Here is a 111,629-nt window from a genome sequence, read left to right on the forward strand (position 1 = left end):
CGCAGCGGTGGGCGCCGACGACGGCGAACAGGCGGCCAGCAGGCCGGCCACGATCATCGACATTGCCGCTGCTTTCATGCGCATCGCGGTCCTCACTTGACGCCGTGCATCAGCTTGTTGATCAGCGGGGCGACCAGGAACAGCACCACGCCGGAAATGATCAACGCCCAGAAGCCGAAGGTGTAACCCTTCAGGGCCGATTCCACGGTCATGCCGCCTTCGCCGCTGACCACGCCGGCGAAGATGCCGGACATGTTGTTGCCGATGCCGGTGGACAGGAACCAGCCGCCCATGCCGAAGCCGACCAGGCGCACCGGGGCCAGCTTGGTCACCATCGACAGGCCGATCGGCGACAGGCACAGCTCACCGATGGACTGGATGACGTAGACCATGAACAGCGTCCAGAACGGAATCTTGCCGTCCACGACCATGCTCGACAGCGCCACCATCAGCAGCGCGAACGCCGCACCGTTGAACAGCAGGCCCAGGCCGAACTTGCGCGGGATCGACGGATTGGCGCGGCCCAGCTTGATCCAGATCCAGGCAATGATCGGGGCCAGGGTGATGATCGCCACCGAGTTGACCGACTGGAACCAGGCGGTCGGGAATTCCCAGCCGCCCAGGTTGCGGTTGACGATGTTGTCGGCCAGGAAGGTGAACGAGCTGCCGGCCTGTTCGAAGAACATCCAGAACATCACGTTGAAGGTGAAGATGATCAGCATGGCGATCACGCGGTCACGCTGGACCTTGCCTTCGCGGATGCCTTCGACCAGCAGCAGGATCGCCAGGGCGATGAACATCACACCCAGGATCCAGGCCAGCGCGGTGGCGCCGGTGGAGAGCAGGAAGAAGGCCACCGGGATCGCCACGATCGCGCCGATGAACACCATCACGATGCGGCCGTAGCCTTCGGCACCGGCCGGCGGGGCGCCAATGCCCTTCAGGCCGGCACGGCCGACGTAGAACCAGGCCAGGCTGATCAGCATGCCGATGCCCGAGGCGATGAAGACCATCTTGTAGGACGGCATCGCCTGCGTGCCGAACACGCGCTCGGCCAGATACTGGGTCAGCACCGGGGCGATCATCGCGCCGATGTTGATGCCCATGTAGAAGATGGTGAAGCCCGAGTCGCGGCGCTCATCCTTCAGGCCGTACAGCTTGCCGACCATGGTCGAGATGTTGGGCTTGAACAGGCCGTTGCCGATGATGATCGTGGCCAGGCCCAGCTCGAAGATTTCCTTGTTGGGCATCGCGACCATGAACAGGCCGGCGGCCATGATCACCGCGCCGGTCAGGATGGAACGCTGGTAGCCCAGCACCCGGTCGGCGACGTAGCCACCGAAGATGGCGGCGGCGTAGACCAGCGCCAGGTAGGCGCCGTAGGTCCGGCTGGCCGCGGCCTGGCCGGCCGAATCACCGTCGAAGAATTGCGCGACGATGTACAGCACCAGGGCCCAGCGGATCCCGTAGAACGCAAAGCGTTCCCAGAATTCGGTCATGAACAGCATCCACAACGGGCGCGGATGGCCCAGCGTGGTCTTGAACTCCGGCAGCGCCGGATCGGGAACGGATTTCGCGGCGGCGTCTACGCTCATGCGGGATTCCTGGGTTCGGTGGAAGACATGCACGTCCGATGTGCGAAAGCAGCGCGGGAGAATCCCAGACCAACCACGTTCACGTCAAATACACGCTGATGTGTACCGCTGGCAGCATGGTCGCTGAACTTGCATCTGCAACTTCCGGCCAGAGACCGGCAGCGCAGCAACGGCGGGGCCTGCCGCACCCTACGGCGGATGGGGCGGGTAAATATGAATAGGCTTATTGCGGCCGATGCCCGATCAGGCGTCCGGCGGCATCGGGTCGTCGTTGCGGATCGTGGTGCGCACCTGGAACAGCTCCGGGAAGAAGGTCAGCTCCAGCGCCTGGCGCAGGAAGCCGACTCCGCTGGAGCCGCCGGTGCCGCGCTTGAACCCGATCACCCGCATCACCGTGCGCATGTGGCGGAAGCGCCACAGCTGGAAGGCGGTCTCCAGATCGACCAGGTCCTCGCACAGCGAATACTCACGCCAGAAGCGGTCGGTGTTCTGGTAGATCCGCTCGAACACCGGGTGCAGGGCGTCGTCGGCCACGTGCGGCTGCTGCCAGTCGCGGCCCTGGTAGCCGGCCGGGACCGGGTGGCCGAAGCGGGCCAGGTAGCGCAGGAACTCCTCATACAGGCTGGGGGCATCAAGCACCTCCTGCAGCTGGGCCTGGCCGGCCGGGTCGTGCGAGAACACCTGCAGCATCTGCGCGTTCTTGTTGCCCAGCAGGAACTCGATGTAACGGTACTGCAGCGACTGGAAGCCCGAGGACGGGCCCAGCACATCGCGGAAGCCCATGTACTCCGAAGGCGTCAGCGTTTCCAGCACCGACCACTGCTCGGTCAGCTGGCGCAGCACCTGCTTGCTGCGCGCCAGCACCTTGCGGCACTGCCAGACCTCGTCGCGCTGCAGGAACCCGATCGCCGCGCGCAGTTCGTGCGCCAGCAGTTTCAGCCACAGCTCGGAGGTCTGGTGCTGGATGATGAACAGCATTTCGTCGTGGTGCGGCGGGTTGGACAGCGGCTGCTGGGCCGACAGCAGCTGGTCCAGGCGCAGGTAGCCGCCGTAGGTCAGCCGCCCCTCCAGATCGGTGTGGATACCGGCTTCGAGATCGCGTTGGTTCTTGTCGACGGACATGGCAGGGACCGCTAAAGGGGCTGAAAGGGTAGCGCAGTGACCGGGTCGCCGCGCATCCGGCCGTCAGCGGCTCACCGCTCCGCCAGATCGGCCGAACCCACGATCCTGACGCCGGGCGTGGGCACCAACGCCGCCTCGACCAGCGCGGCGGCGATGTTCCCGGCCGGATTGATCCGCCAGGCGCGCGGCAGGAGCGGACCGAGCACGCCCAGCACCACGCTGGCCAGATGCTCGCCGGTACGCCGTTCGGCGCGCTCACCGCCGATCAGCCCGGGGCGGACCAGGGTCAGCGAGGGGTAGCCCAGTTCACGCAGGTCCTGCTCCAACCGCCCTTTGACCTGGTTGTAGAAGATCCGCGAGCCCGGGTCGGCGCCCATCGCCGAGTTCAATGCGAAGGCATGCGCACCGTGGTCACGCGCCAGCCGCGCCACCGCCAGCGGAAAATCATGGTCGACCCGTGCGAAGGCCTCCTTGCTGCCGGCCTGTTTGATCGTGGTGCCAAGCGCACAGATCACGGCATCCACCGCCCACCAGTCGGCCCCGGCCGGCAGCTGCGCGAAGTCCACCACCGGGTTGAGCAGCGCTGCATCCGTGGTCTCCAGCGCGCGGCGGGTCGGGGCGATCACCGCATCGCAACGCGGGTCGTCCAGCAGTTGCCGCAGCACATGGCCCCCGACCAGTCCGGTCGCGCCTACCAGCATCACCTTCATCGCACGCTCCTGCGGTCAGATTGCCTACCATCGTGGCATATCGGGCGTCGCGGGCCCCGCGTTCAAGCCGGCGTGCCGCGCGCCGATACTGTTGCCACCTCCCCTCGCCCCGGCGCACCTCGCCGGTCACTGCCAAGGACCTGCCGCATGACGGACCCGCACGACGCTTCCCCCCGCCCCGGCACCGCCGTCGGGCGGCTGCTGTCGCGGCGACAGAGCGTGGGCACCGGGGTGGAGACCGCCAGCGAGCCGGCGCCCGGGCCCAAAGGCGGCAGCAGCGCGATGCTGCAGCGGCTGTTCGCCGGCATCGATGCGCCCGAGCCGCTGCTGGCTGCGTTCGCCAATGGCATGTCCACCCTGCCCGGCGAGCTGGGCGACATGGGCCTGCGCCTGCAGTCGGCGCAGCGCAGCGCGGACTGGGTGAGCTATGGCCGCGCGATGCGCCAGCTGATCGACAAGTACATCCGCACCATCGAGCAGGAAACGCCCGACGGCCAGCCTGACAGCCTTCGCCTGCGCGAGCTGCTGCGGCACACCGTCGGGGTGACCGTGGCCAGCCTGCTGCAGAACATGCCCGAGCTGCGCGAGGAGCCGGTGCAGCTGGCCGGTGAACTGCGCCACTGGCATCCGGGCCAGCCACTGCAGCCGATCGAACAGCGGCTGCGCGAGCTCTCGCACCAGATCGGCGTGCGCAGCGACGGCTGGCAGGAGCAGCAGGAGCTGCTGCTGAGTCTGTTCGATCTGCTGTTGGACAACATCAGCGAGCTGCTGGATGACAGCAGCTGGCTGCACGGCCAGGTCCATGCGGTGCGTTCGCTGATCGGCGGCCCGCTGGATCGCGATTCGGTCGAACAGGCGCGCGCCAACCTGCGCGAGGTGATCTACAAGCAGGGGCTGCTCAAGCAGGGCATCGTCGAATCCAAGGCGGCGATGAAGAACGTCATGGGTGGCTTCATCGAGCGCCTGGACGGCATGGCGGTGAGCACCGGCGAGTACCACGACCGGATCAGCAGCTACGCGCTGGCCCTGAAGGAAGCGCGCAGCATCGCCGACCTCAACCAGCTGCTGCAGGATGTGCTGCAGGACACCGGGCGCGTGCAGGACCAGGCGCTGCAGGCGCGCGACCACCTGGGCAATGCACGCCGTGAAGTGGAACAGGCCGAACAGCGCATCGCCGAACTGGAGCAGGAGCTGCGCGAGGTGTCCGGCTTGATCCGTACCGACCCGCTGACTGGCGCGCTCAACCGGCGCGGTCTGGACGAGCTGCTGGAGCGCGAGCTGGCGCGCGCCGCACGCCACGGCCATCCACTGGCGCTGGCGCTGCTCGACCTGGACGATTTCCACCAGACCAACACCCTGCACGGCCATGCCGGTGGCGATGCGGTACTCCGCCACCTGGTGAGCGTCTGCCAGCTGCACCTGCGCAGCAGCGATGCCATCGCCCGGCTCGGTGGCGACGAGTTCGTCCTGCTGCTGCCGGAAACCCCGGCGGCCGACAGCATGTCCACCCTGCTGCGGCTGCAGCGCTCATTGGCACAGCGGCCGCTGCCGCTGGACGAACAGCGCGTGCCGGTGCATTTCAGTGCCGGGCTGGCGCAGTGGCAACCGGGCGAGCCGGCCGAGGCGCTGCTGCGGCGCGCCGATGCGTCGCTGTATGCGGCCAAGCGGGTCGGCAAGAACCGGGTACTGGCGGCCGAGCCACCGCGCTGAGCCTGCGCCTGTGATATTCGGCGCAGCGGCGCGAATCATCCGGGTATGGACATGACACTGCCCGCCACCGACACCGATCTGCGCCCACGCTTCGCCGCGCTGCTGGAGCAGCACCGCGGCATCGTGCTGAAGGTGGCGCGCGGCTATTGCCCGCAGCACGAGGATCGGCTGGATCTGGTCCAGGAGATCAGCGTGCAGGCCTGGGCGGCCTTCGAGGCGTTCGACCCGGCGCGGGCGCGTTTCTCGACCTGGCTGTACCGGGTGGCGCTCAACGTGGCGATCTCGCAATGGCGCCGGCAGCAGCATCGGCAGCGCCACCACGCCGCGCTGGACGATGACCTGCCCGCCGCCGACGAAAGCGCGCCGCCCGAGCAGCGTCACGCGATGCACCAGCTGGAGGTCGCCATCCACGCGCTGCCGCCGCTGGATCGTGCGCTGATGCTGCTGCACCTGGACGATCACGACCATCGGCAGATCGCCGAAGTGCTGGGCATCAGCGTCGCCAATGTCTCTACCCGCCTGCACCGCCTGCGCCAGCAGCTGCGCACGCGCCTGAACCCCACCGACTGAGAGCCCCACCATGCAACCGGATGACCTCAAGCAGCTGTGGAACAGCACCAGCCAGCACGCGGATGCGCAGGAGACCTTCGCGCTGGAGGCGTGGCGCAGCCATCGGCACCGCGCGGTGCAGCGCCAACTCGGGCTCTTCAGCCTCTGGCAGGGGCTGCAGCTGGTGGCCTGGCTGGCATTGGCGGTGTACTGCGGGAGCCAGTGGTGGCAGCAACCGCCGCTGGCGGTGATGCTCAGCGCGATGGCGCTGCACGCCTATTGCATCGCGGTGATCATCACCAGCATCACCCGCCTGCATCGCCGCCGGCAGCTGGAGCCGACACACACGGTGGTGGAGCAATCGCAGCAGCTGGCCGCGCTCGCCCGGCACACCGCATTGACCGAGCTGCTGCTCGGCCTGCCGTGGTGCTGGCTGTGGCTGGCGGTGCCGGTCCTGGTGGCCTGGCAGGCCTGGGGTGTGGACCTGGGGGCCTTGGCCGCACCGTGGCTGCTGGCCTCGCTGGCGGCGGGGGCGCTGGCCATGCTGGCCGCGGTGCTCCTTGCCCGCCGCTGGGTGCAGCACGCACCGGCGTCGCCGTGGCTGCAGCGCGCAATCGAGGCGCTGTCCGGGCGCCGGCTGGCCCGCGCCCGCGCCGAGCTGGACGCCCTGAGCGGTTGGACGCCGACCTGAACCGGCCGGCCGTCAGTGCGCGGGCTTGGTCCCGCGCAGCTTCTGGAACCCGGTCACCGCCGCCAGCACCACCGCACCGATCACCACGCCGACGATCACGTTGCCCAGCGCATTGATCAACCAGCCCCAGCTGCCGTCACCGCCCATCTCCAGGATGGCGTGGTGCAGCGGTTCGATGCTGTGCACCAGGATGCCGCCGCCGACCAGGAACATCGCCGCGGTGCCGGCCACCGAGAGGAACTTCATCAGCCACGGTGCAGCCACCAGCAGGCCCCGGCCCACTGCGGCCAGCGCCGCGCCCTTGCGCGACAGGTACAGGCCCAGGTCGTCCAGCTTGACGATGCCGGCGACCAGACCGTAGACGAACACCGTCATCGCCAGGGCGATCACCACCAGCGCGCTGACCTGGTTGAGGAACGGTGCACTGGAGACCACGCCCAGCGACAGCACGATGATCTCCGCCGACAGAATGAAATCGGTGCGGATCGCGCCCTTCACCTTGTCCTTCTCCCACGCGACCATGTCCACCTTCTCGTCGGCCAGGGCCTTGGCCCGCTCGGCCTTGCGCTGCTCATCCTCGTCGCGCGAATGCAGGAAGCGGTGCGCCAGCTTCTCCACGCCCTCGTAGCAGAGGAACGCGCCGCCGATCATCATCAGCGGGGTGATGGCCCAGGGCAGCCAGGCGCTGATCGCCAGCGCGGCCGGCACCAGGATCGCCTTGTTGACCAGCGAGCCCTTGGCGACGGCCCAGACCACCGGCAGCTCGCGGTTGGCACTGACCCCGGTCACCTGCTGGGCGTTCAGCGCGAGGTCGTCGCCGAGCACGCCGGCGGTTTTCTTGGCCGCGACCTTGGTCAGCACCGACACATCGTCCAGCAGGGACGCAATGTCATCGAGCAACGCGAACAGACTGGCACCGGCCATGGTGGATCCAAAGGAGGAAGCGGGAGCGCCGATTCTGACCGATCCGACCCCTGTCGCGGTAGCCGGAGCGGATTCACCAGTCCACCACTGCCGCCCGGCCACACTGCCGGTGATCGTCGCCCCGGAGTCCTGCTTGAACACCACGCCCGTCCTTCCCGGTTCGCCGTCGCTGGTCAAGGGCATGAACCGCCGCAGCCAGATCCTGCGCCTGCTGTTGCGCTACCGTAATTCCGGCGTGTTTTCCGGCATGAACCTGGACGCAGGCGCGGTCCACGATGTGCCACCGGAGGGCAACCCGGAACAGTTCGTCACCGACCTGGAATCGCTGGGGCCGACCTTCGTCAAACTGGGCCAGATGCTCTCCACCCGCCCGGACATGGTGCCGGTGGAGTTCGCCACGGCCCTGGAGCGCATGCAGGAGAACGTTGCGCCCATCCCGGTCGAGCGCGTGGCGGCGATCATCGAAAAGGAACTGGGCGCGTCGGTGTCCAAGCTGTTTGCCAGCTTCGACCCGGTGCCGCTGGGCTGCGCCTCGATCGCCCAGGTGCACCGCGCCGAGCTTCACGATGGCCGCCAGGTGGCGGTCAAGGTGCAGAAGCCGGAGGTCGCCGCCCAGCTGCGCTCGGATCTGGACGTGCTGCGCAGCTTTGCGCTGGCCGCCGACCACCTCACCCAGGTCGGACGCCGCGTGCGCCTGCGCGACTGGCTCAATGAATTCGCCAAGACCCTGATGCAGGAGCTGGACTACCAGGCCGAGGCCGAGAACCTGCAGCGCTTCGGCCAGCATCTCAAGCCGTTCAAGCCGCTGTGGGTGCCACAGCCGATCTGGGACTACTGCAGCCACCGCGTGCTGACCATGGAGCTGGCGCAGGGCGTGCGCGTGGACATGATCCCCGATGTGCGCCGTACCGAGCAGCCGATGGCCCCACTGGCGGCCGCGCTGATCCGCGGCTATGTTGACCAGATCTTCGTGCATGGCGAGATCCATGCCGATCCGCATCCCGGCAATCTGCGTGTCACCCCGGCCGGTCGCCTGGCGATCTTCGACCTGGGCATGGTCGCGCACATGCCGCCGCGCCTGCGCGAGCGTCTGCTCAAACTGTTGTTCGCCGCGGTGGATGGGCGCGGTGAGGAAGTCGCCGATGAAATCATCGGCATCAGCACGCGGCTGGAGTTCTTCGACGAAGAACGCTATCTGCGCGAGACCGGGCAGATCATCGCGCGCTATGCCGCCAACAGCAGCTTCTCCGAAGGCCGCGTGGTGCTGGACCTGGTGCGCATCGCCACCGCCAGCGGCCTGCGCACCCCGCCGGAGCTGAGCCTGCTGGGCAAGGCGCTGTTGAATCTGGAAACCGTGTGCCGGCTGCTGTCGCCGGACCTGGATACCCGGCGCATCGTGGAGAAACAGCTGCAGCACGTGATGCGCGCGCGCCTGAAGAAATCGCTGTCGGCCGCCAACCTCGCCAGCGAGGCAATGGAGATGCAGCAGTTGCTGCGCGATGGGCCACGCAAGATGACCGACATCCTCGCGCTGCTGGCCGAGAACCGCCTGCAGATGAAGGTCACCGGGCTGGAAGAATCCCGCCTGATGGAGAACCTGCAGAAGATCGCCAACCGCGTCTCTGCCGGCATCGTCACCGCCGCGCTGATACTGGCCGCCGCGATGATGATGAAGGTCGATACCGGATGGCATCTGTTCGGCTATCCCGCCATCGCATTCACCCTGATGTTGATCGGCGTGTTCCTGGGCTTGGGCATCATCCTCAGTGCGCTGATCTTCGATCGTCGTGCGCGCTCGAAGGAAGAACGCGGGCATCGTTGACGCGCTCACCACGCGCGTCACGCATTCAGACAACCGGGAAAACACACCGCGTAACGCGCGATGCAACGCAGCATCGTGCGTACGTCTTCACGCCTGTTTTACGTCGCATCTCGCAATGCGATGCGTGAATCGCGCTGTCGTTTTCAACAAACATTTCAGTCAGGTTCGTGCAGGCATGATCGGGTCATCGGCTTGTCATGCATGTGTGGTTGGGACAGCCGGTCGGATGGGACATACGTCGTCATGACGTCCATCACCACCTGTCTCCACTGCCAAAAGTGCTTATGCTCTGGATCCTGCTGCTGTCACTGTTGCTGCTCACCTGGCTGTTCCTCGCATCTGACAAGTGGGTGTGGTGGAAGGCAAGCCTGATGTCATTGCTGCTGCTGACCCTCAGTGCGTGGTGGTTGATCAACAAGTTGTCCGGTGATGGCCTCAATGCCGCCACCCTGTACCACCTTGGCGCGGACATGGAAGGCGCCGGCATCGCCGACTTCAAGCACTACATCGCCGGCTTCATCGCACTGGCGCTGGTCTCGCTCACCCCCTTGCTGCTGGCACGCCTGCGTCGCCGGCACCGGCCCGCACACGGCAAGGCAGTCTTCGCCGGCTTCCTGGCGATGTGGTTCGTCGCGATCGTGGTCAGCCCGCTCTACAGCGATGGCCAGCGCCTGTACCAGCAGATGCGCCCGGTCGACTACAGCATGGTCAAGGCCGAGTACCGCGTACCGCAGCAGCCGCTGACCAAGCCGCGCAACATCGTGTGGATCTACGGCGAAAGCCTGGAACGCACCTATCTCAATGAAACCACCTTCCCCGACCTGATGCCCAACATCAACCGGCTGGCCGCGCAGTCGCTGGACGTGCGCGGGCTGGTCTCGGCCGAAGGCGGTGGCTGGACCATCGCCGGCCTGGTCTCCTCGATGTGCGGCGTGCCGTTGACCACCGCCAAGGAAGATGAGAACAGCATGGGGCGCATGGGCAGCTTCCTGCCCGAAGCGGTCTGCCTCGGCGATTACCTCAAGCAGCAGGGCTACACCAACCACTATCTGGGCGGCGCCAACGGCCAGTTCGCGGGCAAGGGCCAGTTCCTGGCCACGCACGGCTTCGATACCGTGGATGATCTGGCCTGGTTCAAGAAGCAGAAGATCACGCGCGCGCATTTCTCGCCGTGGGGCGTGCATGATGATGTGCTGCTGGACAAGGCGTACGACCGCTTCGTGCAGCTCTCGCGCAAGGGCGAGCCGTTCATGCTCACCACGCTGACCATGGACACCCATCATCCCGCCGGTCACCTCCCCGTGGCCTGCAAAGGCACCCGTTACCAGAGCGAGCACGGCAACATCGGCATGCTCAATGCACTCAAGTGCACCGACGGGCTGATCGCCAAACTGGTCGATCGTATCCAGGCCAGTCCGTACGGCGAAGACACGTTGATCGTGATCGCCTCCGATCACCTGGCCATGCCCAACGATCTCAGCCACATCCTGGCCAAGCAGGATCGCGAGAACCTGTTGCTGTTCCTGGGCAAGGACATCGCCCCGCGCCAGCTGACCGCGCCGGCCGGCTCGACGCTGGACTCGGGCGCCACGCTGCTGAGCCTGATCGACCCGGCCATCGATTCGATCGGCTTCGGCCGCTCGCTGCTGCATCCGGAGCGTTCGGACAGTGCCAGCGCCGCGGTGTTCCGCGACAACGGCAAGGACTACCCGCGCTACCTCGCGTTCTCGCGCTCGCTGTGGCTGGGCGACAAGACCCGCCAGCTGCGCATCGATGACGACAACCAGGTGGTGATCGGCCTGCAGCACGTGCAGCCGCCGGTGCTGCTGGAGTACGACAAGCATTGGGATCTGAAGTCGGTGTATCTGGAGAACACCTCCAAGCAGTTCGATCTGGCCGACCCGTCCAATACGCTGGCCTACGTGGACCGCTGCACTGCGTTCGAGGATGGCTCGGCCGATGGCGACTGGTGCGCGATGCTGGTCAACCAGGACAAGGGCATCAAGCTCTTCCGCGATGACCAGCTGCGCGGTGGCGTGGCGGTGGATGGCCCGCTGGATCCGTTCAACGGCCCGCGCCCGAGCATCCGCCAGGCGCACATGATCACGCAGAAGGGCCGCCGCACCCGCGCCGGCCAGTACATGGTGCAGCTGGTGACCAAGCAGTCGCCGGACCGTGGCTTCTGGATCGAAGCGGTCTCCTCGCAGCGCAAGGTGGTGGTGGCCCAGCAGTGGGTGCAGCCCGATGCCGAAGGCCGCATCAACCTGAGCTTCGGCCTGGACCACGAGGTGGATGATCTGGAAGTGCGCGCCTGGTTGAACCACGCCGAGAAGCTGGCCGTGGATACCTTCGCGCTGGTGCCGTCGCGCCGCGGCAACCGCGGCTGATCCGGCCCTCCCGCCGGGCATGGGGGCGGTCCGCTGTTCGTATCGGGTCCGCTGGTCGTATCGGTAGTGCCGGCCGCTGGCCGGCTCCCGGTTCTCTCTGCCTCGTGCAGCTGCCGGCCAGCGGCCGGCACTATCTGGATCAGGGCGCTGCCGGCGGCCGGCGCTGTCTGGATCAGGGCGCTGCCGGCCAACGGCCGGTACCTACCGGCCTTGTTATGCGTCGGAGTCCGGCGTTGCCGCCGGGTCACGCACCAGATGGATATCCGTCGGCGCGGACAACGCGATCCCGGCGGCGGCAAACTTCTGCAGCATCGTGAAATACAGCTCGCTGCGTGCGCCGTACACCGCACGCGGGCCCGAGACGTAGGCGAAACTGTTGATCGCGATCTGCCCATTGGCGATCGAATCGATGAACACCGACGGTGCCGGGTCACTCAGCACGCCCGGGTGATCGGTGTATGCATCCAGCAGGATCTGCCGCAGCGCGGCCACGTCGGTGTTCAACGGCACCGAGAACTGGATCTGGATCCGGCCCTGCGCGTTGCCCATCGTCATGTTGCGGATGGTCTTGGTGATCAGCTCGGAGTTGGGCACGATCAAGGTGGATTTGTCGCCGACCTGGATCTCGGTCGAACGCACGCTGATCCGCTTGATATCCCCTTCCTGGTCGCCCAGCTTGACCCAGTCGCCGATTTTGACCGGCCGCTCGGCCAGCAGGATCAGGCCCGAGACGAAGTTCTGGGTGATCGCCTGCAGGCCGAAGCCGATACCCACCGACAGCGCACTGACCACCAGGGCCAGCTTTTCGAAGCCGATGCCCAGCGCGGTCAGGCCCCACAGCACTGCGGCGATGATGCCGAGGTAGCGGGTAACGGTGCTGATCGAGTTGCGTGCACCGGCATCCAGTTCGGTCTTGGGCAGGTAGGTGTCGCTCAGCCAGCGCTGGAACGCCTGCATCACCGCCCAGACCACCAGGAACACCAGCACCGCGTACATCACGCTGCTCGGCCTGAGCGTGGTCTCGCCGATCTTCAGCCCACCGGACAGCGAATCCAATCCGCCGAGGAAGGCGTTGAGGTTGCCGAACGGTGCGGCCAGCGCCAGCAGGCCGAGCACGATCACGCCCACGCGCAGCACCGCCGAGAGCAGTACGCCGGCCTGCTCCACCCGCGATTCGCTGAGCCCGGTGGTCAATACGATGGTCTGCCCGGCACGGCTGCTGGGCGCGAGTGCCCAGGTGGCCAGGTCATCGGCGAACTTGAGCAGCAGCGAGACGGCCATCAGCACCACCGCGCCCCAGACCAGCTGCTGGGCCACGAACAGCGCGAAGTTGAGATAACCCAGCAGCGTGGCGATCACCGCCGCTGCCACGGCGATGTGGCCGGCCAGGCGCGCGAGCACGATCCAGCCGCTGCGGCGGGGCGCGCCGCGTACCTTGCCATCGCCACCGGCGCGGGGATCGGCACGCGCTTCGGCTTCGGCAGCTTCAGCCGCCTGGCGGTTGTGCATGCGCGCCAGCGAAACCAGGATCGCGATGATCAACGCCATGTACGTGAGCGCGATCAGCCCATCCACGGCCACCGTGGTGACTTCGCTGGTACGTGCCGCGCGGTCCAGGGCGACCAGCATGATGCTCAGCCAGGTCAGGCCGGCCGCGCCCCAGGCGTACTTGCGCAGGCGCCAGGCCGCGCTGTCATCCAGCGACAGCAGCCGCCACGACGGCCGCTTGGGCACCAGCAGGCAGGCGCTGAGCGCGGCGATGAAGGCGGCCACGAAGGTGGCCACTTCGAAGGTCTGGGCCACCGACTGCAGGCGCGGTGGGATCGCGCCGATCGCATCCAGTGACTCGACCAGTGCCACCGCCGCCAGGCCGGGCAGCAGCGTGCCGACCAGCAGCAGCCACACCGCCAGCCCGGAGCGACGCAGGCGGCCATCCGGTGCGCGCTCGGAGGCAGCGAAGCGCCGGCCCAGCGCGCGCAGCCACAGCCGCAGCGGGAAGAACATCACCAGCGCCACGCCCAGGCCGATCAGCGGCGCGGTCCAGCCGTGCCGGGCGATCGCCTTGCGCGCGGCGTCCACGCCCATGTGGTACAGGATCGCCAACCGATCCACATCGCCCGGCACATCCTTGGCGAAGCTGCGCCACAGCGCGGGCGACAACGGCGAGGCGACCTTGCGGGTCAGCTGTTCGCTGAACTGGGTGACCCGCATCTTCTCGATCCGCTCGCCGAGCTGCCTGGCGTCCACCGAAAGCAGCTTGGCGCGGGCGATCTGCGCGTTGATGTCGGCCTTCTGCTGGTTCAGCGCCTTGCGCTGCCGGCTGACCTCCGGTGGCTCGACCGTCCCTTCGGCCACCTCGCCCAGCTGCGACAGGCGCGCGTCCACCTGCTTGAGCTGCGGGTCCAGTGCACTCTGCAGGCCGTCCGCATCGCGCTGGACGGCCAGCGCGCGGTCGGACAACGCCTTGAGGGTCTCGGTGGTGGCCGCATCCTCCAGGTCGTCATTGATCGACCGGAAGGCTTTTTCGGCCTGGGCCAGCTGCTTGGCAGGGTCCGGATCCGGGTCGCCGGCCTGGGCCAGCGCGATTGGCGCGGCGCCGAGCCAGGCGAACAGCAGCAGCCACGACAACGACCGCACCACAAACGAAGAATGACGAAGCGACACGCCAGCACCAACGGTTCGCGCGGACCACCGCGCCTGCCCGCGACTATAAACCGGGCCCCGTTCAGAACAGGTATGCGGCCCCCTCAGTACTTCAGGCGGAGCTCTTCGACCTGCGGCTGCAGGCGCGCGTACCAGTCCTGGAACTCTTCTTCGGTGATCTCCTCCGGCGCGTAGACCGCGATCTCGTCCCAGGCATGATCGGTCGGCAGCGGCTGCCGCGGCCCGGCACGCAGGGTATAGGTCACGCCCTCATGGTCGAGCACGTCGTCGGCGGTCTCCCGCTGCTGGCGGGCAAAGCCGGTTTCGCTCTTGAGCAGAATCACCTGGTACATCCGCATCTCCATCGCTGTTGAAAGAAGCGCTCATGGCGCCCCTGCCCAGCATAGCGCCGCCCACGCGGCCGGAGCATGACGCATCGACAACGCAGCGTTCTCGACGCCGTACTCGCCCCGGCTTCACCCGGCCGTGGCAGCAGGCCCGGCATCGTGGGATCGCATTCCCACCAGCCGTTGCCCATGACCACACATCCCGACCTGAAGACCGTTCCCGATCTCAAGCTGCCGCGTTACCTGGGCACCTGGTACGAGATCGCCCGCCTGCCCATGAAGCACGAGCCGGAAGGCTGCACCGATGTGTCCGCGCATTACAGCCTGAAGGACAACGGCCATGTCGCCGTGGTCAACCGCTGCCGCATGGGCAACGAGATCGAGGAAGCCGACGGTGAGGCCTGCCCGGTCGATAACGACACCGCGCGGCTGGAGGTCAGCTTCCTGCCCAAGGGCCTGCGCTGGCTGCCCTTCACCAAGGGCGACTACTGGGTGATCCAGATCGCGCCGGACTACAGTGTCTCGCTGGTCGGCAGCCCGGACCGCAAGTACCTGTGGCTGCTCTCACGTACCCCCACGCTCGATCGCACCACGCAGGAGCATTATCTGGCGCAGGCGCGGCTGCAGGGCTTCGACCTGTCCGAGCTGATCCAGACCCCGCACACCGGCCATCCCACCGCCTGAGGCTGCAATGGATCTGAAGAGCGGTTACCCGTTCTGGGCCGTGCGCAACGGCCTGATGCATGCGTTTCCACCGCTGGAAAACGATCTGAACTGCGAGGTGCTGGTGGTCGGTGGCGGTATCAGCGGTGCGCTGATCGCCGACGAGCTGTGCGCGCACGGCCATGACGTGGCGCTGATCGAACAGCGCGATATCGGCTGGGGCAGCACGGCGGCCAGCACCGCGCTGCTGCAGTATGAGATCGATACCCACCTGATCGACCTGGCCCAGCGCTACGGCGAGGAGGCTGCCGTACGGGCCTACCAGGCGTGTGCCGATGCCATTCCGGCCATCTGCGCGGTGGCCGCGCCGTTCCGCGATGTGGATTGCCATCGCATGGCCAGCCTCTACTACGCGAGCAAGCGCGGGCATCAGGCCGTACTGGCCGAAGAATGCGCGCTGCGTGCCAGGCACGGCTTCGACGTGCGCTGGCTGGACAGCGACACCGTCGCGGACGAGTACGGCATCCGCGCGCCGGGGGCGATCCTCAGCGCGCTCGCCGCACGCATCGATCCGTACCGACTGACCTACCGCCTGCTGATGCGGCTGCACAAGCGTGGCTGCGGGGTCTACGACCGCACCGTGCTCGACACGCTCACCCCCACCGCGCGTGGCGTCACCGCCACCACCTTGGGCGGCGCACGCATCCGGGCCCGGCATGTGGTGCTGGCCACCGGCTATGCCGGACAGCGCTGGTTGAAGCCCTCGGTGGCCCGCAACCGCAGCAGCTACGCCTTCATCACCGACCCGATCCACCCGGATCTGCTCGGTCCGCTGCGCGAAACCATGGCCTGGGAATCGGCGCGCCCCTACCTCTACCTGCGCAGTACCGGCGACAACCGGCTGCTGATCGGCGGCGAAGACGACGCCATCGATCTCCCGGCGCGGCGCGACCGGCGTGTGGAGAGCAAGACCGGCAAGCTGCTCAAGAAAACCGCCAAGCTGTTTCCGCACCTGCCGCTGCAGCCGGCCTTCTCCTGGGGCGGCACCTTCGCCGAGACCCACGATGGCCTGCCCTTCTTCGGTCCACACCCACAGTGGGGGCCGCGGGTGCTGTTCGCGATGGCCTACGGCGGCAACGGCATCACCTACTCCATGATCGGCGCCGGGCTGCTGCGGTCGCGGATCGAGCGCCGCCGGCATCCGCTGGCCGAGCTGTTCGGATTTGAGCGCCTGGGCTGAGTTCCCCTTGCAACGCACGCCATGACAGGCATCATTCAAACTACGGCTGCTAGCGTCAGCGCTGTCGGCCGTCCCGCCTGTCTGCTCCGGAGCCTCTCATGATCCGCCTGCTTCCCCTGCTGCTGTGCCTGTCCCTGCCCGGTGTGGCGCTGGCCCAGTCTGCCGCAGGCGCCACCGGCCCGCAGTCCTCCACCGGGCTGGACCTGAGCATCCCGGACGCGCCGCTGCAGTATCTGAGCGACCAGTCCCTGCGCGGCGATCCGCCGGGCACGTTCTACGGCGACCGCACCGGCCGGCGTTCCACCGACCGGGCCGCCAACGGCATCGCCCACGTGACCGACGACAAACTGCGGGTCAACGGCAGCGTCACCACCGGCATCGGTTACGCGAAGAATTTCGGCAACACCCATTACAACGCCGCCGAGCTCAACCTGAGCAAGAACTACACGTCCGACGAAGGCAACACGCGCAACGTCAACGTCAACATCCGGGTGAGCGAAGGCAAGGGCCCGGGCTTCTTTGGCCCGTACGGCTATGACGGTTTCGATGGCTACGGCGGCTACGGCCGTGGGCCCGGCTACTGGGATTACCCGGCGCGCTGGTAAGCGCTGCAGCGGTGGGGCACTCACGCGGACGGCCGGGGCAACCCGGCCGTTCGTGCATCCGTGCGCCGTGACGCGGCGGGATCAGTCCCACCAGCCATCGCGCTTGCTGGCCAGTACGCGGCCATCGTGACCGCTCATGCGCACTTCCACGCGCTGGTTGCGGGCATTGCGTGCATCCAGCGTCCAGGTGGCGCCATCGCGCTCGAGCGACTCGATCTGCGTCAGCCCGGCCTTGCCGGCCAGCGCCAGGATCTGCCCGGCATCCAGCAGCGCGCGGCCATCGCGCGGGTCGAAGATCTCACCCTTGGTGTCATCGATGATCACTTCATCGACGGTACCGTCCTTGCGGGTCACATCCGCCTCCCACACGCCATCATCGTGCTCCAGTTCGTGCACCTGGGTGTAGCCGGCCGCGCTGAGCTTGGCCTGCACCTGGGCGGCGGACAGGTTGGCGGCGAAGGCCGGGGTGGCGAACAGGGCGGCGGCCAGGGCGGTAGCGGCAATCATCGTCTTCATGGGAATCCTTGAGGGGGCGCCGGTCCATTCCGGCACCGCCAGTCTGGCCACCGCGCCTAACCGGACCATGAGGGGCACTGTTAGATACTGTTTAGACATCCCCGGTATACCGGTGGCCTGCCCTTTAGCCTGCGTGCCCGCATGTCCGCCCTGTCCCTGATGCTGCCCCTGCTGTTGACCCTGGCCCCGCAGGACCCGATGCGGGTGCTCGACGGTGGCAGCCGCCAGCAGGACAGCGTGCGCCAGGCCGTCCGGCAGGGCCGTTTCGTCCCGCTGGAACAGGTGGTGGCCGATGCACTGCGGCGCTATCCCGGCAAGCTGATCGAAGTGGAGCTGGATGAGGACACCTACGAGGTCGAGATCCTCGGCCCGGACGGCGTGGTGATGGAGCTGGACTACGATGCGGCCACCGGCCGCCTGCTGAAAATGGAAAAAGACTGATGCGCGTGCTGCTTGCCGAAGATGACGCCCTGCTCGCCAGCCGCCTGCAGACGCTGCTGGAAGAGGCCGGCTACGTGGTCATCCACAGTGCGGAGGGCCGGGACGCCGAGTACCAGGGCCAGATCGAGGACATCGCCGCGGCCGTGGTCGATCTGGGCCTGCCGGGCCTGGACGGGCTGAGCGTGATCGAGCGCTGGCGCCAGGCGGGCCGGGACTTCCCGGTGCTGGTACTGACCGCCCGCGCCCGCTGGCACGATAAGCTGGCCGGCTTCGATGCCGGCGCCGATGACTATTTGACCAAGCCCTTCCAACCTGAAGAGTTGCTGCTGCGCCTGCGCGCCCTGATCCGCCGCAGTGCCGGCCACGCGCATCCGCGCCTGCAGTGCGGCCCGCTGGTGCTGGACGTCAATGCCGGCCGCTTCGAACTTGACGGTGCGCCGTTGGCGCTAAGCGCGCAGGAGCACCGCATCCTCAGTTACTTCATGCATCACCCCGATACCGTGCTGAGCCGCGCGCGGCTGGGCGAGAACGTCTACGAGGACGGCTTCGATCCGGACTCCAACACGCTGGACGTGCTGATCGGGCGGATCCGCCGCAAGCTGGGCAGCGCGTTGATCCACACCCACCGCGGGCAGGGCTTCCGCCTCTCGGCGACGCCATGACCACCGGCTCGCTGCGCACCCGCCTGCTGGTGGCCGGTGGCCTGGGCCTGGTACTGGTCTCCGCGCTGGCCACCTGGTGGCTGGGCGCGATGTTCGAGCGCTCGGCACGCACCGCGATGGACGAGCGCCTGGGCAACGACCTGATCGCGGTGCTGGCACTGGCCGAGAGCGATGCCAACGGGCAGCTGCACTGGCGCGACACCCTGGCCGACGAGCGCTACCGGCGCGTGTTCTCCGGCGACTACTGGCAGGTGCTGGACGCGCAGGGCCGCCCGCTCGGGCAATCGCGCTCGCTGTGGGATGACGCGCTGGCCGCCCCGACCGCGCTGCACCCGGGGCCGGCGCAGGCCTTCGATGCCACCGGCCCGTTGAAGCAATCACTGCGCGTGCTGGCCCAGCAGGTGACCCTGCCGCGCGCCGCCGCACCGGTGATCGTCATGGTCGCCACCGACCGCAGCCAGCTGGATGCCCAGGTTGCCAGTTTCCGGCAGCGCACCGCACTGGCCCTGGCCGTGCTGATCGCACTGTGGTTCGCTGTACTGGTCACCCAGGTGCATTACGGGCTGCGGCCGCTGGCCGAACTGGGCCGCATCGCCGCGCAGGTCCGCAACGGCGAGAACGTGCGCTTCCCGCAGCAGGGCCTGGTCAAGGAAGTCGCGCCGCTGGCCGGCCAGCTCAACGCGCTGCTCGATCACCACCAGCGCATGGTGGTGCGCGCCCGCCGCAGCGCCGAAGACCTCGCGCATGCGCTGAAGACACCGCTGACCGTGCTCATCACCGAAGCCGAGGAGGATGGCAGCGACTGGCGCCAGACCCTGCGCAGCGAGACCGCGCGCATGCAGGCCAGCATCGATCGTTACCTCGCTGCAGGCCTGGGCGCGGACAGCCAGCAGCGCACGCCGGTGGCGCCGGTGGTGAGCGCGCTGTGCGGGCTGATGCAGCGCGTGCATGCCGCGCGCGGGCTGCGTTTCACGTGCGACAGCGAGGATGCCGCCGTGTTCGCCGGTGCGCGCGAGGACCTGGAAGAGATGCTCGGCAACCTGCTCGACAATGCCGGCAAGTGGGCCGCGCAGGCGGTGCGGGTGGACGTGGCACGGGACAGCACGCAGCTACGCATCACCGTGGCCGATGATGGCCCGGGACTTCCGCCAGCGCAGCTGGAGCGCGTGCTGGAACGCGGCGTGCGGCTGGATGAGCGTGCATCGGGCAGCGGGCTGGGATTGTCGATCGTGGCCGACATCGCCGAGAGCTACGGTGGCACGCTGGTCCTGGCCAATGCAGCGCCGGGATTGCGGGCGACGGTGACGTTGCCGGCGGGCGGAGCAGCCACCCGGTAGAGCCGACCGTTGGTCGGCTGCTTTTCGCGAGCACCCGAACGCGCCCAGGTGCGCGCCAGCTTGCCAGCATTAGAGCACCTGCTACGAACACCGGTCGGAGTCGGGCGCGTGGCGACGCGTTCTTCTCCACGGCGCCCCCCTGCCTGTCATGCGCGCATCCACCAACAATCAATGGCATCCAGCACGATGTGGATGATCAGCCCGATCCCGAACAGGCGCGTCTTCTTCGGTACGCACAGCCCCGCATACACCGCGATCGCCGGGGCGGTGTGCAGTGGATGGAACCCGATGCTGCAGCGGTTCGGGGCGTAGATCGGATCGGCCAGCAGGTGGTCCAGATCGATGATCCAGCCCAGCAGCATCAGCACCCAGGCGGACAGGAAGCGCTTGCGCCAGAACATCCACGCCAGCAGCGCAGGGACGGCCGCATGCAGGAACAGATGAAAGATCGCGCGGGCGCTCATGCCGGTGTCGGGTGCCTTGGAAAGACCGCCGGGCAATGCCCGGCGCTATGGACAGCCGGGTGCGGCCCGTAGGCCGTCACCCGTCAACGCTGGCTTACGTCAGCGGCTCGTCGGACAGGTAGGTGTAGCCGGTCAGGCCGGCCTCCAGTGCCTCGGACAGTTCCTGCGCGCGCTCGGGCGACAGCTTCGCCGCCGCCACGCGCTCGGCATAGCTCGCCCGCAGATCGGCCAGGCTGTAGCCCACGTAGTCGAGCATCACATCGGTGGTGTCACCGCGGCGCTGCTGGGTAATCGCGTAGCCATCGGCATCGGCCAGCACTTCCACCGCATCCGTGTCGCCGAACAGATTGTGGATGTCGCCCAGGATTTCCTGGTACGCACCGACCATGAAGAACGCGATGCGGTAGCTTTCGCCCGACTTCAGCGCATGCAGCGGCAGCGAGGTGTCCAGGCTCTCGTTCTCGACATAGGTTTTCACCATGCCGTCCGAATCGCAGGTCATGTCCGCGATGATGCCGCGGCGCTCGGGCTGCTCGTTCAGGCGCTCGATCGGCACGATCGGGAACACCTGGTCGATCGCCCACGCATCGGGAATCGATTCGAACACGCTGAAGTTGACGAAGTACTTGTCCACCAGGCGTTCGTTCAACTCGTCCAGCGCCGGGCGATGGCTCTTCTCGTCATAGCTCAGGCGGGCACGCACGGCATGGGCGATGGCGTAGAACAGGTCATCGATGCGGGCGCGCTGCGGCAGGTCGATCTGGCCCAGGGCATAGCTGGCAAGGCCTTCGGCATGGAAATGCTGCGCTTCCTGGAACAGCTCCACCGCCGGACGCTCATCGAGCTCGGCATGGATCTCGCGCAGGTGGCGGATCGCCGCCGGCTCGTCGTCGTGCTGGTCCGGCACGCGGCCTTCCTGCGCCTCTTCCACTTCGGAAACGTTGGCGATCAGCACCGCGTGGTGCGCGGTCATTGCGCGGCCGCACTCGGTGACGATCCGCGGCGGGGTCAGGCCATGTTCTTCGCAGGCATTGGCCAGCGGCTGCACGATGTTGCTGGCGTAGGAGTTCAGGCCGTAGTTGATCGAGCAGAAGCTGCGCGAGCGGGTGCCTTCGTAATCCACGCCCAAGCCACCGCCGACGTCCACGTGGGTGATCTTCGCGCCCAGGCGCGAGAGCTCCACGAAGTAGCGGGTGGCTTCGCGCATGCCGTTGGCGATGTCACGCACGTTGGAGATCTGCGAGCCCATGTGGAAATGCAGCAGGCTCAGGCAGTCGGCATACTCGGTATCGCGCAGCGACTTCCACAGGTCCAGCAGCTGGCGCGGCGAGAGACCGAACTTGGCCTTGTCGCCACCGCTGTTCTGCCACTTGCCCGCGCCCAGCGAGGCCAGACGCATGCGCACGCCCAGGCCCGGCTTCACGTCCAGCGCCTTGGATTCCTCCAGCACCAGCTTCAGCTCGGAGGGCTTCTCGATCACGATGAAGGTCTGCAGGCCCAGCTTGCGGCCGATCAGGGCCAGGCGGATGTACTCGCGGTCCTTGTAGCCGTTGCAGACGATCAGGCCACCCGGGCGCGACAGCGCCAGCACGGCCATCAGCTCGGGCTTGCTGCCTGCTTCCAGGCCGAAGCCCTCGCCGTGGTGGCTGGCCAGGGTGCCGGCCACGCCACGGTGCTGGTTGACCTTGATCGGGTACACGGCGGTGTAGCCGCCCGGGTACTCCCAATCGGCCTGGGCCTGCGCGAACGCGGCCTGCAGCTTGCCCAGGCGCTGGCCCAGGATGTCCGGGAAGCGCACCAGCAGCGGCAGCTTGGCGCCGGCCTCGCGGGCGGCGTCGACGATCTTGGGCAAGGACACCACCGGGCCGTCCTGGCCAGTCGGTCTCACCACCATGTGTCCTGCCTGATCCACGTCGAAGTAACCATCCGCCCAATGCGGAATCGAGTAGGTCTTGCGGGCTTGGTCGAGGGACCAATCGGTCATTTCAGTGGGCCTGGTTGGTAAAAAAGGGGGTGCATGATAACGCCTATGTGGCGACAGCTCCGTTATCATGCGCGCCCGCGCCCGTGCTCAGGCTTGAAACCTGAACGGGCCAACCCGTCCGGACGTGGCTTGCGCCACGCGGCACCGCCGCCAGCCCGGCTCCACCACCCTTCCGAACAGGACTGCTATTCCATGACTGACAACAACAACTGGTACATCGAGCACTTCGAGCGCACCGGCTCGGCCATCGGCTACCGCCTGACCGGCAAGCTGGACGAAGTGCAGTCGCCGTTCCAGAAGATCGAGATCTTCGCGACCACCGACTGGGGCAACCTGATGACCATCGATGGCGCCATCATGCTGACCAGCAAGGACAACTTCTTCTACCACGAGATGATCAGCCACCCGGTGCTGTTCACCCACGCCGCGCCCAAGCGCGTGGTGATCATCGGCGGCGGCGACTGCGGCACCCTGCGCGAAGTGCTCAAGCACCAGGGCGTGGAGAGCGTGACCCAGTGCGACATCGATGAGCAGGTCACCGTGATGGCCCGCAAGCACTTCCCGGAGCTGTGCGATTCCAATGACGACCCGCGCGCCGAGCTGATGTTCGACGACGGCGTGGCCTACATGGCCAACTGCCCGGCCGGCAGCGTGGACGTGGTGATCGTGGATTCGACCGATCCGGTCGGCCCCGGCGAAGGCCTGTTCAACAAGGCGTTCTACGAGAGCTGCTTCAAGGCCCTGAAGGACGACGGCATCCTGGTGCAGCAGTCCGAGTCGCCGCTGATGCAGCTGGACCTGATCAACGAAATGCGCACCGAGATGGGCAAGGCCGGCTTCGGTTCGTTCAAAACCCTGCCGTTCCCGCAGCCGTGCTACCCGACCGGCTGGTGGAGCGTCACCCTGGCCCGCAAGGGCGAGAGCAGCTTCGACTTCCGCCAGGCCGATTCGGCTGGCAAGGCGTTCGAGACGCTGTACTACACCGCCGCGCTGCACACCGGCGTGCTGGTGACCCCGCCGTTCGTGGCGGCGGCCCTGAAGGGCTGACCGGAGGCGTGCCGACCCACGGTCGGCACCTACCGGGAGGTGATGCGGCAACAAAAAACCCGCGCTGGCAGCAGCGCGGGTTTTTTGTTACTCAGATCGCCCAGATACCCGCAATCACCGCCACCACCAGGCCCCACTTGATCACCTGGTAGGCCACCACGCTGCGCTCGCGCAGCGCCTTGGCCTTCAGGCGCACCTTGTAGACGCTGCCGAAGGCCTTGTTGACGCCACCGGTCGGGTCACCCGGCAGGTTCGGCGAGGCACCACCAGCCAGCAGCGTGGAGGCCACCGCGCGGTTGAACAGGCCCGGCAGGCCGAAGCGCAGCGGGCGGGCGATATCGCAGAACAGGATCACGCGGTCATCCGGCGTCTCGTTGTGCGCGTGGTGGATGTAGGTTTCATCGAACATCATCCACTCGCCATCGCGCCAGCTTTTCTTGATGCCGTCCACTTCGATATAGCAGGCGTCATCGTTCGGCGTGGCCAGGCCCAGGTGCAGGCGCAGCGAGCCGGCGAAGGGATCGCGGTGCGGGCGCAGTTCGCTGCCCGAGGGCAGCTGGGCGAACATCGCCGCGCGCACGTCCGGCAGTGATTCCAGCAGCGCGGTGGTCTTCGGGCACAGCGCCTTGGCCGAGGGGTGCGAGGGGCCGTACCATTTCAGGTAGAAGCGCTTCCAGCCGCGGCGGAAGAACGAATTGAAGCCCGCATCGTTGAACGTGCTGGAGGCAGCGATCTTGTCGGCATCGCGCAGGGCCAGCGCTTCGTCGCGGATCATCTGCCAGTTCTGGCGCAACGGCTCGAGCTGCGGGAATTCCTTGCCCGGGTCCAGGAAGGGCGTGGTCGGCACCTTCGAGAACGCATACATGATCACGTTGATCGGGGCCATGAAGCTGGAGTGGTCCAGCAGCTGGCGCGACCAGCGCGCGCGCACCTTGCCGCGGTAATGGATGTACAGCACGCAGGCGATGAACAGCCCTGCCAGCACGATCTTGATCATCAGTCTTCCTCCGGCACAGCCGGACCCGAAATGGTGGGGGCGATGCACGGAAGTGACCGGCACCGATACGGCGGCAGAGGGCGGGGACGTGCCGGAGAGGGGCGGCCGCCGATGTCGCGAACAACAGCATATGGTCCGCAGCGCCTGCGTCGCGGTCAAGCACGGGCTGGGCGATGTTCAGCGCCGGGTGACCCATGCAACCGCCTGCTGCGTTGGACGCACGGCAGCGTTGCCTGCCCCGCACTCCCCGGTGATCGCTGGCAACCCGCTGATATAGAACGAAATTATTCCAAACGATACAAGATTGTCCGCTTCAGCGTGACGAACTGTTCCACGCCGGGCGACGACATTTCTCCGACATCATCTGGATTCGTGTACTGGCGAGTACTAAAATTAACGAAATCTTTAGTTCCCCACCATAAGCAGCACCGGTACGCCTGACGCATTGCGCCGACCGCCGGGTCGCACAGACCCCTATGAACACAATCGTTGCCTCGTGTGTCGATGACACCGCCCCCGCCGAGCTGCTCAAGCGCGGCGAACGCCTCCTGGAACCCGACGTCTACCGGACCTGCCTCAACGGGCAGCCAGCCGTGGTCAAGGATTACACCCGTTACCGCGGCACCCCGCTGTCGCCGATCGCGCGCCTGCTGGTCCGCCGCGAAGCGCGCATCCTGCAGCGCCTGAGTGGCTGGAAGCATGCGCCGGCCCTGCTTGGCACCATCGGTGGCCTCGCCCTGGGCATGGAATTCATTCCCGGCCAGACCCTCAGCGCGGCCCAGTCGGTCGGCATCGAGGTCTTCGAGCAGCTGCAGTACGCCCTGACCCGCCTGCATGCCGCCGGCATCACCCACAACGATCTGCATGGCACCAACGTGATGGTCAGCGGGGGCGTGCCGGTGCTGGTGGACTTCACCTCGGCCTGGCGCAGCCCGCGCTGGCTGCCGGTGCACCCGGTCTCGCGCCAGCTGCGCCGCAGCGACATGAAGAACCTGCTGAAGATGCGCCAGCGCCTGACCGGCGAGCGCCCCAGCGCCTCCGAGGCCGCCCAGGTGGCCGACCCGCGCTGGGTGGCCGGCGTACGCGTAGCCTGGAAGCGCTTCTACCGCTGGTTCAAGGGCCACGCCTGACAGCGCTTGCCCATGCGCCCATGGGCAAGCCGGCGTGCGTTACAGCGCGTCGGCGTCCAGTTCACCGGTGCGGATGCGCACCACGCTGCCCAGGTCGTACACGAACACCTTGCCATCGCCGATCTTGCCGGTGCCCGCGGCCTTGACGATGGCTTCCACCACCTCCTCGACCTGGCTGTCGGTGACGGCCACCTCGATCTTCACCTTGGGCAGGAAATCGACCACGTATTCCGCCCCGCGATAGAGCTCGGTGTGGCCTTTCTGCCGCCCGAAGCCCTTGACCTCGGTGACCGTGATCCCGGTGACGCCGCGCTCGGCCAGCGCTTCGCGCACGTCGTCGAGCTTGAACGGCTTGACCACCGCCATGACCATCTTCATCCGTCTGCACTCCTGTCTCTCAGGCTGCGAGGATAACGCCTGTCCGCCGGTGAACGCGATGCGCGCGGTCAGTGCCGCCGGCAGCGTGGCGGCTTATCCTTGGCGCATACCCCGCGGAGCCGCACCATGATCGACCTCAACCACCTTGATGACCTCGCCCGCCGCCTGAGCGACATGGTCCCCCCGGGCCTGCGCCAGTCGCGCGAAGAACTGCAGGCCACCTTCAAGACCGCGCTGCAGGCCGGGCTGGGCAAGCTGGACCTGGTGACCCGCGAGGAGTTCGACGTGCAGCGTGCCGTGCTGCTGCGCACCCGCGAGAAGCTGGAGGCGCTGGAGAAGACGGTGGCCGAGCTGGAAGCACGTGGCGGGTCGGCTGCGCCGCGCGAGTAAGCCGGGCTTGCGCTGACGCACGTCAGGCATCCTGCAGCACGAACCGCTCGATCGCCAGCGCCACGCCGTCCTCGGCGTTGGTCGCCGTCTCGAAGCGCGCGGTCTGCTTGACCGCCGGAATCGCGTTGCCCATGGCGACGCTGGTCCCGGCGAACTGCAGCATGGTCAGGTCGTTCTCCTGATCGCCCACGGCCATCACGTTGGCCCGGTCCACGCCCAGATGGGCGGCCAGCTTCTCCAGGCTTGGCCCCTTCCCTGCCCGGTGGTCGAACACCTCGAGGAAGAACGGCGCGCTCTTGAGCACCGCGAAGCGGTCGGTCAGTTCCGAGGGCAGGCGCTGGATCGCAGCATCCAGCACGGCGGGTTCGTCGATCATCATCAGTTTGATGAACTGCATGGCCGGGTCCATCTCCTCGACCCGGCGATACGACAGTGGCACGTTCGACAGGTGCGAATCGGCCACGGTGTAGTGGCTGATGTCCTGGTTGGGCGTGTACATGCGCCGGCCATCGAGCGCCTGGAAGTGGATGCCCAGCTCGCGCGAAATCCGCTCGCAGAAGATGAAATCATCGAAGCTCAGCGGAAACTCGACCACGCGCTGGCCGCTGCCGATGTTCTGCACCAGCGCGCCGTTGCAGGCGATGCAGTAATCCTGCTCGCCCTGGATACCCAGCTGTTGCAGGAACGGCGCCATGCCAGACACCGGGCGACCGCTGGCCAGCACCACCTGCACGCCCTGCGCGCGGGCGCGGGCGATGGCCTGCATGACCCGGGGCGTGAGCGTGTGGGCGGGATCGAGCAGGGTCCCGTCCATGTCGATGGCGACCAGTTCGATGGGGCCGGAGCGGTGGTGCATATCCATGGTGTTCGACGGCGTGGTGCGTGGGGGCATCCAGTCTAGCGGCAGTACCGGATGCGGTGGCGGTGCTTGCCTACCCCGTGGCGCGGCAAGCGCTGATGGATGGGGTTATCCATGTGCTGCCATTGTGTTCGGCATGCCGCAGACCCCGGAAACAACCGCATGAGCCTCGCGCTGGTGCACAGCCGTGCCCGCGCCGGTGTAAAAGCCCCCGCCGTGCGCATCGAGGTATTCCTGTCCGGCGGGTTGCCGCACACCCAGATCGTCGGGCTGCCCGCTGCCGCCGTGCGGGAATCGCGCGACCGCGTGCGCGCCGCGCTGATCTGCGCGCGGTTCGAGTTTCCGCAGCGGCGGATCACCATCAATCTGGCTCCCGCTGATCTGCCCAAGGAGGGTGGCCGATTCGATCTGGCGATCGCGCTCGGCATCCTCGCCGCCAGTGGCCAGATCGATGCGCAATCCCTGAACAAGTACGAATTCCTGGGCGAACTGGCCCTCACCGGCGAGCTGCGCGGTGTCGACGGTGTCCTGCCTGCCGCGATCGCAGCCGCCGGGGACGGCCGGAGCCTGATCGTGGCTGCCGCCAACAGTGAAGAGGCGGCGTTGGCCCAGCATGCCGACGTACGCATCGCCCGGACGCTGCTGGAAGTCTGCAGCGCCCTTGAAAGCGGCACGCTGCCACCGGCTGTGGCCGCCGCCACGGTGCCGGTCAGCATTCCCGACCTGCGCGATGTGCGCGGGCAGCTGCAGGCGCGCCGGGCGCTGGAAGTCGCGGCGGCCGGCGGGCACCACCTGCTGCTGCTCGGCACGCCGGGCTGCGGCAAGACGCTGCTCGCGTCGCGTCTGCCCGGCATCCTGCCCGCGGCCAGCGAGCTCGAGGCCCTGGAAGCGGCGACCATTGCCTCCTGCAGCGGCCAGGGCATTGATGCGGGGCGCTGGCGGCAGCGGCCCTATAGAGCGCCGCACCATACCGCCAGCGCGGTGGCGCTGATCGGCGGCGGCTCGCATCCCAGGCCAGGCGAGATCTCGTTGGCACACAACGGGGTGCTGTTTCTGGATGAGCTGCCCGAATGGAGCCGGCACGCGCTCGAGGTCATGCGCGAGCCGATCGAATCCGGGGTCGCCGTGGTCAGCCGCGCGGCAAGGACGGAGCGCTTTCCCGCGCGGTTCCAGCTGGTTGCGGCGATGAACCCCTGCCCTTGCGGCTGGGCGGGGGATCGCAGTGGCCGCTGTCTCTGCAGCGAAGAGGTCATCCAGCGTTACCGGGGGCGGGTTTCCGGGCCCTTGATGGACCGCATCGACCTGCATGTCGAGGTGCCGCGGCTGGACCCGCGCGAGCTGCGCGATGACGCGCCGCTGGGCGAAGACAGCGCGAGTGTTCGCGCCCGGGTGGTGGCCGCGCGGGACGTGCAGCTGCTGCGCAGCGGAAAGGCCAACGCCCAACTACTGCCGTTCGAGCTGAGCGCGCATTGCCGGTTGTCGCGGGAGGATCAGCAGCTCCTGGAGGATGCCGTGGAGCGACTGCAGCTGTCAGCACGCTCCATGCATCGCATCCTGCGGGTGGCGCGGACGTTGGCGGATCTGGGGCATGCCCAGAACATCGAGACCGCGCATGTGGCGGAGGCGATCGGGTATCGGCAGTTGGATCGGGGTGGCGTCTCCTAGTACTCACCTGTGCTCAAACAAGAAGAGGCTTCCCGGACGATGCAGTGCCGTTGGCAGCATGATTTTGCGACACGCGTGGAACTCCGCCGATTGGGCAACGCTATGATCGATTGTCCTAGATAAACAGGCGTCCGCATGGCGCATCCGAATCCGCGCATCCAGATAGACGTTTCGTATCGACTAACTGAGTACCGACAGCTTTTGCGCGAGGTCATCGCTATGGAACTGGCTACCCAGAATGTGCCGGTAAATCGGGCCCATCCGTGGAACTGGCCAATCGTCCAGAACGCCTTTCTGGCCATCCTCATCCCACCAGTCTTTGCATGGAAGATGCTTCGTGTTGGTCGTTGCCTCTTTGTCTTCAGTGCGGCAGGTATCTCTCGGACCAGCAAAGGCTTGACCGCCTCTCGATCTTGGGACCAGGTCAAAAGCGTCCAGCGGTTGAGTGCGGCGTATGTGATCGAGCTGGTGGAGGGCGGCGCGATGCCTATTCCTTTCCGGGCAATGGACGTGGAGCAGCACCGCGAGTTCGAGCGGCTGGTGGAGTCGGTGCCGTTGGTCATGCTCGGCCCCAGCCTTGATTGACTGCCAGCAGCCTCAGTAGGCCCGTTCCGGCCCCACCGGCACGATCCCCGACGGATTGAGATGCCGATGGCTTCGGTAGTAGTGATGCTTGATGTGCTGGAAATTCACCGTATCCGCCACCTCGGGAATCGCCATCATCCGCGCCACGAACGCATGCAGGCCGGCGAAGTCGGCAATGCGCCGCACGTTGCACTTGAAGTGCACGTAGTACACCGGATCAAAGCGGATCAACGTAGTGAACAGACGGATATCGGCTTCGGTGATGGCATCGCCCACCAGCCACTCGCGTTGCTGAAGGCGCTCGTCCAACCAGGTGAGCGTCTCGAACAACGGCCCAACCGCCTCCTCGTACGCCTGCTGCGTTGACGCAAAGCCCGCTTTGTACACACCGTTGTTGACGGTCGCGTACACACGCTCGTTCACCTGATCGATCTCGGCACGCAGCGCGACCGGGTAGAAGTCACCGGCCTTCGCACCCAGTTGGTCATAGGCGGTGTTGAACATGCGGATGATGTCCGCCGATTCATTGCTGACGATCCTCCCGCGCTCGCGATCCCACAGCACTGGCACGGTCACCTTGCCGGTCATTCCCGGCTTGGCGGCCGCGTACAGTTCATGCAGATAGCGCGCACCGCGTTCAGGCTCCGGCGTCACCTGCGGGCCGGGCTCAAACGTCCAGCCCTGATCACCCATGTGCCAGTTGACCACCGAGACCGGCACCAGATCCTGCAGGCCTTTCAGCGCACGGACGATCAACGTCCGGTGGGCCCATGGGCAGGCGAGACTCACATACAGGCGGAACTGCCCAGGCGCCGCGTTGACGCCAGGCTCGCCATTCGGGCCAGCACTGCCGCCGGCGCTCAGCCAATCGCGGAACGTGGATTCCTCGCGCTTGAAATGACCGTCCTCATCGGCGGCACCCGCCGTGCCTTCCTGCCATGTTCCATCGACCAGCATGCCCATCGCGGGAGTACTCCTCTGATAGTGGTGTGTGGTGAGCCGGTGATGCATCTCGGCGTCTGGAACAACGTTGTAGCAAATGCGCCTGCATTGACTGGTGATAGGCGCATGCAATCGGCATGTGCTTCATCGCGTTCATCGCAGAGGCACACGCATCTGCGGCAGAATGTCGACGTATCTACGCGAGGCCTCCCGCACCATGCGCATCCATCAGATCGATCTCCCTGTGTCCGATGTCGCCGCCACGGTGGCGTACTTCCGCGATGAACTTCAGCTGCCGGTCGAGGGCTCAGCCGTGCGCATCGGCTGGAGCACCCTGCAGTTGCAACCCGCAGGATCGAACCCGGTCGGCGGTGTGCACTTGGCGTTCAACGTGCCCGCCAATCGCTTCGAGGCGGCCACCGACTGGCTCAAAGCACGCGCCACCCTGCAGCGCGATCTGAAAGGCCATGACCACTTCACCTTCGATGGCCGCTGGGATTCCGAATCGATCTATTTCACCGGGCCGGATGGCCTGATCCTGGAATTGATCGCGCGGCGACGCTTGCCTGCGGGCGAGTGCCAGGGCGGGTTCCACGGCAGCGAGATAACCTGCATCAGCGAGGTCGGCCTGCCCGCTGAACACGTCGGTGAAGTGCAGGCAAACGCACAGAACGCCTTCGGGCTGGCCCCGCTGTCACAGCCCACGCCGCACTTCGCACCACTGGGCGATGACGAAGGCCTGTTGATCGTGGTCGATGCCACCCGCCGCTGGTTCCCCGAGCAGAAGGTGCTGCCGAATGCGCGCGGCATCCGCGTGGTGCTGCATGACGTGGTGCCGGGCGCGATGGTCGAAGACGCAGCACTGGGCTGGCACCTGCGCTCGGCCTGAGCAGGCCCGGACGAACGAAGCCCCGCCGGAGCGGGGCTTCAGTTCACACAACAGCCGGCTGGGTTCACTCTTCCTCGTCCTGCTGGCCGCCCTGCTGCTGGTTCTGGTTGCGCTGCTGCTGTTCCTGCTGCTGTTGCTGCTGCTGGCCGCGACCACCTTCCTGCTGCTCACCGCGCTGATTCGGGTTCTGCTGGTTCTGCTGAGCCATCTCGATTCTCCGGTTGCCGCAAACGGAATGTCGCGGTCCGGGCCATCCTCTGCAGCGCGAGGTTAACGACGTGTGGGGGTTTGTATACGAATTCGTCAACGTCTCCCCGCCAACGTTTTCAACGAGTGCAGACCCCATGCCGCAGTAGGCGTTGACCCGCATATGAACGGTTCGAATTCCCTTATTCCGCTTCCCACAGAACTCCTCGTCGTGCGACTGAACAGGGCATCGCTGAGCCAACGTCTACAGATGACGCGCAGATGACGATCACGGCATCACCGGCGGCACGTAGGTCAGCGTCATGCCGAGCAGCCACAGCAGGCCGAGCACCAGCGGGATGTGCACCAGCAGCTGGATGAAGGTGAAGCCGACGATGTCGCGCGCCTTCAGGCCGAGCACGCCCAGCAGCGGCAGCATCCAGAACGGGTTGATCAGGTTCGGCAGCGCCTCGGCCGCGTTGTAGACCTGTACTGCCCACCCCAGATGGGCCTTCAGTTCGTTGGCCGCCTGCATCACGTACGGCGCTTCGATGATCCACTTGCCGCCACCGGAGGGCACGAAGAAGCCGAGCACGGCCGAGTACACGCCCATCACCAGCGCGAAGGTGTCGGTGGTGGCGATATGCACGAACAGGGTGGAGAGCCGATGCGCGAGGGTCTCATCGCCACTGCCGGTGGCGTGGGTGAGGATCATCGCGATGCCGCCATACAGCGGGAACTGGATCAGCACGCCGGTGGTGCTGGGGACGGCCTTGGCCACGGCGTTGAGGAAGCTGCGCGGGCGCCAGTGCAGCAGCAGGCCAAGCGAGATGAACAGGAAGTTGTAGGTGTTGAGGTTGGCGATGGCGGTCACCACCGGCTTGCTGGCGAACTCGCCGAACAGCCAGCCGAACGCGAGCAGCGAGAGCAGCACGGTGAGCAGCGGGCTGTACTCCAGCCACTCGCCGGGGCGGGTGCGCGGCGGCAGCGGCTCGGCTTCGGCGCGGGCGGCGCCTTCGAAGTCCTTGGCAGTGCGCGCGGAGGCGGCGCCGGGGGCGGTCAGCCAGGCGATCAGCAGCGAGACCAGGATCAGCGCGGCGGTCAGCGCGATCGACTGCCACAGGAAGATGGTTTCGGTGAAGGGCAGCACGCCGGTGATCTCGACCAGGCCGGGCGGCATGCTGGCCGGGTTGGCCTGCAGCTGGGCGGCCGAGGAGCTCAGCCCCATCGCCCAGACCGCGCCAAGGCCGAGATACGCCGAGGCGCCGGCGGCGCGGTAGTCCATGTGGAGTGCTTCGCGGCGGGCCAGCGCGCGGACCAGCAGTCCACCGAACACCAGCGAGAAGCCCCAGCTCAGCAGCGAGGCGAGCATGCTGATCAGACCGACATAAACCACCGCGCCACGGCCGGTCTTGGGGACGCGGGCCAGCAGATCGATGAAACGCGCGACGATCGGCGCGGTGGCGACGGCGTAGCCGCCGATGACCACGAAGGCCATCTGCATGGTGAAGGGGATCAGGCTCCAGAAGCCCTCGCCGAATGCCGTGGCGGTGGCCTGCGGGGTGGCGCCGAAGCCCATCGCGGCGGCGGCGACGATGACCACGCCGAGCACCGCGAACACGTACGCATCAGGGAACCACTTTTCCGCCCAGGCGGCTGAGCGCAGTGCCGCGCGCGCCATCCAGCCGTCCTGCACCACCGTCGACGTGTTCATTGCCCCTACCCTCCCCGACCATTCGATGGGAGGGATTCTGGGCGCTGGCCACGGCGCTGTCAGTCGCCTAATGGTCGTAGTGCGCGTTACCGGTAGCACCCGACCGTTGGTCGGGTCGCCCCTCAGCGCAGCGCCAGCGACACCGCGATGCCGGCGAACAGCGCCGCCCCGACCCAGTTGTTGTGCAGGAAGGCCTTGAAGCACGGGTCACGCTCGCGCTTGCGGGCGATCCAGAACTCGTAGGCGATCAGCCCGGCGGCCACGCCGACGCCCAGGCCGTAATAGAACGCCAGCCCGGCGCGCAGGCCGACCAGCGCCATCGTGCCCAGGAACAGCGCATAGAGGATGCCCTGGATGACCAGGTCCAGATCGCCGAACAGGATCGCGGTGGAGTGCGAGCCCATTTTCAGGTCGTCATCGCGGTCGACCATGGCGTACCAGGTGTCGTACGCGGTGGACCACAGGATGTTGGCGCCGTACAGCAGCCAGCCGATCACCGGCACCTCGCCCTGCACCGCGGCGAAGGCCATCGGGATGCCCCAGCCGAAGGCCATGCCCAGGTACACCTGCGGCAGGTGGGTGTAGCGCTTCAGGTAGGGGTAGCTGGCGGCCAGGAACACGCCGATGAAGCTCATGCCGATGGTGAGCCAGTTCAGGGTCAACACCAGCGCGAAGGCGACGATCATCAGCCCGGCGAACAGGGCCAGCGCCTCGCGGCCGGAGACGGCGCCGCTGGCCAGCGGGCGGTCCTTGGTGCGCTTGACGTGCGGGTCCAGCCAGCGGTCGGCGTAGTCGTTGATCACGCAGCCGGCCGAGCGGGTCAGCCAGACGCCGGCGGTGAACACGAACAGCGTCCACAGCGGGGGCAGCCCGCCGGAGGCCAGCCACAGCGCCCACCAGGTGGGCCAGAGCAGCAGCAGGGTGCCGATCGGGCGGTCGGCGCGCATCAACTTCCAGTAGTGCCGCCAGCGCGACGGGGGCGCCGCCTCGGGCGCTTCAAAACGTTCGTAAGCCATCGGTAAAGGATACCGCCTGGGCTGGCCGGGCGCGCCGTCGCCCGGTGCATCGATGCAGGGGGCAGACCTGCGCGGCGTTTACGGATAGAATGCTCCTCCCGCGCCGCTTCGGCGGTCCGTGGCCCCATCAGGCGGCCCGGCGGGATGCAGGATACAACGCGCTCGTAGCTCAGCCGGATAGAGTAGTGGCTTCCGAAGCCATTGGTCGGGGGTTCGAATCCCTCCGGGCGCACCATCCTTGCCACGCTTCCCCGTGTTCATTGCTTTGCCTGCGCTGATCGCCCAGGCTGGGCCGCGCCATCAGCTGGCCGACCGGGTCAATGCGCGCACGGAATGGCCGGTACGCATCGGTACCGGCCGTTGAACGTCAACCTTCCTCAGTACGTCCCATCAAACGCAAAGATCGGCTTGCGCTGCTTCCACAGCCCGGCGGTGAAATCCGGGAATTCCAACGTCTGGAAACTGTTGGCGATCGACTGCTCGGACAGCGGCGTGATCGCGCTCCAGGTGACCGCGTCGTAGATGTCGATCGGCATCGGTGCCCGGGCCTTGAGCGCCTCCACGAAGGCATGGATGACGAACCAGTCCATACCACCGTGGCCGGCGCTGGCGGCGGTGTCGGCGTGCTGCTTCCACAGCGGGTGCTCGTACTGGTCCTGGTAGGCCTGGAACGGTTCCCACTTGTGCGGCGGGCTGCGACCTTCGATATGGATGGACTGGTTCACGTCCATCCACAGGCCCTTGGTGCCCTGCACACGGAAGCCCATCGAGTACGGCCGCGGCAGCGAGGTGTCGTGCTGCAGCAGGATGGTCTCGCCGTTCTCGCAGGCCAGCGTGGTGGTGACGATGTCGCCGAGCTTGAAGTTCACCTTGGTGCTGGGGTGGGTGGTGCCGCCGCTCTTGGCCACGGTGTACTCATGCAGACCGCGCGCCTTGCTGGCGAAGGCGTTGATGTGGGTGAAGCGGTTGCCGCGGTTGATGCCGGTGTACATCGCACACGGGCCAATGCCGTGGCTGGGGTACAGCTCACCGTTGCGCTGCACCGAATGTTCGGTGCGCCAGCGCGCCTCGGACCAGCCCTTGGCACCGAATTCCACGCCGCTGTCATAGGGCTGGCTCGGATCGCCGGAGTTGAACTTCACGCCCCGCAGGTCGTGCTGGTAGCCGCCCTGCAGATGCACGAGCTCGCCGAACAGGCCTTGCCGCACCATCTGCAGCGCGGCCATCACGTCGCGGCGATAGCAGACGTTTTCCAGCAGCATGTAGGGGGTGCCGGTGGACAGCTGGGTCTTGAGCACATCCCAGTGGTCCTGCAGGGTAATGCCGGCGACCACTTCGCAGCCCACCGCGACCTTGGCCTGCATGGCCGCGATCGCCATCGGCGCGTGGTATTCCCACGGCGTGGCGATGACCACCCCGTCCAGCCCGCGCTGCTCGATCAGCCGCTTCCACGCGTTGACATCGCCATCCTGGCCATAGGCCTTGGGCGCAGGCTTGCCAGCCTTGGCGACCATGTCCATGCCGCGCTTGAGCATGATCGGCTCGATGTCGCACAGGGCGACCACCTCCACGTCATCGCGGCGGACCAGTTCTTTCAGCAGCACCTGGCCGCGCATGCCGGTGCCGATCAGGCCCAGCCGCACCTTGCGTGCGCGGGCCCAGGCGGGTGTGTTCGGCAGCAGGCTGCTGGCGGCGACGGCCGCGCTGGCGGCGATGAATTCTCTGCGTTTCATGGACAGTACCTCGTGTGAAGATCGCGCCGGCCGGGACCGGCGCGAGGGATGCATCAGAATTTGTAGCCCACGGTCAGACTGTAGCCGCGACCGAAGATGGTGGCGTAATCGCTGGAGTCGCCCAGGAAGCTGTTCGGGTCATAGAACGGCAGACGGTCGAACAGATTCTTGATGGTGAAGCCCACGTTCCAGTGCTCGTCCGGGCGCCAGGCCACGCTCAGGTTGGCGGTCCACCACGACGGCGCACCATCGCACTTGCTCTGCTCCACCGGCAGGTAGCCGGCGGTGCAGGTCTGCGGGTTGTTGTCTTCCTCGTCGATCTGCTGCAGCGCCCACTTGGTGCCGCCCACGTAGTTGACAAAGACGCTGGTGGTGACCTGCTTGTAGCTCCAGTCCGCGTTCAACGTGGCGCGCAGGCGCGGGTTGTTGTAGTAGCCGACCAGGTCGCCGTAGTACCAGCCGCTTTCGTCATCCAGGTAGGAGCGGTTGCGGTTGGCGAGGGTGGCAGCCACGCCGATGTTGAGGTTGCCCCATTCGCCCAGCGAGAAGCGGCTGCGCGCGTCGATGTCGAAGCCGTCGATCAGGGTCTTGCCGCGGTTCTTGTACTGGCCCACCACGCTGGCCACGTTGCCGACGCTGTAACCGGGCAGCGTGCCCGGGCACGCGACGCCGCTGGCCGGATCGGCGCACATCGCCGCCAGCGCCGCCAGGTTGGCGCGGTCGCTGTCGGTGATCGGCGAGCGGGTGGAGGAGATGATGTCTTCATCGCGGGTGAAATCCGGGGCGACGATTTCGTTGCTGCGGTAGATGAACCAGTAATCGGCCGATACCGAGAGCCACTGGGTCGGCTCGTAGACAAAGCCCAGCGTGGTGATCTTGGCCTTTTCCGGCTTCAGGTCCGGGTTCGGCTGGGTCATGCGCGCCACGGTGCGGCTGCAATCGGTGTTGAGCAGGGTCTTGCCCAGGTCGACATCGCCACCGCGCTGTGACCGCAACAGCAGGTTGGCGATCGCGTTGGTCTCGTTGCAGCGCACCTCGTCGCGGTAACCGCCCAGCTGGGCGAACACGCCGCCGTTGCCGGACTCGGCCAGGCTGGGTGCGCGGAAGCCGGTGGAGTAGGTACCGCGCAGCATCAGCTGGTCGAACATCTGGTACTTCAGGCCGATCTTCGGGGCCAGGTTGGCGCTGAAGTCCGGGTATTTGTCCACGCGCAGCGCGGCGTCCAGCTCCAGCTTCTCGGTGAGCGGCGCTACCGTCTCGGCGAACAGCGCATAGGTGTTGCGCTTGCCGTCGAACCACGAACCACCCTGCTGGGTGATCAGGCCGTTGGCCGCATCCGGGTTGCCCGGGGTGTAGAAGGTCTCGCGGCTGGCGTTGAAGCCGAAGGCCGCACGTACTTCGCCGGCCGGCATCTGGAACAGCGGGCCTTCGATCTTGCCATCGAGGGTGTGCAGCCGCGTCCAGGACTGGATGTCGAAGGTCGGGAACGCTTCGCGGATCAGCGCGGCATTGGCCTCGCTGATCTCGCCGAACTTGTACGCCGGGTGGTCGGAGATGATGACGCGGCCGGTACCCGGATCGACGGAGTATGGGCCGAAGGCCTTTTCGAAGCCGGCCAGGTTCACGTTGGTGGTCTGGTAGGTGACCGAGTGGCTGCCGGCGGTGGCGAAGGCGGTTTCCCAGTTCCAGTCGCCGATGTCACCGCGCAGCCCGGCCACCACGCGGTAGCTCTGGTCGGTGTTGCGCTGGCCGAAGTGGTTGGCGCCCACGTCCTGCAGCAGATACTGCAGGCCGACCACGCCACCCATCAGCGCTTTCAGTTCGGGCGAGGCGTGGTTGTATTCGTTGTTCGGGCCAAGGTATGGATACAGGAACTGATTGACGGTGGTGCCGGTGTTGCGCGAGAACCAGCTGGTCGGGTTGCCGGTGGTGGTGCCGTAGGCGCGCGGCGTGCCGCCATTGGCGGTCAGGTCGATGTCGGTGTAGGTCGCCTCGGCGAAGGCTTCGGTGCTGTCGCCGATCAGGAAATGCGCGTTGACGTAGGCGGTGTTGCGCTCGGACTTGGCGCCGGCGTCGATCTCGTTGTTCATCCACGTCTCCCAGATACAGCGCGGGCCGGCCGCTTCGCTGGTGAGCACGTTGTTGCAGCCCGGGGCGGCTTCCTGCACGCGGCGGCCGGTGACCGGGTCGAACGCGAAGTAGCTGCCGGGGTTGAACTCACCCGGCTTGCTGCCGGTGCCCAGGCGCAGGTTGGGCAGGTAGTTGGGGTTGTTGACGTAGTACTGGTCGGGCCGCTTGTCGTAGAAATCGCTCAGCGGAATCGCATCGCGCCGGTACAGGTTCACCGAGGCATAGACGTTGTAGCGGTCTTCATCGAGGTCGCCGAAGCCGGCGGTGATGCTGCCCTGGTGCTCGCCGTAGGAGCTGATCCGCGAGGATTTGTCGGTGGTGAGGTTGATCTCCGCACCCTGGTAGGAGCGCTTGGTGATCACGTTGATCACGCCGGCCACCGCGTCGGTGCCGTACACCGCCGAGGCACCGTCGGTCAGCACTTCCATGCGTTCGATCGCCGCGGCGGGGATCGCATCGATGTTGACGAACTGGGTCTGGAAGCCGGCGGGCGCGCCGTAGTAGGACAGCCGACGGCCATTGAGCAGCACCAGCGTGCCCTGCGCGCCGAGGCCACGCAGGTTGGCCTGCGAGGCGCCGTCCGAGCCGGTGAACAGTGAGCGTGCGTCCTGCTGGCCCGGCCGCGCGGCGGGCAGGTTGTCGAGCACCTGCAACAGCGTGCGCGCGCCCATGTTCTCGATGTCCTGCTTGCTGATCACCTGCACCGGCGAGGCGGTTTCCACATCGCTGCGGCGGATGTTGGAGCCGGTTACTTCGATGCGAGACAGCTCGGTGGCGTTGGTATCGGGCGCTGCGTCCTGCGCGCCGGCACTGCCGACCACCGCAACGGCCAGGCCGAGTGCGATGGACAAGGGGGTGGCGGTGATGCGGCGATGGCGATGGCGTTCGGTCAACATCTTGGGCTCCTTGTTCGATCCGCAGCGTGGGGCTGGCGGTGGATGGGTGTGTTCGGGCAAACGTCCCCCGTGCCGCGGCCAGAGGGCCGCAGACGGGAAACGGGAGAGAGCTGTTTTTCTGAAAGCGTGTTTCTTCGGTTACGGCGACACGATGCTGGCGGTATCGCCCTCCTGTCCGATCAGGGCGGCATTGGCCCAGTTGCCACAGACCTGCGCGGGGTGATCGCCCTGCGCCCCGAGCGTGCGCAGGCTCAGCCGCTGCAGGCCGCGCACGTCCAGCTCCGGTTTGACCACGCCGGGTGCGTTGACCAGGCCGCTGTCATACAGCAGCCGACCGTCACCCCACACCTGGAACTGCATGCCGCCGGCGGTGCGGCACTGATCATCGATACCCAGGTCGGCGCGCAGCAGGCGCCAGCTGCCGTTGAGCTTCAGGTCGATCCGGCTGCTGGCGTTGACGCCCAGGCCGCGGCGGAAATGCAGGCCGTTCATGCGCATTCCGGCCTGGCCACCGAAGGCGTGGTCGGCAGCAACGCTGGCCTGCAACGGTGCTGGCAGCGGCAGCGCGGACAGGTACAGCTGCTGCGCCGGGCCGTCCGGCTGCGGATGCTCCAGCACGTGGAAGGTGGACAGTACGATCGGGCCGACATCGCGCGGCTGCAGCGCATCCACCGCACGTGCCACGCTGCCCTGCGCAGCCGTCACCATCGGATCGGCACCGCTGGCACCATCACCTTCCGGGTTCTGCGTGCTCAGCACGCGGAAGCGCAGCAGGCGGCCGGCATGGGCGGGGAAGTCGATCTGCTGCATCCCCTGCTGCAGGGTCAGACGACCGCGCTTGATCGGCTCACCCCACTCGCCGTTGCTGTCGGCCATGTAGATTTCGTAGTCGCGGATCTGGCCGTTCTTCCAGTGCTGGTCGTTGCGCGGCGCCAGTTCGATGCCGTCGATCAGCTTGCGTTCGCCGAAGCCGAGCACCCATTCGTGCGCGCCGGTCTTGATCGCCTGGTTGCGCACGGTGCGGAACCACGTCGCCGGATCGTCGTCGAACGCCTTCTCCATCTCATAGCCCTGCTCCTCGGCCGGGCGGTTCACCACCAGCAGGCTGTCCGACGGCAGCGCGCGGCCCAGTTCCGGTGCGGCCGGGAAGGCATCGTCGGCCGGCGCGGCGGCAACCGGCAGGTCCAGCTGGAGTGCCAGTGGCTGGCGGATGTCGGTCGGCGCGGTGCGTACGTGCAGGGTGCCGCGGCGTTCGGCCGCGTCGAAGTACCAGCCTTCGTTGGCGCCCTGCCATGCTGCCTGGTCGGCCAGCATCGGCAGCGCACGGCCGTCCAGCGTCACTGCGGCGGGGCGCTGGCGGCTGAGCACGCGCAGCGCATAGCGCCGCTGCGGCAGCTGGCCGGCGTACTGGCCCTGCACCGGATCGATGCGCACCTGCACCGGACCCGTGCCCTGCGCCGGGGCCTGCACCGTGATCGCCTGCGTGCTCGATTCGCCCTTCTCATAGCGGCGGGTGGCGCCATCGTCTTCGTACAGCGTGTACTGCGAGGCGCCCTGCGGGTACAGGTCGAAGGTCACTTCATCGAGCGGTTTTTCGCCGTCGTAGAGCATCGCCGGGTACATCGGGATGATCGCGCCGGCGCGCACGAACACCGGGATCGTGGCCAGGTCGACCGCGCGGTCCAGCGAACGTCCCTCGGCCCCGGCCTGCAGCTGGCGGCCATCCCAGTAGTCGATCCAGCGGCCCTGCGGCAGGTGGATGTCGCGGCGCCAGCCACGGCTCGCGGCCTGGCTGCGGTACACCGGCGCGATCAGCAGTTCGCGGCCGAGCAGGAACTGGTACTTGTGCGCCTCGGTGTAGGCCTGCGGGTCCTGCGGGTAATCCCACATCAGCGCCCGCAGCAGCGGTGCGCCGGTGGTGGCCGCGGCATGCGCCAGTCCGTACATGTACGGGGTCATGCGCATTTTCAACTTGAGGTAGTCGCGGTTGACGCTGCGGTAGGGTTCATCGAACCACCACGGGTGCTTGCGTGCATTGCCCGACCAGCCGGACATGCCCATCAGCACGGGGGTGAAGCTTTTCCACTGCAGGTCGCGGGTGAAGGTCTCGGCGCTGCCGCCGAAGATCGCGTCCACGTCGCCACTGGCGTAGGCCATGCCGGACAGGCCCGAGCCGATCAGGGTCGGGATGTGCCAGCGGATGTAATCCCAGCTGCTGCTCTGGTCGCCGGTCCAGGCCACCGCATAGCGCTGGATGCCGCCCCAGCCCATCACCGTCCACAGGAACGGGCGCGAATCGGAGTTGTCCATGATGCCGTTGAACGCGGACTGGTTGGCATCCATGGCGAACTGATAGCCCTTGCCGGTCCAGGCCACGTCCAGCTTCTGCACGCGGCTGCCGGCGGTGCCGACTTCCCAGGCGATCTTGTCGACGCCGTTCTCGGTCCACAGGCCGGTCCTGAAGCCGTACTTCGCCAGCCCCTGTACGGTCTCGGGCAGCTTTTTGTAGCCGCAGCCGTAACCATCGTTGGGGAGGATCCAGCCGCCGGGCATGTCGTGCTCGCGGTACTGCCTGGCCACGCTGTCGACCACGTCGGGCGTGGTGCCGGTCGGGCCGTCGCTCCAGCCGTCGGGCACGCTGCCCGGCTTCTTGATGTTGTTGCCATCGTTGTAGCAGTCGGCGTCGCCATAGGAGAACGCCCAGCGCGGCAGCAGGCCGGCGCGGCCGGTCAGCGTGGTGTAACGGTCCAGCAGCGTATGCAGGCTCGGCCCGACGAAGTAGTACGCATCGAAGCGGTCTTCGCGGTGCAGCAGCGTGGCCTGGTCGGCCTGGCGCAGATCGTAGGTGCCGTCGCTCCACGTATTGCGCAGCATGCCCCAGCCCCGCGAGCTCAGCAGCATCGGCGCCGGGTTGGGGCGATCGCCTTCTTCCCAGCCACCGGAGTACGACACCTCCAGTTCGCGGCCCTTGAACTCGAAGCGGCCGTTCTGCTGGCCACCGCCGTAGAAGTGCTCATCGCTTTCGCTGGAGAGCACCTGCACGCTCTGGTCCTTGTCCAGGTCCAGCGGCTGCAGTTCGCGCCACAGCGCGACATCGCGGTCGCCCTCGCGGCGGACCAGCGCCAGGCGCAGTGGCTGGCGCTGGATGTGCAGGACCAGCGCATCGGTGCGGATGCGCACCTCGTTGGCATCCTCTTCCAGTTGGACGGCAACCTTCGCGGCCGGCTGCGGCAGCACGATCGGGGCGGCCTTGTCGCCGGCACCGGTGAGCGTGCCGTTGCGGCCGGCGCGCACGCGCAGAACGTCATCGCGCAACAGGTCCACGCGCACGGTGGCGCCGGTATCGGTGCTGAGCGTCCAACCGGGGGTGCCGTCGTTGGCGGGGGTGGCACTGATCGCACGCAGGTTACCCACCGGCGCGGCACTGGCGGTGCCGCCCAGCGCCACTGCGGCAAGCAGTGCAATCGTCAGACCAGTGCGTCGTAACCGGAAGTCCACCTTGCCCCCAAGCCCGCGGTGAGCGGGAAACTGAAACCAGTGCGGCCGACTCTAGGGCAGGGTCTCGAAAGATGTCAACAAATTGCAAAGAAAAAGGAAGGATAATTTATATAAAACGAAAGATGCCGCTCGGCCATACTTTCCAAACGTTGCCTGAATACGTGTTTTTGACCGCCCGAAACCTTGCTGCGGCGCGGCATTCCGGTGAAGTCCTGACGGGAGCCCGTCAAGAAGACGACGAAAACTGTGACCGAACTACCTTTTCTTTATCTTTCGATATTTGACATTTCGAAAGAAAACGCAGAAGGTGCGGTCGCCCAACAGGAATTGCGAATGGACGCTTCTCTGCTCCCTGATTTGCCCACGTGGCAGCGCCTCGGTGGCGCCTATACCGCCGAAGAAATCGCTCAGCAGCCCCGGCTGTGGGCCGCGCTGGCCGGCCTGCTGGACGCAGCGCAGGCGCGCATCGACGGCTTCCTCGGGGAAGCCCTGCGCGATCCCGGCCAGTTGGTGATCTTCACCGGCGCCGGCAGCTCGGGGTTCATTGCCGAGATGGTGGCCGACCAGATCAATGCGCAGTGGCCTGCCGAGGTCCGCGCCGTGCATACCACCAGCCTGCTGACCCATCCGGCGCTGTACCTGCGCCGCGACCGCCCGACCCTGCTGGTCTCGTTCGGGCGCAGCGGCTCCAGCCCGGAAAGCGTGGCGGCGGTGGATCTGGTCCGCGACCAGGTCGACCGCGCACGCTTCGTGGATATCACCTGCAATGCCGAAGGCGAACTCGCCAAGCGTGGTCACGGCCGCAGCGATACGCTGTCGCTGCTGATGCCGGCGGCCAGCTGCGACCGCGCCTTTGCGATGACCAGCAGCCTGAGCTGCATGCTGCTGGCCGCGCTGAGTGCGTTCGACAGCGCCCCGTGGGCGCAGCGCCTGGAACGTCTGCGCAGCCTGGCCAGCCACGGCGAACGCGCACTGGATGCCTGGGATGCGGCGGTGGCCGCGCTGGCCCAGGCGCCATACTCGCGCGTCATCTATCTCGGCAGTGGACCACTGGAAGCGGTCGCCCGCGAGGCCGCGCTGAAGGTGCTCGAACTCACCGCCGGCCAGGTGCTGGCGCTGGCCAATACCCCGCTGGGGTTCCGCCATGGTCCCAAGTCCACCCTCAACGGCGAAACCCTGGTGGTGATGCTGCGCAGCGCGCAACCGCTCGCCCGCCGCTACGAGCAGGACCTGTTGAACGAACTGCGCCGCGACGGCATCGCCGGGCGGGTGCTGTCGATCGGGCCGGATGACGCGGACCGCGCCGACGGCGACTTCGTCCTCGCCGCACCTGCACTGCCCGATCCGTGGCTGGCCCCGCTGTGGTTGCTGGCGCCGCAGTGCTATGCGCTGCAGCGTTCGGCCGCGCTCGGCATGACCCCGGACAATCCCTTCCCCGACGGCACGGTCAACCGTGTGGTGCAGGGCGTGACCATCCACCCCCACGGCTGAGCACGCATGCAGACCTGGTACGGCATCGACATCGGCGGCACCAAGATCGAGCTGGTCGCGTGCGACGCCGCGCTGGCGGTGCATCATCGCCAGCGCGTACCGACGCCGACCCGGGACTACGCTGCGTTCCTGCAGGCGATCGTCGATCTGGTCGATGCGGCGGATGCCGCGCTCGGCCAGCGCGGGGTCGCCATCGGCCTTGGCCTGCCCGGCGTGCGTGATCGCGCCAGCGGCCGCCAGCTCAGTGCCAATGTGCCCAGCCTGACCGGTCACACAGTCGGGGCGGACCTGCAGGCTCGCCTGCAGCGCCCGCTGGAACTGGGCAACGATCTGCAGTGCTTTGCCTTGTCCGAAGCGCATGACGGCGCCGCCGCCGGGTATCCCAGCATGTTCGGGGCGATCCTCGGCACCGGTGCGGGCGGTGGCTTCTGCGTCGGTGGCCGGCTGATCGCCGGGCACAACGGCATCGCCGGCGAGTGGGGCCACTGGAGCCTGCCCGCCACACTGCAGCAGCGCCACGATCTGCCGCTGCTGGACTGCGGTTGCGGCCTGCGCGGCTGCCTGGAGCGGTACGTGTCCGGCAGCGGCCTGGCGATGATCCATGCGCGGCGCGGTGGTACAGCGCTGGATGCTGCCGAGGTGGTCGCACGCGCGCAGGCCGGCGATGCGATCGCGCAGCAGGCCCTGGCCATCCACCGCGACCTGCTCGGTTACAGCTTCGCCAGCCTGATTCTCGCGCTCGATCCGCACGTGATCGTGCTCGGCGGTGGGCTGTCCAAGCTGGAGCAGCTGTATCGCGATCTGCCGGCCGCGATCGCGCCGTACCTGTTCACCGGCGTGCGCGTGCCGCCGATCCTGCCGCCCACCTTCGGCGATGCCGGCGGTGCGCGGGGCGCCGCCCTGCTCGCGCGCCAGCACCATCCCTCCCCCTGAACACCGCTGTTACTGGAGTTGCCATGTCCGCCGTCCAATCGTTGATCGCCGCCCATCGCCAGGGCGCCCCCGTCGGGCTGTACAGCGTCTGCTGCAGCAACGCGCAGGTGTTGCTGGCGGCGATGCAGGTGGCGCAGCGTTACGACACCCTGCTGCTGATCGAGGCGACCTCCAACCAGGTCGATCAGTTCGGCGGCTATACCGGCATGACCCCACCGCAGTACCGCGACTACGTACTGCAGCTGGCGCGCGATGCGGGCTTCCCGGCCGAGCGGCTGGTGCTCGGCGGCGACCACCTCGGTCCGAATGCCTGGCAGAAAGGCCCCGCAGCGGCCGCAATGGCCAACGCCCGCGAGCTGATCGCCGCCTATGTGGCCGCCGGTTTCCACAAGATCCACCTGGACTGCAGCATGTCCTGCGCCGATGACCCGACCCCGTTGCCGGACGCCATCGTCGCGGCGCGCTCGGCCGAGCTGGCGCGGATTGCCGAGCGCACCGCTGCCGAGCACGGGCTGCCGCCGCCGGTCTATGTGATCGGCACCGAAGTGCCGATTCCCGGCGGCGAGGCCTCGCTGGCCGGTGGCCTGCAGGTGACGACGCCGGCGGCCGCGGCCACCACCCTGGCCATCCACCGCGAAGCATTTTCCGCCCCGGACCTGCTGCCCGCCTGGGAGCGCGTGATCGCGATGGTGGTGCAGCCCGGCGTGGATTTCGACCACAGCAGCGTGCACTACTACGACCCTGCCGCCGCCGCGGACCTGTCGGCCTTCGTCGAACAGCAGCCGCGCATCGTGTTCGAAGCGCACTCCACCGATTACCAGACCGAAGCCGGCCTGCACGCGCTGGTCCGCGATCACTTCGCGATCCTGAAAGTCGGCCCGGCGGCAACCTATGCCTTCCGCGAAGCGGTGTTCGCGCTGGCCATGATCGAGCGTGAGCTGCTGCCCGCCGCGCAGCACTCGCAGCTGATCGAGGTGCTGGACCGCTGCATGGTCGACAAACCCGGCAGCTGGCGCAGCTACTACCAGGGCGACGAACACGAACTGCGCCTGCTGCGCGCGTACTCGCTCAGCGACCGCAGCCGCTATTACTGGGGCGAGCCGGCGGTGCAGGCCGCGCTGGATACGCTCATCGCCAATCTCACCGCGCACGCGCCGCCGCAGATGCTGCTCAGCCAGTTCATGCCCGAACAGCTCAAGGCGATCGAAGCCGGCGAGCTGCAGCCCGAACCGCTGGCGCTGATCCAGCACAAGGTGGCGCTGCGCCTGGCCGAGTACGCCCGGGCCTGCAATCGCAACGTCTCGGGCGCGCATAACGAAACCCGGCAGGCCAAGGAGCTTTCGGAACGGTAAGCTTCGGCTTTCCCTTTCGAACGGAATCGCCCCCATGCGAAACACCCGGCAGCGCCGCCAACAGATCCTCCAGACCCTGGTCGAGCACGGCAACGTGCAGGTCAGCGAGCTGGTGGAGCGCTTTGCGGTGTCGGCAGTGACGATCCGCGCCGACCTGACCCACATCGAGTCGCAGGGGCTGGCCACGCGCACCCACGGGGGCGCCACGCTGGTGCGCACGCCGCCTCAGGAACAGGACATCCACGAGAAGGATGCGCTGAACCTGCCGATGAAGGACCGCATCGGTATCGAGGCGGCCAAGCTGGTCAAAGCCGGCGACAACATCATCATCGATTCCGGCTCGACCACGATGACCCTGGCGCGGCACCTGCGCGGGCATCGCGATGTCACGGTGATGACCAACGGGCTCAACATCGCCTGGGAGCTGGCCAATGCGCCCGGCGTGGAGCTGCTGCTCACCGGCGGGCTGCTGCGCAAGCAGTCGCTGTCGCTGCATGGCAGCCAGGCCGAGGCCAGCCTCAATACCTACAGCTTCGACACCCTGTTCCTCGGTGTGGACGGCCTGGACCTGCAGTTCGGCCTGACCACCCACCATGAGGCCGAAGCCAGCCTCAACCACCGCATGGTCGAGCGCGCGCGCCGCATCGTGGTGCTGACCGATGCCTCCAAGTTCGGCCGGGTCAGCCTGCACCGCATCGCGCGGCTGGACCAGGTCCATACCATCATCACCGACGCCAGTATCGAGCCCGAGTACCTGGAAGGGCTGCAGCGGCTGGGCGTCGAAGTGATCATCGCCGAGTCCCCGCCTTGACCGAGTCCCGCTCCCTGCACGGCCGCCTGCTCACCGACACCGGTTGGGTCCGCGGCGATCTCCATTTCGACCAGCGCATCACTGCCATCGACACCGCGCACGCCGACCCGCGCGACGATGCGGAGGTGCCGCTGATCCTGCCCGGCTTCATCGACCTGCATGTGCATGGCGGGGCCGGGGTGGACATCATGCAGGGCGGCGCGACCGCGCGGACGGTGGCGCGTGCGCACGCCCGGCACGGCACCACCGCGCTGCTGGGCACCACCATGACCGCGCAGGAAGACGACATCACGCGGGCGCTTGAAGGCCTGTCCGCTGCGATCGCCACGCGCGAACCCGGCATGGCGCGCGTGCTCGGCGTCCACCTGGAAGGCCCCTTCATCAGCGCGCAGCGCCTGGGCGCGCAGCCACCATTGGTGGTCGAGGCCACCCTGGCCGACGTTAAGCGCCTGCACGCGATCACCCCGATCAAGGTGCTGACCCTCGCCCCGGAAATCGGCCAGCACCTCGCGCTGATTCCTGCCCTGAGCGCGCTCGGCATCCGCGTGCAGCTCGGTCACAGCGCCGGCAGCTATGATGACGGCGTGGCCGCATTGAACGCCGGTGCGGCCGGCTTCACCCATCTGTTCAATGGCATGACCGGTGTGGACCACTACCACCCGGGCATCGCCACCGCCGCACTCGCGCATGCGCAGTACGCCGAACTCATTCCCGATCTGCAGCACGTGCATCCCGGCGCGATCCGCACCGCGCTGCGCGCGATTCCGCGCCTGTACTGCGTCACCGATGCGACCGCCGCTACCGGCATGCCCGATGGCGAATACGCGCTCGGCGTGCAGCGCGTGCACAAGTGCCTGGGCTGTGTGCGGCTGTCGAGCGGCTCGCTGGCCGGCAGCGCACTGACCATGGACCAGGCGCTGCGCAACCTGGTCTCGCTCGGCCTGGACATCGCCGATGCCTCCAACCGGCTGTCGCGCTACCCGGCCGACTACCTCGGCATCGATGACCGCGGCCGTATCGCGACCGGTGCCTGGGCGGACCTGGTGGTGCTCGACCACGACCTGCGCGTGCGCGGCGTGGTGGTGGAAGGCGACGACATCGCGCTCGACTGAGCGTGGACTCCCGCGCCGCCATGGCGCACGCAGCAGCAGACAGGACCGGCACGATGAACGACGTTTCCGCAGCCATGCCCGTGCACGCCGGCGCTTCCGCGCCACGCTGGCCGGTACGCTATCTGTTGTTCATCGGTGGCATGGGCGGGCTGCTCTACGGCATCGACATCGGCATCATCGCCGGCGCCCTGCCCTATCTGGAGGCCACCGCCACCGCGAGCTGGCACCTGACCAGCCAGCAGCTGGGTTTCGTGGTCGCCGCGGTGCTGCTGGGCAGTGTGCTGTCCTCGCTGTTCGCCGGGATGGTCGCCGACCTGATCGGCCGCCGTGGCGCGATGCTGCTGGCCGGCGTGTTGTTCACCGCGAGCATTCCGGTAATGGCATTGTCCGATGGCTATGGCGCGCTGTTGATGGGGCGCCTGCTGCAGGGCATCAGTGGCGGCCTGATCGGTGTCGTCGTGCCGCTCTACCTGGCCGAAGTGCTCAGCCCGGAACGACGTGGGCGTGGCGCGGCGATGTTCCAGTTGCTGCTGACCATCGGCCTGGTGCTGGCGGCCGTGATCGGGCTGTACCACGCGCATGCAGTGGATGCGGCGACGGCCGCGGTGGGCCATCTGCCCGGTGCCGAGCAGCAGCGCCTGCTGTTCGACGTCAAGGATCACGCCTGGCGCACCATTTTCTGGAGCTGCCTGCTGCCTGGGCTGGTGTTCACCGGGGGCGTGCTGCTGATCAGTGAATCCCCCCGCTGGCTCGTGCGCCGTGGCCGCATCGCCAAGGCGCGCCGTGCTCTGCAGCGCACCGTGGCCGCGGACGAGGTGGAGCCGACCCTGCAGCGCATGCAGGCCCCGGAAGAGATGCAGACCGGCCGCAACGGCAAGCGCGACCCGCTGCTCAGCCGCCGCTACGTGTGGCCGTTCGTGCTGGCCTGCCTGGTGCTGGCCTTCACCCAGGCCACCGGCATCAATTCGGTGCTGGCCTACGCGGTCAACATCCTCAACCAGGCCGGCCTGCCCGGCTCGGTGGCCAATGGCGCCGATGTGGCGATCAAGCTGCTCAATGCCGTGATGACGGTGGTCGCGCTGCTGCTGGTGGACCGCAAAGGCCGCAAGTTCCTGCTGATGCTGGGCAGTGGCGGCATCACGCTGTCGCTGCTGGCTGCGGCGCTGCTGTTCGTGCAGAGCGAACGCGGGCGGCTGGATGTGCAGGCCGCGCTGCAGCAGCAGGTGAGCGGCACCACCTTGTCGCTGCCACTGGATGCCGCGCAATGGCAGCGCCTGGACGGCAACGCCGGCACCGCGCCCCAGCAGCTGACCGTGTCCTATGCCTACGGTGGCTTCAGCAACGTGCGCTCACTGCGCAGCGACAACCCAATCGACGCCACGCTGCAGATCCGCCGCGAAGATGCGGTCTCCGCCGACAGCGTGATCGGCCGCTTCTTCCGCACGCTGCATCTCAACCCGTTCCCGGACCCGGCGCAGGCCGCGAACGCGCCGCTGGTGATCGAACGTGCGGTGATCGGCCCGGTGCCCTCGCCCACCCACGGCTGGCTGGTCGCCGGCTGCATCCTGCTGTTCGTCGCGTTCTTCGCGGTGGGCCCGGGCGTGTGCGTGTGGCTCGCGCTGTCCGAGCTGATGCCCACCCGCATCCGCTCCAACGGCATGAGCATCGCACTGTTGATCAACCAGTTCGTCTCCACCGTGATCGCCGCGATCTTCCTGCCCACGGTCGGCCACCACGGCTACGCCAGCATGTTCTTCTTCTGGGCCGGTTGTACGCTGCTGTACTTCCTCATCGCTGCATTCTGGCTGCCGGAGACCAAGGGCAAATCGCTGGAGCAGATCGAGGCGAATTTCCGCTGAGCGCCTCCGCGGATCGCGAGGGGCTCAGGGCGCCTTGCCGGTGATCTCGGTATACAGCCGGTGGGCTTCCTCGTTGCTGTCCAGTCCGCTCACCTGCATGGACTGCGCGAAGGGGCCGGCGATGACGGCGACATTGAGGACCTGATCGCCAACGGTAAACGCCACACGCTTGGCGACGCGCGCTTCCGTCGCGGCGAGGATCCGCGGCGCCGCGGCATCCGTGAAGCGCAGGATCAGCGTCCCGTGTCCGGTGGTCCCGTCGCTGCCCACGGCCACCGAGGCGATGTCGGCCGTGGTGATGAAGGCCGGCTCGATCAGGGGCAGCACGTTGCCGTCGCGGTCCTTGAGCGGGGTGACGCCGGGGTGGCGGGCATCCTCGGCCACCTCACGCATCTGGATGCGTGCGTGCGCCAGCGGTGCGACGCCCGCCGGTGTCTCGTTCGCCGCCGGCGCAGGAGGTGCCTGGGTGCAGGCGCTCAGTCCGGCACCCAGCATCATGGTGGCGATCAGCAGACAGCTGCGCATGCGGGTTTCTCCTTGTGTGGGGGCACGAGTATCGCCGCTGCGCGTGCTCAGCGCAGGCGGCGGATGCGCCAGGCCACCACGATCTGCAGTACACCATAGAGCAGGCTGCCGATCCCTATCCACAGCGTGGTGACGGCAATCCCCGCCATCGGGTTGGCCACCATCATCGCGCCGAGCACGATGGCCAGCACGCCGCTGACGATCAGCAGCCACTCGCCCTGGATTTCCTTGCGCACCCGGACCGCGAACACGATGCGGTAGATGCCGGCGACGATCAGCCAGGCCGCCAGCAGCAGGATCAGCACGCTGGCCGTGGCCAGTGGGTTGAGCACGGCCAGCACGCCGAACACCAGCGAGGCCAGCGCATAGACCAGCAGCCAGCCGCGCGGCACGCCACTGCGGCCGAACAGCGCGAACAGGCTGATCAGGCCTTCCACGAGGGCCATCACGCCAATCGCCCAGGCCAGCGCGGTGGCGGCCGACAGGGGCCGCGTGATCGCGATCAGCCCAAAGACCACGGCAACCACGCCGTACAGCATCAGCACCCACCAGCTGCGGCCGATGGCAGTGAGAAGGGGTGAAGTGCGCGAATCCGGCGGCAGGTTCATGTGACGTCCTTGCGGGGATGATGACGGGCCGATGGTACGACCCCGCGCCGTGCAGGGCGCGGCAACGGGGCTTACGGCACCCGCGCGCAGACCCAGACCTGCATCGGCCCGGCGCCGGCATACTGCAGCGCGCGCAACGCGGCATCGGTGGTCGCCCCGGTGGTCATCACATCATCGACGATGGTCAGCCCGGCGGGCGGATGCCCACGCACGGCGAACGCATCGCGCAGGTTGCAGCGCCGGGCGTCCGCATCCAGCGTCGATTGCGCGGCGGTCTGGCGGGTGCGCTGCAGCCCGTTCCAGAGCGGGCAGCACAGCCCGCGTGCCAGTGGCTTGCTCAGTTCCAGCGCCTGGTTGTAGCCCCGCTGGCGCAAGCGGCGGCGGTGCAGTGGCATCGGTTGCAGCGGCCCGGCCAGAAACGACGGCACGCGCTGCAGCATGAGCTGCGAGAGCAACCGTCCCGCGGCCAGATCCTGGTGGAACTTGAACCGGATGAGCAGCCTGTCGATCGGCGGCGCGTACAGGAACGCGGCACTGGCCGCCGCCTGGCGGGGACAGTCGTCCACACATCGCTCGCAGTGATCGCCGTCGGCGTCCCCGGGGTCGTCCACCGCCAGCGGCAGGGCACAACGCCGGCAGGCACGGTCGTTCCACGGCAGCGCCCGATGGCAGGCGCGGCACAGGTCCATGCCGTCCTCGCCGGGACAATCGCAGACCAGGCAGCGCAACGGCAGGATCTGCCAGCCCAGCCAACCCAGCGCACCGTAAACTTTAGATAGAATCATATGGTTGACAGATGGTGGCAACCTCACCAGACTGCCGCCCTTTCGTTCCACTATCTGTCAGGACACTCCCATGGCTTCTGTCATCCGCCACGACTGGCACCGCGAAGAGGTACTGGCCCTGTTCGCGCTGCCCTTCCCGGTCCTGCTGCACCGCGCGGCCAGCGTGCACCGCGAGCAGTTCGACCCGGCGGACGTCCAGATCTCGACCCTGCTCTCGGTCAAGACCGGCGGCTGCCCGGAAGACTGCGCGTACTGCCCGCAGGCGCAGCGCTACAGCACCGGCGTGGACGCACAGAAGCTGATGGCCACCGACGAGGTGGTCGCCAAGGCGCGCCAGGCCAAGGCGGCCGGCGCTTCGCGGTTCTGCATGGGCGCGGCGTGGCGCTCGCCCAAGGACCGCGACATCCCCAAGGTGGCGGCGATGATCCGCGAGGTGAAGGCGCTCGGCCTGGAGACCTGCGCCACGCTGGGCATGCTCAGCGGCGAGCAGGCCACCGCGCTGCGTGAGGCCGGGCTGGACTACTACAACCACAACCTGGACACCGCGCCGGATTATTACGATTCGATCATCCACACCCGCCAGTACCAGGACCGCCTGGACACGCTGGGCCACGTGCGCGACGCCGGCTTGAAGACCTGCTGCGGCGGCATCGTGGGCATGGGCGAAACCCGCGAGCACCGCGTCGGGCTGCTGCTGGCGCTGGCCAACCTGCCGGCCCACCCCGATTCGGTGCCGATCAACCGGCTGGTGCAGGTCGCCGGCACGCCCCTGCACGGCACCGCGGAACTGGACCCGTTCGAGTTCGTGCGGATGATCGCAGTGGCCCGCCTCGTCATGCCACGTTCGATGGTGCGGCTCTCGGCCGGGCGCGAGGCGATGAGCGATGAGCTGCAGGCGCTGTGCTTCCTGGCCGGGGCCAATTCCATCTTCCATGGCGAAAAGCTGCTGACCACCGGCAACCCGGACACCGCGCACGACCTGGCCCTGTTCACGCGGCTGGGCCTGCGCCCGATGGCGGTCACGGTGGATGCCACCGGGCATGACCACCCGGGCACGGTCCACGCCGACATCACCGCCGGCGGCAGCTGCGGGCAGGCGGCCTGAGCCCCGAGCAGCGGGCCCGGCAACCGGGTACGCTAACGGCCCACCCGGACCCCCTGACGATCATGGCCCGTCCTGACCTGCACGACCGCATCCAGGCCCAGCGCAAGCTCCGCGACGCGCAGGGGCGCCTGCGGGTGCGCCGCGTGGTGAGCCGGCGCGATGGCGTGCAGCTGGAAGTGGATGGCCACTGGCTGACCAACTTCTGCAGCAATGACTACCTGGGCCTGTCGCAGCAGTTCGGCGTGGTCAGCGCACTGCAGGATGCCGCCGCGCGCGAAGGCGCCGGCGCGACCGCCTCGCACCTGATCTGCGGCCACCACGCGCTGCATGACGCGCTCGAACGGGAGATGGCCGACTGGCTCGGCTATCCGCGGGCCCTGCTGTTCGGCAGTGGTTTCGCCGCCAATCTCGCCGTGCAACAGGCGCTGCTCAGCGAGGAGGACGATGTCTGCGTGCAGGACCGGCTCAACCACGCCAGCCTGCTTGATGCCTCGCGCCTGGCCGGTTGCCGCCTGCGCCGCTACCCGCATCTGGATACCGAAGGCGCACTGCGCCAGCTCAAGCACGCGCCCAGCGGCGCGGCGATGCTGGCCACCGACGGCGTCTTCAGCATGGACGGCGACATCGCGCCGCTGCGGTCGTTGTCGCTGGTGGCGCGCATGCAGGACGCGCTGCTGTACGTCGATGACGCGCATGGCATCGGCGTGGTCGGTGAACACGGCCGCGGCTGCGTGGCCGAGGCCGGCCTGGGCGTCAACGATGTGCCGCTGCAGCTGGCGACACTCGGCAAGGCGCTCGGCGGCAGCGGTGCGGTCGTGCTCGGCGATGAGGCGATGATCCAGCACCTGGCCGAAACGGCACGCCCCTACATCTACACCACCGCCGTGCCGCCGGCCCAGGCCGCCGCCGCATTGGCCGCGGTGAAGCTGGCGCGCCGCGATGACTGGCGCCGCGAGAAGCTCGCCGAACTGATCGGCCTTTTCCGCACCGGCGCCCGCCAGCACGGTCTGGAACTGATGCCATCCGATACCCCGATCCAACCCCTGCTGTGCGGCGCCGAGTCCACCGTGATGGCGATGTCGGCCGCGCTGGAAGCAGCCGGTTTCCTGGTCAGCGCGATCCGCCCGCCGACCGTCCCCGAGGGCAAGGCGCGCCTGCGCGTGACCTTGTCCGCGCTGCATGCGCCGGCACAGGTCCACGCGCTGGTCGATGCGATCGCCCATGCACGCGACACTGCGGTCCAGCAGCACGCACTGAATGCCCTGACCGCGTGATGCCGCAGCGTTGAGCATGCATATCGAGGTCATCGGCCAGGGCCCGGCACTGGTCCTCATCCACGGCTGGGCCCTGCATGGCGGTGTGTTCGCGCCGCTGGTGGAGCGCCTGTCCGCGCACGTCCAGCTGCACCTGGTGGATCTGCCCGGCCACGGCGCCAGCCGTGACGACACCACGCCACTGCGCCTGCCCTACGTGGTCAATGCCATCGCCGCCGCCACGCCACCAGCGGTCTGGTGCGGCTGGTCGCTCGGTGGCCTGTTCGCCCTGCATGCCGCCGCCACGCTGCCGCAGGTACGCGGCCTGGCGATGATCGCGGCCACGCCGCGTTTCGTGCGCGGCGATGACTGGCCCCACGCAGTGGAGCCGGCGGTGTTCGAGCAGTTCGGCCAGGATCTCGCGCAGGACTACCGCGGCACGCTGGAGCGCTTCCTGGCGCTGGATGCGATGGGCTCGGAGCACGCGCGGCAGGAACTGCGCACGCTGCGCGAAATGCTGGTCGCCCGCGGTGAACCGGCCCCGCGCGCATTGCAGGAAGGCCTGCGCCTGCTGGAGAACACCGACCTGCGCGGCGCCCTGGCCACCTTGGGCAAACCGAGCCTGTGGCTGGCCGGCCAGCGCGACCGCCTGGTCTCGGCGCGGGCCATGCAGGCCGCCGCGGCACGGGCGCCGGGCGCGCAGGCCCACGTGGTCGCCCAGGGCGGGCACGCGCCGTTCCTGGGCCATACCGACGAGGTCGCCACGCAGCTGCAACACTTCGTTGCCGCACTGTCTTGACCTGTTCCGGCCACGCATCGCCGATCATGTACGCCTGCCTTTCCCCACAGGACTGACCCATGGATCTTGGAATCGCCGGCCGCTGGGCCCTGGTCTGCGCCGCCAGCAAAGGCCTCGGGCTGGGCTGCGCGCGCGCACTGGCACGCGAAGGCGTCAACGTGGTCATCGCCGCGCGCGGTGAAGCGGCCCTGGACCGCGCCGTGCTCGAGCTGCAGGCCCTGCCGGGTGCGCGCCGGGTGATCGGGGTCGTCGCCGACATCGCCACCACTGAAGGCCGCAACGCTGCGTTGGCCGCCTGTCCGCAGATCGACATCCTGGTCAACAACGCCGGCGGGCCGCCGGCAGGCGATTTCCGCCAGTTCAGCCGCGAAGACTGGATCGCCGCGCTGGATGCCAACATGCTGGCCCCGATCGAGCTGATCCGCGCCACCGTGGACGGCATGATCGAGCGCGGCTTCGGCCGCGTGGTCAACATCACCTCCTCGTCGGTGAAGGCCCCGATCGACATCCTCGGGCTCTCCAACGGCGCACGCTCCGGACTGACCGGGTTCGTGGCCGGACTGGCCCGCAAGACCGTCGCGCACAATGTCACCCTCAACAATCTGCTGCCGGGCCAGTTCGATACCGACCGCCTGCGCGGCAACTTCGCCTACCTGGCGCAGCAGCAGGGCATCGACGCCGGCCAGCTGGCCGAGCGCAAACGCACCCACATTCCCGCGGGCCGTTTCGGCACCGCTGACGAGTTCGGCGCCGCCTGCGCGTTCCTGTGCAGCGCGCAGGCCGGCTACATCACCGGGCAGAACCTGCTGATCGATGGCGGCGCTTGCCCGGGCACCTTCTGATTCCACCCGCACCACCGTTTTGAGCCGTGAGTACCCCATGACGTCCAGCTTCGATCCGCATCACGTCCGCCGCGCCTTCTCGCGCGCCGCCCGCAGTTACGACGCCGCCGCCGCGCTGCAGCGCGAGGTGGAGAAGCGCCTGCTCGAATCGCTGGACTACCTGGAAAACCGCCAGCCCCAGGTGGTGCTCGATGTCGGCAGCGGCACCGGCCACGCCAGCGCGCTGATGAAGAAGCGCTGGCCCAAGGCGCAGGTGATCGCGCTGGACCTGGCCCAGCCGATGCTGCGCGAAGCGAAGAAGCAGGCCGGCTGGTGGAAGCCGTTCTCGCGCGTGTGCGGCGACGCGCAGGCGTTGCCGGTGCTGGACCAGAGCGTGGATGTGATCTTCAGCAACCTGTGCCTGCAGTGGGTGGAGGATCTACCGGCGGTGTTCGCCGGGTTCCGCCGTGCGCTCAAGCCGGGCGGCCTGCTGCTGGTCTCCACGTTCGGGCCGGAGACGCTGATCGAACTGCGCGATGCGTTCGCCGCCGCCGACGAGGTGCCGCATGTCAGTCGTTTCGCCCCGATCGCGCAGTTCGGCGATGCGCTGATGATGTCCGGCTTCCGCGATCCGGTGCTGGACCGCGACCTGTTCACCCTGACCTACGACGACCTGACCGCGCTGATGCGCGAGCTGCAGGCGATCGGTGCCACCAACGCGCGCCAGGACCGCCGCCACACACTGACCGGGCGCGGGCGTTTCGATGCCGCGCGTGCCGCCTACGAGCCGCTGCGACGCGACGACGGCAAGTTGCCCAGTAGCTGGGAAGTGATCTACGCACACGCCTGGGCACCGGAAGGTGGCGCCCCGATCCGCGAGCGCGGGCACGATGTCGCCACGGTGCCGGTGTCGGCGATTCCGATCCGCCGCAGAACGCCCTGAGCCGATCGCGCTGATCGAGGTGATCGCGCCGGCCGCGGTGATCACGGTGATCCCGTAGAGCCGACCGTTGGTCGGCTGGCCGCACGGCGGCCCTGGCCAGCCGACCAACGGTCGGCGCTACGACGGGAACAGGTCGCGGTGGAAGAAATAGATTTCCTGCGCCAGGAACCGCCAGCTGGTGTGGAAGCTGCGGAAGCGCGTGCTCGGCGTGGACGAGGCCAGCGCATCGATGCCCAGTTCGCGGCACAGCCGCAGCGCGCGCGCCATGTGCAGCGGGTCGCTGACGATGATCACGCGATGCAGCTTGCGCTGCTCCATCAAGCGCCGCGCCTCGATCAGGTTCTGCCGCGTAGTGCGTGAGGCGGTCTCGATCAGGATCGCGTCATCGGGCACGCCCTGCTTGAGCGCGTAGCGACGCGCCACCTGCGATTCGGAAAAACGCGCGCCGGTGCCGCCATAGCCACCGGTGAAGATCAGCAGCGGGGCATAGCCCTGCTGGTAGAGATCCAGCCCGTGGCGGATGCGCTCTTCGAACACCGGCGAAGGCTTGGCGTCATAGGCTGCCGCGCCGAGCACGATGATCGCGTCGGCCTTCTGCGCCTGGTCGCGCTCGCCGATCCAGACGATCCACGCCGTGACTCCGAGCAGCCACACGGCCAGCACGATGCACAGCCGCCACAGCCACCCGAACACGCCCACCCCGGTGTGCCGGCTCATACCGCGCCCCACGGCAGCGCATCCAGATCCACATTGCCCCCGGAAAGCACCACGCCCACCCGTTTGCCGGCAAAGCGTGCCGGTTCGGCGAGGATCGCCGCCAGGGCGATCGCCGAGGACGGTTCCACCACCTGCTTGAGCACCTGCCAGATCAGCCGCATCGCCGCGACGGTCGCCTCATCGGCGACGGTGATGACCTGGGCCGCGCCCTGCAGCAGCGCGAAGTTGGGCGCGCCGAGCGTCCCGCGCAGGCCATCGCAGACGGTGTGGGGGGTGAAATCGATGTGGCGCTCGCCAGCGGCCAGCGAGCGCGCGGTATCGGCCGCGCCCAGCGGCTCGGCCAGGACCAGCTCGGCCAGCGGGGCGGCGGCCTGCAGTGCCAGCCGCGTACCCGCGGCCAGGCCACCGCCGCCCACCGGCACCACCATCATCTCCAGCCCTTCGCTGGCATGCAGCAGTTCCAGCGCGGCCGTACCCTGGCCGGCAATGACGCACGGGTCGGTATAGGGATGGACCAGGGTCGCCCCGGTTTCGGCCTGGACCTGGGCGCACATGGTTTCGCGCGCGGCGATCGAGGCATCGCAGCGCCACAGCGTGGCCCCGTGGCGGCCGATGTTGGCCAGTTTCGCCGCCACCGCGCCCTCGGGCACGACCACGTGACAGGCAATCCCACGGGTACGCGCGGCCAGCGCCAGGGCGGCGCCATGGTTGCCCGAGGAGTGGGTGACCACCCCGCGCCGGGCCTGCGCCTCGGTCAGCGCCCACACGGCATTGCAGGCACCGCGGAACTTGAAGGCGCCGCTGCGCTGCAGGTGTTCGGCCTTGAAGACCACGGTGGCGCCGGTCAGCGCATCCAGGGTGCGCGAGCGCAACACCGGGGTCACGCAGGCGTGCGCGGCAATGCGCGCCGCCGCCGCCAGCACGTCGTCAACACAGGGCAAGGGTGAATCGCTCATGACGCAAGATTAACGTATGCCCCCTGCCCACATCCGACTTGATGAACGTGTCAGCATGGCAACCATTCATTCGGATCGGGCCGAGTTAAGGGCTGATTCAATGCCTTGGGCCGAAGCTGGCCCTACAGCCCGTTGGGGGGACCCATCATGAAAATGCGCCTTGTTCTTGCCGGTGGCCTGTTGTTGGCCCTGTCCGGCTGCGCGACGTACGACTATGTCGGCGGTGGCGGCGGCAGCGGCTACTACCACGGCGCACCGTCGGTCGAGTATCGCTACCCGGCCGGATACCCCTATGGGTACGGCAGCGGCTACTACGGTGGCGGGTATTACGGCTATGGCGGTGGCTACGGCTATCCGGTGTATCGCCCGTATCCGAACTATCGCCCGCCGCACAATCACCGTCCACCGCCGCGCCCCGGCCATGGCAACGGCAACGGCAACCCGACCCGTCCGCCGGATCGCCCGCGGCCGAACAACGGCGGCTCGCCGTGGCGGAACATGGATTCGCTCGGTGGGCCGCGCCGGCCGCCGCAGCAGCAACGGCAGCAACAGCAGCGTCCGTCGCCGCCGCAGGCACGCCCGGCCCAGGCGCCGCGTCCGTCTTCGCCGAGGATGAACGGTTCCCCGTGGCGGAATCTCAACAATGCGAACCAACGCACAGTTGAGCCCTGAGATGGCTTGATTTTCACGCGCCCGGCAGTTCACTCTAGCCGGGCGGTGACAGCCACGGTCACAAAGTGCCAAAAGCGACAAGTGGCGTCACATTCGGCTCTATGTCGATATCCGCCAGGAACATCTGGATCCCCCCTGTTCCGGCCCTGTCGGATGTCGGCACCTTAAACGCAGAAGGCCCCGCTACTGGCGGGGCCTTCTGTATTTGGGCGGCGCGTTCGCGCTGGAACCGGCAAAAAAACAGGGCCGACAGTCCCCCGACTGCCGGCCCCTCTGCTTCCCCACGATGCGCTTGGACCGGCCCCTGTTCCAATTCCGGTCCGTTGCGCACAAGGCGCATGCCATCCTGGGTGCTATTGGGTTATCTGCAGAAAACGTGCCAACTTGAGGGTGGATTTCATGGCCCCCGACGAATGGCGCTAAAATCGCCACCCGCGCCCTGCCTCCAGGGCTGATCCGGGCCGCCCGGCCCCGTCCCGAGCTCCTCCGCCATGACTGACTCCTTCTACCGCTACGACGTGATCGTCATCGGCGGCGGCCACGCCGGCACCGAAGCCGCGCTGGCGGCCGCACGCAGCGGTGCGCGCACCCTGCTGCTGACCCACAACGTCGAAACCATCGGTGCGATGAGCTGCAACCCGGCCATCGGCGGGATCGGCAAGGGCCACCTGGTCAAGGAGATCGACGCCCTCGGCGGCGCGATGGCCCATGCCGCCGACCGCGCCGGCATCCAGTGGCGCACGCTCAACGCCTCCAAGGGCCCGGCCGTGCGCGCCACGCGCTGCCAGGCCGACCGCAATCTCTACCGCATGGCGATCCGCCGGATCGTCGAGGCCCAGCCCAACCTGACCGTGTTCCAGGCGGCGGTCGATGACCTGGTCATCGAGGGCGATGCCGTGCGTGGCGCGATCACCCAGACCGGCCTGCGCTTCAGCGCGACCGCCGTGGTGCTGACCGCCGGCACCTTCCTGGCCGGCAAGATCCACGTCGGTGAGACCCAGTACGCGGCCGGCCGCATGGGCGACCCGCCGGCGACCACCCTGGCCGCGCGCCTGCGCGAGCGCCCGTTCGTGATCGACCGCCTGAAGACCGGCACGCCGCCGCGCATCGACGGCCGATCACTGGATTACCGCCTGATGGAAGAACAGCCCGGCGACGACCCGCGCCCGGTGATGTCCTTCCTGGGCAGCGTGGACGAGCATCCGGCGCAGGTCAGCTGCTGGATCACCCACACCAGCGAGCGCACCCACGAGATCATCCGCAACGCGCTGCACCGCTCGCCGCTGTACAGCGGCCAGATCGAAGGCATCGGCCCGCGCTACTGCCCCTCCATCGAGGACAAGGTGGTGCGCTTCGCCGAAAAAGCCAGCCACCAGATCTTCGTCGAGCCCGAAGGGCTGGACGTGGTCGAGATCTATCCCAACGGCATCTCCACCTCGCTGCCATTCGATGTGCAGCTGGAGCTGGTGCGCAGCATGCGTGGCTTCGAGAACGCGCACATCACCCGCCCCGGCTATGCGATCGAATACGACTTCTTCGACCCGCGCGGGCTGAAGAACACGCTGGAGACCAAGACCGTCAGCGGCCTGTTCTTCGCCGGCCAGATCAACGGCACCACCGGTTATGAAGAAGCCGCCGCGCAGGGCCTTCTGGCCGGCCTCAACGCCGCCCGCTTCACCCGTGACGACGCCGGCTGGTGCCCGCGCCGCGACGAGGCTTATCTGGGCGTGCTGGTCGACGACCTGATCACCCACGGCACCAACGAGCCGTACCGCATGTTCACCAGCCGCGCCGAGTACCGCCTGCAGCTGCGCGAGGACAATGCCGACGTGCGCCTGACCGGCCTCGGCCGCGAACTGGGGCTGGTCGATGACCGCCGCTGGAGCGCATTCCAGACCAAGCAGGACGCGGTGGCGCAGGAGACCGCGCGGCTGCGCGCCCTGTGGGCCACGCCGGGCAATGCGCTCGGCCGCGAGGTGGAAGCCACGCTGGGCGTGGCGGTCAGCCGCGAAACCAACGTGCTGGACCTGATCAAGCGCCCGGAACTGGACTACGCCAAGCTGATGCAGGTGCCATCGCTCGGCCCCGCCGTGGCCGACGCCAAGGTGGCCGAACAGGTCGAGATCGGCGTGAAGTACGCCGGCTACCTCGACCGCCAGCGCGACGAGATCGAACGCCAGCAGCGTCATGAAAACACCGCCATCGCCGCCGATTTCGATTACGCCAGCGTGCGCGGTCTCTCGGCCGAAGTGCAGCAGAAGCTCGAGCGCGTGCGGCCGCAGACCATCGGCCAGGCCCAGCGCATCCCCGGCATGACCCCGGCGGCAATCTCGCTGCTGCTGGTCCACCTGGAACGCGCGCGCCGCATCCGCGCCGCGTAACGCCGCACCCCACCGGTGGCGCCGACCGTTGGTCGGCCGCACGACAACCCGGTAGAGCCGACCGTTGGTCGGCTGCACAGCCACCGCCGGGGGATTCGGGGCAGCCGACCAACGGTCGGCTCTACCGTCGAGGGCGTGCGGTCGCGCAGTTGTGCAGTTGTGCAGTCGTGCAGTCGCGCAGTCGCGCAGTCGCGCAGTCGATGGTCTGCGCGCCAGCGGCGGTTGGCGGGCGCACCCGCGTTATCATCGGGGGCCGGGACACCGCGGCAGGCGGCGTCCCAGTCCCTGCGTTGCCGGAGTTCATGCATGTCCCCGATCCGCCCCTTCCTCGACAAACTGCCGGTGCTCGGCGAACGCGTCTACATCGATCCGGCCAGCACCATCATCGGCGATGTGGTGCTGGGCGATGACGTTTCGGTCTGGCCGGGCACGGTGATCCGCGGGGATGTGAACCACGTGCGGATCGGTGCGCGCAGCAACATCCAGGACGGCACCATCATCCACGTCAGCCACCACAGCCCGTTCAACAAGGGCGGCTACCCCACCATCATCGGTGAGGGCGTCACGGTCGGCCACGGCACCATCATCCATGCCTGCACGATCGGCGATTACTGTCTGATCGGCATGGGCGCGTGCATTCTCGATGGCGCGACGGTGAGCACGCACGGCTTCCTCAGCGCGGGTGCAGTACTCGGCCCGGGCAAGGTGGTCGGCGAAGGCGAGCTGTGGCTGGGCAACCCCGCACGGCTGGCGCGCACGCTCAGCGACAAAGAGATCGAATCGCTGCATTACTCGGCCTATCACTACGTGCGCCTGAAGGACCAGTACCGGGGGTGATGGTGGTCGCGCCGCTGTGCATCGGGATCGGTGCGCGGTAAAGTCCTCAGCCGACCAGGAAGCAGTCGAGACCCGCATGCCCCCGCTGGCAGCCCGGAGAGGAATCCGGCATCCCCTGTGGCCTTCCCTACGGCCCACCGTGACGCGCCGCCCATGAGTGCGCCCATGCTGGATACCTACCGGGAGGTCATCACCCCCGAAGGCGTGCCCCTGCACCTGCCCGTCGCTGGTCCGTTGCCGCGTGCGCTGGCGTGGGCGATCGACTTCGTGATCCGGGTCGGCGCACTGATGATGCTGAGTATTCCGCTGGCCTTCCTTGGCGGGTTCGGCCAAGGTCTCTACCTCGGCCTGATGTTCCTGCTGATGTGGGCCTACACGATCGTCCAGGAGGCGTGCTGGGGCCGCACCCTGGGCAAGCGCGCGATGGGCCTGCGCGTGGTCGCGCGCGATGGTGGGCCGATCGGCTGGATGAGCGCGATCACCCGCAACCTGCTGCGCACCGTGGACATGCTGCCGTTCGGCTATGCGCTGGGGCTGCTGTCGAGCCTGTTCGATGCGCATGGCCGCCGCCTCGGCGATCTGGTCGCCGGCACCGTGGTGATCCATCAGGGCGCCGCGCCGCTGGGCGGCACGGTGCCGGTCGGCAGTGTGCTGGTACCACCGCAACCGCTGCAGCCGGCCGAACAGGCCGCCGTGGTCGCTTTCGCCGAGCGTGCGCCGCGGCTGTCGGCACCACGCCAGCAGGAACTGGCCGATATCGCCTCGCCGCTTACCGGAAGCCACGGCCAGGTGGGCGTGCTGCGCCTGTATGCGATGGCCAACTGGCTGTTGGGGCGGCGATGAGGCAGGAACAGTTCGTCGCCCGCTACCAGGCCGAATGGCAGGCGCTGGAGCACTGGCTGGCCCAGCGCGGTGAGCACCCGCGGCAGGCGCGCCGGCAGCCAGCACACGAGGGGCTGGACGATGGCGACTTCCCGCAGCGTTACCGCCGCCTGTGCCAGCAGCTCGCGCTGGCGCGCCGGCGCGGTTACAGCCCGCAGCTGGTGGCGCGGCTGCAGCAGCTGATGCAGCAGGGCCATACCCTGCTGTACCGCACCCCGCGCCCGCAGTGGCAGCGCGCGCTCGCCTTCCTGTTCGCCGATTTCCCGCAGCTTGTGCGCAGCCAGGCCCGCAGCATGTGGGTCGCTGCGGCGTTGTTCGTGGTGCCGCTGGTGGGCAGTTTCGCGCTGATCCTGTGGCGCCCCGAGCTGATCCACCTGCTGCTGGACAACGCGCGCATCGCCGAGTTCGAGCGCATGTACGATCCGGCCTCGCCGAACCTGGGCCGCGACAGCGGCACCAACTGGACGATGTTCGGCTACTACATCATGAACAACATCAGCATCGGCCTGCGCACGTTCGCCTTCGGGCTGATCGCCGGCGTCGGTACCGTGTTCGTGATGCTGTTCAACGGCGTCGGCATCGGGTCGGTGGCCGGGCATCTGCAGCATATCGGCCACGGCGATCCGTTCTGGCGCTTCGTGGCCGGCCATGGTGCATTCGAGCTGACCGCGATCGTGATCGCCGGCGGCGCTGGGCTGCAGCTGGGCATGAAACTGCTTGCGCCCGGTCGCCGGCGGCGCATCGATGCGCTGGTCGAGGGCGGTGTGATCGGGGCCAAGCTGTGCGTGGGCGTTGCCGCGATGCTGCTGGTGGCCGCCTTCATCGAAGCGTTCTGGTCCTCGATCGCCGCGATCCCGGCGTGGGGCAAATACAGCGTGGCCGCGGTGCTGTGGACCGCGGTGTTCGTGTGGTTGTGGCGCGGCGGGCGCGGAGCGGCCGATGCAGATTGATCGGCTCAACATCGTGCTGCGCGCGCGCTCGGGCTGGGAGGCCATGGAGCTGGGGATGGCCCTGGTGCGACGGCACGCGGCGGCGATCTGGGCGCCGTGGGTGAGCGTGTCGCTGCCGGTGTTCGTGCTGCTCAACGCGCTGGCCTGGTGGACGGACAGCTTCGGCTGGGCCTGGTTGGCGATGTGGTGGCTCAAGCCGTTGTTCGAACGCATCGCGTTGTACGTGATCTCGCGTGGGGTGTTCGGCGATGCCTCGACGACCACGCAGACACTGCGCGCGCAGCGCACGTGGGGCTGGCAGGGCTTCTGGGGCTACCTCGGCTGGCGGCGCCTGAGCCCGCTGCGCCCGGTGCTGCTGCCGGTGAATCTGCTCGAGGGCACGGACGCTGCGCATCGCCGCCAGCGTCGGCGTGCGATCGCCGGCGGCGCGGTCGGCCATGCGCTGCTGCTGACGCTGGTGTGCATGGTCTTCGAGATCGTGCTGGTGGTCGGCGGCATCGCGGCGGTGTTCCTGTTCATCCCGGTGGACCTGTTGTCCGAGTCCTGGCGCGCGGCGTGGGAGCTGGCCAAGCAGGACATGCCGGCGTGGATGCAGCTGGGCGTGAACCTGCTGTTCTGGGCCGCTGCGACGTTGATCGGTCCGTTCTACGTCGGCGCCGGCTTCGGTCTGTACCTGGACCGGCGCACGCAGATGGAAGCGTGGGATCTGGAGATCGCCTTCCGCCGCCTGCACGCCCGGCTGCAGCAGGCCGCGCCGCTGCTGGTGCTGGCCCTGGTGCTGATCTGGCCGGGCGCGGCGCTGCACGCCCAGCAGACACCGCCGTCGTCCAACAGCAAGGGGGCGGTGGCTGCACCGGCTGCCGCGCCGGCGCTGGAGGACGGTCTGGCGCCCGCGGCCGACGCGGGGTCCGATGCGCCTGAGGATGAAGACGCCGAAGACGAGGCGCCGGACGCTCCTACCCGGACGTTCGACAATGACCCGGACAACACTGCGGTCGGCGTCTTCGGCAACGAGGCGGTGGACACCGCCGGCTTCCGTCAGGCGGTGCAGCGCGCGTATGAAGACCCGCTGCAGAGCCCGACCCGCGAGGTCACTGAGTGGAAGCGCACGGATAGCGAGGCGGCCGAGGCCGAGAAGGCAAAACGCGAGGCCGCCGCCAACGGATCCCGGCAACGTGGCAACAAGGGCCCATTGCTGCCGGCCCAGATCGCCGAGTGGGCGCTGTGGGCCGTGGTCGGCGTCCTGGTGGTGCTGCTGCTGATCACCGCGCCGCGCTGGCTGCCATGGCTGCGTGGATCCGGCCAGCGCCGCCGGGCCAAGGCTGTGGCGGTCGTGGAAGAGCCGATCCGGGTACCGGACGTGGCGCCACCCGATCCCGCCGCGCGTGCGCGTGCACTGTGGCAGGAGGGCCGCCCACGGCAGGCGCTGGCGCTGCTGTATCGCGCCAGCGTGGAGTCCATGAGCGAGCGCGCGCAGATCAGCCTGCCGCCGGGCGCCACCGAAGCGCAGTGCCTGCGAGCCTCGCGACGGATGCCGGTCGAGGCCGATCGCCGCCTGTTCGAACGCATCGTGCGGGTCTGGCAGTACGCTGCGTATGCCGGCCGGCTGCCGGCCGATGATGATTTCGAAGCGCTGGCCACCACCCTGCAGCGCCAGTTCGGGTGGCGCGCATGAGCACCCGTCTGCGCTGGCTGCTGGTCGGCCTCGTGCTGCTGGTGATCGGGGTGCCGCTGGCGATCCTGTTCCTGCGCACGCACGAGCGGGTGACCCAGCTCGAGCACCTGCCGCCGCAGGGTGAAGCCAGCTACAACCCGTTGTATGTGCTCGGTCAGGCACTGCGCGCGGACGGGCTTACCGTGCAGTCGCAGCCGCGCCTGGACCTGGCCCGGATGCCGTTGCAGCCGGGCGACACGCTGGTGCTGCTGCAGGACAGCGCGGAAGTGCCCGCGCCTGCCGCCACGGCGCTGATGGCCTGGGTGGCGCGTGGCGGCCATCTGATCGCGCGCACGCCACCGGTGGGCAAGGAGGCCGCGCGCAATGGTCCGCTGCTGGACGCGCTCGGCGTGGACAGCGAGGACTACGGAAACTACTGCCAGCCGTTCCACGTGCGCGATGATCCGCAGCACGTCGAGTTCTGCAACGGGCGCCGCTTCGCGGTCCAACCGCCCAGGGGCATGGCGGTCGAGCGCCAGTGGGGCGACACGGGCGATCTGGTGTTCGCCCGCCTGCGCCACGGCCAGGGCCGCATCGATGTGCTGGCGGACATGGCCTTCATGGACGGCAAGGGCCGGCCCAATCCGACCGTTGCGCAGAACGCTGCCAACCCCGCCATCGACGGCCTGCACGACAAGGCCCATCGCGACCTGACCCGCTACGTGCTCGCACCCAACTACGGCAAGGGCACGATGTGGCTGGTCTACGCCTCCCGCCCGCCGTCGTTGTGGAACCGCGTGTTCTACCACGGCTGGCCGGTGTGGGCGCCGTTGCTGCTGGCCCTGCTCGGCTGGCTCTGGCAGCGCGCGCAGCGCCTGGGCAGCGAACTGCCTTCGCCGCCGGCCGAACGCCGTTCCCTGCTCGAACACATCCGCGCCAGCGGCGAACACCTGCTGCGCTTCGGCAAGGCGCCGCTGCTGTACGACGCGGTCCGGCGCGCGTTCCTGGCCCGCCTGCGGCGGCGTTCGCCGAGTGCGGCCGCGCTGACCGGCGAGGCCCGGGTGCAGGCCGTCGCCACCTTGCTGCAGTGGTCGCACGAGCGCGTGCAGACCGCGTTGACCCCACCCGCTTCCCACGACGTCGCCGGCCTGCGCGACCGCATCCGCCTGCTGATCCAGATGAGAAACCTGCTATGACCGAGCCGACGCTTCCGCCGCCGCTGTCCCCTCCTGCCGTGACGCCTTCACCGTCGCCGTTGTCCGAGCGCGTCGATGCCGTGCGCGAGGCCGTGGGCCGTGCCTTCATCGGCCAGCCCGAGGTACTCGACCAGATCCTGATCGCGCTGCTGGCCGGCGGCCATGTGCTGATCGAAGGCGTCCCCGGGCTGGGCAAGACCCTGCTGGTGCGCGCCCTCGCCCAGGCCCTGGAGCTGGACTACGGCCGCGTGCAGTTCACCCCGGACCTGATGCCCAGCGATGTCAGCGGCCACGCGGTGTACGACCCGAAGACGGAGAGCTTCAAGATCCGCCGCGGCCCGGTGTTCACCAACCTGCTGCTCGCCGATGAAATCAACCGTGCGCCGGCCAAGACCCAGTCGGCCCTGCTGGAAGTGATGCAGGAAGGCCAGGTCACCATCGAAGGCAAGGCGTTCGCGCTGACCCCGCCGTTCTTGACCCTCGCCACCCAGAACCCGGTCGAGCAGGAAGGCACCTACCCGCTGCCGGAAGCGCAGCTGGACCGCTTCCTGCTCAAGGTGCTGATCGACTACCCGGCGCTGGAAGACGAGAAACGCATGGTCGATGCGATCACCACCGGCCGCAGCGCGGCCGACTTCGATCTCTCGCAGGTGCCGCGCGTGCTGAGCGGGGCCGAGGTGGTCGCGCTGCAGCAGGCCACCGCGGCGATCACGGTCGATCCGGAAGTGATCGACTACGCGGTCCGGATCGTCGCCGCCACGCGGCAGTGGCCGGGCATCGCGCTCGGTGCCGGCCCGCGCGGCAGCATCGCGCTGGTGCGTGCGGCGCGTGCGCAGGCGGTGCTGTCCGGCCGTGATTTCGTCACCCCCGATGACGTGCGCGACATCGCCAGACCGGCGCTGCGCCACCGCATCGCCTTGGCACCGGAACTGCAGATCGAAGGACAAAGCGCCGACGATGCCTTGACCGCGCTGCTGGCCAAGGTGGACGCACCGCGCAAATGAGGGGGCGCGTCCTCCATCGCGAGCGACCGGCATGAGGCCGGGCCTACTGCTGCTGGCGCTGCTGGCCGGCTGGGGCCTGCTCGGCGTGCCGGTGGTACTCGGTGCCTGGCCGCACGCAGTCTGGTGGGCGATCGGCGGCGGCGTGGCGCTGATTGCGCTGGTGGACCTGCTGCGCCTGCGTGCCCAGCCCTCGCCCAGCGTGCATCGCGAACTGCCCGAGTCGCTGGCGTTGAACGTCGAGCGTGAGGCCACGCTGCGTCTGGAGTCGAGCCGCCACCAGCGTGTGGAGGTGTTTGATCTGGTTCCCGGTGGGTGGAGCCTGCAGGGGCTGCCGCGCAGGCTGGCCCTCAAGCCGATGGTGACCAGCAGCGTGGCGTACCGGTTGACCCCGACCACACGTGGCCGCTTTGTGTTCGAGGGCGTGCATCTGCGCGTGCACAGCGCCTGGCGGCTGTGGCACCAGCGGCGGCAGCTGCCGCCGGCGATGACGGTGCGCGTGTACCCCAACTTCGCGCCGCTCACCCGCTTCGCGCTGTTCAGTGCCGAACAGGCCTCGCGCCTGGTCGGTGCGCACCTCAAGCGCCGCCGCGGCGAAGGCACCGACTTCCACCAGATGCGCGAGTACCGCGTCGGCGACAGCCTGCGCCAGATCGACTGGAAGGCCACCGCGCGTGCGCGCAAGCTGGTGTCGCGCGAGTACCAGGACGAGAAGAACCAGCAGCTGGTGCTGATGATCGACACCGGCCGGCGCATGATGGCCAGCGAAGGCGGCCTGTCGCACTTCGACCATGTGTTGAATGCGGCGCTGGTGGTGTCCTACCTGGCGCTGCGCCAGGGCGACGGTGTGGGCCTGTTCGCGGCCGGGGGCGAGAGCCGTTGGGTCGCGCCGAAGCGCGGCATGGGCACGATCGATACCCTGCTGCGCGCCAGCTACGACCTGCAGGCGCAGCCGGTCGCCACCGACTATCTCGCCGCCGCCACCGAGCTCTCGCTGCGCCAGCGCCGGCGGTCGCTGGTGATGCTGGTCACCAACGTGCGCGATGAGGACATCGAGGACCTGCTCGCGGCGGTACGCCTGCTGCAGCGCCAGCATCTGGTATGCGTGGCCAGCCTGCGCGAGCGCGAGCTGGATGATGCGCTGGCCCAGCCGGTGGAGACCCTGCACGACGCCACCCAGGCCGGCGCGATCGCCCGTTACCTGCAGCAGCGCAGCGATGCGCATGATGCGCTGCGCAGCCATAGGGTGATGGTGCTCGATGTCACCGCCGAGGCTCTGCCCGGCGCGCTGGTGGAGCGTTACCTGGCGGTCAAGCGGGATGGCTTGCTGTAACCCACGCGTATCGACCAACGGTCGGTACCTAGCGGATGGCGTTGGCCTTGGCGATCAGACGAGCGGTGGCCTTCTGCAGCAGCACGCGGTTGCGTGCCAGTTTCATCCACTGCGGCAGGCGCGAGAACATTGACCCATTGGCGATACCGGTGCTCTCGCGCAGCGACGCAGTAGCGTAGTCGTGCAGTGCCTGGAGGTGAGCCGTGTTGTAGGCCCACAGCACGCCGGCGGCCGTTTTCTCAACCAACAGCAGCGACATGCCGAAATGCGGGTCGACTGCTTCGGTGCCGCGGACCTGCACTACGCTGACGGCGACATCGCTGCTGCGTCCACATTGGGCGCAGTTCGCCGCAAGGGATTTCATGGGCGGCGAGGCCACTTTGCGTGTCGCTGCGGCACTGACCCACTGATGACCACAGTAGCCACAGGGACGCCGGCCGCTGTAACGCACCGGCCCCACCCAGTCGCCAGGCCCGCAGCGGCTGCAACCGCAGCCACCGTCCAGCGCAACGCTGCAGTTCAGGCACCGAAAGCTGGCGGCTTTCTCCTGTTTGATCACCCATCCAGGCGATTGGCAGCGGTGGCAGCGTACCGCCACCCGATCCGCGTACCGCCACAGACCATGCCCATCATCCAGATGCCGGCCGGCCAACGGGCGGCCGCGCAGATCGCGACGGTACGTCATGGCCATCAGACGTAGATACGCGTCGGCGCTTCGTCGATGATCGCGTGCGGAACGAAGCGGGCGCTGTCGCGGGTGATCCGGCTGTTGTCTTCGCGGATGCCCATGCCACAGGCCTGGTCGCCCACCACCCAGCTGCCGATCAGCGGATACCCGCCATCGAACGCGGTGAGCGGATGCGCGGCCTGGCGGATTGCCGGGCCGGTATACGGGCCTTCGCTTTCCTGCCAGCTGCCATCGGCCAGGTGCATGGCCACGTTGGCGCCCTCGCGCGAGAACAGCGGCTTGCGCACCCAGCCGCGGGGCAGCTCGCTGCCGTCGTCGAACTCGGCGGCGAGCAGGTTCGGGTGGCCCCGGTGGCGCTGCCACAGCAGCGGCAGCACGCCCTTGTTGCTGAGGATCGCCTTCCAGGCCGGTTCCAGCAGCTGCACGCCCGAGGCAGGCAACGCCTGGCCGAACGACTCGGTCATCAGGTCTTCCAGCGGGTACAGCTTGAACAGGCTGCCGATCACGGTGTCGTCGAGCGCGGTGAAGCGCCCGTCTTCGGACAGGCCGATATCTTCGATCGCGATCGCTTCGCCGCGCAGGCCGGCCTGGGCAGCACAGTCGCGCAGATAGGCGACCGTGCCCTGGTCTTCTTCCGACGCACCCACCGCGCTGAAATACAGCGGCGGCGGCAGCTGCGCGGCCAGTTCACCGAACCGTTCGACCAGGGCTTCATGGATCGCGTTGAACTGGTCGGCGTGCGGCGGCAACCGGTTCTGGTTGCGCTGGTCCTCCAGCCATTGCCACTGGAAGAACGAGGCTTCGAACAGCGAGGTGGGCGTGTCGTAATTGAGCTCGTACAGCTTGGCCGGGCCGCTGCCGTCGTAGGCGAAATCCAGCCGCCCGTACAGGTGCGGCTCGCGGCGGCGCCAGCTGTCGGCGATCCAGTCGCGGAACTGCGGCGGGATCGCCAGCTGGTCCATCAGCTGCTGGCTGCCCACCACCTCGTCCACCAGGTCCATCGCCATGGCATGCAGCTCGGCGCTGGGATCTTCGATGTCCTGCTCGATCTGACGCAGGGTGAAGGCGTAATACGCGGTTTCATCCCAGTACGGCAGGCCATCGATGGTGTGGAAACGGAACCCCGACTCTTCGGCCCGGGCGCGCCACTGGCTGCGCTCGGCGATACGCACGCGCTGCATCGATCAGCCGCCGACGCTGCTGCGGTTGCTGCTGGAGTTGCCGAAGCCACCGCGGCTGGCAGTGACCGCCCGGTTCGGGGTGGCGGTCACCGGGGCCAGGCCGGCCTTGCCGGCGCCGATGCCGCTGGCGGTGTTCATCCCACCGGTGGACGGGCCCGGACGGGCCCAGCCCTTGGCCTTGTCCTGGTAGGCCGGCGCCGCCGCCGGCTGCTGGGCCAGGCCCGCGCCGCCCCGGTTGCTGAGCATCTGCGACATGAAGAAGCCCATCATCATCGGGCCGATGAACGAGTGGCCGGTGGAGGTCTTCTGTTCCACGCACTGCTCGGCGTTGTACTCGGCCTCACAGGCTTCGCGCGTGGCGTACTTGGGGGCGGCATCGGCCGACTGCTTCTGCGCTTCGGCAAAGGCATTGCGGCAGCTGGACGGATCGCCGGTGGCTTCGGTACAGGCCTGCACCGAGGTATAGAGCCCTTCCTGCACCTGCACGGCCTCGTTCTTCTGGCAGGCGGTGAACAGCAGCGGCGCAGCGCTCATCAGCAGCAGCGCAGTGGTCCTGGAACGTTTCATGGCGTCATGCCCCTAATGCGGTTATCTCCCCAATCATGCCTGATCGGCGCGAACAACCAAAACCGGCAAAGTCGAAAACATGAACAGCGTTTCAGGATTCGATCGCGCGGCAGCAGCGAAGGTGGTTGCAAACGCAACCGGAATTTTTCGGCAGAATCGAGGCGAAACGCGCCCCCACGGCCCGCCAGATCCTGCCAGCCACCATGCCTGAATACCGCTCCCGCACCTCCACCGCCGGCCGCAACATGGCTGGCGCACGCGCCCTGTGGCGCGCCACCGGGATGACCGATGGCGACTTCCACAAGCCGATCATCGCCGTCGCCAACTCGTTCACCCAGTTCGTGCCCGGCCACGTGCACCTCAAGGACCTCGGCCAGCTCGTGGCGCGCGAGATCGAGCAGGTCGGCGGCGTGGCGAAGGAATTCAACACCATCGCGGTGGATGACGGCATCGCCATGGGCCATGACGGCATGCTGTATTCGCTGCCCAGCCGCGAGATCATCGCCGACTCGGTGGAGTACATGGCCAACGCACACTGCGCCGATGCGCTGGTGTGCATCTCCAACTGCGACAAGATCACCCCCGGCATGCTGATGGCCGCGCTGCGCCTGAACATCCCGGTGGTGTTCGTCTCCGGCGGGCCGATGGAAGCGGGCAAGACGCGCCTGTCCGAGCACAAGCTGGACCTGGTCGATGCCATGGTGATCGCCGCCGATGAAAGCGCCAGCGATGAGAAGGTCGCCGAATACGAGCGCAGCGCCTGCCCCACCTGCGGCTCGTGCTCGGGCATGTTCACCGCCAACTCGATGAACTGCCTGACCGAGGCACTGGGCCTGTCGCTGCCGGGCAACGGCTCCACCCTGGCCACGCACGCCGACCGCGAGCAGCTGTTCCGCCGTGCCGGCCGCCTGATCGTGGAACTGTGCCACCGCTGGTATGGCGGCGAAGAGATCGGTGCGCTGCCCCGCGGCATCGCCACCCGCCAGGCGTTCGAGAACGCGATGACGCTGGATATCGCGATGGGCGGCTCGACCAACACCATCCTGCACCTGCTGGCGGCGGCGCAGGAGGCGGAAGTGGACTTCGACCTGCATGCCATCGACGCGCTCTCGCGCCGTGTGCCGCAGCTGTGCAAGGTCGCTCCGAACACGCCGAAGTACCACATGGAGGACGTGCATCGCGCCGGCGGCGTGTTCGGCATCCTCGGTGAGCTTGCGCGTGGCGGCCTGCTGCACACCGACGTGCCGACCGTGCACAGCCGCACCCTGGCCGAGGCGATCGCACGTTGGGATGTCGCGGTGAGCACCGATGAGAAAGTGCACGATTTCTTCCGCGCCGGGCCGGCAGGCATCCCGACCCAGATCGCGTTCAGCCAGGCCACGCGCTGGCCGACGCTGGACGTGGACCGCGCCGAAGGCTGCATCCGCGATGTCGCCCATGCGTACTCCGCAGAAGGTGGACTGGCCGTGCTGCGTGGCAACCTGGCCGTGGATGGCTGCGTGGTGAAGACCGCTGGCGTGGATGAATCCATCCATGTGTTCGAAGGCAACGCGCGGGTGTTCGAGAGCCAGGACGCCGCCGTGCAGGGCATCCTCGCCGATGACGTCGTCGCCGGTGACGTGGTCGTGATCCGCTACGAAGGCCCGCGCGGCGGCCCGGGCATGCAGGAGATGCTGTACCCGACCAGCTATCTGAAATCCAAGGGGCTGGGCAAGCAATGCGCCCTGCTCACCGACGGTCGTTTCTCCGGCGGCACCTCCGGGCTGTCGATCGGCCATGCCTCGCCGGAAGCCGCCTCGGGCGGCACCATCGGCCTGGTGCGCAACGGCGACCGCATCCGCATCGACATCCCGGCGCGGCGCATCGATCTGCTGCTGGATGACGCCACGCTGGCGGCACGCCGTGCCGAACAGGATGCACTGGGCTGGAAACCGCGCGAGGCGCGCCCGCGCAAGGTCACCGGCGCGTTGAAAGCCTATGCGTTGCTGGCGACGAGTGCCGACAAGGGCGCGGTGCGGGATCTGGCGAAGCTGGAGGACTGAGAGCGCCTGGAGGCGCCGCCCGGCTTGACCGGCAATGTGCCGTAGGCCAACACTCGCTCCAGACCTCTGCACAAGGATGTGACGATGCACGGCTCGCGCTCTCTGCTGGCTCTGGCCCTGTCGGCCGCCGCCTGTCCCGCCGTTGCCGACGAATGCGCGGTGGATCTCACTGCGATGCTGGCGTTGACGCCGGAGCAGTTCGATCAGGATCTGGGGGGCGGCTGGCGCCCCATGGCGGAGAAGGCGGAGTGCCAGCTGGCGGCCGCCGATCTCATCGCGGCCTATCGTGCGCAGCCCAAGGCCGCCGGCAATACCACGATGATCTGGCATGAAGCGCAGATGCGTGCACAGGCCGGGCAGGACGCACAGGCGGTCGCATTGATGCGGCAGACCTACAAGCCCGCGCCCGACGCTGGCGGTTGGAATCCCTACGTGGATGCCAGCATCGCCTTCATCGAGAAGGACCGGCCGGCCCTAGCCGCTGCCCGCACGGCGCTGGCAGCCCTGCCAGCGCCGCCGGAGGTGAACGTCAAGGATGGATTTTTCAGCTTCGCGATGCCGAACGGCGAGGTGGTGCAGGTCGCCTGGCCGCCCAACCTCGATGTGGTCGATGCGTTCGTCCGGTGCTTCGGCCAGAGCTACCGGCAGGCGTATTCCGCTCAGTCCTGCCGCCACCCCGACACTACGACCACGCCCGAGGGCCGCACACGCTGATCGGGTCGCAGGAGCTGCCCGTGTTACCCGATCACCCGCTTGAACGGCGGCAGTGAATCGATGATGCGTTTGCCGTAGCGGCGGGTCAGCAGCCGCGAGTCGAGGATGATCACGCGACCGGTATCGGTGGAGGTGCGGATCAACCGGCCGGAGAACTGGGTCAGCGTGCGCAGGGCGTGCGGGATCGCGATCAGGTTGAAGGCGTTCAGGCCGCGGCTTTCGAACCACTCGCTCAGCGTGGAGGTCTGCGGGTCGGTCGGGACCGCGAACGGCACCTGGGTGATCACCACGGTGGTGCAGGCTTCGCCGGGCAGATCCAGGCCTTCGCCGAAGGAATTCAGCCCGAACAACACCGAACCCTCACCGGCCGAGGTACGCCGCAGGTGCTCGTCGATCATCTTCTGCTTGGCGGTCTCGCCCTGCACCAGCACCTGTTTGCGCTGCGCGGCCGGCATCAGCTCGGCCACCTTTTCCATCTTCCAGCGCGAGGTGAACAGCACAATGCTGCCCTTGCCCCAGTCCAGCTCCTTGACCAGGTACTTGGCGATTTCCTTGGGGTGACCTTCCTTGTCATCCGGGGTGACCGGGAACGCCGGCACGATCAGCTGGGCCTGGTTGGGCAGGTCGAACGGGGAGGCGAGCGAGACCATCTCGGCCTCGGCCGGAATGCCGTTGTCGATGGCCAAGGCCTGGAAGTCGCCGCCGCCGGTCAGCGTGGCCGAGGTCATCACCACCGAATCCACTTCATCCCAGAGCAGCTTGCGCAGCACGTTGGCGGCCGACACCGGCGAGCCGTGCAGGACCAGGTCGCCATCGCGCGAGAGGGTGATCCAGCGCGCGGTCGGTGGCTGGCCGTCCTTGTCTTCGCGGCGCCAGCCGGTCCACAGGTTGTGCTGCTGCTCGATCATCTCCAGCGCCATGCCGAGGTTGCGCTGCAGGCGTTCGCGCGCGGCATCCTCGGGCTTGCCCTTGGCGACCTGCGTCAACGCGGCATGCGCCCAGTTGAACAGTGCGCGGGTGTCGTCGGCGATGGCCTCGATGTCCGGCATCCAGATCTCCGGCAGGCGGCCATTCGGGGCGCGCCACATCGGCTCCTGTGCGGACGGGTCCGGCCGCCAGCTGCGGTCGATCACATCGCGGAAGGCCTTGAGCTGCTTGCTGACCTTGGCGGCGACCTCGATCGCCTCGTTGGGCAGCAGGTTGCCCAGCTTGTCCTTGTCCACCGCGCGGTAGGCGGCGGCGATCAGGATCTGCAGGCGGCCGGTGCGCTTGGCCATCTCGTCCAGCGCGAGGCTGGCCGCACCCTGGTCGATGGCGACATTGCCGATATGGTGGCCTTCGTCGAGCACCAGCAGCATGTCCGACGGTGGGGCGATCAGCGGCTGGCCGTTGTCGCTCTCACCGATCGACAGCGCCGACAACAGCAGCGCGTGATTGGTCACCACGATCTGCGCCTCGCGCACGGTGTTGCGCGAGCGCAGCACCGCGCACTGCGCCGAGTACGCGCACTTGCGCCCGGCACAACCGGAGGCCGGCGTGGTGATGCGCGAGCGCAGGGTGTTGCTGATCGTTTCCGGCGCGTTGTCCAGATCGCCGTTCCAGCGGCCTTCGAGGAAGGCCTTGCTCAGCGACTGCGCCAGGTCCATCTCGATCGGCGCCAACGGGCGATCGAACAGCGGCTGCTCGTCTTCGAACATGCCTTCCTGCGCGCCATCGCCATGCGCTTCGGCGGCATTGCGGGTGCACAGGTAGCGGGTGCGGCCCTTGGCCAGCGCCACCGTCGCTTCGATACCGGTGGCCTTGAGGAAATTGGGGATGTCGCGCTCGACCAGCTGCGACTGCAGCGCCACGGTGCCGGTGCTGATCACCAGCTTCTTTTTGGTCGCCAGCGCGATCGGCACGCCGGCGGTCAGGTAGCCCAGCGACTTGCCGACGCCGGTCGGGGCTTCAACCACGCCCACGCCGCCGCTGTGCGAGAGCGCACGCGACACCACGCCGATCATCTGGCTCTGCGAGCGCCGGGTACTGAAGCCGGGCGTATTGGCCTGCAGCTTGGCGTAGGCGTCGCGGATGCCGGCCTTGAGTTCGTCGTTCAGGGCGCGGGGGGCTTCAACTTTTTCGGTCACGCCGGGGGACTGCCTGACTGGATCACGGTCCCCATTTTCTCACGACCCGGCGGTCGTGACCGGCGCCATTTTCCGCGCCGGTTCATCTCCGTGACGCGACCCACGCCAACACTGTGGACCGCGACAGCCTGCTGCATCCGCTCAGCGCGGCGGCAGCGGCGCAGCGGGCGGAACGACGCGGCTGCGCAGCGCACGGGTCATCGCCCAGACCAGCAGGACCAGGGCAAGCGCCTCGAACAGGTTGAGCGCGAAGTGGCAAGCGCCCAGCAGCTTGGACATCAGCTGCAGGTTTTCGTAGTTGCCCTGCTGCACCATCCACATCGGCACCAGGTTGAGCACCAGGCCGGCCAGCGTGGTCAGCGCCAGCAGGCCCAGCGCGCCCAGGGCAACGCTGCGGATCGCCCCGCGCGGGGTGTCCACCACCCAGACCACCGCGACCGCCAGCGCGATCATCACCGGCAGGCGCACGCCCACCATGGTCAGCATCGAGACCAGCAGGTCCATGTCCACCGGCTCAGTCCTCGCCGGCCAGCGGCGCCAGCCGGTTCCGCAGCTCGGTGTAGACCGCATCGGTCTGCGGGCGCACCGCGTGCCACTGCAGGAAGCTCTCGGCGGCCTGTTCGACCAGCATGCCCAGGCCATCGACGATGTTGCGGCATCCGGCCGAGCGCGCCCACGCGGTGAAGGCGATCGCGGCCTCGCCGTAGTTGAGGTCCACGGCGGTGGTCATGCTGTTGACGAGCGAGAGCGGCAGCTTGAATTCCGCGGTGCGGTCGCGGCCGGCCGAGGTGGCGTTGACGATCAACTCGAAATCGCCCAGCTCGCGGATGTCTTCCCAGTAGCGGGTGATCGCGCGGCCCGGCTCGCCCATCGCATCGATCAGCGCGTCGGCGCGCTCCGGAGTGCGGTTGACCACCACCAGCTCCAGGATGCCGGCATCCAGCAGCGCCGGGGCCACGCTGCGGGCCGAGCCGCCGGCGCCGATCAGCAGGGTGCGGCGGCCACGCAGGTCCAGGCCGTGGCGGTCGGTAAGGTCACGGACCAGGCCGATGCCATCGGTGGTGTCGCCATGCCAGCGGTCGCCCTTGCGCAGCAGCGTGTTGACCGCACCGGCGCGGCGCGCGCGCGAGGTCAGCGTGGTGCACAGTGCGAAGGCGGCTTCCTTGTGCGGCGCGGTGATGTTGGCGCCCACGCCGCCCTCGGCGGCGAAGGCCTCCAGCGCTGCCAGGAACTCGGCCGGCGACGCTTCGATCGCACGGTAGTCCAGCGCCAGGCCTTCCTGCCGGCCGAACGTGGCGTGGATGTGCGGCGACTGCGAATGCGCGATGGGCTGGCCGAATACGGCGTAACGGTCGGTCATGGGTTGTCCTGCTCCGGGCCTAGAATGGAACGCAAACCCCAACGGACGCGATGATGCGCATTCCATTGTCTCTGCTCGCGCTGAGCGCCAGTTTACTCTGCACGCCCGCCGCGATGGCGCTTTCCGAATTCGGCATCGAGGGCATGGGCGTGGTCTCGACCAAGGCCAACGAAGCCCAGGCCACGATCGCGCCGGACGGCCAGCGCATCGTGTGGGCCAGCGACCGCGCCGGTGGCCAGGGCGGCTGGGACCTCTGGCAGGCGGTGCTGCGCGACGGCCGCTGGCAGGACCCTGCCCCGCTCGCGCTCAACAGCGCCCGCGACGAGCGCGACCCCTACTTCAGCCACGATGGGCGCTGGCTGTACTTCGCCTCCAACCGCAGCGGCGGCCAGGGTGGATTCGACCTGTACCGCGCCCCGGTGGCCGCCGATGGCAGCGTCGGGCCCGCGCAGACCCTGCCGGGGGCGCTCAACACGCGCGCGGACGAACGGGCCCCCGCGCTGCGCCCGGACGGCCGCATGCTGCTGTTCTCGCGCAACGGCAAACACACCCAGGGCGGCTTCGATCTGTACCTGGCGCCCGTGCAGGGCGAGGGATTCGGCACCGCGCAGGCCCTGCCCGCCCCGCTCAACACGGCCGCCGACGAACTCGGGGCGGCCTGGCTGGATAACGAGGGTGCACTGGCGTTCACCCGGGCGAGCGACGGGCGCTCGCAGGTGTTGCTGGCGAGCTGCGATCACCGCCAGGCGGCGGTGCCATTGACGTTGTCGTTCAACACCGCCGACGGCCAGACCGGCGCGCCGGTGGTGGACGCGTCCAAGCCCACGGAGATGGTGCTGGCTGGCATGGCACGCGCACCGCGTGCCGGCGGGCTGGATCTGTACCGGATCAAGGCGCCGTCAGCGCCGCGGGGTATGGGCTGCGGTTGACGCTGCGGGGCCGCAAGGCAGCCACGCGTGGCGTGGCTCTACCCGTGGAGGCGGCGCCGCCCAGCGTCAATGGCCCTGCAGCAGCTCCGCGCGCAACTGCTCGTACTGCGCTTCGCTGATCTCGCCGTGGTCCTTGCGCTGGTTCAAGGCCGCCAGCTGCGCCTGCAATGCCGGCGACAGCTGCGCCTCACGGGCGATGCGGGCAGCGGCGGAGGGCTGCTCCGGCGCCTGCCGCGCGGCGCGGCGCACGCCACGGATCACCAGCCCGATGACCGCTGCGAAGGCCAGCACGCCGGCCGTCCAGGTCACCCACTGTAGCCATCCCATCGTCTGCATCATCGTCGTCCTGTATCGGGGTGGGCGCGTATTGTCAGCGCTCGCGCAGCCAACGCGCCACCTGCGGGGCGAAATAGGTCAGCACGCCATCGGCGCCGGCACGCTTGAAGCCGATCAGCGATTCCATCACACAGGCTCGTTCATCCAGCCAGCCATTGGCGAAGGCCGCCTTCATCATCGCGTACTCGCCACTGACCTGATACGCGAAGGTCGGCACGCCGAACTGCTGCTTCACCCGGCGCACCAGGTCCAGGTAGGGCATGCCCGGCTTGACCATGACCATGTCCGCACCTTCTTCCAGGTCCAGCGCGATCTCGCGCATGGCTTCATCGCCGTTGGCCGGGTCCATCTGGTAGGTCTTCTTGTCCGCCTTGCCGAGGCCGGCCGAGCTGCCCACCGCATCGCGGAACGGACCGTAGAACGCCGAGGCGTACTTGGCCGAGTAGGCCATGATGCGCACGTTGACGTGGCCGGCGGCATCCAGCGCGCGGCGGATCGCGCCGATGCGGCCGTCCATCATGTCCGACGGCGAAATGATGTCCACGCCCGCTTCGGCATGCGAGAGCGACTGCTTGACCAGCGCCTCGACCGTGATGTCGTTGAGCACGTAGCCGGCCTCATCGATGATGCCGTCCTGGCCGTGCGTGGTGTACGGATCCAGCGCGACATCGGTCATCACGCCCAGCTCGGGGAAGCGCGACTTGAGTGCACGCACGGCGCGCTGCGCCAGCCCGTTCCCGTCCCATGCCGCCGCCGCGTCCAGACTCTTGCCGGCCGGATCGATCACCGGGAACAGGTCGATCACCGGGATGCCCAGTTCCAGCGCCTCTTCGGCCACTTTGAGCAGCTCGTCGATCGAGAGCCGTTCCACGCCCGGCATCGAGGCGATCGGCGCGCGGCCGGCCAGCTCGTGCACGAACACCGGATAGATCAGGTCGTCGGTGGTCAGGGTGTTTTCGCGCATGAGGCGGCGCGAGAACTCGTCGTGACGCATGCGGCGGGGGCGATAGTCGGGGTGTGCCATGAGGTGCTCCGGAACGGAAGGCAGGAATTACTGCAGCAGGTACTGCCGCGGTTGCAGGGGCTCGGGCAGCGGCTGGACGCCCAGGCTGTCGAGCAGATCGATTTCGATGGTGCGCACCATCGCATCCAGCGGCAGGTCGTTGGATTCCAGCCCGAACGGCTCCTCCATTTCTTCACCAAGCTGGTCCAGGCCGAAGAATGCATACGCCAACACGGCCGACACCACCGGCGTGGCCCAGCCCAGCGAAGTGGCCAGGCCGAACGGCAGCAGCACGCAGAACAGCCACGCGCAGCGGTGCAGCAGCAGCGTGTAGGCGAACGGCAGCGGCGTGGTCAGGATGCGCTCGCAACCGGCCTGGATGCTGGAGAGCGCATGCAGGCGTGTTTCGAACTGGGTGTACAGGTAGGGATCGAGCTGACCGGCGCGCAGCGCCTGGGCCAGATCGGAGGCGATCATCGCCAGCAGTTGATCCGGCACATTGCGGCGCTGGCCGAAACGCACGCGGTCGGCCTCGGCCACCCACGGCAGCGCCGCCAACGCCACGTCGCGGCCGCGCAGGCGTGCGGCCAGGGCATGCGCGAAGCCGATGCACAGCCGGCACACGCGGTCACGCAGCGCCGCATCGTCGACCAGCACGGCCTGGCAAAGCCGCGCCAGGCTGCGCGATTCATAGATCAGCTGGCCCCACAGCTTGCGGCCTTCCCACCAACGCTCGAAACAGGCGTTGTTGCGGAAGCTGAGGAAGATCGACAGCACCAGGCCCAGCAGCGTGAACGGCGCTACCGAGACGCGCTCGATGCCCGGCGGGTGCCAAAGCTCGGCCAGGGCGGCGACGGCAATGGACAGCAGCAGGATCGCCACGACTTTCGGGGCCACCGCCGGAACGATGGAGCCGCGCAGGATGTAGAGCAGTTGCCAACCGCGGGGACGAGGACGAATGATCATCGGTGCAGGGAGAGCGCCCGGACGGGCGTGGACCGCCGGCGGAGCCGGATGCGGCAGCCGGTCATTCTACGCCGATGGTGCCGGGCGGCCGTGAGCTGCGACGGTCGGTCGCACCCGCATGGCTCAGATGATGCCGCCGCCCAGCCCGAGCCGGACGATGCCGACCACCACCACGATGCCGTTGAGCACCAGCCCGGTCCAGGCCCGGCCGCGCTTGCTGGCGTGGGTGAACAGGATGCCGATGGCGGCGATGACCGCGCCCACGGCGGCGAACGGGATCAGGAACCAGTTGCCCCAGCCCAGCAGCGGGATCAGGGCCACAATCATCCAGAGCAGCGCCACGATGCCCCACAACAGACTGATCAATCCCATGCCCGGCTCCTTGAGGTGAATGCGTGGCCCACCATAGCGGTTCCGGGCGCAGGCGCAAGCGGCAGCGAGACGCCGTTGGCGGGGGCCTCACCGCGGCGGTGCTAGGGTGCACTGGCAGGGGTTGGCACCGATTCAGTCGCCAGCGCCGATCATCCCAGCCATCACACACAGGGGTAACGCCATGAACATCCGATGCGCCGCATTGCTGGGCCTGGCGCTGCTCAGCGCTGGCTGTGCCAGCACCTCCAAGGTCATGCTCGGCCAGGCACGTGCGCCGGTCGATCCGGCCACGGTCCAGATCTACTCCACGCCGCCGGCCGGCTCACAGGAAATCGCCCAGCTCGAGTCGGCCAGTGCGGTCGGCTTCGGCACGCAGGGCCAGACCGATGCGGCCGTGATGCGGCTCAAGCGTGAAGCGGCCGCCCTCGGTGCCAATGGCGTGATCCTGATGGGCGTCGGCTCCAGCGGTTCGCCGGTGGGCATGTCCGTCGGTGCGGGCAGCTATGGCTCGCACGTGGGCGGTGGCGTCGGCATCGGCATTCCGACCACGCAGAAGCGCGCGGCCGGCGTGGCCATCTGGGTACCCAACCCGCCGCCGGCGCCGCGCTTGCCCACGCAGACGATCACGCCGCAGCGCTAACCGGCGCCGCGGTAGGCCACGACCGTGGGTCGTGGCGGCTGGGCCGGCGCACCGACCAACGGTCGGTGCCTAGCGGAAAACGCCCCGCGCCTACCGGAACCGTGTCAGCGCTTGGCCGCGCCTTTGTACTTCGGCACGAACACCTCGTTCACTGCCTTGGCCAGCTGGTCCGGCGGCAGCAGGCCCTGGTCCAGCAGGAAGTTGTTGAACGCCAGCCGGTCGAAGCGATCGCCCAGCGCCAGCTCGGTCTGCATGCGCAGCTCAAGGATGCGGGTGTAACCGTAGAAGTAGCTGCCGGCCTGGCCGGGCATGCGCACCATGTAGCGGTCCAGTTCCTGGGTGGCCATCGCCTTGGACAGGCCGACTTCGTCGATCAGCACGCGCTCGGCGTTGGCACGGTCGATCTGGCCCAGGTTGAGCATCGGGTCCAGCATCGCGCGCGCGGCACGCAGCAGGCGGAACTGCAGCGCGATCAGCTGCCCGTCCAGCGGCTCGTACGGCACCATCTCCGCTTCGGCATACAACGCCCAGCCTTCCACGTTGACCGAGTTGAAGGCGAACATGGTGCGCGCCAGCGAGATGCCGCGCTCCACCATCGCGGTGAACTGCAGCTCGTGGCCCGGGCGGCCTTCATGCGCGCTCAGCGTCCAGGCGGCTGAGCCGAAGTTGAAATCATCGTACTGCGCAGCCTTGTCGCCGGCCGCCGGGTTGCCCAGCGGCAGCACGAAGGTGCCCTGCTGGCCGGTGTTGCCGACCAGCGGCGCCGGCAGGAAATGCGGGGCCGGCGAGGCGGCGCTTTCGGCGGCCGAGCCCAGGCGCATCTGCATCGGGCGCTGCGGCACGTCGACGATCTTCTCGCGGCGGATGATCGGGTCGATCGCATCGATCACGCCACGGTAGTGGTGCTCCAGCTGGTCATCGGCAATCTTGTCGCCCTTGAGCGCACGCACCACCGCGACCGGATCGGTGGGGTCGGTGACCTTCAGGCCCTTGGCCTGCACCACCAGCGGTGCCAGCTGGCGCATCGCCGAGCGGGTCTCCATGAATTCCAGCTGGGCCCGCTGCATCAGCAGCGCCGGGGCGATGTCGATGCCCACGCGCTTGAGCTGGTAGGCATACAGCGGCTCGGGCAGGCGCGCGTCGGTGCGGGCCTTGGGCAGCACGTCACGGCGGGTCCAGTCGCGGTACTCGCGCAGCTGGCTGGCGATGGTCTGCAGCGCCTGCTCGGCACCGGCCACCTTGTACTTGCCGAACAGCTGCTCGATGCCGCTGATGTAGGTATCCACATTGGCCAGCGACTGCTCGACTTCGATCTTCGTCGGCTGCAGCAGGCTCTTGTCGCCCAGGCGCTCTTCGTAGCGCTGGCGCGACAGCGTGGTCACCGGCTGCGTGCCCGGGGCAAGCCCGGCGTAGGCCTTCAGGCGGTCCAGCGCCTTGGCGCGGCGCTCGGCGGGCACCTGGTCGGACAGCAGCAGGTTGAGTCCGCTGAACACGGTCTGCGGGGTATCGCTCCACGGCAGCAGGTACTTCTCGTTGAGTTCGCTGCCTTCGATGTTCTGGTCGGCGGCGGCGATCATGATCGCCAGGTCCTGGCGGACGTTGGGATCGCGCTCGGTGGCGAGCTTGGCCTGCAGTTCACTGCGCGCCTTGGCCATCGCCGCGCGATAGCGGGCGCCATTGTCCGGGCCGAAGTCGGCCACCTTGTCGTCGTAGCCCGGCACGCCGAAGAAGCCGGTTTCTTCCGGCTGGAACGGGCCCTGCGCATCCAGCAGGATCTGCGCCAGCTGATTGCTGCGGGTCACCCAGGCCGGCGAAGCGGCGGGCTTGGCGGCTGCCGGCGCGGCCAGGGCCGGGGAGCCGACAGCGCGGCGGGAACGGACAGCGCAAGCGCGACAGCGAGGACAAGCGGCTTCATGCAGGAACTCCAGGGCAGGATGCCTGCGACCCTACGCACTTGGCGGGTCCGGGGCAATTGGCCGGAGGTCATGCGCCACTCAGATCTGCAAGGCCTCCGGTGCCGGCGGGCAGTCCCCCTTCGCCCGGCACTCTTCGAGCGCGCAACTGTCCGCGGCTTCGAGGTCGTCCAGGGCGGCCAGATCGATCGCCTCCTTGCCGTCGGTCACCACGTACAGCATCGGGTAGTCCCAGTGCTCGCCAGCGCGCTTGGCATTGAGGAAGATGCGGCCGTTGCCCTGCGGGCCGGACACCGCGATCACGAACTGGCTCTGCCCGTTGGAATGCATCGAGCCGGCGGGCAGGTAGCCATCGCGCAGCGGCTCACCCAGGGCCGCCACCAGTTCGATGTTGCAGCGCGCCCGGCGCATGGCTTCCTGGTAGGGCGTGCTGGACTTGCTCCAGTACGCCCACTGGGACAGCGCGAACCCTACCGCGCCCGCTGCCGCCGCCATACCGACCACCACCGCCAGCGGCATCGCCCAGCGCCAGTGGCGACGCCACCAGCCGGTGGGTACGGTCGAACCAGGAAGCGCGGGCGGCAATGTCATCGGCAAACTCCTTGTCAGGCCGGTGGCGGAAACGCGGCATCAGGGCGCCAGGCAACGCCCCAGGAAATCTTCGGCCAGGCGGTAGCGGTGCAGCGCATTGCTGCCCGACAGGCCGTGCTTGGCGCCGGGGTAGGTCATCAGTTCGAACGGCTGGCCGCGCTTCTGCAGGGCGCTCATCAACACCGTGGAATTGGTGAACAGCACGTTGTCATCGGCCATGCCGTGGATCAGCAGCAGGCGCGAGCGCAGGCCGTCGATGTGCGCCAGCACGCGCGCTTCTTCGTAGCCCTTCGGGTTGTTGCCCGGCAGGTTCATGTAGCGCTCGGTGTAGTGGGTGTCATACAGACCCCAGTCGGTCACCGGTGCACCGGCCACGCCGCAGGCGTAGCTGTCGGACGCCTTGGCCAGCAGCATCAGGGTCATGTAACCGCCGTTGGACCAGCCCTGCACGCCGATGCGCGCCGGGTCGACCCAGGCCTGCTGCTTCAGCCAGGCCACGCCGCGCAGCTGGTCGGCCACTTCCACCGTGCCCTGCACGCCATACAGCGCGCCACCGAAATCACGGCCGCGACGCGGGGTGCCACGGTTGTCCAGCGAGAACACCACGTAACCCTGCTGGGCCAGGTACTGGTTGAACAGGTGATCGCCACGGCCGGGCCAGCTGTTGGTGACCGTCTGCGAGGCCGGGCCGCCGTAGACGTACACCACCACCGGGTAGCGCTTGGCCGGATCGAAATCGGTCGGCTTGATCAGGCTGTAGTGCAGTTCGGTCCTGCCATCGGCGGCGGTCAGGGTGCCGAACTCGACCGGGCGCTGCGCATCGAGATAGCGCGCGTACGGATGCGCCGGGTCGTCAAGATTGTTCTCGACCAGGGTCGCGATCTTCTCGCCGTTGGCACGGTGCAGCGCGATCTGCGGCGGCGTGGTGGTGTTGGACCAGCTGTCCACGTAGACGCTGGCGTTGCGCGCGAAGCTGGCGGTGTGCATGCCCGGCGCCTGCGAGAGGCGCTGCGGCGTGCCACCCTGCAGCGACACGGCATACAGCTGGCTTTCGCGCGGGCTGTCCATGCCGGCGCGGAAGTAGACCTTGCCGGCGTCTTCGTCCACGGCGAGCAGTTCGTCCACCGGCCAGGTGCCGGCGGTCAGCGCGGTGACGGTCTTGCCGTCGTCGGAGATGCGGTACAGGTGCTCGAAGCCACTGCGCTCGGACGACCACACAAAACCGCCCTGCTTGAGGAAGCGCAGGCTGTTGTGCAGCGGCACCCAGGTCGGCGAGGTCTCGGTCACCAGCGTGCGCTGCTGGCCGCTGGCCAGCTCGGTCTGGACCAGTTCGAGCGTCTTCTGGTCGCGCGACTGGCGCTGGAAGGTCAGGTGTTTCGGGTCGCGCCAATCGACGCGGGCCAGATAGATGTCGGGGCTGCGGCCCAGGTCGATCCAGCGCGGCGCGGCGTTCCGGCGCGGCGCGATCACCGCCAGTTTGACGGTGACGTTGTGGTCGCCGGCGGCCGGGTAGCGCTGCTCGATCATCTCGGTGCGGTCGGCATACATCTCGTAGCGTTTCTGCACCGGCACCGGGGATTCATCGATGCGGGCGAAGGCGATCGCCGAGTCGTCCGGCGCCCACCAGTAGCCGGTATGGCGGTCCATTTCCTCATCGGCCACGAACTCGGCCACGCCGTTGCCGATGGTGTCGCTGCCATCGCCGGTGAGCTGGATCTGCTGGCCGCTGGCCAGGTCGATGACCCACAGGTTGCGAGCGCGCACGAAGCTGACGAAGCCGCCCTTCGGCGAGAGCTTGGCATCGGTGGCGAAGCCTTCGCCGTGGGTGAGCTGGCGCACCGCGGCCTTGCCCTGCTTGCTCAGGTCGTACAGGTACAGCTCGCCGCCGAGCGGGAACAGCAGGGTGCGTGCATCCGGCGACCACTGGTAATCGACGATGCCGGTCATCGCGGCGATGCGCTGGCGCTCGCGGCGGGCCTTCTCGGCATCGCTCAGGGTCTCTTCGCCCGGCAGCACCACCTTGGAATCGACCAGCAGATGGGTCTGCCCACTGGCGATGTCATACGCCCACAGGTCCAGCTGGTTGCGGTCCGCATCCTTGCCGCGCAGGAAGCTGACCTGCGAGCCGTCCGGGGCCACCTTGGGCTTCATCAGGGTCGGGCCGGACAACGGCAGCGGGCCGGTGATGGCATCCAGGGTCAGTTTTTCAGCGTGGGCGATCGAGGTCGAGGCGAGCATCAGGGCGAGCGAAGCAAACAGGTGGCGCATGAAGGATTCCGGCAGCGTCTGGGCAGTCCCCGGCCGCTGGCGCGGCACGGGGAACGCCTCATCCTAACCAAAACCGTCTTGATCGTGCCGAGGCTGGCGGACGTCCGGCCGCGCGCGCCGCTGCGTGGAGCCGGCCAGCGGCCGGCACTACCGGGCAGGTGAGCATCCGTTCAGCGCTGGCCGAACAGGTGTCTGCGCTCTTCTTCGCTGAGTGGCTTGCCGGCCTGCGGGTTCACCTTCTCGCGCAGGGCGTAGGCCCGCTGGGTGGCCGGGCGCGCAGCGATCGCGTCATGCCAGCGCTTGAGGTTCGGGAAGGCGCTGAAATCGACCGGTAGCTTGTCGTAGGCCCCGATCCAGGGGTAGCTGGCCATGTCGGCGATGCTGTACGCCTCACCGCCGAGATAGGCGGTCTGCGCCAGGCGCTTGTCCATCACGCCGTGCAGGCGGCGCACTTCGTTGTCGTAGCGCTCGATCGCATAGGGAATCTTTTCGGGCGCGTAGACGTTGAAATGGCCCATCTGGCCGCTCATCGGGCCAAGCCCGGCCATCTGCCAGAACAGCCATTCCAGCACCGCCACCCGGCCGCGGCTGTCGGCGGGCAGGAAGCGGCCGGTCTTCTCGGCCAGGTAAAGCAGGATCGCGCCGGACTCGAACACGCTCTGCGGGGCGCCGCCGTCGGTGGGCTGGTGGTCGACCAGCGCTGGCATCTTGTTGTTGGGCGAAATCGCCAGGAAGTCGGGCGTGAACTGGTCCCCGGCGCCGATGTTCACCGGCTGGATCCGGTATGGCAGGCCGGTCTCCTCCAGCATCAGCGTGACTTTGTGGCCATTCGGGGTGGGCCAGTAGTACAGGTCGATCATGGCGACGGCTCGCGGATTGGGAATACCGAGTCTAGTCCGTCATTCGGCTTGGCAGGGTCAAGCCGGACCGTTACGCTGCGCCGTCCCCGCAACGCAGCATCCCAGCATGAGCTCGACCCAGACTCCCATCAGTCCCCTGTCCTCCCTGATCTTCGCCTCGCGCTGGCTGCAGCTGCCGCTGTACCTGGGCCTGATCCTGGCCCAATGCGTTTATGTGTTCCTGTTCGGCAAGGAGTTGTGGCACCTGCTGCACAAGGCCAACACCATGGGCGAGCAGGAAATCATGCTGCTGGTGCTGGGCCTGATCGACGTGGTGATGATCTCCAACCTGCTGGTGATGGTGATCGTGGGCGGCTATGAGACCTTCGTATCGCGCCTGCGCCTGGAAAACCACCCCGACCAGCCGGAATGGCTGAGCCACGTCAATGCGAGCGTGCTGAAGGTGAAGCTGGCGCTGTCGATCATCGGCATCTCCTCGATCCACCTGCTGAAGACGTTCATTGCGGCGGGCAATCTGGATGGGCTGCCATCGTGCAACAGCCCGGAGTACATCCTGGCGGTGCAGACGGCGATCAGCAGCATCGGCCCGAGCGCTGCAGCGGCCTTCAAGTGCTCGGCCATGACCTCGACCGGGGTGATGTGGCAGACCATCATCCACTGCGCCTTCATCCTCTCGGCGATCGGCATCGCCTACACCGACAAGCTGATGAACGGCACGCCGAGCAAGGCGCTGTCGCACTGACGCTTGCCCGGCAGCGGCGGCATCGGTGAGGATGCCCCCTGCCCTGACCGCCTGGCCCCCGGGCCGGGCGGGGTGATGCTAGATTGCACACCTGCGGGTCCGCCATGGACGTCGGGAAACGTCCATGGCCTTCGGTCGGCCTGACCGCATCAGGCCCTACGTATCGTCGTCTTCAAAGGGGAGTTGGATGTCGCACGTCAAGACTCATGGCCCGGCGCGCCTGTTCGCGCCGATGATCCTGCTGGTCGCCCTGTCCGCCTGCTCGGGCAAGGACGACACCGCACCGGCCGCGCCTGCGGCACCCGCCACCCCCACTGCTGCGCCGGCCGCACCGGCGGTCTCGGCCAAGGTCCAGTCGCTGGGTACCGAGGAACTGCGTGAGCTGGCCAGCAAGGCCCTGCGCGAGAACCGCATGTACGCCCCGGCCGGCGACAACGCCATCGAGTACTACCTGGCGCTGCGCGACAAGACCCCGGATGACGCCTCGGTCAAAAGCGCGCTGACCGATCTGCTGCCCTATACCCTGATCGCCGCCGAGCAGAACCTGGGCCGCGAGGATTTCGCCGAAACCCAGCGCCTGGTTGCGCTGATCGAAAAGGTCGACCCGGCCGCCCCCGCACTGCCGCGCCTGAAACAAGGCATCAGCGGCAGCATGCAGACTGCGCTCAAGCGCACCCAGGAAGAGACCGACAAGGTCAAGAAAGACGCCGAGACCCGCGCCAAGCAGCTGGTTGAACAGCAGCGCCTGGCGCAGCAGCAGAGCACCGAAGCCGAGGCCGCGCGGCAGATCGCCGCGCAGCAGGAAGCCGCGCGCCGCGACACCGACCGCCAGGATGCCGAGCGTCAGGCCACCGCCCGCCGCGAGGCCGAACAACGCCAGCAGCAGGCCGCCGCCCAGCAGGCCGCGGCCACCCGCCAGGCCGCCGCGGCGCCGAGCCTGCGCCCGGTCAGCACCCCGGCCCCCCGTTACCCGGCCGACGCGCTGCGTTCGGGCACCTCCGGCGAAGTGCTGGTCGAGCTCACCGTCGGCACCGACGGTTCGGTGACCGCCGCCCGCGTGCTGCGCGCCACCCCGGCGCGCGTGTTCGACCGCGAAGCGCTCAACGCCGTCAAGCGTTGGAAGTTCGAGCCGGTCGGCGCCCCGGTCACCACGCGCCGCACGCTTGCCTTCGCACCGGAAGGCGGTTGATCGCAGCGTAAGGTGGGAGGACGAAAGGCCCGGAGTGATCCGGGCCTTTTTGCTTTACACCGCGCGCAGTATTGCCTTTCGCTCATGGCTCACGACATGTTGTTCAGAGAGGCTGTCAGCAATGCCTCTTAACGGCGTGAACAATCTGTAGCAGCATGTCCTCGCATGGACATCGCTGTTCTTGAAAAAGCCGGGGCCATACACGCCGCGGCAGCCCACAGGCCACCCACGTGAGTCACTTGGCCCGGCGCCTTGAGCTGCTGAAGATCCCTTCGGTGCGGCGCGTGGTGCTGAGCTGCCTGCTTGCCAACATCGGCGCAGGCATGATCCTGCTTGCCATGTCCTGGACGGTCGTGGGTCAACAGGCCTCGGTGTCCGCACTGGCATGGCTGATGACCTGCTACTGGATTCCCTCGCTCATCTTCGCACCGGCCATTGGTGCATGGGTGGATCGATACGATCGGCGGTACGTGGTCATGATCACCAAGGCCGTGCGGATCGTGGTGCTGCTGGTGGCCGCAGTCATTTATGCACGCTACCCCGGTGTACCCGCGCTGCTTGTGCTCGGTTTCTGCATGGGGACCTGCGCCGCGCTGTATACACCGGCGCTGCTGGCGATGGTGCGCGACCTCGTGCCTGCCAAGCATCTGTTGGACGCCAATGCAGCGGTGGATGTGGCCTTCGAAATCGGCTTCATCATCGGCATGCCGGTCAGCGGAGCGCTGCTGATGCTGGCGCCGCTTCCCGTGGTACTGGTGGTGACTGCGGGCCTCTTCGGATTGGCGTTGATGTGCCTGATCGGCGTCAGGCTGGGCGATGACGCCGGGATCAGCCCGACCCGTGACGTGACGCGGCACGCCGCATTTGTGCAGGGGCTGCGCTATCTCCTCAGCCATCGTCGCCTGCTGCTCATGTACAGCGTGCAGGCGCTGATGTACGTCACATTGATGACGACGAGTATTCTGCTGGCCCCCTTCGCCAAGGTGGTCCTGAATCTCAGCGCCGGCGAGTTTGGTGCCATCGAAGCGGCACTGTCCCTGGGCGTTGTGGTGGGCGCGTCGATTCTTCCGGCCTCGGCGCAACGTTGGGGCTACGGTCCGGCACTGGTCATGGCCACGTTGGCGATGACCATCTGTTCTGCGCTGTTCGCGATGGCGGAGTCCTTCGCCAGTGCCCTGCTCCTGTACTTCCTCATCGGGGGTGGACTGGCCACCTGGCCGGTGGTGACGACGGCTGCCCAGGAGCTGACCGACCCCGCCATGCAGGGGCGTGTTCAAGCAGCCGGAAATGCCGCCTCCAGCGTGTTGATCCTGGCGACCTATCTTCTGCTGGGTGCGGCAGCGCCGTACATCTCCATCCGCTGGAGCTACGTCTCGGTCATGGCGTTCTCCGCCACGGCCTGCCTGATTACCTGGTGGATCTATTTTGTCCCGCCGGATCGAGCGGAACGTCCTGACCCCTGAGCGGAGCCCCGCACTCCTCTTCGTGCAGGGAAGCGGTTCATCGCGGCATGACGTTGGATGAACCGCTATTCGACCGCCCCTCAGGGAGCATTGCGTTCATCTCCCGGAGTGCCCTTCCCTACCGCGCCCCGAGCTCGTCGGTCGCGAGGCAGAACGCCTTTCGGCGTCCTGCCCGCCTGCCGTCAACCCGAAATCGCCAACCGTTCCTGATGGTAGCGCCGCACCGCGGCATACCAGAACAGCGCCGCCAGACCGAAGCCCGCGCCCAGATACACCGCCCACATCTGCGCGCTGATCGTTTCGTGGCGGATGATCTTGAGCAGCATCTGGTTCTGCGCCAGGAACGGCACCGCGAACTGCCACAGCTCACTCTTGATCGGGTACACCATCAGCGCGTAACCGGGCAGCATCGGTAGCAGCATCAGCCAGGTCATGTGGCTCTGGGCTTCTTTCATGCTCTTGGCCGCCGCCGACAGGAAGGTCAGCAGCGAGGTGCCGATGAACAGCATCGGCAGCATGATCAGCAGCATCTGCAGCATCGGCAGGAAGCCCATGTTGAGCTGCCGGCCTACCCCGCCGGAGGATAGCTGCGCGCTGATCTTGAAGGCCGCCAGGGTCAGCAGCAGCGATGCGACACCCACGGCGCAGGCCGCGGCGATCTTGCCGCTGACGATCGCGCTGCGCGGTGCGGGGGTGGCGAGCAGCGGCTCCAGCGATTGCCGCTCACGTTCGCCGGCCGTGGTATCCATCACCAGGTAGGCACCGCCCAGGAACGAGGTGATGGTGAGCAGGATCGGCAACAGCACCGAGAGCATCATCCCGCGCTTGGCTTCGGCGGTCGCCAGGTCCTGCGCGGCGACGTCCAGCGGGCGCGCTACCTGTGCATCGATCCCGCGCGCCAGCAGGCGCAGGGCACCGACCTGCTGGCTGTAGCCACCCAAGGCCGCTTCCAGACGGCTGCTGGGAATATCGGCAGCGCGGCGGGTGCTGTCCTTGATGATCTCCACCAGCGCCGGGCGGCCGTCGGCCCAGTCCTTGCCGAAGTCCGGGCTGATGCGCAGCGCCACATCAATGCGCTGGCTTCGGATCGCTTCGGTGAGGTCCTTCGGTGCCTCGGTCGCATTGAGACCCTGCGATGCCAGGAAACGCACCAGATTGGGGGCATGCTCGCCGCCGATCATCGGAATCTCCAGCGGCTGCTCGATCTGCGTCTTGACCCGGCTTTCGGCCAGTTTGCTCATGCCCAGGATCAGCACCGGATACAGGAGTGGCCCCAGCAGCAGGGTCAGCGCGAGGGTGCGGCGGTCGCGGGAGAGATCGCGCAGTTCCTTGCGCATCACGGTCAACAGCGTGGCGAACGAACTCATGCGTGCAATCCTTCTTCGGTACCGATCGCCTTGACGAAGGCATCTTCCAGGTTGCTTTCCCCGGTCTGTGCGCGCAGCTCATCGGCGCTGCCGGCGGCCATCACCGTGCCCTGCGCGATGATCACCACGTGGTCACACAGTGCGGCCACCTCCTGCATGATGTGGCTGGAGAAGATCACGCAGCGCCCCTCGTCGCGCAGCCCGCGCAGGAAGCCGCGCAGCGCGCGCGTGGTCATCACGTCCAGCCCGTTGGTGGGCTCATCCAGGATCACGTTGCGCGGGTCGTGCACCAGGGCGCGGGCGATCGCGGTCTTGGTGCGCTGGCCCTGCGAGAACCCTTCGGTCTGGCGGTCGAGGATGTCCTCCATCTCCAGCGCCGTGGACAACACCTTGGTGCGCTCGCGGATCCGCGCGGCACTCAGGCCGTGCAGCTGGCCGAAGTAGGCGATGTTCTCGCGCGCGGTCAGGCGCTTGTAGACCCCACGGGCATCGGGCAGCACCGCCAACTGGCGGCGCACGGCGATCGGGTCCACCGCCGCGTCGATGCCATCCACCAGCACGCGGCCCTGGTCGGGCTTCATCAGCGTGTACAGCATGCGCATGGTGGTGGTCTTGCCGGCACCGTTCGGCCCGAGCAGGCCGGTGATGCGGCCGTCTTCGGCCCGGAAGCCGACGTTCTGGACGGCGTGGATCAGGCCGGTCTTGGTCTTGAACGCTTTATGCAGGTTCTCGGCGACGATCATGCGCGCACCTCCCCGGTGCGGTGGGAGGAACGGTTCATGGGGCCCATCCGTTGAACGAGGTGAACGCCGGCACCGGGCTGAGGGTGTCCAGGCAGGTGGCATCGAGCGACTTGGCATCGGCGGTGTCGATGAACTGGCCAAGGATGCGCGGCATGCAGCCGGCGTTGATCGTGCCGTGGCCCTGGCCCTTGGCCAGCAGGTGTCGCCCGTTCGGCAGCTGCTTGACGACCTGCTCGGCATAGCGCGGCGGCGTGACCGGATCGAACTGGCCCGACAGCAGCAGCACCGGCAGCGACGAAGCGAACGGCGTGGTGAAATCCTTCGGCCGCGAACCGGCGTTCCACGCCGGGCACGCCGCGAAGAACATGCGCGCCACTTCCGGGCCCAGCACGCGGTCGCCCTGCGCACTTTCCTGATAGCGGTCGGCATCCTCGGCACACAGCACCGACCACTGCATGCCACGGTTCATCTGCACGCCCAGCGTACGGCTGGCCATCTTGCTCAGCGACATCAGCGGCGCATAGCGGCCCTGCGCGGCTTCATCGAGCATTACCGGCAGCAGCGAGGACAGCTCGGGCATATACGAGAACATGAAGGCCAGTCCGGTCACCGAATCGGCGGTCAATACATCGCGTTCGGCCTGGCCGGTGCCCGGATTGCGGTACTCGACCTCGACCGGTGCCTTGGCCAGCGTGGCCATGACGTTGCGCAGCTGGGTGCGGGTATCGACCGGGAAGCGCTGGGCGCAGATCGGATCCTGGCGGCACTGTGCCGACTGCAGGGTGATCGCATCTTCGAAGGTGTTGGCGAAATCGCCGCCGACCACCAGGTCGTTCGGCACCACGCCATCGATCACGACGGTGCGGGTGTGCTGCGGATAATGCGCGGCGTACTGCTGTGCCACACGCGTACCGTAGGAGCCGCCGATCACGTTGACCTTGTCCACGCCCAGCGCCTTGCGCACCGTATCCAGGTCGCCGATGGCCTCGGTGGTGGTGTAGAACCGGGTGTCGGCGCGGCCGGTCAACGACTGCGCGCAGCGACGGGCATAGTCTTCGATCAGGCCCGCGCTCGGCGCGGCGTTCTCGTCCAGCGGCAGCTCCTTGCCCTGCGCATCCAGGCAGGTGAGCGGATTGGATTTGCCGGTGCCGCGCTGATCGATCAGGAAGATGTCGCGCTGCTTGCGCACATCGCGCAGCGCCATGTTCACCGGTGCGGCGACCTCGGTCGCGGCCTGGCCGGGGCCACCGGCGAGGAAGAACACCGGGTCGGCCTTGCCGGCGCCGTCATTGCCGGCCTCCAGCCAGGCGATGTTCAAGCCGATTCTGCGACCGTCGGGTTCGGCCGGATTTTCCGGCACCTGCAGCGTGGCGCACTGTGCCTCCACGTTCGCGCTGGCCTGCGCGCTGGTCAGGGTGCAGGGCTGGAACGCGAGCGTGCCGTACAGGCGTTGAGCGGCGCCGGCGCCGGATGCATCGTCCGGTACAGGCGCACAGCCGGCACACAGGGCGGCGACCAGCGCACCGGCCAGCCTCAGGTGGTGTGTAGACATCTTCCGTACTTCCCCTTGTTGAAGATCATGCCACCACGACGCGTGGGCGTGGCCGATGTGACCCAACTTACACGGCTGGCCCCGTGCCGGGGAAGGCGGCGGCGTCGCCGTACACCTCACTGCACCGTCAAGGCCACCGCGCTCATGGTGCGGTCGCGGCCGTCGGCCTTGGCCCGGTACAGCGCGGCATCGGCTTCACCGAGCAGGCGCGCCATGTCGCCTGTGCCCTGATCGATCGCCAGGCCGATGCTCGCCGTCACCGGCACCGGCACGCCGTCGAGCCGCGCGGGCGACTCACGCAGCGCCTGGCGCAGGCGATCGGCGCACTGCCGCGCCTGGGCCTGATCGGCCCCCGGCAGCAGCAGGACGAACTCTTCCCCGCCATAGCGGCCCAGCAGGTGCTCGCGATCGGCGACGCAGGTGCTCAGTACGTCGGCGACATGCCGCAGCACCGCATCGCCGGCCAGGTGTCCCCAGCGGTCGTTGATCTGCTTGAAGTGATCCACGTCCAGCAGCAGAAACGCCAGGGGTCGCCCGGGGCGGCGGTTGAGCTCCAGCAGGCTGGCACCGTCGGCCAGCACCGCCCCGCGGTTCAGCAGGCCGGTCAGTACGTCGGTGCGTGCCAATCGCTGCAGGTCCACCAGCATCCGTTCCACCAGCAGCAGCACCAGCGCGAAGCACCGCGCCAGCTCCAGGATCAGCCCGACCAGGTAGGTGGCAAAGACCGGCGCACCCGCGCGCAGGAGGTCGTCACCCGCATCCGGGGCCACCGGCAGGAACAGGCGGACCAGGTACAGCAGGGTCTGCGCGGCGAACACCACCGCCGCCAGCCGGCAGCTGGTGCGCTGCGCCGGCGGTGCGTGGCGCAGCAGCAGCCAGGTCATCCATCCGTTGAGCAGGACCGCGAACACGCTGAACACGTGCAGCCGGATGACCAGGCTGGGATGGACCACCAGGAAGAATGCGATCGCGCCAAGATAGGTGGCCGCCAATGCCACCGGCTGCCACGCCGGCAGCCGACGGCCAAGATGACGCGCCACGCCGTACAGCATCAGTACGCCGGACAGTGCGACCGCGACGTTGCCGGACAGGATTCCGGCTACATGGGGCAGGTACGGCCGCAGCGCGACCAGGGTCAGGCTGACCGAGAGCATCCACAGGCTGGCCGTCCACAACCGCAGCGCCGGCTGCCGGCGCAGCACCAGCAGCAGCAATGAAAAACCCATGGCGATGCCCAGGCACAGCAGGAAGCCGAGCACGGCAATAGTGGGGAAATCCAGGGGCATCGAGTCAGCCAGGCGGAAGCGGCGCGCGGCGCATCTTACCGCCCGCCACGCTGCAGCGCTGCCTGGTCCGGGACCGGGCAGCGGCGCCTGCCTGCCGCGCACCGGCCAGCGGCGCGCCGGAAAGCGGGGTTACTTGCTGCTGACGTACTTCTCGCGCCGCACCTGCGGGGTCGGCAGGCCGGCCTCTTTCAGCGCCTCGAAGGTGGCATCGACCATGTCCGGGTTGCCGCACAGGTAGGCGATGTCGGTGGCCGCGCTCGGGGCGAACTCGGCCAGGTGCTGCTGCACGTAGCCGTGGCGCACGTCCGGATGCGGGTTTTCCGGCAGCTCGCGGGACAGGCACGGCACGTAGCGGAAACCCGGGTGGGCGGCCGCGAAGGCATAGAAGTCCTCGCTGTAGAGCAGTTCGGCCGGCGTGCGGGCACCCTGCAGCAGGACCACCTCCACGCCACGCTCGGCCATGGCGGTGGCCAGCAGCGGCAGCATCGAGCGGTACGGGGTGACCCCGGTGCCGGTGGCGATCAGCAGGTAGCGGGCGTTGTGGTCGCCCGGCTGCAGGCAGAACCGGCCGAACGGACCGCTGGCGCTGACGTGGCCGCCGATGTCCAGGCCCTCGAAGAGGGAGGTGGCGGCGCCGCCAGGGACGAAGCTGACCGCGATATCGACCGCATCGCCCGCGCCGAGGGCGTGATCATGAATGGTCGCCAGCGAATAGCTGCGCTTGGTAGCGGTGCCGTCGGCGTACTCGAAATGGACCTGGATGAACTGACCGGGCTGGAAATCCAGCGGCTGGCCGTCATCACGCAGGAACTGGTAATGGCCGACGGTCGGGGCCAGCATGCGCCGGTCGACCAGTTTGAGGGGGAATTGAGCAGGCACGACTTTTCGGGACAGTGTGTAGCCGGGGCAAGCCCTCGGGGTCTTCTATAATAGCCGCTCCCCGCCCCTATCCAGCGCCAGCCCATAGGCGCGAAGGCAAGAGCTTGGCTTCCCAGAACACTCCCGCGCCCACCGCCGTGCCCGCCCTGCGGGTGCGTGACCTCCGCAAAACCTATGACAACGGCACCCAGGCGCTGAAGGGCGTCTCGCTGGACGTGGCCCCGGGCGACTTCTTCGCCCTGCTGGGCCCCAACGGCGCCGGCAAGTCGACCCTGATCGGCATCATCAGCTCGCTGGTGAACCTCAGCGAAGGCCAGGTCGAGGTCTTCGGCAGCGACCTGGTGCGCCACCGCAGCGCCACCATGCGCCTGATCGGCCTGGTCCCCCAGGAAATCAACTTCAACCTGTTCGAAAAACCCTTCGACATCCTGGTCAATTACGCCGGCTTCTATGGCGTGGCCCGTGCCGAGGCCGAGAAGATGGCCGAAGAGGAGCTCAAGCGCGCCCACCTGTGGGACAAGGCGCAGGTGATGAGCCGCACCCTGTCCGGGGGCATGAAGCGCCGCCTGATGATCGCCCGCGCGATGATGACCCGCCCGCGGCTGCTGATCCTGGATGAGCCGACCGCCGGCGTGGACATCGAGATCCGCCGCGACATGTGGCGCGTGCTCAAGGAGATCAACGCGGCCGGCACCACGATCATCCTGACCACGCATTACCTGGAAGAAGCCGAGCACCTGTGCCGGAACCTGGCCATCATCAACCACGGCCAGATCGTCACCCAGGGCCCGATGCGCGAACTGCTGGCCAAGCTGGACGTGGAGGGCTTCCTGTTCGACATCGACGGCAGCCTGCCGGCCCAGCTGCCGGAGATCGACGGCGCGATCCTGATCGCCACCGACAGCCACACGCTGGACGTGGACATGCCGCGCGCGATGGACCTCAACCGCGTGTTTGACGCCTTGAACGCCGCCGGTATCCGCGTGCGCTCGATGCGCACCAAGAGCAACCGCCTGGAGGAGCTGTTCGTGCGCCTCACCGGCAACCAGGAGAACGTGGCATGAGCAGCATCCCGACCCCGGTCCTGACCGACGGCCAGCGCAACCGCATCGCCCTGATGACCATCGTGCGCCGCGAAGTGGCGCGCATCCTGCGCATCTGGGGCCAGACCCTGGTGCCGCCGGCGATCACCATGACCCTGTACTTCCTGATCTTCGGCGGCCTGATCGGCTCGCGCGTGGGTGAGATGGGGGGTTACAGCTACATGCAGTTCATCGTGCCGGGCCTGGTGATGATGAGCGTGATCCAGAACAGTTACGGCAACATCAGCTCCTCGTTCTTCGGCGCCAAGTTCGGCCGCCACGTGGAAGAGCTGCTGGTCAGCCCGATGCCCAACTGGGTGATCCTGTGGGGCTATGTGTCCGGTGCGGTGCTGCGCGGCCTGATGGTCGGCGTGATCGTGCTGATCATCGCCATGTTCTTCACCCCGGTGCGCATCCCGCATCCGCTGGTGACGCTGACCACGGTGCTGCTGGGCGCGACGATCTTCTCGCTGGCCGGCTTCATCAACGCGGTGTACGCCAAGAAGTTCGATGACGTGGCGATCGTGCCGACCTTCATCCTGACCCCGCTGACCTACCTGGGCGGCGTGTTCTATTCGGTGAAGCTGCTGCCGACCTGGGCCGAAGCGGCCACCCACGCCAACCCGATCTTCTACATGGTCAACGCCTTCCGTTACGGCCTGCTGGGCACCAGCGACGTGCCGCTGTGGGTGGCCTACGCGCTGATGATCGGCTTCGTGGTCGCCCTGACCGCGCTGGCGCTGTGGCTGCTGAAGCGTGGCGTGGGGATGCGCAGCTGATGCGCATCCTGATCCTCGGTGCCGGCGGGACCGGCGGTTACTTCGGTGGTCGCCTGGCCCAGGCCGGCGTGGACGTGACCTTCCTGGTGCGCCCGGCGCGCGCGGCGCAGCTTGCGCGCGAGGGCCTGGTGCTGCGCAGTCCGCTGGGCGATGCGTCGTTCCCGGTCCAGCACGTCACCGCCGAGGCGCTGCCTGCGCTGGCGAGCGCTGAACCCTTCGACCTGGTGATCCTGAGTTGCAAGGCCTACGACCTGGCCAGTTCGATCGAGGCGATCGCCCCGGCGGTCGGCCCGCGCACCACGGTGCTGCCGATCCTCAACGGACTGCGCCATTACGCTGATCTCGACGCGCGCTTCGGCCGCGACGCGGTGCTGGGTGGGCTGTGCTTCATCAGCGCGACCAAGGCCGCCGATGGCGCGGTGGTGCATCTGGCGCCGGCGGCCAAGCTGACCTTCGGCGAGCGCGACGGCACCGGCAGCAGCGCGCGCGTGCTGGCGCTGGCGGCGGCCTGCGTGCAGGCGGGCGTGGACCACGTCGCCACCGATGCGATCGGGCAGGAGCAGTGGATCAAGTACACCTTCCTGACCACGCTGGCGGCGGCGACCTGCCTGATGCGCGCCGATGTCGGCACGATCGTGGCCACCGATGACGGTGCGGCGATCGTGCGGGGCCTGTACGAGGAGTGCCTGGCGGTGGCCGAGGCGGCCGGCGAGCCGATCCCGGCCAAGGCGCAGGAGATCGCACTGGCCGCGACCACCCAGTCCGGCTCGGCGTTGAAGGCGTCGATGCTGCGCGATCTGGAGGCCGGCCAACAGGTCGAGGCCGAGCATATCGTCGGCGACATGCTGGTACGGGCACGGGCGGCCGGCCAGGCCGCACCGCTGCTGGCCGTGGCCTATGCGCACCTGCAGGCCTACCAGCAGCAGCGCAGCGCCTGAGCGCCATGCCTGCCGCGCTGCCGTCCCACGTGCTGGTGCTGGGCCTGGGCTATAGCGGGCGGCATCTGGCCGCGCTGCTGCACTCGAACGGGGTGGCCTGCAGCGGCACCGTACGCGATCCCGCCAGTGCGCCGGCGGATGGGCTGCTCCGCCACCGTCTGGTTGCAGGCGAACCGATCAGCGCGGGCCTGCGCGAGGCGATCCGCACGGCCGAGGCCATCGTCTGCTCCGTGCCACCGGATGCAGACGGCGACCCGGCCTTGCGCCTGCTCATCGATGCGCTGGGCGACAGCCCTGCACTGCGCTGGGTCGGCTATCTCTCCTCCACCGCGGTCTACGCCGACCGCGATGGCGGTTGGGTCAACGAGACGTCTGCCGCCGATGCGACCGATGAGACCGCCCTGAAGCGCCTGCGCGCGGAACAGCAGTGGCAAGCGTTCGCGCACGCGCGTGGCAGTGCGTCGGCGGTGTTCCGGCTGCCGGGCCTGTATGGGCGCGGACGCAATGCGTTGGTGCAGTTGGCGCAAGGCAAGGCGAAGCAGGTGGTGCGGCCGGGGCTGGTCTTCAACCGGCTGCACGTGGTGGACCTGGCCAGCGGCGTGCTCGCGGCGATGCAGCGGCCTGCTGGCGCTGCGCTCCATCTGCTGAGCGATGACGAACCGGCGCCGCCACAGGACGTGGTGGCCTACGCCGCGGCGCTGAGTGGACTGCCGCTGCCCGTCGTGCAGGCGTGGCACGCACCCGAGGTGGCCGCCTCACTGCGCCGCTTCTACACCAGCAACAAGCGCATCGATGGCCGCGCCACGCGCGCGGCACTGCAGTGGCAGCCACGGTTCACGACCTATCGCGAAGGGCTGGACGACGCGTGGGCCCACGGCGACGGACGCCCTGCCCTGCGGTAGTCCATGACCGTCGGTCGTGGGTCGTTGGTCGTGGGTGCGGCGTACCAATGCGGGGTCCGACACGCGTACCGACCAACGGTCGGTACCTACCTTCTCAAGCCGCGTCAGGCAGCCGGAAGAACGTGCGCGTAGCCGCCGTCGCGTGGGCAGCCGTGACCTCCACGGCTTCGCCACGATCCCGCGCCAGCTCGTCGACGATATGCGACAGGAACATCGGCTCGTTGCGGCGGTCCTTCGGCAATGGCTTGAGCGTGCGTGGCAGCAGGTAGGGTGCGTCGGTCTCGATCATCAGGCGGTTGGCCGGGATGTGCTTGACCAGTTCGCGCAGGTGCGCGCCGCGGCGTTCATCGCACAACCAGCCGGTGATGCCGATGTACCAGTCCTGGTCCAGGTAATCGAACAGTTCCTGCCGCTCGCCGGTGAAGCAGTGCACCACCGCCGGGCCCAGCTTGCCGTCGAAGTTCTTCATCTGCGCCATGAAATCGGCGTGCGCATCGCGCTGGTGCAGGAACAGCGGCTTGCCGTTCTCGGCGGCGAGCTGCAGCTGACGCTCGAAGGCACGGTGCTGCGCCGGGCGCGGCGAGAAATCGCGGAAGTAGTCCAACCCGCACTCGCCCACCGCCACCACCTCGGCATGCGCGTGCAGCGCGCGCATCTCCGCGTCGCACTCGTCGGTGTATTCCACCGCATGGTGCGGATGCACGCCGGCGGTCGCGTACAGAAACCCGGGATGCTGGCGGGCCAGCGCCAGCGCCATGGGCGAATGCTCGCGGCTGGCGCCGGTGATCACCATCTGCACCACTCCGACCTCGCGCGCACGCGCCAGCACGGCGTCGCGGTCGCGATCGAAGGAGTCGTGGGTGAGGTTGGCGCCGATATCGATCAGTTGCATGGGGGCTACAGGACGAATGAACCCGCCCATTCTACCGTGCTGCCCCGCGATGCCCCGGCGTGCACGTCTCGCCGCCCTCGCCTGCGCCCCGTATCCTTGCCGCATGACGCCCCCGATGTTCCCGATTTCCACGCTGCTGCCGCAGCTCCTGACCACGCTGGAGCGCGGCCCCCGGCTAGTGCTGGAAGCGCCGCCCGGCGCCGGCAAGACCACCCAGGTGCCGCTGGCCCTGCTGGATGCCCCGTGGCTGGAAGGCCGCAGGATCATCATGCTCGAGCCACGCCGCGTGGCCGCCCGCAGCGCGGCGCAGTTCATGGCGCGACAGCTGGGCGAGAACGTCGGTGAGACCGTCGGCTATCGCATCCGATTCGAGAACAGGATCTCCGCGCGGACCCGGATTGAAGTGGTGACCGAAGGCATCCTGACCCGGATGCTGCAGGACGATCCGTTGCTGGAGGGCGTGGGCGCACTGCTGTTCGATGAATTCCATGAGCGCCACCTTGCCGGCGATCTGGGCCTGGCGCTGGCGCTGGATGTGCAGTCGCAGCTGCGCGAGGACCTGCGCATCGTGGTGATGTCGGCCACCCTGGATGGCGAGCGGCTGGCGCAGTTCCTCGATGCGCCCCGGTTGAGCAGCGAAGGCCGCAGCTTCCCGGTGACGATCGCGCATTTCCCCGCACGCCGCGACGAAGCGCTGGAACCGCAGGCGCGCCGTGCGGTGGAGCAGGCGTTGGCCGAGCATCCCGGCGATGTGCTGGTGTTCCTGCCCGGCCAGCGCGAGATCGCGCGCGTGCAGACCGCGCTGCAGTCCGTGCTCGATCCCGCCGTGCAGGTATTGCCGCTGCACGGCGAACTGCCGGTGGATCAGCAATCGCAGGTGCTGCAGCCCGATCCCGGCGGCCGCCGCCGCGTGGTGCTGGCCACCAACGTGGCCGAGTCGTCGGTGACCCTGCCCGGCGTGCGCGTGGTGATCGACGCGGGGCTGGCCCGCGAGCCGCGCTACGACCCCAACAGCGGCTTTGCGCGCCTGGACGTGGTGAACATCGCGCAGGCCTCGGCGGACCAGCGTGCCGGCCGCGCAGGCCGTGTGGCCGAGGGCTGGGCGTGGCGGTTGTGGCCGCAGTCGCAGCGGTTGGAGGCACAGCGCCGGCCCGAGATCGCGCAGGTGGAACTGGCCTCGCTGGCGCTGGAGCTGGCCGCGTGGGGCAGCGACGACCTGCGCTTCGTGGATACACCGCCGGCCGGTGCACTGGCCGCCGCCCGTGAACTGCTGCAGCGCCTGGGTGCGCTCAGCGACAGCGGCACGCTGACCCCGCTGGGCCGGCGCATGCTGACCCTCGGTACGCATCCACGGCTGGCGGCGATGCTGATGGCGGCAGGTGCCGGTGTGGAACAGGCCCTGGCCTGCGATCTGGCCGCGCTGGTGGAAGCGCGCGATCCGCTGCGGCAAGGGGGTGATGCACTCGCCGCGCGGTGGCGTGCGCTGGCGGCGTTCCGCCAGGGGCGCGTGCCACCCGATGCCAACCGCGGCGGCCTGGTGACCATCGATGCGGCCAGCAAGCAATGGCGGCGACGCCTGCGCTGCGAGGTCGCGCCCCCTGCGTCGGTGGAGGCGCATCAACTCGGTGACCTGCTCGCCCATGCATTTCCGGACCGGATCGCTGCCCGCCATCCGACCGATCCGCTGCGCTATCTGCTGGCCAATGGCCGCAGCGCGCGCCTGTTCGATCCCAGCGATCTGCGTGGCGAGCCGTGGCTGGTCGCGGTGGAGCTGCGCTACGAGGCACGCGACGCGTTGCTGCTGCGCGCCGCGCCGGTGGACGAGAACCGCCTGCGCCGTGATTTTCCCGATCGCTTCAAACAGGAAGACGTGGTGCGCTGGGATGGTGAAAAGCGTGCCTTGGTCGCGCGACGGGAAACCCGCTTCGACCGCATCGTGCTGGACAGCCGCTCGGCCGGCCGCGTGGATCCTGCACAAGCCGCGCAGGCACTGACTGAAGCGGTTGCCGAACTCGGGCTGGATGCGTTGCCGTGGACCGAGGGGCTGCGCCAGTGGCAGGCACGTGTACTGGCGGTGCGGGCATGGATGCCGGAGCTGGAACTGCCGGATGTCTCCGACGCAGCGCTGTTGGCGACGCTGCCGACCTGGCTGACCCCCGCGTTCAACGGCAGGACCCGCCTGGACGCGCTCGACGAATCCACCTTGGGTGAAGCGCTGAAATCACCGCTGCCGTGGGCGCAACGCCAGCTGATCGATCGCCATGCCCCGGTGCGCATTACCGTGCCTTCCGGGATGGAGCGCCCGATCCACTACGCGCTCGATGCCGATGGCGTCACGCCGCAGGCGCCGGTGCTGGCCGTCAAACTGCAGGAACTGTTCGGCCTGAGCGACACCCCGCGCATCGCCGATGGCCGCATCCCGCTGACGCTGCATCTGCTTTCCCCAGGCGGCCGGCCGCTGCAGGTCACCCAGGACCTGCGCAATTTCTGGGCGAACACCTATGCCGAAGTGAAGAAGGAAATGAAGGGCCGCTATCCCAAGCATCCGTGGCCGGATGATCCGTGGACGGCCACGGCCACGCACCGGGCCAAGCCGCGCGGGACGTGAGCGCGCCTCCGCCGCCATCGCGTTGCCCCCATTCATGGCTGCTACCTGACCGGCACCACACGCCCCGCTGACCACGCTGCACCGAGCCGCTACAGTCATGACCTGGCCGTCGCCGGTGGATAACACCGCGTACACGGCCATCGCGCGACACTGGATCAGAACCGAGGCAAAGGACCCCCCATGAGCAGATTGACCGTGATTACCGACCGCGCCCTCGAGCGCGCCCTGGACATCGCCAGCACCGCTGGTGACGGCCTCAAGCATGCCGGCAGCAACCTGCGCCACTTCGGCCCGCAGGCCACCGACTGGATCAAGACCGGCGCGGCGCTGGGCGCAGTCAAGACCGGCAGCAAGGTCGCCGCCAAGGTGGTGCGCCGCAATCCGGCCGTGACCATCGCCGCCGCCGCTGTCGGCGTCGGCCTGCTGGGCTACGCGCTGTACCGCAAGCAGCAGAAGAAGAAGCTCGCCAACGGCGGCGTGGTGAACGGCCAGGCGCAGCGCATCAGCGCCCGCAACCGCCGCAACGACACCGTGGTGGATGAAACCAGCGATATCGGCAGCGACGCCTGATCGGCTGACGCTTCACCGAATCCGCATGGAAACCGCCGGCCTCAGCCGGCGGTTTTTTATTGTCCGATCTCCCGCCATTGCCCAGGTTGCAGATCGCCGATCGCATGCGCGCCCATGGAAACCCGGACCAGGCGCAGCGTCGGCAGGCCGACCGCTGCGGTCATCCGCCGCACCTGCCGGTTACGGCCCTCGCGCAGCGTGATGGCCAGCCACGCATCGGGCACCGTCTTGCGGAAGCGGACCGGCGGCGTGCGTGGCCACAATTCGGGTGCGGGCTCCAAGCGCTCGACACCGGCCGGCAATGTGGGGCCATCGTTGAGCAGCACGCCTCGGCGCAACGCCTGGACCTGCTCATCGGTCACCGTACCTTCCACCTGCACCCAGTAGGTCTTGTCGGCCTTGTGCCGCGGATCGGTCAACTGGTGGGCCAGGCCGCCATCGTCGGTGAGCAGCAGCAGGCCTTCGCTGTCGTAATCCAACCGCCCGGCGGCATACACCGCCGGTGGCAGACCGAAGCCGGCCAGCGTCGCGCGCGGCGGCTGGCTGCGGTCGGTGAACTGGCACAGCACATTGAACGGTTTGTTGAAGGCGATCAGCATCGGGGCGACAGCGGCGGTGGGGTGGTCCATTGTCCCATCCCCACGCCGACGCCGCGATCCGCGGCGAACGTTATCCGATGATCTTCATTTTGAGCAGAAGCTGGAACGCGCGGGCGATAGCCCGCGCGCGGTGTGTTACTTGCCCGGCTTCACGAAGCGCAGCGTCATGCGGTCGCTTTCGCCGATCGCCTGGTACTTGGCTTCATCTGCCGCGTCATGCTGGTTGGTCGGCGGCAGCGTCCACACGCCATTCGGATAATCCTTGGTGTCGCGCGGGTTGGTGTTGATCTCGCTGCTGCCGGCCAGTTCGAAACCGGCGGCCTTGGCCATCGCGATCACCTGCTGCTGGCCGACATAACCGGTCTTGTCGTCGGCCGGCACATCGGCCTTGGCGCGGTGCTCCACCACGCCGAGCACGCCGCCCGGCTTGAGCACCGAGAAGAAGCCCTTGAACATGCCTTCAGCCTGGCCGCTGCTGCGCCAGTTGTGCACGTTGCGGAAGGTGAGCACGACATCGGCCGAGTTGGCTGGACCGAACACCGGGGCCTTCGGGTCATAAGCCACCACACGGCTCTTGCCGAACACGCTGGCGTCAGCGGCAAACTTCTTTTCCAGGCCCTCGCGGCTGCGCTGCTGGTAATCACGGCCACGCCCCTCCGGCACGGCCGCCGGGTCGACCACGGCGGCTACGTACTGGCCCTTGTCGTGCAGCAGCGGCGCGAGGATTTCCGAATACCATCCGTTGCCCGGGGTGATCTCGATGACGGTCTGGCCCGGCGCGACACCGAAGAACGACAGGGTCTGCGCTGGATGGCGGTAGGCATCGCGCTTGACGTTGGCCGGATCGCGGCGGCTGTCCTGCACGGCCTTCTGCACGGCCGGGGTGATCGCGACCTGCGCGTTCTGGCCGGCGGGCTTGATGGCCATCGCGGGCGCGGCAAGCATCAGGGTGGAGACAGTGAACAGGCAGGCACAGGTCAACGAACGGGCTTTCATCGGCGGGGCTTCCGGTAACGGGATGCGGCGAGACTAGCAGCCAAGCGTGCACAGGTGTTCACAAAGCGTTAGTGCGACGCAGCAATCCAGAACACTGTTTTGTGCCTGCTGCCGCAACGCTGTCACCCCCCCGGCCGTATCCTGTGGAAACGATTCCCAGGGAGAACATCACCCATGACTGCTACGCGCGAACTCGGTCGTTCCGGCCTCCATGTCGCTCCCATCGCCTTCGGTGGCAATGTCTTCGGCTGGAGTGCGGACGAGAAGACCTCCTTCGCCCTGCTCGATGCCTTCGTCGAGGCCGGCTTCAACCTGGTCGATACCGCCGATGTCTATTCGGCGTGGGTGCCCGGTAACCAGGGCGGCGAGTCGGAAACCATCCTGGGCCGCTGGTTCAAGCACAGCGGCAAGCGCGACAAGGTGGTGCTGGCGACCAAGGTGGCCAAGTGGTCCGAACACCCGGGCCTGTCGGCCGACAACATCACCGCCGCCGTGGAGGATTCGCTGCGCCGCCTGCAGACCGACGTGATCGATCTGTACCAGGCCCACGAAGATGATGAATCCACCCCGCTCGAATCCACGCTGGCTGCTTTCGGTCGCCTGATCGAACAGGGCAAGGTGCGCGCGATCGGTGCGTCCAACTACAGCGCCGAGCGCTTGCGAGATGCCTTGAAGGTCTCGGCCGATTACAAGCTGCCCCGCTACGAGACGCTGCAGCCGGAGTACAACCTGTACGACCGCGCCGGTTATGAAGCCGGGCTGGAAGCGGTCGTGCGCGACGCGCAGCTCGGCGTGATCAGCTACTACTCACTGGCCAGCGGCTTCCTCAGCGGCAAGTACCGCAGTGCCGCCGATGCGGGCAAGAGCAGCGCGCGCGGCCAGAGCGTGGTGGACAAGTACGTCAATCCGCGTGGCCTGCGCATCCTCGGCGCACTGGACGACGTCGCCAGCACGCATGGCGTGAGCCCGTCGCAGATCGCGATCGCCTGGTTGATCGCCCGCCCGGGCATCACCGCGCCGATCGTCAGCGCCACCAGTGTCGAGCAGTTGAACGATGTGCTGGCCGCCGCGAAGGTCGCGCTGTCGGCGCAGGAAGTGCAGCAGCTGGATGCGGCGAGCGCCGAACAGGCCTGAGCCCACCGCCATGGATGACGGACAGCCGCCCCGGGGCGGCTGTTTCCGTATGGGGCGGCGCTCGGTTTCCGGCCCGGCCGAGCGCCCTCGCCTTATCGGCTGGCCCGGCTGTCCTCGGCGACCAGCGCGTGGTGCAGGCTGACGCCGGCGCGCACGCCTTCGGCACTGGCCAGGCTGATGTTGCCGACCAGCGTTGCATCGCCCGCGGCATAGATGCCCGGCACGCTGGTCTGCTTGCCCGGGTCGACCTGGACCAGCACACCGACCGGGCTGTCCTCCAGCACGCAGCCCAGCTGTTCCACCAGGGGGGTCGCCATATGCTGGCGCGCGGTGACGAACAGCGCGCGCAGTTCGACCCGGCGGCCATCGGCGAGCACGGCAGCGCTCAGCGCCGGAGCCTCGCCTTCGAGACCGATCACCGCCTCGTGCTCGATGCCGACCCCGCGGTGCTGCAGGGCGGCGAGTTCCTCCGGTGCCAGTGTCATGCCGTGCGCGAACAGGGTGACGTTGCCCCAGTCCGCGAGCAACGCGGCCATCGTGGCGGATTTCGCATGCCCGCCCAGCAGGCCGATCGCGCCGCCGCCGATTTCGTAGCCATGGCAGTACGGGCAGTGCACCACGCTGTGGCCCCAGCGCTCGGCCAGGCCGGGCAGTTCGGGCAGTTCATCGGCGATGCCGGTGGCCAGCAGCAGCTTGCGCGTGGCCCAGGTGTCACCGTTGGCGGTGCCGACCACGAAGCCATCCACGGTCGGCTGGGCCGTGCTGACCCTATCGTTGACCCAGCGCACCGTCGGGTAGTCCAACAGCTGCGCCTTGGCGTTGCGCAGCAGCTCGGCGCCGGCGATGCCATCCTGGCCCAGAACGCCCTGGGAATGGGCGGCGAAGCGGTTGCGCGGCAGGCCGCTGTCGATCACCAGGATCTCGCGGCGCGCACGCGCCAGGATCAGGGCCGCGGACAGGCCGGCGAAACTGCCGCCGACGACAATCGCATCAAACGTCATGGGGAACTCCTGCAGCGTGGTGGGCCAGGTGGCGGGCGAATTCTTCGCCCAGCGTGGCCAGGGTGGTGTCACGCAGGCGGGCCTCGAGCAGCGCCTGGGCCTGGCGGTAACTGGCGTCCAGCGCCTCGTTGACCACGCGCTGCACCGGGCAGCCGCGCCCGGTCTCGCGCGCGCCGGTGTGCAGCAGGGGCGGCGCACCGATGGCGACATACACGTCGTGCAGGGTGATCTGCGCCGGTGCCCGCGCCAGTTGGCTGCCGCCGCCGTGGCCCCGCACCGTGGTCACCAGACCGCCCTTGTGCAGGGCGGACAGCAGGCGACGGATGACCACGGGGTGGGTGGGCAGGCAGGTCGCGAGCTGCTCGGAGGTGCGTGGGCCTTCCTGGCCGACCAGATGGGCCATCACATGCAGCGCGTCGGAAAACTGGTTACTGGATTTCATGTAACAACAATAGTTACATATAGCCAGCGTGTCCAGTCCTGCTTTGTTCCATATGTGAGCAAATTTCATCTACACGCCATCGTCACAACGTTTAATGGAACGGTAACCGTGATTGGCGTCGCACTTCAGGTCTTCTCCGGCAGACCGATACCGCATCGCCCTTCCTTACTTTTGATCTCTCATGACGTCCTCCGCACCGGCGCGTCCACGCGCCCTGAGTCTTCAATTCAAACTGCTGGGCGCGCTGTCGCTCGGCCTGGTCATCATCGTGCTGGCGGCCCTGGCCGGGCTGGGGTCGGCCTGGCGGAACCTGTCGGCCGAGGTGCCGGTCGAGGTCGCCCGCAAAGCGCAGGCCGAGCTGCTGCAGCGCGAGTTCCGGCTGCAGGTGCAGGAGTGGAAGAACGTGTTGATCCGCGGCGCCGATGAAGCGCTGCGCGAGCGCCACCTGGCGGCGTTCGATGCGGAAGGACGCCGCATTGAAGCCCTGGCCGGCACGCTGGCGACCAGCCGCGATGAACAGACACGCACGCTGGCCAACCGGTTCCTGGCCGAGCACCGCGCATTGGAGGCCCGCTACCGCGGCGCGCTGGAGGCGTTCGCGGCCAGTGGCTATGACACCCAGGCCGGCGACGCGCTGGTGCGCGGCGCCGACCGCGCCGTGGGCGCCACGCTGGATGCCCTGGCGGCGCGCGCCAGCGAACGGGCCGAGTACGAGACCAGTGCAACCTCCGAGCGCGCACGCGCCGCGCTGGTCGCCTCGGCCATGGTCACGGCGCTGGCGGCGCTGGTGCTGCTGGCCGTGCTCACCCTGTGGCTGCGGCGCGCGGTGATCGCCCCGGTGGTCGCGGTCGAAGCCGCGGCCCGCGCGGTGGCGCGCGGCGACCTGGAGCATGTGGTGGTGGTGCGCAGCGGCGATGAGATCGGTCGCCTTGGCACCGCGATGCGCGAGGTTACCCAGACCCTGAAGGGCGTGCTGGCCGCGCAGGCGACGATGGCCCAGCGCCACGACGCCGGTGAGATCAGCTACCGCATGGACGCCACGGCATTCCCGGGCGGCTATGGGCAGATGGTCCGCGACACCAACACCCTGGTCGCCAACCACATCCAGGTGAAGCTGCGGGCGATCGAGATCATGGGCCACTATGCCGTCGGCGATCTGTCGATGGACATGGAACGCCTGCCCGGCGAGAAGGCGGTGATCACCCAGGCGCTGGATACCGCCAAGGCCAACCTCGGTGCGATCAATGCCGAGATCAAACGATTGGCGGCGGCAGCGGCCGTGGGCGATTTCAGCCAGCGCGGCGATGAGGCACGCTACCAGCACGACTTCGGCGAGATGGTCGGCGGCCTCAACCGCCTGATGCAGACCACCGAGCAGGATCTGGGCGAAGTGTCGCGCGTGCTGCAGGCGATCGCCGGAGGTGATCTGAGCGCGCGCATGCGCGGCGACTTCCACGGCGTGTTCGCGCGCATGCGCGATGACATGGCGCGTACCACCGGTCAGCTGACCACCATCGTTGGCGACATCAAGCACGCCGCGCAGTCGATCCAGACCGCCGCCGGCGAGATCGCCGCGGGCAACAGCGACCTGTCGCGCCGCACCGAACAGCAGGCCGCCAACCTGGAAGAAACCGCCGCCTCGATGGAGGAACTCACCTCCACCGTGCGCCAGAACGCCGAGCATGCGCGCCAGGCCAACCAGCTCTCGATCAACGCCGCCTCGGTCGCTTCGCAAGGCGGCGAGGTGGTCGGCCAGGTGGTCACCACGATGGGGGCGATCCAGGCCTCGTCGCGGCAGATCGCCGAGATCATCAGCGTCATCGACGGCATCGCGTTCCAGACGAACATCCTTGCGCTCAACGCTGCGGTGGAAGCGGCGCGCGCCGGCGAGCAGGGCCGCGGCTTTGCGGTGGTCGCCAGCGAAGTGCGCACGCTGGCGCAGCGCTCGGCCAGCGCGGCCAAGGAGATCAAGGGGCTGATCGATCAATCCGTCACCGATGTCGACAGCGGCGCCGCGCTGGTGCAGCAGGCCGGACAGACCATGGGCGAGATCGTCGGCAGTGTGCAGCGCGTCACCGACATCATGGCCGACATCGCAGCCGCCTCGCAGGAGCAGTCCGCCGGGATCGAGCAGGTCAACCAGACCGTGGTGCAGATGGACCAGACCACGCAGCAGAACGCAGCGCTGGTGGAAGAAGCTTCAGCGGCGGCGCGCAGCATGGAAGACCAGGCGCTGGCCCTGAACGCGGCGGTGGATGTGTTCGTGCTGGATGCCGGGCGCGGTGCGATGGGCGGCTTGGCGCGCGCGGCATGATGCAGCCGTCGTGCCGGCCGCTGGCCGGCAACCGCACGCAGTGGGCATCGCGGGGGAGCCGGCCAGCGGCCGGCACTACCGGACGTAGGGCGTGCCGAGCATGGCCTGCGCCAGGTGATCGAGGAAGGAGCTGATCCGCGCCGAGACCGCCG

100 protein-coding genes, 1 tRNA gene and 2 pseudogenes (2 of these 103 cut by a window edge) are annotated in these 111,629 nt (G+C 68.0%); 53 read left to right on the forward strand and 50 right to left on the reverse strand.

The annotated features are described in order from the left end of the window. The 4 genes from BIZ42_RS08225 to BIZ42_RS08240 form a co-directional block, all read right to left on the reverse strand. On the reverse strand, positions 1-84 hold the 5' end (the start) of the coding sequence (locus BIZ42_RS08225) for a thioredoxin family protein (protein ID WP_070426129.1). Its footprint begins 525 nt before the window's first position; the window shows 84 of its 609 coding nt (coding positions 1-84); it begins with the start codon at positions 82-84; the stop codon falls past the left edge of the window. A gap of 8 nt (positions 85-92) precedes the next feature. Further along, positions 93-1,595 (reverse strand): peptide MFS transporter, encoded by a 1,503-nt coding sequence (locus tag BIZ42_RS08230; protein ID WP_046273049.1) that lies wholly within the window; start codon positions 1,593-1,595, stop codon positions 93-95. Between the two features lie 243 nt (positions 1,596-1,838). Beyond that, positions 1,839-2,717: a tryptophan 2,3-dioxygenase family protein gene (locus BIZ42_RS08235; RefSeq protein ID WP_019185279.1), complete on the reverse strand. Its 879-nt coding sequence runs from the start codon at positions 2,715-2,717 to the stop codon at positions 1,839-1,841. A gap of 71 nt (positions 2,718-2,788) precedes the next feature. After that, positions 2,789-3,427 carry an NAD-dependent dehydratase gene (locus BIZ42_RS08240; protein WP_070426130.1) on the reverse strand — a complete coding sequence of 213 codons (639 nt, stop codon included), beginning with the start codon at positions 3,425-3,427 and terminating at the stop codon, positions 2,789-2,791. 147 nt (positions 3,428-3,574) lie between these two features. On the opposite strand from BIZ42_RS08240, the gene BIZ42_RS08245 reads away from it, so the two are divergent. Genes BIZ42_RS08245 through BIZ42_RS08255 form a run of 3 tightly spaced genes read left to right on the forward strand, consistent with a single transcriptional unit; the run spans position 3,575 to position 6,377 of the window. Further along, positions 3,575-5,137 carry a GGDEF domain-containing protein gene (locus tag BIZ42_RS08245; protein ID WP_019185277.1) on the forward strand — a complete coding sequence of 521 codons (1,563 nt, stop codon included), beginning with the start codon at positions 3,575-3,577 and terminating at the stop codon, positions 5,135-5,137. Positions 5,138-5,194: 57 nt separating this feature from the next. Next, a complete protein-coding gene (locus tag BIZ42_RS08250; RefSeq protein ID WP_070427483.1) occupies positions 5,195-5,707 on the forward strand; it encodes a sigma-70 family RNA polymerase sigma factor in 513 nt (170 codons plus the stop codon). Between the two features lie 10 nt (positions 5,708-5,717). Continuing rightward, positions 5,718-6,377: a hypothetical protein gene (locus BIZ42_RS08255; protein ID WP_070426131.1), complete on the forward strand. Its 660-nt coding sequence runs from the start codon at positions 5,718-5,720 to the stop codon at positions 6,375-6,377. A gap of 12 nt (positions 6,378-6,389) precedes the next feature. On the opposite strand, the gene BIZ42_RS08260 is transcribed toward BIZ42_RS08255, so the two are convergent. Beyond that, positions 6,390-7,301: a DUF808 domain-containing protein gene (locus BIZ42_RS08260; RefSeq protein WP_019185274.1), complete on the reverse strand. Its 912-nt coding sequence runs from the start codon at positions 7,299-7,301 to the stop codon at positions 6,390-6,392. Positions 7,302-7,467: 166 nt separating this feature from the next. Between BIZ42_RS08260 and BIZ42_RS08265 the strand changes: the two are divergent. Continuing rightward, positions 7,468-9,123: pseudogene (locus tag BIZ42_RS08265) on the forward strand (AarF/UbiB family protein); the annotation flags it as partial. Between the two features lie 284 nt (positions 9,124-9,407). Then, a complete protein-coding gene (locus tag BIZ42_RS08270) occupies positions 9,408-11,510 on the forward strand; it encodes a phosphoglycerol transferase I (protein WP_070426132.1) in 2,103 nt (700 codons plus the stop codon). A gap of 213 nt (positions 11,511-11,723) precedes the next feature. Here the strand turns inward: BIZ42_RS08270 and BIZ42_RS08275 are convergent, their stop codons facing one another. Together BIZ42_RS08275 and BIZ42_RS08280 are read right to left on the reverse strand one after the other, a co-directional pair. Continuing rightward, positions 11,724-14,138 (reverse strand): DUF3772 domain-containing protein, encoded by a 2,415-nt coding sequence (locus BIZ42_RS08275; protein ID WP_237393573.1) that lies wholly within the window; start codon positions 14,136-14,138, stop codon positions 11,724-11,726. A gap of 119 nt (positions 14,139-14,257) precedes the next feature. Continuing rightward, entirely contained in the window at positions 14,258-14,506 is a 249-nt protein-coding gene (locus BIZ42_RS08280; protein WP_026070111.1) for a hypothetical protein, read from the reverse strand. Positions 14,507-14,689: 183 nt separating this feature from the next. Here BIZ42_RS08280 and BIZ42_RS08285 point away from each other — a divergent pair, with 183 nt between their 5' ends. The 3 genes from BIZ42_RS08285 (at position 14,690) to BIZ42_RS08295 (ending at position 17,008) form a co-directional block, all read left to right on the forward strand. Further along, complete coding sequence (locus BIZ42_RS08285) at positions 14,690-15,184, forward strand: lipocalin family protein (protein WP_046273045.1); 495 nt, start codon at positions 14,690-14,692, stop codon at positions 15,182-15,184. A 7-nt stretch (positions 15,185-15,191) separates the two neighbouring features. Then, on the forward strand, positions 15,192-16,403 hold the full coding sequence (locus tag BIZ42_RS08290) for an FAD-dependent oxidoreductase (protein WP_070426133.1): 1,212 nt from the start codon (positions 15,192-15,194) through the stop codon (positions 16,401-16,403). Between the two features lie 98 nt (positions 16,404-16,501). After that, complete coding sequence (locus BIZ42_RS08295; protein WP_046273043.1) at positions 16,502-17,008, forward strand: hypothetical protein; 507 nt, start codon at positions 16,502-16,504, stop codon at positions 17,006-17,008. A gap of 81 nt (positions 17,009-17,089) precedes the next feature. On the opposite strand, the gene BIZ42_RS08300 is transcribed toward BIZ42_RS08295, so the two are convergent. After that, positions 17,090-17,524, reverse strand: a complete 435-nt coding sequence (locus BIZ42_RS08300; RefSeq protein ID WP_070426134.1) for a PepSY domain-containing protein — start codon at positions 17,522-17,524, stop codon at positions 17,090-17,092. A gap of 198 nt (positions 17,525-17,722) precedes the next feature. On the opposite strand from BIZ42_RS08300, the gene BIZ42_RS08305 reads away from it, so the two are divergent. The 3 genes from BIZ42_RS08305 to BIZ42_RS08315 are packed head-to-tail and all read left to right on the forward strand — an operon-like array spanning position 17,723 to position 19,964. Next, the gene (locus BIZ42_RS08305; protein ID WP_046273066.1) at positions 17,723-17,965 is read left to right on the forward strand and encodes a PepSY domain-containing protein; all 243 of its coding nucleotides are present in this window, start codon (positions 17,723-17,725) and stop codon (positions 17,963-17,965) included. Further along, a complete protein-coding gene (locus tag BIZ42_RS08310; RefSeq protein WP_070426135.1) occupies positions 17,965-18,627 on the forward strand; it encodes a response regulator transcription factor in 663 nt (220 codons plus the stop codon). Before BIZ42_RS08305 ends, BIZ42_RS08310 begins: the two co-directional genes overlap by 1 nt. After that, the gene (locus tag BIZ42_RS08315; RefSeq protein ID WP_070426136.1) at positions 18,624-19,964 is read left to right on the forward strand and encodes a sensor histidine kinase; all 1,341 of its coding nucleotides are present in this window, start codon (positions 18,624-18,626) and stop codon (positions 19,962-19,964) included. The genes BIZ42_RS08310 and BIZ42_RS08315 overlap by 4 nt, the downstream gene beginning before the upstream one ends. Positions 19,965-20,110: 146 nt before the next feature. Here the strand turns inward: BIZ42_RS08315 and BIZ42_RS08320 are convergent, their stop codons facing one another. Together BIZ42_RS08320 and speA are read right to left on the reverse strand one after the other, a co-directional pair. Then, positions 20,111-20,428, reverse strand: coding sequence for a DUF6122 family protein (locus BIZ42_RS08320; protein WP_070426137.1), 318 nt, complete (start codon positions 20,426-20,428; stop codon positions 20,111-20,113). Between the two features lie 94 nt (positions 20,429-20,522). Beyond that, a complete protein-coding gene (gene speA / locus BIZ42_RS08325) occupies positions 20,523-22,412 on the reverse strand; it encodes an arginine decarboxylase (RefSeq protein WP_070426138.1) in 1,890 nt (629 codons plus the stop codon). Between the two features lie 192 nt (positions 22,413-22,604). Between speA and speE the strand changes: the two genes are divergently transcribed. Then, complete coding sequence (gene speE / locus BIZ42_RS08330; protein WP_070426139.1) at positions 22,605-23,459, forward strand: polyamine aminopropyltransferase; 855 nt, start codon at positions 22,605-22,607, stop codon at positions 23,457-23,459. 91 nt (positions 23,460-23,550) lie between these two features. Here the strand turns inward: speE and BIZ42_RS08335 are convergent, their stop codons facing one another. Then, positions 23,551-24,456 carry an aspartyl/asparaginyl beta-hydroxylase domain-containing protein gene (locus BIZ42_RS08335; RefSeq protein WP_026070109.1) on the reverse strand — a complete coding sequence of 302 codons (906 nt, stop codon included), beginning with the start codon at positions 24,454-24,456 and terminating at the stop codon, positions 23,551-23,553. 476 nt (positions 24,457-24,932) lie between these two features. Here BIZ42_RS08335 and BIZ42_RS08340 point away from each other — a divergent pair, with 476 nt between their 5' ends. Further along, a complete protein-coding gene (locus BIZ42_RS08340) occupies positions 24,933-25,586 on the forward strand; it encodes an RIO1 family regulatory kinase/ATPase (RefSeq protein ID WP_070426140.1) in 654 nt (217 codons plus the stop codon). Positions 25,587-25,625: 39 nt separating this feature from the next. On the opposite strand, the gene BIZ42_RS08345 is transcribed toward BIZ42_RS08340, so the two are convergent. Continuing rightward, positions 25,626-25,964: a P-II family nitrogen regulator gene (locus tag BIZ42_RS08345; protein ID WP_019185257.1), complete on the reverse strand. Its 339-nt coding sequence runs from the start codon at positions 25,962-25,964 to the stop codon at positions 25,626-25,628. A gap of 126 nt (positions 25,965-26,090) precedes the next feature. Between BIZ42_RS08345 and BIZ42_RS08350 the strand changes: the two genes are divergently transcribed. Further along, positions 26,091-26,354, forward strand: coding sequence for an accessory factor UbiK family protein (locus BIZ42_RS08350; RefSeq protein ID WP_019185256.1), 264 nt, complete (start codon positions 26,091-26,093; stop codon positions 26,352-26,354). Between the two features lie 22 nt (positions 26,355-26,376). On the opposite strand, the gene yidA is transcribed toward BIZ42_RS08350, so the two are convergent. Beyond that, on the reverse strand, positions 26,377-27,216 hold the full coding sequence (gene yidA, locus BIZ42_RS08355; protein ID WP_070426141.1) for a sugar-phosphatase: 840 nt from the start codon (positions 27,214-27,216) through the stop codon (positions 26,377-26,379). A gap of 159 nt (positions 27,217-27,375) precedes the next feature. Here yidA and BIZ42_RS08360 point away from each other — a divergent pair, with 159 nt between their 5' ends. Beyond that, complete coding sequence (locus tag BIZ42_RS08360; protein WP_070426142.1) at positions 27,376-28,878, forward strand: YifB family Mg chelatase-like AAA ATPase; 1,503 nt, start codon at positions 27,376-27,378, stop codon at positions 28,876-28,878. Positions 28,879-29,013: 135 nt separating this feature from the next. Continuing rightward, positions 29,014-29,463 carry a YcxB family protein gene (locus BIZ42_RS08365; RefSeq protein ID WP_070426143.1) on the forward strand — a complete coding sequence of 150 codons (450 nt, stop codon included), beginning with the start codon at positions 29,014-29,016 and terminating at the stop codon, positions 29,461-29,463. Between the two features lie 12 nt (positions 29,464-29,475). Here the strand turns inward: BIZ42_RS08365 and BIZ42_RS08370 are convergent, their stop codons facing one another. After that, complete coding sequence (locus BIZ42_RS08370) at positions 29,476-30,426, reverse strand: glutathione S-transferase family protein (protein WP_070426144.1); 951 nt, start codon at positions 30,424-30,426, stop codon at positions 29,476-29,478. Between the two features lie 196 nt (positions 30,427-30,622). Between BIZ42_RS08370 and BIZ42_RS08375 the strand changes: the two genes are divergently transcribed. Beyond that, positions 30,623-31,294 carry a VOC family protein gene (locus BIZ42_RS08375; RefSeq protein WP_070426145.1) on the forward strand — a complete coding sequence of 224 codons (672 nt, stop codon included), beginning with the start codon at positions 30,623-30,625 and terminating at the stop codon, positions 31,292-31,294. A 64-nt stretch (positions 31,295-31,358) separates the two neighbouring features. On the opposite strand, the gene BIZ42_RS19690 is transcribed toward BIZ42_RS08375, so the two are convergent. The 3 genes from BIZ42_RS19690 to ubiA all read right to left on the reverse strand — a co-directional run bounded on the left by BIZ42_RS19690 (position 31,359) and on the right by ubiA (position 34,210). Then, positions 31,359-31,502 (reverse strand): hypothetical protein, encoded by a 144-nt coding sequence (locus BIZ42_RS19690; protein WP_019185247.1) that lies wholly within the window; start codon positions 31,500-31,502, stop codon positions 31,359-31,361. A gap of 267 nt (positions 31,503-31,769) precedes the next feature. After that, positions 31,770-33,194 carry a TIGR00366 family protein gene (locus BIZ42_RS08380; protein WP_019185246.1) on the reverse strand — a complete coding sequence of 475 codons (1,425 nt, stop codon included), beginning with the start codon at positions 33,192-33,194 and terminating at the stop codon, positions 31,770-31,772. A gap of 122 nt (positions 33,195-33,316) precedes the next feature. Further along, entirely contained in the window at positions 33,317-34,210 is an 894-nt protein-coding gene (gene ubiA, locus BIZ42_RS08385) for a 4-hydroxybenzoate octaprenyltransferase (protein WP_070426146.1), read from the reverse strand. Positions 34,211-34,368: 158 nt separating this feature from the next. Between ubiA and BIZ42_RS08390 the strand changes: the two genes are divergently transcribed. After that, positions 34,369-34,445: transfer RNA gene (locus tag BIZ42_RS08390), tRNA-Arg, on the forward strand. 142 nt (positions 34,446-34,587) lie between these two features. Here BIZ42_RS08390 and BIZ42_RS08395 read toward each other — a convergent pair. The 3 genes from BIZ42_RS08395 to BIZ42_RS08405 form a co-directional block, all read right to left on the reverse strand. Then, positions 34,588-35,943, reverse strand: a complete 1,356-nt coding sequence (locus BIZ42_RS08395; RefSeq protein WP_019185244.1) for a Gfo/Idh/MocA family oxidoreductase — start codon at positions 35,941-35,943, stop codon at positions 34,588-34,590. Between the two features lie 53 nt (positions 35,944-35,996). Further along, positions 35,997-38,969 carry a TonB-dependent receptor gene (locus BIZ42_RS08400; protein WP_070426147.1) on the reverse strand — a complete coding sequence of 991 codons (2,973 nt, stop codon included), beginning with the start codon at positions 38,967-38,969 and terminating at the stop codon, positions 35,997-35,999. A gap of 138 nt (positions 38,970-39,107) precedes the next feature. Beyond that, positions 39,108-42,467, reverse strand: coding sequence for a TIM-barrel domain-containing protein (locus tag BIZ42_RS08405; RefSeq protein ID WP_070426148.1), 3,360 nt, complete (start codon positions 42,465-42,467; stop codon positions 39,108-39,110). A 333-nt stretch (positions 42,468-42,800) separates the two neighbouring features. Between BIZ42_RS08405 and BIZ42_RS08410 the strand changes: the two genes are divergently transcribed. From BIZ42_RS08410 to BIZ42_RS08435, 6 genes are read left to right on the forward strand one after another with little or no spacing between them, the layout of a single operon-like run. Continuing rightward, positions 42,801-43,958: an SIS domain-containing protein gene (locus BIZ42_RS08410; RefSeq protein WP_070426149.1), complete on the forward strand. Its 1,158-nt coding sequence runs from the start codon at positions 42,801-42,803 to the stop codon at positions 43,956-43,958. 6 nt (positions 43,959-43,964) lie between these two features. Next, a complete protein-coding gene (locus tag BIZ42_RS08415) occupies positions 43,965-44,891 on the forward strand; it encodes an ROK family protein (RefSeq protein WP_070426150.1) in 927 nt (308 codons plus the stop codon). 23 nt (positions 44,892-44,914) lie between these two features. After that, on the forward strand, positions 44,915-46,243 hold the full coding sequence (locus tag BIZ42_RS08420) for a D-tagatose-bisphosphate aldolase, class II, non-catalytic subunit (protein WP_070426151.1): 1,329 nt from the start codon (positions 44,915-44,917) through the stop codon (positions 46,241-46,243). A gap of 34 nt (positions 46,244-46,277) precedes the next feature. Continuing rightward, positions 46,278-47,054 (forward strand): DeoR family transcriptional regulator, encoded by a 777-nt coding sequence (locus tag BIZ42_RS08425; protein ID WP_019185238.1) that lies wholly within the window; start codon positions 46,278-46,280, stop codon positions 47,052-47,054. Next, positions 47,051-48,166, forward strand: a complete 1,116-nt coding sequence (gene nagA, locus BIZ42_RS08430; RefSeq protein WP_070426152.1) for an N-acetylglucosamine-6-phosphate deacetylase — start codon at positions 47,051-47,053, stop codon at positions 48,164-48,166. The genes BIZ42_RS08425 and nagA overlap by 4 nt, the downstream gene beginning before the upstream one ends. Before the next feature lie 53 nt (positions 48,167-48,219). Next, positions 48,220-50,025: an MFS transporter gene (locus tag BIZ42_RS08435; RefSeq protein ID WP_070426153.1), complete on the forward strand. Its 1,806-nt coding sequence runs from the start codon at positions 48,220-48,222 to the stop codon at positions 50,023-50,025. Positions 50,026-50,049: 24 nt separating this feature from the next. Here BIZ42_RS08435 and BIZ42_RS08440 read toward each other — a convergent pair whose 3' ends face one another. The 3 genes from BIZ42_RS08440 to BIZ42_RS08450 form a co-directional block, all read right to left on the reverse strand. Beyond that, positions 50,050-50,550 (reverse strand): hypothetical protein, encoded by a 501-nt coding sequence (locus tag BIZ42_RS08440; RefSeq protein ID WP_070426154.1) that lies wholly within the window; start codon positions 50,548-50,550, stop codon positions 50,050-50,052. 47 nt (positions 50,551-50,597) lie between these two features. Then, complete coding sequence (locus BIZ42_RS08445) at positions 50,598-51,158, reverse strand: HdeD family acid-resistance protein (protein WP_070426155.1); 561 nt, start codon at positions 51,156-51,158, stop codon at positions 50,598-50,600. Between the two features lie 71 nt (positions 51,159-51,229). Beyond that, positions 51,230-51,943, reverse strand: a complete 714-nt coding sequence (locus BIZ42_RS08450) for a ComF family protein (RefSeq protein WP_070426156.1) — start codon at positions 51,941-51,943, stop codon at positions 51,230-51,232. A gap of 70 nt (positions 51,944-52,013) precedes the next feature. Here BIZ42_RS08450 and bioB point away from each other — a divergent pair, with 70 nt between their 5' ends. From bioB to bioC, 5 genes are all read left to right on the forward strand, one after another. Next, the gene (gene bioB / locus BIZ42_RS08455; RefSeq protein ID WP_070426157.1) at positions 52,014-53,048 is read left to right on the forward strand and encodes a biotin synthase BioB; all 1,035 of its coding nucleotides are present in this window, start codon (positions 52,014-52,016) and stop codon (positions 53,046-53,048) included. Between the two features lie 62 nt (positions 53,049-53,110). Further along, a complete protein-coding gene (bioF, locus tag BIZ42_RS08460; protein WP_070426158.1) occupies positions 53,111-54,322 on the forward strand; it encodes an 8-amino-7-oxononanoate synthase in 1,212 nt (403 codons plus the stop codon). A 16-nt stretch (positions 54,323-54,338) separates the two neighbouring features. Continuing rightward, positions 54,339-55,100 (forward strand): pimeloyl-ACP methyl ester esterase BioH, encoded by a 762-nt coding sequence (bioH, locus tag BIZ42_RS08465; RefSeq protein ID WP_070426159.1) that lies wholly within the window; start codon positions 54,339-54,341, stop codon positions 55,098-55,100. A gap of 59 nt (positions 55,101-55,159) precedes the next feature. Then, entirely contained in the window at positions 55,160-55,942 is a 783-nt protein-coding gene (locus tag BIZ42_RS08470; protein WP_070426160.1) for an SDR family oxidoreductase, read from the forward strand. Positions 55,943-55,979: 37 nt separating this feature from the next. After that, positions 55,980-56,864, forward strand: coding sequence for a malonyl-ACP O-methyltransferase BioC (gene bioC / locus BIZ42_RS08475; RefSeq protein WP_070426161.1), 885 nt, complete (start codon positions 55,980-55,982; stop codon positions 56,862-56,864). 117 nt (positions 56,865-56,981) lie between these two features. Here bioC and BIZ42_RS08480 read toward each other — a convergent pair whose 3' ends face one another. Beyond that, positions 56,982-57,593 carry a YdcF family protein gene (locus tag BIZ42_RS08480; RefSeq protein ID WP_070426162.1) on the reverse strand — a complete coding sequence of 204 codons (612 nt, stop codon included), beginning with the start codon at positions 57,591-57,593 and terminating at the stop codon, positions 56,982-56,984. Further along, positions 57,578-58,537 (reverse strand): pyridoxal-phosphate dependent enzyme, encoded by a 960-nt coding sequence (locus BIZ42_RS08485; RefSeq protein ID WP_070426163.1) that lies wholly within the window; start codon positions 58,535-58,537, stop codon positions 57,578-57,580. Before BIZ42_RS08485 ends, BIZ42_RS08480 begins: the two co-directional genes overlap by 16 nt. A gap of 147 nt (positions 58,538-58,684) precedes the next feature. Between BIZ42_RS08485 and BIZ42_RS08490 the strand changes: the two genes are divergently transcribed. From BIZ42_RS08490 to BIZ42_RS08530, 9 genes are all read left to right on the forward strand, one after another. Further along, the gene (locus BIZ42_RS08490; RefSeq protein ID WP_070426164.1) at positions 58,685-59,209 is read left to right on the forward strand and encodes a hypothetical protein; all 525 of its coding nucleotides are present in this window, start codon (positions 58,685-58,687) and stop codon (positions 59,207-59,209) included. A gap of 491 nt (positions 59,210-59,700) precedes the next feature. After that, positions 59,701-61,590, forward strand: a complete 1,890-nt coding sequence (mnmG, locus tag BIZ42_RS08495; protein WP_070426165.1) for a tRNA uridine-5-carboxymethylaminomethyl(34) synthesis enzyme MnmG — start codon at positions 59,701-59,703, stop codon at positions 61,588-61,590. 306 nt (positions 61,591-61,896) lie between these two features. Next, positions 61,897-62,427, forward strand: coding sequence for a gamma carbonic anhydrase family protein (locus BIZ42_RS08500; protein WP_070426166.1), 531 nt, complete (start codon positions 61,897-61,899; stop codon positions 62,425-62,427). A gap of 153 nt (positions 62,428-62,580) precedes the next feature. Further along, complete coding sequence (locus BIZ42_RS08505; protein WP_070426167.1) at positions 62,581-63,270, forward strand: RDD family protein; 690 nt, start codon at positions 62,581-62,583, stop codon at positions 63,268-63,270. After that, positions 63,267-64,259 (forward strand): stage II sporulation protein M, encoded by a 993-nt coding sequence (locus BIZ42_RS08510; protein ID WP_070426168.1) that lies wholly within the window; start codon positions 63,267-63,269, stop codon positions 64,257-64,259. The genes BIZ42_RS08505 and BIZ42_RS08510 overlap by 4 nt, the downstream gene beginning before the upstream one ends. Further along, a complete protein-coding gene (locus BIZ42_RS08515; RefSeq protein ID WP_070426169.1) occupies positions 64,249-65,934 on the forward strand; it encodes a DUF4129 domain-containing protein in 1,686 nt (561 codons plus the stop codon). Before BIZ42_RS08510 ends, BIZ42_RS08515 begins: the two co-directional genes overlap by 11 nt. Continuing rightward, on the forward strand, positions 65,931-67,109 hold the full coding sequence (locus BIZ42_RS08520) for a DUF4350 domain-containing protein (protein WP_070427485.1): 1,179 nt from the start codon (positions 65,931-65,933) through the stop codon (positions 67,107-67,109). Before BIZ42_RS08515 ends, BIZ42_RS08520 begins: the two co-directional genes overlap by 4 nt. Beyond that, the gene (locus BIZ42_RS08525; protein ID WP_026070135.1) at positions 67,106-68,113 is read left to right on the forward strand and encodes a MoxR family ATPase; all 1,008 of its coding nucleotides are present in this window, start codon (positions 67,106-67,108) and stop codon (positions 68,111-68,113) included. Before BIZ42_RS08520 ends, BIZ42_RS08525 begins: the two co-directional genes overlap by 4 nt. Positions 68,114-68,144: 31 nt before the next feature. Further along, on the forward strand, positions 68,145-69,443 hold the full coding sequence (locus BIZ42_RS08530) for a DUF58 domain-containing protein (RefSeq protein ID WP_070426170.1): 1,299 nt from the start codon (positions 68,145-68,147) through the stop codon (positions 69,441-69,443). Positions 69,444-69,471: 28 nt separating this feature from the next. Here the strand turns inward: BIZ42_RS08530 and BIZ42_RS19990 are convergent, their stop codons facing one another. The 3 genes from BIZ42_RS19990 to BIZ42_RS08545 all read right to left on the reverse strand — a co-directional run bounded on the left by BIZ42_RS19990 (position 69,472) and on the right by BIZ42_RS08545 (position 71,879). Beyond that, positions 69,472-69,807, reverse strand: a complete 336-nt coding sequence (locus BIZ42_RS19990) for a hypothetical protein (RefSeq protein WP_319624342.1) — start codon at positions 69,805-69,807, stop codon at positions 69,472-69,474. A 326-nt stretch (positions 69,808-70,133) separates the two neighbouring features. After that, a complete protein-coding gene (locus BIZ42_RS08540; protein WP_019185431.1) occupies positions 70,134-71,312 on the reverse strand; it encodes a glutathionylspermidine synthase family protein in 1,179 nt (392 codons plus the stop codon). 3 nt (positions 71,313-71,315) lie between these two features. Then, positions 71,316-71,879, reverse strand: a complete 564-nt coding sequence (locus BIZ42_RS08545; RefSeq protein ID WP_070426171.1) for a DUF1190 domain-containing protein — start codon at positions 71,877-71,879, stop codon at positions 71,316-71,318. A gap of 203 nt (positions 71,880-72,082) precedes the next feature. On the opposite strand from BIZ42_RS08545, the gene ilvD reads away from it, so the two are divergent. Together ilvD and BIZ42_RS08555 are read left to right on the forward strand one after the other, a co-directional pair. Next, the gene (ilvD, locus tag BIZ42_RS08550) at positions 72,083-73,921 is read left to right on the forward strand and encodes a dihydroxy-acid dehydratase (RefSeq protein ID WP_019185433.1); all 1,839 of its coding nucleotides are present in this window, start codon (positions 72,083-72,085) and stop codon (positions 73,919-73,921) included. Between the two features lie 84 nt (positions 73,922-74,005). After that, positions 74,006-74,635, forward strand: coding sequence for a hypothetical protein (locus tag BIZ42_RS08555; protein WP_019185434.1), 630 nt, complete (start codon positions 74,006-74,008; stop codon positions 74,633-74,635). A gap of 23 nt (positions 74,636-74,658) precedes the next feature. Here BIZ42_RS08555 and dinG read toward each other — a convergent pair whose 3' ends face one another. The 3 genes from dinG to aroE form a co-directional block, all read right to left on the reverse strand. Continuing rightward, positions 74,659-76,761: an ATP-dependent DNA helicase DinG gene (gene dinG / locus BIZ42_RS08560; RefSeq protein WP_070426172.1), complete on the reverse strand. Its 2,103-nt coding sequence runs from the start codon at positions 76,759-76,761 to the stop codon at positions 74,659-74,661. Positions 76,762-76,902: 141 nt separating this feature from the next. Beyond that, a complete protein-coding gene (locus tag BIZ42_RS08565; RefSeq protein WP_070426173.1) occupies positions 76,903-77,265 on the reverse strand; it encodes a hypothetical protein in 363 nt (120 codons plus the stop codon). 10 nt (positions 77,266-77,275) lie between these two features. Then, on the reverse strand, positions 77,276-78,121 hold the full coding sequence (aroE, locus tag BIZ42_RS08570) for a shikimate dehydrogenase (RefSeq protein ID WP_019185437.1): 846 nt from the start codon (positions 78,119-78,121) through the stop codon (positions 77,276-77,278). Between the two features lie 53 nt (positions 78,122-78,174). Between aroE and BIZ42_RS08575 the strand changes: the two genes are divergently transcribed. Further along, entirely contained in the window at positions 78,175-79,050 is an 876-nt protein-coding gene (locus tag BIZ42_RS08575; protein ID WP_070427486.1) for a PD40 domain-containing protein, read from the forward strand. 66 nt (positions 79,051-79,116) lie between these two features. Here BIZ42_RS08575 and BIZ42_RS08580 read toward each other — a convergent pair whose 3' ends face one another. From BIZ42_RS08580 to BIZ42_RS08595, 4 genes are all read right to left on the reverse strand, one after another. After that, positions 79,117-79,386 (reverse strand): SHOCT domain-containing protein, encoded by a 270-nt coding sequence (locus BIZ42_RS08580; RefSeq protein ID WP_235318897.1) that lies wholly within the window; start codon positions 79,384-79,386, stop codon positions 79,117-79,119. A 34-nt stretch (positions 79,387-79,420) separates the two neighbouring features. Continuing rightward, a complete protein-coding gene (gene hemB / locus BIZ42_RS08585) occupies positions 79,421-80,410 on the reverse strand; it encodes a porphobilinogen synthase (RefSeq protein WP_070426174.1) in 990 nt (329 codons plus the stop codon). Positions 80,411-80,437: 27 nt separating this feature from the next. Continuing rightward, positions 80,438-81,355, reverse strand: coding sequence for a bestrophin family protein (locus tag BIZ42_RS08590; RefSeq protein ID WP_070426175.1), 918 nt, complete (start codon positions 81,353-81,355; stop codon positions 80,438-80,440). Positions 81,356-81,478: 123 nt separating this feature from the next. Then, positions 81,479-81,727, reverse strand: a complete 249-nt coding sequence (locus BIZ42_RS08595) for a hypothetical protein (protein WP_019185442.1) — start codon at positions 81,725-81,727, stop codon at positions 81,479-81,481. 181 nt (positions 81,728-81,908) lie between these two features. On the opposite strand from BIZ42_RS08595, the gene BIZ42_RS08600 reads away from it, so the two are divergent. Continuing rightward, positions 81,909-82,367, forward strand: coding sequence for a hypothetical protein (locus BIZ42_RS08600; RefSeq protein ID WP_019185443.1), 459 nt, complete (start codon positions 81,909-81,911; stop codon positions 82,365-82,367). A 104-nt stretch (positions 82,368-82,471) separates the two neighbouring features. On the opposite strand, the pseudogene BIZ42_RS08605 reads toward BIZ42_RS08600, so the two are convergent. The 4 genes and pseudogenes from BIZ42_RS08605 to BIZ42_RS08620 all read right to left on the reverse strand — a co-directional run bounded on the left by BIZ42_RS08605 (position 82,472) and on the right by BIZ42_RS08620 (position 87,999). After that, a pseudogene (locus tag BIZ42_RS08605) lies at positions 82,472-84,282 on the reverse strand (DUF885 domain-containing protein). A gap of 79 nt (positions 84,283-84,361) precedes the next feature. Further along, a complete protein-coding gene (locus BIZ42_RS08610; RefSeq protein WP_046273032.1) occupies positions 84,362-84,871 on the reverse strand; it encodes a cytochrome c oxidase assembly factor Coa1 family protein in 510 nt (169 codons plus the stop codon). Positions 84,872-84,910: 39 nt separating this feature from the next. Next, positions 84,911-87,139 carry a S9 family peptidase gene (locus tag BIZ42_RS08615; RefSeq protein WP_070426176.1) on the reverse strand — a complete coding sequence of 743 codons (2,229 nt, stop codon included), beginning with the start codon at positions 87,137-87,139 and terminating at the stop codon, positions 84,911-84,913. Positions 87,140-87,309: 170 nt separating this feature from the next. After that, complete coding sequence (locus BIZ42_RS08620) at positions 87,310-87,999, reverse strand: glutathione binding-like protein (protein WP_070426177.1); 690 nt, start codon at positions 87,997-87,999, stop codon at positions 87,310-87,312. Between the two features lie 106 nt (positions 88,000-88,105). Here BIZ42_RS08620 and BIZ42_RS08625 point away from each other — a divergent pair, with 106 nt between their 5' ends. The 3 genes from BIZ42_RS08625 (at position 88,106) to BIZ42_RS08635 (ending at position 91,393) form a co-directional block, all read left to right on the forward strand. Next, positions 88,106-88,741: a TIGR00645 family protein gene (locus tag BIZ42_RS08625; protein ID WP_070426178.1), complete on the forward strand. Its 636-nt coding sequence runs from the start codon at positions 88,106-88,108 to the stop codon at positions 88,739-88,741. A 187-nt stretch (positions 88,742-88,928) separates the two neighbouring features. Next, positions 88,929-89,930: an energy transducer TonB gene (locus BIZ42_RS08630; RefSeq protein WP_019185449.1), complete on the forward strand. Its 1,002-nt coding sequence runs from the start codon at positions 88,929-88,931 to the stop codon at positions 89,928-89,930. A 230-nt stretch (positions 89,931-90,160) separates the two neighbouring features. Next, on the forward strand, positions 90,161-91,393 hold the full coding sequence (locus tag BIZ42_RS08635) for an MFS transporter (RefSeq protein WP_083279822.1): 1,233 nt from the start codon (positions 90,161-90,163) through the stop codon (positions 91,391-91,393). A gap of 182 nt (positions 91,394-91,575) precedes the next feature. Here BIZ42_RS08635 and BIZ42_RS08640 read toward each other — a convergent pair whose 3' ends face one another. From BIZ42_RS08640 to BIZ42_RS08660, 5 genes are all read right to left on the reverse strand, one after another. After that, the gene (locus tag BIZ42_RS08640) at positions 91,576-92,760 is read right to left on the reverse strand and encodes an ABC transporter permease (protein ID WP_019185451.1); all 1,185 of its coding nucleotides are present in this window, start codon (positions 92,758-92,760) and stop codon (positions 91,576-91,578) included. Then, on the reverse strand, positions 92,757-93,503 hold the full coding sequence (locus BIZ42_RS08645; protein ID WP_070426180.1) for an ATP-binding cassette domain-containing protein: 747 nt from the start codon (positions 93,501-93,503) through the stop codon (positions 92,757-92,759). Before BIZ42_RS08645 ends, BIZ42_RS08640 begins: the two co-directional genes overlap by 4 nt. Before the next feature lie 34 nt (positions 93,504-93,537). Continuing rightward, positions 93,538-95,055 carry an alpha/beta hydrolase gene (locus BIZ42_RS08650; protein WP_070426181.1) on the reverse strand — a complete coding sequence of 506 codons (1,518 nt, stop codon included), beginning with the start codon at positions 95,053-95,055 and terminating at the stop codon, positions 93,538-93,540. Between the two features lie 116 nt (positions 95,056-95,171). Next, positions 95,172-96,341: a GGDEF domain-containing protein gene (locus tag BIZ42_RS08655; RefSeq protein ID WP_070426182.1), complete on the reverse strand. Its 1,170-nt coding sequence runs from the start codon at positions 96,339-96,341 to the stop codon at positions 95,172-95,174. Between the two features lie 129 nt (positions 96,342-96,470). After that, a complete protein-coding gene (locus BIZ42_RS08660; protein WP_083279823.1) occupies positions 96,471-97,220 on the reverse strand; it encodes a ferredoxin--NADP reductase in 750 nt (249 codons plus the stop codon). Between the two features lie 104 nt (positions 97,221-97,324). On the opposite strand from BIZ42_RS08660, the gene BIZ42_RS08665 reads away from it, so the two are divergent. Genes BIZ42_RS08665 through BIZ42_RS08680 form a run of 4 tightly spaced genes read left to right on the forward strand, consistent with a single transcriptional unit; the run spans position 97,325 to position 100,921 of the window. Beyond that, entirely contained in the window at positions 97,325-98,284 is a 960-nt protein-coding gene (locus BIZ42_RS08665; protein ID WP_070426184.1) for an ABC transporter ATP-binding protein, read from the forward strand. After that, positions 98,281-99,081 (forward strand): ABC transporter permease, encoded by an 801-nt coding sequence (locus BIZ42_RS08670; RefSeq protein WP_070426185.1) that lies wholly within the window; start codon positions 98,281-98,283, stop codon positions 99,079-99,081. The genes BIZ42_RS08665 and BIZ42_RS08670 overlap by 4 nt, the downstream gene beginning before the upstream one ends. After that, positions 99,081-100,019, forward strand: a complete 939-nt coding sequence (panE, locus tag BIZ42_RS08675) for a 2-dehydropantoate 2-reductase (RefSeq protein WP_070427487.1) — start codon at positions 99,081-99,083, stop codon at positions 100,017-100,019. Before BIZ42_RS08670 ends, panE begins: the two co-directional genes overlap by 1 nt. Positions 100,020-100,024: 5 nt before the next feature. Further along, on the forward strand, positions 100,025-100,921 hold the full coding sequence (locus tag BIZ42_RS08680; RefSeq protein ID WP_070426186.1) for an epimerase: 897 nt from the start codon (positions 100,025-100,027) through the stop codon (positions 100,919-100,921). 94 nt (positions 100,922-101,015) lie between these two features. On the opposite strand, the gene BIZ42_RS08685 is transcribed toward BIZ42_RS08680, so the two are convergent. Then, the gene (locus tag BIZ42_RS08685) at positions 101,016-101,813 is read right to left on the reverse strand and encodes a TatD family hydrolase (RefSeq protein WP_070426187.1); all 798 of its coding nucleotides are present in this window, start codon (positions 101,811-101,813) and stop codon (positions 101,016-101,018) included. A 103-nt stretch (positions 101,814-101,916) separates the two neighbouring features. Between BIZ42_RS08685 and hrpB the strand changes: the two genes are divergently transcribed. Together hrpB and BIZ42_RS08695 are read left to right on the forward strand one after the other, a co-directional pair. Continuing rightward, entirely contained in the window at positions 101,917-104,421 is a 2,505-nt protein-coding gene (gene hrpB, locus BIZ42_RS08690) for an ATP-dependent helicase HrpB (RefSeq protein WP_070426188.1), read from the forward strand. Between the two features lie 180 nt (positions 104,422-104,601). After that, positions 104,602-104,991, forward strand: a complete 390-nt coding sequence (locus BIZ42_RS08695) for a hypothetical protein (RefSeq protein WP_019185464.1) — start codon at positions 104,602-104,604, stop codon at positions 104,989-104,991. Positions 104,992-105,047: 56 nt separating this feature from the next. On the opposite strand, the gene BIZ42_RS08700 is transcribed toward BIZ42_RS08695, so the two are convergent. Together BIZ42_RS08700 and BIZ42_RS08705 are read right to left on the reverse strand one after the other, a co-directional pair. Beyond that, positions 105,048-105,590: a pseudouridine synthase gene (locus tag BIZ42_RS08700; protein WP_070426189.1), complete on the reverse strand. Its 543-nt coding sequence runs from the start codon at positions 105,588-105,590 to the stop codon at positions 105,048-105,050. A 135-nt stretch (positions 105,591-105,725) separates the two neighbouring features. Next, complete coding sequence (locus BIZ42_RS08705; RefSeq protein ID WP_237393592.1) at positions 105,726-106,535, reverse strand: methyltransferase; 810 nt, start codon at positions 106,533-106,535, stop codon at positions 105,726-105,728. A gap of 225 nt (positions 106,536-106,760) precedes the next feature. On the opposite strand from BIZ42_RS08705, the gene BIZ42_RS08710 reads away from it, so the two are divergent. After that, on the forward strand, positions 106,761-107,720 hold the full coding sequence (locus BIZ42_RS08710) for an aldo/keto reductase (RefSeq protein WP_070426191.1): 960 nt from the start codon (positions 106,761-106,763) through the stop codon (positions 107,718-107,720). 92 nt (positions 107,721-107,812) lie between these two features. Here BIZ42_RS08710 and BIZ42_RS08715 read toward each other — a convergent pair whose 3' ends face one another. Both BIZ42_RS08715 and BIZ42_RS08720 read right to left on the reverse strand, forming a co-directional pair. Then, the gene (locus BIZ42_RS08715) at positions 107,813-108,721 is read right to left on the reverse strand and encodes an NAD(P)/FAD-dependent oxidoreductase (protein WP_070426192.1); all 909 of its coding nucleotides are present in this window, start codon (positions 108,719-108,721) and stop codon (positions 107,813-107,815) included. Next, complete coding sequence (locus tag BIZ42_RS08720) at positions 108,711-109,163, reverse strand: Rrf2 family transcriptional regulator (RefSeq protein WP_070426193.1); 453 nt, start codon at positions 109,161-109,163, stop codon at positions 108,711-108,713. Before BIZ42_RS08720 ends, BIZ42_RS08715 begins: the two co-directional genes overlap by 11 nt. 181 nt (positions 109,164-109,344) lie before the next feature. Between BIZ42_RS08720 and BIZ42_RS08725 the strand changes: the two genes are divergently transcribed. Beyond that, complete coding sequence (locus tag BIZ42_RS08725; RefSeq protein WP_070426194.1) at positions 109,345-111,477, forward strand: methyl-accepting chemotaxis protein; 2,133 nt, start codon at positions 109,345-109,347, stop codon at positions 111,475-111,477. A 75-nt stretch (positions 111,478-111,552) separates the two neighbouring features. Here the strand turns inward: BIZ42_RS08725 and BIZ42_RS08730 are convergent, their stop codons facing one another. Beyond that, a protein-coding gene (locus BIZ42_RS08730; protein ID WP_070426195.1) for a LysR family transcriptional regulator crosses the window boundary here: on the reverse strand, positions 111,553-111,629 show its final stretch. Its footprint extends 826 nt past the window's final position; 77 of the gene's 903 nt are visible here — the last part of the coding sequence; the start codon falls outside the window, past its right edge — the gene reads right to left on this strand; its stop codon occupies positions 111,553-111,555.

The organism is Stenotrophomonas sp. LM091 (genome assembly GCF_001806305.1).
Classification (GTDB): Bacteria; Pseudomonadota; Gammaproteobacteria; order Xanthomonadales; family Xanthomonadaceae; genus Stenotrophomonas; species Stenotrophomonas bentonitica_A.

What these genes read in the sequence shown, in the direction of transcription:
- BIZ42_RS08695 (WP_019185464.1), top strand. Translation starts at nt 104,602, where the DNA reads ATGAGCAGATTGACCGTGATTACCGACCGCGCCCTCGAGCGCGCCCTG.
- BIZ42_RS08565 (WP_070426173.1), bottom strand. Translation starts at nt 77,265, where the DNA reads ATGGACCTGCTGGTCTCGATGCTGACCATGGTGGGCGTGCGCCTGCCG.
- BIZ42_RS08260 (WP_019185274.1), bottom strand. Translation starts at nt 7,301, where the DNA reads ATGGCCGGTGCCAGTCTGTTCGCGTTGCTCGATGACATTGCGTCCCTG.
- BIZ42_RS08370 (WP_070426144.1), bottom strand. Translation starts at nt 30,426, where the DNA reads ATGGGCATGCTGGTCGATGGAACATGGCAGGAAGGCACGGCGGGTGCC.
- BIZ42_RS08545 (WP_070426171.1), bottom strand. Translation starts at nt 71,879, where the DNA reads ATGAAACGTTCCAGGACCACTGCGCTGCTGCTGATGAGCGCTGCGCCG.
- yidA (WP_070426141.1), bottom strand. Translation starts at nt 27,216, where the DNA reads ATGGATATGCACCACCGCTCCGGCCCCATCGAACTGGTCGCCATCGAC.
- BIZ42_RS08630 (WP_019185449.1), top strand. Translation starts at nt 88,929, where the DNA reads ATGTCGCACGTCAAGACTCATGGCCCGGCGCGCCTGTTCGCGCCGATG.
- BIZ42_RS08515 (WP_070426169.1), top strand. Translation starts at nt 64,249, where the DNA reads ATGCAGATTGATCGGCTCAACATCGTGCTGCGCGCGCGCTCGGGCTGG.
- BIZ42_RS08320 (WP_070426137.1), bottom strand. Translation starts at nt 20,428, where the DNA reads ATGAGCGCCCGCGCGATCTTTCATCTGTTCCTGCATGCGGCCGTCCCT.
- BIZ42_RS08705 (WP_237393592.1), bottom strand. Translation starts at nt 106,535, where the DNA reads ATGCTTGCCGCGCCCGCGATGGCCATCAAGCCCGCCGGCCAGAACGCG.
- BIZ42_RS08230 (WP_046273049.1), bottom strand. Translation starts at nt 1,595, where the DNA reads ATGAGCGTAGACGCCGCCGCGAAATCCGTTCCCGATCCGGCGCTGCCG.
- BIZ42_RS08350 (WP_019185256.1), top strand. Translation starts at nt 26,091, where the DNA reads ATGATCGACCTCAACCACCTTGATGACCTCGCCCGCCGCCTGAGCGAC.
- BIZ42_RS19690 (WP_019185247.1), bottom strand. Translation starts at nt 31,502, where the DNA reads ATGGCTCAGCAGAACCAGCAGAACCCGAATCAGCGCGGTGAGCAGCAG.
- BIZ42_RS08365 (WP_070426143.1), top strand. Translation starts at nt 29,014, where the DNA reads ATGGCGCATCCGAATCCGCGCATCCAGATAGACGTTTCGTATCGACTA.
- BIZ42_RS08615 (WP_070426176.1), bottom strand. Translation starts at nt 87,139, where the DNA reads ATGCGCCACCTGTTTGCTTCGCTCGCCCTGATGCTCGCCTCGACCTCG.
- BIZ42_RS08295 (WP_046273043.1), top strand. Translation starts at nt 16,502, where the DNA reads ATGATCCGCCTGCTTCCCCTGCTGCTGTGCCTGTCCCTGCCCGGTGTG.
- BIZ42_RS08485 (WP_070426163.1), bottom strand. Translation starts at nt 58,537, where the DNA reads ATGAGCGATTCACCCTTGCCCTGTGTTGACGACGTGCTGGCGGCGGCG.
- mnmG (WP_070426165.1), top strand. Translation starts at nt 59,701, where the DNA reads ATGACTGACTCCTTCTACCGCTACGACGTGATCGTCATCGGCGGCGGC.
- BIZ42_RS08710 (WP_070426191.1), top strand. Translation starts at nt 106,761, where the DNA reads ATGACTGCTACGCGCGAACTCGGTCGTTCCGGCCTCCATGTCGCTCCC.
- BIZ42_RS08520 (WP_070427485.1), top strand. Translation starts at nt 65,931, where the DNA reads ATGAGCACCCGTCTGCGCTGGCTGCTGGTCGGCCTCGTGCTGCTGGTG.
- BIZ42_RS08610 (WP_046273032.1), bottom strand. Translation starts at nt 84,871, where the DNA reads ATGACATTGCCGCCCGCGCTTCCTGGTTCGACCGTACCCACCGGCTGG.
- BIZ42_RS08595 (WP_019185442.1), bottom strand. Translation starts at nt 81,727, where the DNA reads ATGGGATTGATCAGTCTGTTGTGGGGCATCGTGGCGCTGCTCTGGATG.
- BIZ42_RS08235 (WP_019185279.1), bottom strand. Translation starts at nt 2,717, where the DNA reads ATGTCCGTCGACAAGAACCAACGCGATCTCGAAGCCGGTATCCACACC.
- BIZ42_RS08315 (WP_070426136.1), top strand. Translation starts at nt 18,624, where the DNA reads ATGACCACCGGCTCGCTGCGCACCCGCCTGCTGGTGGCCGGTGGCCTG.
- BIZ42_RS19990 (WP_319624342.1), bottom strand. Translation starts at nt 69,807, where the DNA reads ATGAAATCCCTTGCGGCGAACTGCGCCCAATGTGGACGCAGCAGCGAT.
- BIZ42_RS08420 (WP_070426151.1), top strand. Translation starts at nt 44,915, where the DNA reads ATGTCCGCCGTCCAATCGTTGATCGCCGCCCATCGCCAGGGCGCCCCC.
- BIZ42_RS08345 (WP_019185257.1), bottom strand. Translation starts at nt 25,964, where the DNA reads ATGAAGATGGTCATGGCGGTGGTCAAGCCGTTCAAGCTCGACGACGTG.
- bioB (WP_070426157.1), top strand. Translation starts at nt 52,014, where the DNA reads ATGGCTTCTGTCATCCGCCACGACTGGCACCGCGAAGAGGTACTGGCC.
- BIZ42_RS08470 (WP_070426160.1), top strand. Translation starts at nt 55,160, where the DNA reads ATGGATCTTGGAATCGCCGGCCGCTGGGCCCTGGTCTGCGCCGCCAGC.
- BIZ42_RS08655 (WP_070426182.1), bottom strand. Translation starts at nt 96,341, where the DNA reads ATGCCCCTGGATTTCCCCACTATTGCCGTGCTCGGCTTCCTGCTGTGC.
- bioC (WP_070426161.1), top strand. Translation starts at nt 55,980, where the DNA reads ATGACGTCCAGCTTCGATCCGCATCACGTCCGCCGCGCCTTCTCGCGC.
- BIZ42_RS08530 (WP_070426170.1), top strand. Translation starts at nt 68,145, where the DNA reads ATGAGGCCGGGCCTACTGCTGCTGGCGCTGCTGGCCGGCTGGGGCCTG.
- BIZ42_RS08620 (WP_070426177.1), bottom strand. Translation starts at nt 87,999, where the DNA reads ATGATCGACCTGTACTACTGGCCCACCCCGAATGGCCACAAAGTCACG.
- hemB (WP_070426174.1), bottom strand. Translation starts at nt 80,410, where the DNA reads ATGGCACACCCCGACTATCGCCCCCGCCGCATGCGTCACGACGAGTTC.
- BIZ42_RS08245 (WP_019185277.1), top strand. Translation starts at nt 3,575, where the DNA reads ATGACGGACCCGCACGACGCTTCCCCCCGCCCCGGCACCGCCGTCGGG.
- BIZ42_RS08400 (WP_070426147.1), bottom strand. Translation starts at nt 38,969, where the DNA reads ATGTTGACCGAACGCCATCGCCATCGCCGCATCACCGCCACCCCCTTG.
- BIZ42_RS08700 (WP_070426189.1), bottom strand. Translation starts at nt 105,590, where the DNA reads ATGCTGATCGCCTTCAACAAACCGTTCAATGTGCTGTGCCAGTTCACC.
- speE (WP_070426139.1), top strand. Translation starts at nt 22,605, where the DNA reads ATGACTGACAACAACAACTGGTACATCGAGCACTTCGAGCGCACCGGC.
- BIZ42_RS08500 (WP_070426166.1), top strand. Translation starts at nt 61,897, where the DNA reads ATGTCCCCGATCCGCCCCTTCCTCGACAAACTGCCGGTGCTCGGCGAA.
- panE (WP_070427487.1), top strand. Translation starts at nt 99,081, where the DNA reads ATGCGCATCCTGATCCTCGGTGCCGGCGGGACCGGCGGTTACTTCGGT.
- speA (WP_070426138.1), bottom strand. Translation starts at nt 22,412, where the DNA reads ATGACCGATTGGTCCCTCGACCAAGCCCGCAAGACCTACTCGATTCCG.
- BIZ42_RS08715 (WP_070426192.1), bottom strand. Translation starts at nt 108,721, where the DNA reads ATGACGTTTGATGCGATTGTCGTCGGCGGCAGTTTCGCCGGCCTGTCC.
- BIZ42_RS08435 (WP_070426153.1), top strand. Translation starts at nt 48,220, where the DNA reads ATGAACGACGTTTCCGCAGCCATGCCCGTGCACGCCGGCGCTTCCGCG.
- BIZ42_RS08555 (WP_019185434.1), top strand. Translation starts at nt 74,006, where the DNA reads ATGCACGGCTCGCGCTCTCTGCTGGCTCTGGCCCTGTCGGCCGCCGCC.
- aroE (WP_019185437.1), bottom strand. Translation starts at nt 78,121, where the DNA reads ATGACCGACCGTTACGCCGTATTCGGCCAGCCCATCGCGCATTCGCAG.
- BIZ42_RS08525 (WP_026070135.1), top strand. Translation starts at nt 67,106, where the DNA reads ATGACCGAGCCGACGCTTCCGCCGCCGCTGTCCCCTCCTGCCGTGACG.
- BIZ42_RS08335 (WP_026070109.1), bottom strand. Translation starts at nt 24,456, where the DNA reads ATGATCAAGATCGTGCTGGCAGGGCTGTTCATCGCCTGCGTGCTGTAC.
- BIZ42_RS08590 (WP_070426175.1), bottom strand. Translation starts at nt 81,355, where the DNA reads ATGATCATTCGTCCTCGTCCCCGCGGTTGGCAACTGCTCTACATCCTG.
- BIZ42_RS08720 (WP_070426193.1), bottom strand. Translation starts at nt 109,163, where the DNA reads ATGAAATCCAGTAACCAGTTTTCCGACGCGCTGCATGTGATGGCCCAT.
- BIZ42_RS08360 (WP_070426142.1), top strand. Translation starts at nt 27,376, where the DNA reads ATGAGCCTCGCGCTGGTGCACAGCCGTGCCCGCGCCGGTGTAAAAGCC.
- BIZ42_RS08540 (WP_019185431.1), bottom strand. Translation starts at nt 71,312, where the DNA reads ATGCAGCGCGTGCGTATCGCCGAGCGCAGCCAGTGGCGCGCCCGGGCC.
- BIZ42_RS08680 (WP_070426186.1), top strand. Translation starts at nt 100,025, where the DNA reads ATGCCTGCCGCGCTGCCGTCCCACGTGCTGGTGCTGGGCCTGGGCTAT.
- BIZ42_RS08725 (WP_070426194.1), top strand. Translation starts at nt 109,345, where the DNA reads ATGACGTCCTCCGCACCGGCGCGTCCACGCGCCCTGAGTCTTCAATTC.
- hrpB (WP_070426188.1), top strand. Translation starts at nt 101,917, where the DNA reads ATGACGCCCCCGATGTTCCCGATTTCCACGCTGCTGCCGCAGCTCCTG.
- BIZ42_RS08645 (WP_070426180.1), bottom strand. Translation starts at nt 93,503, where the DNA reads ATGATCGTCGCCGAGAACCTGCATAAAGCGTTCAAGACCAAGACCGGC.
- bioH (WP_070426159.1), top strand. Translation starts at nt 54,339, where the DNA reads ATGCATATCGAGGTCATCGGCCAGGGCCCGGCACTGGTCCTCATCCAC.
- BIZ42_RS08445 (WP_070426155.1), bottom strand. Translation starts at nt 51,158, where the DNA reads ATGAACCTGCCGCCGGATTCGCGCACTTCACCCCTTCTCACTGCCATC.
- BIZ42_RS08255 (WP_070426131.1), top strand. Translation starts at nt 5,718, where the DNA reads ATGCAACCGGATGACCTCAAGCAGCTGTGGAACAGCACCAGCCAGCAC.
- BIZ42_RS08625 (WP_070426178.1), top strand. Translation starts at nt 88,106, where the DNA reads ATGAGCTCGACCCAGACTCCCATCAGTCCCCTGTCCTCCCTGATCTTC.
- BIZ42_RS08600 (WP_019185443.1), top strand. Translation starts at nt 81,909, where the DNA reads ATGAACATCCGATGCGCCGCATTGCTGGGCCTGGCGCTGCTCAGCGCT.
- BIZ42_RS08270 (WP_070426132.1), top strand. Translation starts at nt 9,408, where the DNA reads ATGCTCTGGATCCTGCTGCTGTCACTGTTGCTGCTCACCTGGCTGTTC.
- BIZ42_RS08440 (WP_070426154.1), bottom strand. Translation starts at nt 50,550, where the DNA reads ATGCGCAGCTGTCTGCTGATCGCCACCATGATGCTGGGTGCCGGACTG.
- BIZ42_RS08395 (WP_019185244.1), bottom strand. Translation starts at nt 35,943, where the DNA reads ATGAAACGCAGAGAATTCATCGCCGCCAGCGCGGCCGTCGCCGCCAGC.
- BIZ42_RS08285 (WP_046273045.1), top strand. Translation starts at nt 14,690, where the DNA reads ATGACCACACATCCCGACCTGAAGACCGTTCCCGATCTCAAGCTGCCG.
- BIZ42_RS08685 (WP_070426187.1), bottom strand. Translation starts at nt 101,813, where the DNA reads ATGCAACTGATCGATATCGGCGCCAACCTCACCCACGACTCCTTCGAT.
- BIZ42_RS08425 (WP_019185238.1), top strand. Translation starts at nt 46,278, where the DNA reads ATGCGAAACACCCGGCAGCGCCGCCAACAGATCCTCCAGACCCTGGTC.
- BIZ42_RS08340 (WP_070426140.1), top strand. Translation starts at nt 24,933, where the DNA reads ATGAACACAATCGTTGCCTCGTGTGTCGATGACACCGCCCCCGCCGAG.
- BIZ42_RS08670 (WP_070426185.1), top strand. Translation starts at nt 98,281, where the DNA reads ATGAGCAGCATCCCGACCCCGGTCCTGACCGACGGCCAGCGCAACCGC.
- BIZ42_RS08575 (WP_070427486.1), top strand. Translation starts at nt 78,175, where the DNA reads ATGCGCATTCCATTGTCTCTGCTCGCGCTGAGCGCCAGTTTACTCTGC.
- BIZ42_RS08505 (WP_070426167.1), top strand. Translation starts at nt 62,581, where the DNA reads ATGAGTGCGCCCATGCTGGATACCTACCGGGAGGTCATCACCCCCGAA.
- BIZ42_RS08380 (WP_019185246.1), bottom strand. Translation starts at nt 33,194, where the DNA reads ATGAACACGTCGACGGTGGTGCAGGACGGCTGGATGGCGCGCGCGGCA.
- ilvD (WP_019185433.1), top strand. Translation starts at nt 72,083, where the DNA reads ATGCCTGAATACCGCTCCCGCACCTCCACCGCCGGCCGCAACATGGCT.
- BIZ42_RS08375 (WP_070426145.1), top strand. Translation starts at nt 30,623, where the DNA reads ATGCGCATCCATCAGATCGATCTCCCTGTGTCCGATGTCGCCGCCACG.
- BIZ42_RS08240 (WP_070426130.1), bottom strand. Translation starts at nt 3,427, where the DNA reads ATGAAGGTGATGCTGGTAGGCGCGACCGGACTGGTCGGGGGCCATGTG.
- BIZ42_RS08450 (WP_070426156.1), bottom strand. Translation starts at nt 51,943, where the DNA reads ATGATTCTATCTAAAGTTTACGGTGCGCTGGGTTGGCTGGGCTGGCAG.
- BIZ42_RS08650 (WP_070426181.1), bottom strand. Translation starts at nt 95,055, where the DNA reads ATGTCTACACACCACCTGAGGCTGGCCGGTGCGCTGGTCGCCGCCCTG.
- BIZ42_RS08640 (WP_019185451.1), bottom strand. Translation starts at nt 92,760, where the DNA reads ATGAGTTCGTTCGCCACGCTGTTGACCGTGATGCGCAAGGAACTGCGC.
- BIZ42_RS08290 (WP_070426133.1), top strand. Translation starts at nt 15,192, where the DNA reads ATGGATCTGAAGAGCGGTTACCCGTTCTGGGCCGTGCGCAACGGCCTG.
- BIZ42_RS08490 (WP_070426164.1), top strand. Translation starts at nt 58,685, where the DNA reads ATGAAAATGCGCCTTGTTCTTGCCGGTGGCCTGTTGTTGGCCCTGTCC.
- BIZ42_RS08510 (WP_070426168.1), top strand. Translation starts at nt 63,267, where the DNA reads ATGAGGCAGGAACAGTTCGTCGCCCGCTACCAGGCCGAATGGCAGGCG.
- ubiA (WP_070426146.1), bottom strand. Translation starts at nt 34,210, where the DNA reads ATGGCTTACGAACGTTTTGAAGCGCCCGAGGCGGCGCCCCCGTCGCGC.
- BIZ42_RS08580 (WP_235318897.1), bottom strand. Translation starts at nt 79,386, where the DNA reads ATGCAGACGATGGGATGGCTACAGTGGGTGACCTGGACGGCCGGCGTG.
- bioF (WP_070426158.1), top strand. Translation starts at nt 53,111, where the DNA reads ATGGCCCGTCCTGACCTGCACGACCGCATCCAGGCCCAGCGCAAGCTC.
- BIZ42_RS08415 (WP_070426150.1), top strand. Translation starts at nt 43,965, where the DNA reads ATGCAGACCTGGTACGGCATCGACATCGGCGGCACCAAGATCGAGCTG.
- BIZ42_RS08310 (WP_070426135.1), top strand. Translation starts at nt 17,965, where the DNA reads ATGCGCGTGCTGCTTGCCGAAGATGACGCCCTGCTCGCCAGCCGCCTG.
- BIZ42_RS08280 (WP_026070111.1), bottom strand. Translation starts at nt 14,506, where the DNA reads ATGTACCAGGTGATTCTGCTCAAGAGCGAAACCGGCTTTGCCCGCCAG.
- BIZ42_RS08305 (WP_046273066.1), top strand. Translation starts at nt 17,723, where the DNA reads ATGCGGGTGCTCGACGGTGGCAGCCGCCAGCAGGACAGCGTGCGCCAG.
- BIZ42_RS08410 (WP_070426149.1), top strand. Translation starts at nt 42,801, where the DNA reads ATGGACGCTTCTCTGCTCCCTGATTTGCCCACGTGGCAGCGCCTCGGT.
- BIZ42_RS08300 (WP_070426134.1), bottom strand. Translation starts at nt 17,524, where the DNA reads ATGAAGACGATGATTGCCGCTACCGCCCTGGCCGCCGCCCTGTTCGCC.